86 protein-coding genes and 4 riboswitches (1 of these 90 running past the window's edge) are annotated in these 99,808 nt (G+C 50.8%); of the genes, 71 read left to right on the top strand and 15 right to left on the bottom strand.

Features of this window, described 5'->3' with window-relative positions:
• The 3 genes from CF651_RS32220 to map form a co-directional block, all read left to right on the top strand.
• A partial coding sequence (locus CF651_RS32220) for a coiled-coil domain-containing protein (RefSeq protein ID WP_483869980.1) occupies positions 1 to 1,935 on the top strand: 1,935 nt, incomplete at its 5' end.
• Between the two features lie 9 nt (positions 1,936 to 1,944).
• Positions 1,945 to 2,493, top strand: coding sequence for a CvpA family protein (locus tag CF651_RS09655; protein ID WP_094014664.1), 549 nt, complete (start codon positions 1,945 to 1,947; stop codon positions 2,491 to 2,493).
• Between the two features lie 138 nt (positions 2,494 to 2,631).
• Entirely contained in the window at positions 2,632 to 3,378 is a 747-nt protein-coding gene (gene map / locus CF651_RS09650) for a type I methionyl aminopeptidase (protein ID WP_094014644.1), read from the top strand.
• A gap of 138 nt (positions 3,379 to 3,516) precedes the next feature.
• Here map and CF651_RS09645 read toward each other — a convergent pair whose 3' ends face one another.
• Both CF651_RS09645 and CF651_RS09640 read right to left on the bottom strand, forming a co-directional pair.
• Entirely contained in the window at positions 3,517 to 3,927 is a 411-nt protein-coding gene (locus CF651_RS09645) for a cupredoxin domain-containing protein (protein WP_094014643.1), read from the bottom strand.
• Between the two features lie 240 nt (positions 3,928 to 4,167).
• Positions 4,168 to 4,536 (bottom strand): phage holin family protein, encoded by a 369-nt coding sequence (locus CF651_RS09640; RefSeq protein WP_094014642.1) that lies wholly within the window; start codon positions 4,534 to 4,536, stop codon positions 4,168 to 4,170.
• 258 nt (positions 4,537 to 4,794) lie between these two features.
• Here CF651_RS09640 and CF651_RS09635 point away from each other — a divergent pair, with 258 nt between their 5' ends.
• From CF651_RS09635 to CF651_RS09500, 27 genes are all read left to right on the top strand, one after another.
• Positions 4,795 to 7,164, top strand: coding sequence for an endonuclease MutS2 (locus CF651_RS09635; RefSeq protein ID WP_094014641.1), 2,370 nt, complete (start codon positions 4,795 to 4,797; stop codon positions 7,162 to 7,164).
• 140 nt (positions 7,165 to 7,304) lie between these two features.
• On the top strand, positions 7,305 to 7,982 hold the full coding sequence (locus tag CF651_RS09630) for a PspA/IM30 family protein (protein ID WP_094014640.1): 678 nt from the start codon (positions 7,305 to 7,307) through the stop codon (positions 7,980 to 7,982).
• A 114-nt stretch (positions 7,983 to 8,096) separates the two neighbouring features.
• Positions 8,097 to 8,516 carry a DUF350 domain-containing protein gene (locus tag CF651_RS09625; protein WP_094014639.1) on the top strand — a complete coding sequence of 140 codons (420 nt, stop codon included), beginning with the start codon at positions 8,097 to 8,099 and terminating at the stop codon, positions 8,514 to 8,516.
• Positions 8,517 to 8,678: 162 nt separating this feature from the next.
• Positions 8,679 to 9,158, top strand: coding sequence for a hypothetical protein (locus tag CF651_RS09620; RefSeq protein ID WP_094014638.1), 480 nt, complete (start codon positions 8,679 to 8,681; stop codon positions 9,156 to 9,158).
• 172 nt (positions 9,159 to 9,330) lie between these two features.
• Complete coding sequence (locus CF651_RS09615; protein WP_094014637.1) at positions 9,331 to 10,641, top strand: MFS transporter; 1,311 nt, start codon at positions 9,331 to 9,333, stop codon at positions 10,639 to 10,641.
• 93 nt (positions 10,642 to 10,734) lie between these two features.
• Entirely contained in the window at positions 10,735 to 11,667 is a 933-nt protein-coding gene (gene cysK / locus CF651_RS09610; protein ID WP_094014636.1) for a cysteine synthase A, read from the top strand.
• 154 nt (positions 11,668 to 11,821) lie between these two features.
• Positions 11,822 to 12,103, top strand: a complete 282-nt coding sequence (locus tag CF651_RS09605; protein ID WP_094014635.1) for a hypothetical protein — start codon at positions 11,822 to 11,824, stop codon at positions 12,101 to 12,103.
• 253 nt (positions 12,104 to 12,356) lie between these two features.
• The gene (locus tag CF651_RS09600; protein ID WP_094014634.1) at positions 12,357 to 12,848 is read left to right on the top strand and encodes an Lrp/AsnC family transcriptional regulator; all 492 of its coding nucleotides are present in this window, start codon (positions 12,357 to 12,359) and stop codon (positions 12,846 to 12,848) included.
• A 17-nt stretch (positions 12,849 to 12,865) separates the two neighbouring features.
• On the top strand, positions 12,866 to 14,071 hold the full coding sequence (locus tag CF651_RS09595; RefSeq protein ID WP_094014633.1) for an aminotransferase class I/II-fold pyridoxal phosphate-dependent enzyme: 1,206 nt from the start codon (positions 12,866 to 12,868) through the stop codon (positions 14,069 to 14,071).
• 128 nt (positions 14,072 to 14,199) lie between these two features.
• A complete protein-coding gene (locus CF651_RS09590) occupies positions 14,200 to 14,466 on the top strand; it encodes an aspartyl-phosphate phosphatase Spo0E family protein (RefSeq protein WP_094014632.1) in 267 nt (88 codons plus the stop codon).
• Positions 14,467 to 14,558: 92 nt separating this feature from the next.
• Positions 14,559 to 15,083 carry a hypothetical protein gene (locus tag CF651_RS09585; protein ID WP_094014631.1) on the top strand — a complete coding sequence of 175 codons (525 nt, stop codon included), beginning with the start codon at positions 14,559 to 14,561 and terminating at the stop codon, positions 15,081 to 15,083.
• Positions 15,084 to 15,091: 8 nt separating this feature from the next.
• Positions 15,092 to 15,290: riboswitch (cobalamin riboswitch) on the top strand.
• 166 nt (positions 15,291 to 15,456) lie between these two features.
• Positions 15,457 to 16,512, top strand: a complete 1,056-nt coding sequence (locus CF651_RS09580; RefSeq protein ID WP_245855813.1) for an ABC transporter substrate-binding protein — start codon at positions 15,457 to 15,459, stop codon at positions 16,510 to 16,512.
• Positions 16,513 to 17,547 (top strand): FecCD family ABC transporter permease, encoded by a 1,035-nt coding sequence (locus CF651_RS09575; protein ID WP_094014630.1) that lies wholly within the window; start codon positions 16,513 to 16,515, stop codon positions 17,545 to 17,547.
• A 53-nt stretch (positions 17,548 to 17,600) separates the two neighbouring features.
• Positions 17,601 to 18,407: an ABC transporter ATP-binding protein gene (locus CF651_RS09570; protein WP_245855812.1), complete on the top strand. Its 807-nt coding sequence runs from the start codon at positions 17,601 to 17,603 to the stop codon at positions 18,405 to 18,407.
• Positions 18,408 to 18,477: 70 nt separating this feature from the next.
• Positions 18,478 to 19,539 carry a nicotinate-nucleotide--dimethylbenzimidazole phosphoribosyltransferase gene (cobT, locus tag CF651_RS09565; protein ID WP_094014629.1) on the top strand — a complete coding sequence of 354 codons (1,062 nt, stop codon included), beginning with the start codon at positions 18,478 to 18,480 and terminating at the stop codon, positions 19,537 to 19,539.
• Positions 19,540 to 19,606: 67 nt separating this feature from the next.
• Positions 19,607 to 20,311, top strand: a complete 705-nt coding sequence (locus CF651_RS09560) for a bifunctional adenosylcobinamide kinase/adenosylcobinamide-phosphate guanylyltransferase (RefSeq protein WP_094014628.1) — start codon at positions 19,607 to 19,609, stop codon at positions 20,309 to 20,311.
• 25 nt (positions 20,312 to 20,336) lie between these two features.
• The gene (cbiB, locus tag CF651_RS09555) at positions 20,337 to 21,323 is read left to right on the top strand and encodes an adenosylcobinamide-phosphate synthase CbiB (protein WP_094014627.1); all 987 of its coding nucleotides are present in this window, start codon (positions 20,337 to 20,339) and stop codon (positions 21,321 to 21,323) included.
• Positions 21,296 to 22,132: an adenosylcobinamide-GDP ribazoletransferase gene (gene cobS, locus CF651_RS09550; RefSeq protein ID WP_094014626.1), complete on the top strand. Its 837-nt coding sequence runs from the start codon at positions 21,296 to 21,298 to the stop codon at positions 22,130 to 22,132. Before cbiB ends, cobS begins: the two co-directional genes overlap by 28 nt.
• Before the next feature lie 25 nt (positions 22,133 to 22,157).
• Positions 22,158 to 25,088, top strand: coding sequence for a cobyric acid synthase (locus tag CF651_RS09545; RefSeq protein ID WP_094014625.1), 2,931 nt, complete (start codon positions 22,158 to 22,160; stop codon positions 25,086 to 25,088).
• Positions 25,089 to 25,162: 74 nt separating this feature from the next.
• On the top strand, positions 25,163 to 25,729 hold the full coding sequence (locus CF651_RS09540; protein ID WP_094014661.1) for a cob(I)yrinic acid a,c-diamide adenosyltransferase: 567 nt from the start codon (positions 25,163 to 25,165) through the stop codon (positions 25,727 to 25,729).
• On the top strand, positions 25,726 to 26,766 hold the full coding sequence (locus CF651_RS09535) for an RluA family pseudouridine synthase (RefSeq protein ID WP_094014624.1): 1,041 nt from the start codon (positions 25,726 to 25,728) through the stop codon (positions 26,764 to 26,766). Before CF651_RS09540 ends, CF651_RS09535 begins: the two co-directional genes overlap by 4 nt.
• Positions 26,767 to 26,923: 157 nt before the next feature.
• Positions 26,924 to 27,283 carry an arsenate reductase family protein gene (locus CF651_RS09530; RefSeq protein ID WP_094014623.1) on the top strand — a complete coding sequence of 120 codons (360 nt, stop codon included), beginning with the start codon at positions 26,924 to 26,926 and terminating at the stop codon, positions 27,281 to 27,283.
• A 101-nt stretch (positions 27,284 to 27,384) separates the two neighbouring features.
• Positions 27,385 to 28,449: a site-2 protease family protein gene (locus CF651_RS09525; protein WP_094014622.1), complete on the top strand. Its 1,065-nt coding sequence runs from the start codon at positions 27,385 to 27,387 to the stop codon at positions 28,447 to 28,449.
• A gap of 81 nt (positions 28,450 to 28,530) precedes the next feature.
• A complete protein-coding gene (locus CF651_RS09520) occupies positions 28,531 to 29,706 on the top strand; it encodes an LL-diaminopimelate aminotransferase (RefSeq protein WP_094014621.1) in 1,176 nt (391 codons plus the stop codon).
• A gap of 894 nt (positions 29,707 to 30,600) precedes the next feature.
• On the top strand, positions 30,601 to 31,683 hold the full coding sequence (locus CF651_RS09510) for a Gfo/Idh/MocA family protein (protein ID WP_094014619.1): 1,083 nt from the start codon (positions 30,601 to 30,603) through the stop codon (positions 31,681 to 31,683).
• 24 nt (positions 31,684 to 31,707) lie between these two features.
• Complete coding sequence (locus tag CF651_RS09505; protein ID WP_094014618.1) at positions 31,708 to 32,730, top strand: Gfo/Idh/MocA family protein; 1,023 nt, start codon at positions 31,708 to 31,710, stop codon at positions 32,728 to 32,730.
• Positions 32,731 to 32,838: 108 nt separating this feature from the next.
• The gene (locus CF651_RS09500; RefSeq protein ID WP_094014617.1) at positions 32,839 to 33,822 is read left to right on the top strand and encodes an AraC family transcriptional regulator; all 984 of its coding nucleotides are present in this window, start codon (positions 32,839 to 32,841) and stop codon (positions 33,820 to 33,822) included.
• Between the two features lie 57 nt (positions 33,823 to 33,879).
• On the opposite strand, the gene CF651_RS09495 is transcribed toward CF651_RS09500, so the two are convergent.
• A complete protein-coding gene (locus CF651_RS09495; RefSeq protein WP_245855809.1) occupies positions 33,880 to 34,737 on the bottom strand; it encodes an AraC family transcriptional regulator in 858 nt (285 codons plus the stop codon).
• A 121-nt stretch (positions 34,738 to 34,858) separates the two neighbouring features.
• On the opposite strand from CF651_RS09495, the gene CF651_RS09490 reads away from it, so the two are divergent.
• From CF651_RS09490 to CF651_RS09470, 5 genes are all read left to right on the top strand, one after another.
• The gene (locus CF651_RS09490) at positions 34,859 to 35,908 is read left to right on the top strand and encodes a Gfo/Idh/MocA family protein (protein WP_094014616.1); all 1,050 of its coding nucleotides are present in this window, start codon (positions 34,859 to 34,861) and stop codon (positions 35,906 to 35,908) included.
• Positions 35,909 to 35,935: 27 nt separating this feature from the next.
• Positions 35,936 to 36,793: a sugar phosphate isomerase/epimerase family protein gene (locus tag CF651_RS09485; protein WP_094014615.1), complete on the top strand. Its 858-nt coding sequence runs from the start codon at positions 35,936 to 35,938 to the stop codon at positions 36,791 to 36,793.
• A 33-nt stretch (positions 36,794 to 36,826) separates the two neighbouring features.
• A complete protein-coding gene (locus CF651_RS09480; RefSeq protein ID WP_094014614.1) occupies positions 36,827 to 37,705 on the top strand; it encodes a sugar phosphate isomerase/epimerase family protein in 879 nt (292 codons plus the stop codon).
• Between the two features lie 84 nt (positions 37,706 to 37,789).
• Positions 37,790 to 37,880: riboswitch (cyclic di-GMP riboswitch) on the top strand.
• Between the two features lie 61 nt (positions 37,881 to 37,941).
• A riboswitch (cyclic di-GMP riboswitch) is annotated at positions 37,942 to 38,033 on the top strand.
• Between the two features lie 12 nt (positions 38,034 to 38,045).
• Positions 38,046 to 38,894: a glycoside hydrolase family 191 protein gene (locus CF651_RS09475; protein WP_094014613.1), complete on the top strand. Its 849-nt coding sequence runs from the start codon at positions 38,046 to 38,048 to the stop codon at positions 38,892 to 38,894.
• A 162-nt stretch (positions 38,895 to 39,056) separates the two neighbouring features.
• On the top strand, positions 39,057 to 39,587 hold the full coding sequence (locus CF651_RS09470) for a stalk domain-containing protein (RefSeq protein WP_094014612.1): 531 nt from the start codon (positions 39,057 to 39,059) through the stop codon (positions 39,585 to 39,587).
• A gap of 31 nt (positions 39,588 to 39,618) precedes the next feature.
• On the opposite strand, the gene CF651_RS09465 is transcribed toward CF651_RS09470, so the two are convergent.
• Entirely contained in the window at positions 39,619 to 41,028 is a 1,410-nt protein-coding gene (locus CF651_RS09465; RefSeq protein ID WP_094014611.1) for a DUF4832 domain-containing protein, read from the bottom strand.
• Positions 41,029 to 41,282: 254 nt separating this feature from the next.
• Between CF651_RS09465 and CF651_RS09460 the strand changes: the two genes are divergently transcribed.
• From CF651_RS09460 to CF651_RS09390, 15 genes are all read left to right on the top strand, one after another.
• Positions 41,283 to 43,469: an NAD-dependent epimerase/dehydratase family protein gene (locus CF651_RS09460; protein WP_094014610.1), complete on the top strand. Its 2,187-nt coding sequence runs from the start codon at positions 41,283 to 41,285 to the stop codon at positions 43,467 to 43,469.
• The gene (locus CF651_RS09455) at positions 43,462 to 44,346 is read left to right on the top strand and encodes a hypothetical protein (protein ID WP_094014609.1); all 885 of its coding nucleotides are present in this window, start codon (positions 43,462 to 43,464) and stop codon (positions 44,344 to 44,346) included. Before CF651_RS09460 ends, CF651_RS09455 begins: the two co-directional genes overlap by 8 nt.
• On the top strand, positions 44,347 to 46,188 hold the full coding sequence (locus CF651_RS09450) for a DUF2194 domain-containing protein (protein ID WP_094014608.1): 1,842 nt from the start codon (positions 44,347 to 44,349) through the stop codon (positions 46,186 to 46,188).
• Positions 46,189 to 46,193: 5 nt separating this feature from the next.
• A complete protein-coding gene (gene pelF, locus CF651_RS09445) occupies positions 46,194 to 47,609 on the top strand; it encodes a GT4 family glycosyltransferase PelF (protein WP_094014607.1) in 1,416 nt (471 codons plus the stop codon).
• 3 nt (positions 47,610 to 47,612) lie between these two features.
• Positions 47,613 to 49,055, top strand: coding sequence for an exopolysaccharide Pel transporter PelG (gene pelG, locus CF651_RS09440; RefSeq protein ID WP_094014606.1), 1,443 nt, complete (start codon positions 47,613 to 47,615; stop codon positions 49,053 to 49,055).
• 13 nt (positions 49,056 to 49,068) lie between these two features.
• Positions 49,069 to 50,793 carry a CotH kinase family protein gene (locus CF651_RS09435; protein ID WP_094014605.1) on the top strand — a complete coding sequence of 575 codons (1,725 nt, stop codon included), beginning with the start codon at positions 49,069 to 49,071 and terminating at the stop codon, positions 50,791 to 50,793.
• Positions 50,790 to 52,151, top strand: coding sequence for a CotH kinase family protein (locus CF651_RS09430; protein WP_094014604.1), 1,362 nt, complete (start codon positions 50,790 to 50,792; stop codon positions 52,149 to 52,151). Before CF651_RS09435 ends, CF651_RS09430 begins: the two co-directional genes overlap by 4 nt.
• 22 nt (positions 52,152 to 52,173) lie before the next feature.
• Entirely contained in the window at positions 52,174 to 52,881 is a 708-nt protein-coding gene (locus CF651_RS09425; protein WP_094014603.1) for a polyphosphate polymerase domain-containing protein, read from the top strand.
• 16 nt (positions 52,882 to 52,897) lie between these two features.
• On the top strand, positions 52,898 to 53,584 hold the full coding sequence (locus CF651_RS09420; protein WP_245855808.1) for a DUF4956 domain-containing protein: 687 nt from the start codon (positions 52,898 to 52,900) through the stop codon (positions 53,582 to 53,584).
• A 184-nt stretch (positions 53,585 to 53,768) separates the two neighbouring features.
• Complete coding sequence (locus CF651_RS09415; protein ID WP_094014658.1) at positions 53,769 to 54,674, top strand: 5'-3' exonuclease; 906 nt, start codon at positions 53,769 to 53,771, stop codon at positions 54,672 to 54,674.
• 330 nt (positions 54,675 to 55,004) lie between these two features.
• Positions 55,005 to 61,205 carry an S-layer homology domain-containing protein gene (locus CF651_RS09410; RefSeq protein ID WP_179232744.1) on the top strand — a complete coding sequence of 2,067 codons (6,201 nt, stop codon included), beginning with the start codon at positions 55,005 to 55,007 and terminating at the stop codon, positions 61,203 to 61,205.
• Between the two features lie 240 nt (positions 61,206 to 61,445).
• Positions 61,446 to 61,964 carry a phage tail protein gene (locus CF651_RS09405; protein ID WP_094014601.1) on the top strand — a complete coding sequence of 173 codons (519 nt, stop codon included), beginning with the start codon at positions 61,446 to 61,448 and terminating at the stop codon, positions 61,962 to 61,964.
• Between the two features lie 30 nt (positions 61,965 to 61,994).
• A complete protein-coding gene (locus CF651_RS09400; protein WP_094014600.1) occupies positions 61,995 to 62,492 on the top strand; it encodes a phage tail protein in 498 nt (165 codons plus the stop codon).
• 22 nt (positions 62,493 to 62,514) lie between these two features.
• Positions 62,515 to 63,039: a phage tail protein gene (locus tag CF651_RS09395; RefSeq protein WP_094014599.1), complete on the top strand. Its 525-nt coding sequence runs from the start codon at positions 62,515 to 62,517 to the stop codon at positions 63,037 to 63,039.
• A 182-nt stretch (positions 63,040 to 63,221) separates the two neighbouring features.
• Positions 63,222 to 63,608, top strand: a complete 387-nt coding sequence (locus CF651_RS09390) for a hypothetical protein (protein ID WP_094014598.1) — start codon at positions 63,222 to 63,224, stop codon at positions 63,606 to 63,608.
• 4 nt (positions 63,609 to 63,612) lie between these two features.
• On the opposite strand, the gene CF651_RS09385 is transcribed toward CF651_RS09390, so the two are convergent.
• A complete protein-coding gene (locus tag CF651_RS09385; protein WP_094014597.1) occupies positions 63,613 to 64,263 on the bottom strand; it encodes a DUF1796 family putative cysteine peptidase in 651 nt (216 codons plus the stop codon).
• A gap of 120 nt (positions 64,264 to 64,383) precedes the next feature.
• Between CF651_RS09385 and CF651_RS09380 the strand changes: the two genes are divergently transcribed.
• A complete protein-coding gene (locus tag CF651_RS09380; protein ID WP_094014596.1) occupies positions 64,384 to 65,154 on the top strand; it encodes an FkbM family methyltransferase in 771 nt (256 codons plus the stop codon).
• 161 nt (positions 65,155 to 65,315) lie between these two features.
• Positions 65,316 to 66,551, top strand: coding sequence for an MFS transporter (locus CF651_RS09375; RefSeq protein ID WP_094014595.1), 1,236 nt, complete (start codon positions 65,316 to 65,318; stop codon positions 66,549 to 66,551).
• Here the strand turns inward: CF651_RS09375 and CF651_RS09370 are convergent.
• Genes CF651_RS09370 through CF651_RS09355 form a run of 4 tightly spaced genes read right to left on the bottom strand, consistent with a single transcriptional unit; the run spans position 66,504 to position 72,219 of the window.
• Positions 66,504 to 67,901 (bottom strand): glycosyltransferase, encoded by a 1,398-nt coding sequence (locus CF651_RS09370; RefSeq protein ID WP_245855806.1) that lies wholly within the window; start codon positions 67,899 to 67,901, stop codon positions 66,504 to 66,506. The genes CF651_RS09375 and CF651_RS09370 overlap by 48 nt on opposite strands.
• A 35-nt stretch (positions 67,902 to 67,936) precedes the next feature.
• Entirely contained in the window at positions 67,937 to 70,099 is a 2,163-nt protein-coding gene (locus CF651_RS09365; RefSeq protein WP_245855818.1) for a glycosyltransferase, read from the bottom strand.
• A gap of 54 nt (positions 70,100 to 70,153) precedes the next feature.
• Positions 70,154 to 71,107 carry a GDP-mannose 4,6-dehydratase gene (locus CF651_RS09360; protein ID WP_094014594.1) on the bottom strand — a complete coding sequence of 318 codons (954 nt, stop codon included), beginning with the start codon at positions 71,105 to 71,107 and terminating at the stop codon, positions 70,154 to 70,156.
• 2 nt (positions 71,108 to 71,109) lie between these two features.
• The gene (locus CF651_RS09355; RefSeq protein ID WP_094014655.1) at positions 71,110 to 72,219 is read right to left on the bottom strand and encodes a mannose-1-phosphate guanylyltransferase; all 1,110 of its coding nucleotides are present in this window, start codon (positions 72,217 to 72,219) and stop codon (positions 71,110 to 71,112) included.
• A gap of 322 nt (positions 72,220 to 72,541) precedes the next feature.
• On the opposite strand from CF651_RS09355, the gene CF651_RS09350 reads away from it, so the two are divergent.
• Entirely contained in the window at positions 72,542 to 72,859 is a 318-nt protein-coding gene (locus tag CF651_RS09350) for a cupin domain-containing protein (protein ID WP_094014593.1), read from the top strand.
• Positions 72,860 to 73,017: 158 nt separating this feature from the next.
• On the opposite strand, the gene CF651_RS09345 is transcribed toward CF651_RS09350, so the two are convergent.
• Positions 73,018 to 73,842 carry a helix-turn-helix transcriptional regulator gene (locus CF651_RS09345; protein WP_094014592.1) on the bottom strand — a complete coding sequence of 275 codons (825 nt, stop codon included), beginning with the start codon at positions 73,840 to 73,842 and terminating at the stop codon, positions 73,018 to 73,020.
• A 176-nt stretch (positions 73,843 to 74,018) separates the two neighbouring features.
• Here CF651_RS09345 and CF651_RS09340 point away from each other — a divergent pair, with 176 nt between their 5' ends.
• Positions 74,019 to 74,768: an SDR family oxidoreductase gene (locus CF651_RS09340; protein WP_094014591.1), complete on the top strand. Its 750-nt coding sequence runs from the start codon at positions 74,019 to 74,021 to the stop codon at positions 74,766 to 74,768.
• A 165-nt stretch (positions 74,769 to 74,933) separates the two neighbouring features.
• On the opposite strand, the gene CF651_RS09335 is transcribed toward CF651_RS09340, so the two are convergent.
• Complete coding sequence (locus tag CF651_RS09335) at positions 74,934 to 75,227, bottom strand: DUF3055 domain-containing protein (protein ID WP_094014590.1); 294 nt, start codon at positions 75,225 to 75,227, stop codon at positions 74,934 to 74,936.
• Between the two features lie 199 nt (positions 75,228 to 75,426).
• Between CF651_RS09335 and ilvD the strand changes: the two genes are divergently transcribed.
• Positions 75,427 to 77,112: a dihydroxy-acid dehydratase gene (gene ilvD, locus CF651_RS09330; RefSeq protein ID WP_094014589.1), complete on the top strand. Its 1,686-nt coding sequence runs from the start codon at positions 75,427 to 75,429 to the stop codon at positions 77,110 to 77,112.
• A 62-nt stretch (positions 77,113 to 77,174) separates the two neighbouring features.
• On the opposite strand, the gene CF651_RS09325 is transcribed toward ilvD, so the two are convergent.
• A complete protein-coding gene (locus tag CF651_RS09325; protein ID WP_094014588.1) occupies positions 77,175 to 77,456 on the bottom strand; it encodes a hypothetical protein in 282 nt (93 codons plus the stop codon).
• 278 nt (positions 77,457 to 77,734) lie between these two features.
• Here CF651_RS09325 and CF651_RS09320 point away from each other — a divergent pair, with 278 nt between their 5' ends.
• Positions 77,735 to 78,751, top strand: a complete 1,017-nt coding sequence (locus CF651_RS09320) for an HRDC domain-containing protein (RefSeq protein ID WP_094014587.1) — start codon at positions 77,735 to 77,737, stop codon at positions 78,749 to 78,751.
• Between the two features lie 118 nt (positions 78,752 to 78,869).
• Here CF651_RS09320 and corA read toward each other — a convergent pair whose 3' ends face one another.
• Positions 78,870 to 79,805 carry a magnesium/cobalt transporter CorA gene (gene corA / locus CF651_RS09315; protein ID WP_094014586.1) on the bottom strand — a complete coding sequence of 312 codons (936 nt, stop codon included), beginning with the start codon at positions 79,803 to 79,805 and terminating at the stop codon, positions 78,870 to 78,872.
• Between the two features lie 517 nt (positions 79,806 to 80,322).
• A riboswitch (SAM riboswitch) is annotated at positions 80,323 to 80,463 on the top strand.
• A 107-nt stretch (positions 80,464 to 80,570) separates the two neighbouring features.
• Between corA and metA the strand changes: the two genes are divergently transcribed.
• The 4 genes from metA (at position 80,571) to mqnC (ending at position 85,191) form a co-directional block, all read left to right on the top strand.
• Entirely contained in the window at positions 80,571 to 81,497 is a 927-nt protein-coding gene (gene metA, locus CF651_RS09310) for a homoserine O-acetyltransferase MetA (protein ID WP_094014585.1), read from the top strand.
• Positions 81,494 to 82,675: an aminotransferase class I/II-fold pyridoxal phosphate-dependent enzyme gene (locus CF651_RS09305; protein ID WP_094014584.1), complete on the top strand. Its 1,182-nt coding sequence runs from the start codon at positions 81,494 to 81,496 to the stop codon at positions 82,673 to 82,675. Before metA ends, CF651_RS09305 begins: the two co-directional genes overlap by 4 nt.
• A gap of 5 nt (positions 82,676 to 82,680) precedes the next feature.
• Positions 82,681 to 83,847: a trans-sulfuration enzyme family protein gene (locus CF651_RS09300; protein ID WP_094014583.1), complete on the top strand. Its 1,167-nt coding sequence runs from the start codon at positions 82,681 to 82,683 to the stop codon at positions 83,845 to 83,847.
• Positions 83,848 to 84,054: 207 nt separating this feature from the next.
• Positions 84,055 to 85,191 (top strand): cyclic dehypoxanthinyl futalosine synthase, encoded by a 1,137-nt coding sequence (gene mqnC, locus CF651_RS09295; RefSeq protein ID WP_094014582.1) that lies wholly within the window; start codon positions 84,055 to 84,057, stop codon positions 85,189 to 85,191.
• A gap of 57 nt (positions 85,192 to 85,248) precedes the next feature.
• On the opposite strand, the gene CF651_RS09290 is transcribed toward mqnC, so the two are convergent.
• On the bottom strand, positions 85,249 to 86,271 hold the full coding sequence (locus tag CF651_RS09290; protein WP_245855805.1) for a GGDEF domain-containing protein: 1,023 nt from the start codon (positions 86,269 to 86,271) through the stop codon (positions 85,249 to 85,251).
• A 269-nt stretch (positions 86,272 to 86,540) separates the two neighbouring features.
• Here CF651_RS09290 and CF651_RS09285 point away from each other — a divergent pair, with 269 nt between their 5' ends.
• The 6 genes from CF651_RS09285 (at position 86,541) to CF651_RS09265 (ending at position 91,819) form a co-directional block, all read left to right on the top strand.
• On the top strand, positions 86,541 to 87,458 hold the full coding sequence (locus tag CF651_RS09285; RefSeq protein WP_094014580.1) for a putative sporulation protein YtxC: 918 nt from the start codon (positions 86,541 to 86,543) through the stop codon (positions 87,456 to 87,458).
• A gap of 307 nt (positions 87,459 to 87,765) precedes the next feature.
• Complete coding sequence (gene thrS / locus CF651_RS09280; RefSeq protein ID WP_094014579.1) at positions 87,766 to 89,706, top strand: threonine--tRNA ligase; 1,941 nt, start codon at positions 87,766 to 87,768, stop codon at positions 89,704 to 89,706.
• Between the two features lie 133 nt (positions 89,707 to 89,839).
• The gene (locus tag CF651_RS09275) at positions 89,840 to 90,493 is read left to right on the top strand and encodes a 3D domain-containing protein (RefSeq protein WP_094014578.1); all 654 of its coding nucleotides are present in this window, start codon (positions 89,840 to 89,842) and stop codon (positions 90,491 to 90,493) included.
• A 79-nt stretch (positions 90,494 to 90,572) separates the two neighbouring features.
• Complete coding sequence (locus tag CF651_RS33130; RefSeq protein WP_281254460.1) at positions 90,573 to 90,701, top strand: hypothetical protein; 129 nt, start codon at positions 90,573 to 90,575, stop codon at positions 90,699 to 90,701.
• 149 nt (positions 90,702 to 90,850) lie between these two features.
• The gene (locus tag CF651_RS09270; protein WP_094014577.1) at positions 90,851 to 91,297 is read left to right on the top strand and encodes a flavodoxin; all 447 of its coding nucleotides are present in this window, start codon (positions 90,851 to 90,853) and stop codon (positions 91,295 to 91,297) included.
• A 183-nt stretch (positions 91,298 to 91,480) separates the two neighbouring features.
• Positions 91,481 to 91,819 (top strand): hypothetical protein, encoded by a 339-nt coding sequence (locus CF651_RS09265; protein ID WP_094014654.1) that lies wholly within the window; start codon positions 91,481 to 91,483, stop codon positions 91,817 to 91,819.
• Positions 91,820 to 91,982: 163 nt separating this feature from the next.
• On the opposite strand, the gene CF651_RS09260 is transcribed toward CF651_RS09265, so the two are convergent.
• Positions 91,983 to 93,281, bottom strand: a complete 1,299-nt coding sequence (locus CF651_RS09260; RefSeq protein WP_094014576.1) for an ammonium transporter — start codon at positions 93,279 to 93,281, stop codon at positions 91,983 to 91,985.
• Positions 93,282 to 93,478: 197 nt separating this feature from the next.
• Here CF651_RS09260 and CF651_RS09255 point away from each other — a divergent pair, with 197 nt between their 5' ends.
• The 5 genes from CF651_RS09255 to CF651_RS09235 all read left to right on the top strand — a co-directional run.
• Positions 93,479 to 93,886, top strand: coding sequence for a YugN family protein (locus CF651_RS09255; protein ID WP_094014575.1), 408 nt, complete (start codon positions 93,479 to 93,481; stop codon positions 93,884 to 93,886).
• A 1,029-nt stretch (positions 93,887 to 94,915) separates the two neighbouring features.
• A complete protein-coding gene (locus CF651_RS09250) occupies positions 94,916 to 96,502 on the top strand; it encodes a trypsin-like peptidase domain-containing protein (protein ID WP_094014574.1) in 1,587 nt (528 codons plus the stop codon).
• A 128-nt stretch (positions 96,503 to 96,630) separates the two neighbouring features.
• Positions 96,631 to 97,323, top strand: coding sequence for a response regulator transcription factor (locus CF651_RS09245; protein WP_094014573.1), 693 nt, complete (start codon positions 96,631 to 96,633; stop codon positions 97,321 to 97,323).
• Position 97,324: 1 nt separating this feature from the next.
• Positions 97,325 to 98,851 carry a sensor histidine kinase gene (locus CF651_RS09240; RefSeq protein WP_094014572.1) on the top strand — a complete coding sequence of 509 codons (1,527 nt, stop codon included), beginning with the start codon at positions 97,325 to 97,327 and terminating at the stop codon, positions 98,849 to 98,851.
• Between the two features lie 47 nt (positions 98,852 to 98,898).
• On the top strand, positions 98,899 to 99,808 hold the 5' portion of the coding sequence (locus CF651_RS09235) for a 4-hydroxy-3-methylbut-2-enyl diphosphate reductase (RefSeq protein ID WP_094014571.1). 50 nt of this gene lie beyond the right edge of the window; only the first 910 of its 960 coding nucleotides appear in the window; its start codon is at positions 98,899 to 98,901; its stop codon lies off the right edge, out of view.

Below are 99,808 nucleotides of genomic sequence, written 5' to 3'. Positions count from 1 at the left end.
CTCCAGCTCCGCTGCGGTGCTTTGCTGGCAGGCCGTCTGGCCAGCCAGCAAAGCACCGCAGCGGAGCTGGAGGAGCTTAGCCAGCTGCAGGAGGCGGAGCTGGCCGCGCAAGCGGAGCAGCTGAAGGCGGCACAAGCGGAACGCGATCGCCTGGAGGCGGCGTATCGCAGCGAGCAAGAGGCGGCAGCTGCGCGGGAGCAGGCTGCAGCCGAGCTAGCGGCGAAGCTGGCGGAGCGGGAGCGCGAAGCGTCGGAGCTGGCAGGCCGTCTGGCCAGCCAGCAAAGCGCCGCAGCGGAGCTGGAAGAGCTGAGCCAGCTGCAGGAGGCGGAGCTGGCCGCGCAGGCAGAGCAGCTGAAAGCGGCGCAAGCGGAACGCGATCGCTTGGAGGCGGCGTATCGCAGCGAGCAAGAGGCCGCAGCTGCACAGGAGCAGGCCGCAGCCGAGCTGGCAGCGAAGCTGGCGGAGCGGGAGCGAGCTGCCGAAGATTTAACTCAACGCTTGGCAGAGCAGGAGCGCGCCATCGCAGCATTGGAACAACGTCTCACCGAGCGGGAGCGTGACGCAGCCGAGCTTTCGCAGCGTCTGACAGAGAAGGAACGGGAAGCGGCTGAGCTCGAGGAGCTTGGCAATCTGCAGGATGCCGAGCTCCAGGAAAAAGCTGATCAGTTCAGCAAGCAAATTGAACAGATGCAGGAGCAAATCCAGCTGCAGCAGCAGGCGTACGAGGTTCAGCTGCAGTCCAATCAGGAGCTGCAAAGACAGCACCGCGAATCGGGACTATACGCCGCAGAGCTGGAGCAGCAGGTTCAAGAGCTGCAGGGGCTGCTTCGTCTGGTTGACGAAGAACTTGGCAAGCAAGCAGAGCAGACCCGCGTCTTCGAGGAGCGTATCGCCCAGCATCAGCGTGAGCAGGAAGCCGCAGCCAGCCAGCAGGCAGAGCTTCGCGGGCAGTACGAGAAAGTACAGCAGCTGCTTGACAACCAGCTCGAAGAGCTGCAGCTGCAATTGGAGCTGTACGCCGAGCTTGAGTCCAAGCACGGGGAACTGCAGAATCAGCTGGCTTCGTTGGAAGCAAGCAGCAGGGTAGCGTTGGAGGCGCGCGACGAGCGCCGCATGGAGCTGGAGGCACACCTTGCTCACCGGGAGCTGCAGCTGGAAGAGCAGCGGCAGCAGATTGCGGTCCTGCAAGAGGAGCAGCGGGGGCTGCTCTCCCAATTCCGGGAGCAGCAGGCGTATCATCTCCAGCTGCAGGAAAGTGCCAGCCAATGGCAGCGTCGCTGCGACGAATTGACGACGCAAGCGGAAGAGCTGCGTAAGCAGCAGGGCATGCAGCGGGAGGAAATCCAGCTGCAGGAGGAGATCTACAACGAGCTGGAAGGCCAGTTTAACGAGTTGAAGGCCCGCTTGAATCAGCAGGAGGTATCGTCAAGCGAGCAAATAAGCCGCCTTCAGCAGCAATGCGACGCTCTTCAGGAGCGGCTTCAAGGCAAGGCGGAGGCGGCAGCGGCCGTAGAGGAACAACTGCAGCAGACGGCCGAGCAAATTGCTGAGTGGGAAAGCCGGTACCTGGAGCAGCTGGAGCTGAACGAACGTTTGGAACATCAGCGGAGCGAGCAGCAGCAGCGGCTCGACGAGCTGGACCGGCAGTGCCGTCACTGGCAGAGTCTGAATGAGGAAATGTCTGGTCAGTCGGAGCAAATGCGCGGGCAGTTCCGCTCCCAACAGGAAGAGCTGCAGCTGCAAATCGAGTTATATAACGAGCTGCAGGAGCAGTATGAAGAGCTGGGACGACAGCAGCGTGCCATGCAGCAAGAATACAATGACCACCAGGAACGGGCACAGCATGTATTCACCGAGCTGAGTGAATTGAAGTCGGAATATGAGAAGCTTCAGGTCGAATACAATGAGTGGATCGAATTGGTGGAGAAGGAATAGCGAGTGGGAATGAACGGATTGGATTGGGCGGCGGCAGTCATACTCATTGCCGGTACGGTGATGGGATTTTACCGGGGGCTTGTCAGCCAATTGGTTTCGGTAGCGGGCTTGATTGTCGCTTACCTTGTTGCTTTCACCTTTTACAAAGATGCGGCGCCTCTGCTTGCCGAGGCGCTCTCTTTGCCCTCTTACGCTTCTTATCAGAAATATGAGTATCTGGTTAAGGGATTGCATCTCGAAACGTATGTGTACAATGCGATAGCTTTCGCGCTGCTGCTGTTCGGCGTGAAGCTTGTCATGAGCATCGTAGGAAGGGTGTTGAACTGGATCGCTTTGACACCGGGTATCAAGCTGATGAATCAATGGAGCGGGGCCTTGCTCGGGCTGACAGAAGCCTTATTGCTGATCATTGTGGCGGTGCAGGTCATGACGGTACTGCCGAACGATTCCGTTCAGCAGCTGCTGAAGGGCTCCAAGTCCACTCCCTACATCCTGAATCTGGTGCCATCCGTTTCGGACAAGCTGCACGAGCTCTGGGATCAGAAAAAGACCGCCTGATGGACGGTCTATCCTGTTCAGGGTTTGACAATGTCCCCTTTCATTCGATATAGTCAATATAATAACGATACTAAAAATGCACGATTGCCTTGATGAAGGCGTTCGTGTTTTTTCATCTAGAGGGGGCACTGCAAGTCCATGATTACAATTAAGTCCATGGAAGAAATTCAACTTATGCGGGAAGCGGGAAAGCTTCTGGCAGCCTGCCATCAGGAAATCGCGAAAATCATGAGGCCGGGCATTACGGGGCTGGAGATCGATAAATTCGTAGAAGAATACTTGGCGAAGCATGGAGCGACACCGGAGCAAAAAGGGTTTCACGGCTATCCATTCGCAACGTGCGCATCGGTAAATGATGTCATTTGTCATGGATTCCCGAATAACAACCCGTTTAACGACGGGGATATTGTCACGATTGATATGGTCGTTAATTTGAACGGCTGGCTTGCCGATTCCGCCTGGTCCTACGCGGTCGGAACCATTTCACCCGAGGCGCAGCGGCTGCTGGACGTAACAAAAGCATCGATGTTTAAAGGGATTGAGCAGGCAGTTGAAGGAAACCGGATCGGCGACATTTCCCATGCGATTCAAGTGTACGCGGAAGCGGAAGGTTTTTCGGTCGTGAGGGAATTTATCGGCCACGGAATCGGACAGCAAATGCACGAGGAGCCGCAGGTTCCGCATTACGGGCCTCCGGGCAAAGGGCCGCGGCTCAAAGAAGGCATGGTCATTACGATTGAACCCATGCTGAATATTGGCGGCTACCGTTCCAAGACGGATGCTGACGGTTGGACAGCCCGAACGCTGGACGGAAGCTTATCCGCGCAATATGAGCACACGATCGCGATTACTAGTGAAGGTCCAATGATTTTGACCCAGCTCTAATGCAAATCGAACGTAGCGGGAAGCTCGTTCCCGTGAAGCGAACGCATTTGTTTTGTTTTTGAATTTCATCTCATGGATATGAAAAAAGAACGACCAAGGCTTTTTAGAGGCCTCGATCGTTCTTTTTTTGTTCTTATTTTAGGATTCGACAATCAATTTGGCTTTCATATTCAAATGGCCTTGTCCGCAAGGAACGGAGCAAATGATGTCGTAAGTTCCCGCTTTGTCGGCTTTGAACGTTTTGGTCAAAGTATTACCGCTCAAGTTAACGTTGAAATCTTTAATTTGTGCGCCATGCAAGCCTTCTTTGTTCTCCAGTGTTACTGTAACGTCTTGACCCTGCTTCACTTTGTATTCAGGCTGATCGAACTTCCAGTTTGTCGCGGTAAGCTTGATGTTTTGAGCTCCTCCTGCCGCTGCTCCGCCAGTGGTTGTTCCCCCTGTTGTCGTACCGCCGGCTGCCGGCGGCTGTGCCGTTTCTTTTTTACCGCAGGCGGAAAGCGCGAAGACAAGACTGATAGCAAGTGCTAATACGATAAGCTTTTTCATTGTAGATACCCCTCCAACAATTTTTTATCTCACTAAACCCATCATACAGGATATGACAGGCGATTACAGTGACGAAGCCGTGACAAAACATGGAATCTTTTTTGAAATATTCTTTTTTATGCCTGTCCCAAAAAATATAGGAAAAATCAGTCATACGATGCTCCGCAGACTGATTTTCCTTTTGGCTAATGGATGCCGGGTTCACTTGCGTTATCCAAGACAAGGCAAGGCGATAAGACATTATCTGTTTTTACCGCGTCCGCTTGTTCCCTGCTCGAACGGTGTTTTCACAGGAATGAACAAGTCGATGATCCCGATCACTAAAGCAGCCAAAATAGCACCAATAAAACTCGTCTTCACACCACTGACAATGAACTGAGCCAGCCAGATAATGACCGCGCTCGTAATGAAGCCTACGATCCCGCGGCCGAACGGAGTAATCCGTTTTCCGAATATACCCTCAATTACCCAAGCGGCGATAGCAATAACCAGAGCAAGGAAAAATGCACTCCAGAAACCACCCACTTCAAAAGCCGGTACGATCCAACTCACAACCATCAGCACCAAAGCAGACACGATAAACCTGACAAGATGGCCAAGCAAATGCATCAGCTGATACCTCCTTTTGAGAATGATGAATCCTGAGGGTCTTCAGGAAGAAGACTTAATGTCAGTAGCTAAGAAAGTGTTCGACGAGAACACATTTCAATTGGTGCACATGATATTATAACCAGATCGGATCGTCTTATGTATCCAGCTGAGGGCCGGAAGTAAAGAATGGTTTTAGTTGAAAATTCGCTTATGACTTTGGCGTACGATATAATATAATGAATAGGTCTGTGACGGAAAGAAAGGTAGGAAGAGCAATTGAACAGCAAAATATTGAAGACTTTGGATTATGCGTCCATCTTATATAAGTGTGCCCAGCATGCAGAAACGGCGCTAGGCAAAGGCCGTGTCGAAGCGCTTCTCCCCAGCGGCGATTTTGAACAGGTCAAGCTTAGGCTGAAGGCAACCGACGAAGCGGTGAATGTCAACCGGTTAAAAGGAAACGCTCCATTCGGCGGGATCCGCGATATTACTTCGTCCGTGCACCGCGCCCGTATCGGAGGCGTATTGAACCCAACCGAGCTGTATGACGTGGCGAATACAATCTACGGCGGCCGCAGGTTAAAACGGTTTCTGGTGGAGCTTCAGGAGGAGTACCCGATTCCATCGCTGGTCGCTATGGCGGAGCTGATATCAGAGCTGAAGCCGACGGAAGACCGGATCAAGCAATGCATTGACGATAACGCCCAGGTCGTCGACTCCGCGAGTGTGGAGCTGGCCAAGATTCGTCAGGAGCTCCGTGGCAGCGAGACACGGGCACGCGACCGTTTGGAGCAAATGGTACGAACGCCATCCATCCAGAAAATGCTGCAGGATAATCTGGTAACTATTCGTAACGACCGGTATGTGCTGCCGGTAAAACAGGAATACCGCAGTCATTTTGGCGGGATGATTCATGACCAGTCTGCCTCTGGGGCGACGCTTTTTATTGAACCGGAAGCGGTCGTTCAGCTGAATAATCGGGTACGTGAACTGAAGCTGAAGGAAGAGGCTGAGGTCGAGAAAATTTTACGCATGCTGACAGCGCTGGTCGCCGAAGTGACGGAGGAGCTGCTGGCGAACCTCGAGTCGCTCGGAGAGCTCGATTTTATATTCGCAAGAGCCGGCCTGGCGCATGAGATGAAGGCGACGCTGCCTATACTCAATGACCGTGGCTTTATCAAAATCAAACGCGGACGTCATCCGCTTATACCGCAGGACAAAGTCGTTCCTTTAGATATGGAGCTGGGCAACCGCTACACGACGATTATCGTCACAGGACCCAACACCGGAGGTAAAACCGTCTCGCTTAAGACGATCGGATTGCTTTCGCTGATGGCCATGTCGGGCATGTTTGTTCCTGCCGAGGAGGGGAGCCAATTATGCGTCTTTGATGCGATATACGCAGATATTGGCGATGAACAGAGCATTGAGCAAAGCTTGAGTACATTCTCGAGTCATATGACGAATATTATCCGGATTCTGAAAGACATGACGCCGAAAAGTCTGGTGCTGCTGGATGAGCTGGGCGCGGGAACGGACCCTGCCGAAGGATCGGCGCTTGCGATTGCGCTTCTGGAATATATTCACCGCATGGGCTGTCGCATCATTGCCACAACGCATTACAGCGAGCTGAAGGCTTACGCCTTCGACCGTCAAGGCATTATCAATGCGAGCATGGAGTTTGACATTGCGACGCTAAGCCCGACTTACCGGCTGCTCGTCGGCGTGCCGGGCCGAAGCAACGCTTTTGCCATCGCGGAGCGGCTCGGCCTAGCGAAGCCGATTATCGACCACGCCCGCGGCGAGGTCGGAGAAGAGGATCAGCGCGTGGAATCGATGATTGCCACGCTGGAGGAGAACCGGCTGACCGCGGAGGCCGAGCGGCAGACCGCCGAGCAGCTGCGCCGCGAGGTCGAGAGCCTGCGCGCCAAGCTGGAGGCGGAGCAGCAGCGCTTTGCCGAGCAGCGCGAGCGGATGTTCGAGCGCGCGGAGCAGGAAGCGCGTGAGGCCGTAGCCAAAGCACGGCGCGAGGCGGATGAAATTATTACCGAGCTGCGCCGCATCAAGCGGGAGGAGGCTCTGGGGGTCAAGGACCATCAGCTGAGCGATGCGAAGCGCAGGCTTGACCAAGCCGTGCCGGAGCTGCGCTCCAAGAAGTCGGCAGACAGGTCGGCCAAGAGCAAGCCGGATAAGCTGGAGGCCGGGGATGAGGTGTTGGTGACCAGCCTCCGTCAGAAGGGCCATATAGTAGACATCATTAACGATACAGAAGCGACGGTCCAGCTTGGCATTATGAAGATGAAGGTGCAGCTGGCCGATCTGGAGCTGGTTAAGGCTGCATCCACGGCCGTGAAGAAGCCGCAGCAGACCGCTGCGAGCGTCAAGCGGACACGCGACGAGAATGTCCGGATGGAGCTTGATCTTCGGGGCTCGAATATCGAGGAATCCATTATCGAGGTGGACCGCTTTTTGGATGAGTCCTACTTGGCGAATTTGGGTCAGGTCTACATTATCCATGGAAAGGGCACGGGCGTGCTGAGGACCGGAATTCAGGAGTTTTTACGCAAGCACAAGCATGTCAAAAGCTACCGTATCGGCAACTACAACGAGGGCAGCACAGGGGTAACCGTTGTCGAGCTGAAATAAGGCGCAAAAATATTTTGGAGCTCCATGAAACTACCTTTTGTTTGTTTCGTATGTATAAGTGTGAACATCGATGTTAGTGCACTTTCGAAAGTTACGGTTTATAATACAAATAAATGAGAAATCATGGGAGGCAATGACTTATGGGGATTTTTAAAAGATTGCGTGATTTGACTGCTGCTTCGATTAACGATTTGTTGGACAAAGCTGAAGATCCGGTAAAAATGCTGAATCAGTTTTTGCGCGATATGGAAGAAGACATTAATGAAGCCGAAGTGGCGGTAGCGAAGCAAATCGCCGTTGAGAAGAAATTCAAGCAGCAGTACGAGGAAGCGCAGGAAATGGTGTCCAAGCGTGAAGAGCAGGCATTGAAAGCTCTGGAGCAAGGCAACGAAGACTTGGCCCGCCGCGCGCTGCAGGACAAGAAAGAGCATCAAACTCGCTTCGACGAAATGAAGAAGCAGTATGATACTGCCAAGACGAACGCTGACCGCCTTCGCAATCAGCTGTCCGAGATGAAGGATGAGTTCACGAAGCTCAAAAACAAAAAGGACTTGCTGATCGCCCGCGCCGAAGCGGCTAAAGCACAAAAGCAGATCAATCAGGCTATGTCCGGCTTCGGTACCGACAATGCAGCCAAAGGCTTTGACCGGATGTCCGAAAAGGTGCTGCAAATGGAAGCAGAAGCGGAAGCAAGCAACGAGCTTCGTTCCAAAAACCGCAGCCTAGACGACGAACTCGACCAATTGGGTAAAAACGATGGTGTGGATGATGAGCTTGCAGCGCTTCGCGCGAAGCTTCAAGCCAAAAATCAATCCTAATTGCATAAGCATGAAACTTGGGGTAGAGACTGCAGCGTTAGCCGCAGTCTCTTCCACCGTTGTTATAGAATCCCATGATTTGACAAGATCTTCATGAGGGTGAGGTCGTGAACGTTGAATGAAGAGGTGGATGTATTGTTGGCGAATCCGTATATTGAGACATTAGCTTTTTTCTCTGTGGCGATAGTCGCCCTGATTGTATTCCTGGCCATATTTGAACTGGTAACCAAATACAAAGACTGGGAAGAAATCAAGAAGGGCAACCTGTCGGTGGCTATGGCGACCGGAGGTAAAATTTTTGGTATATGCAACTTGTTTCGCTTTGCTATCTTAAATAACGATTCTTTGCTGCATTCGTTAATTTGGGCGGGGTACGGATTTGTGCTGCTGCTTGTCGCTTACTTTATTTTTGAGTTTCTGACGCCTTATTTTAAAATTGACGAAGAGATTCAAAAGGACAATAAAGCGGTGGGGCTTCTCTCCATGATGATATCCATTTCGATTTCTTACGTGATTGGAGCGAGCGTGACTTAACCCTGAGAGCTTGGATATGACGCAGGAGGCAAGAGAATGAAATATTTATGGGGCAGCTTGTTAGTGCTTGCGCTTGTTTTTTTGGGTGTAGGCGTCTATTATTTTATTAATCATGCATAAGCTGATGAAGCTCTTGTAATTATAGAATCGGAGGAATGTGGGATGCCGCAGGAGTATGATCACCTGTGTCCATGGTGTCAGACTGAAATCGTGTGGGACCCGGAGATCGGACCGGAGGAAACTTGCCCGCACTGCTATAACGAGCTGGGACAGTATCGCAGTATCAAGCTTAATGTGAACCCATCCGGTCAAGAGCGGACGTTCGATGAGCTGGAAGACTACAACGATGAAGAATACGATGCAATGGATGATTATGAAGAGGGCGTCCAACGGGTATTGGATACTCAGGAGGAGGCGCCGGAATGCTCAGCTTGCCAAAGCTTGATGCTGCTGGCAGGCCAACAGCCTGCGTCGCCAGGCTTTAAGCCTTACGTTCCGCAGAACGTCAAGCAGGCAATTTTGAAGCCGACACATGCAACCCGTGTGTATGTATGTCCTTCTTGCTTTAAGGTCGAGCATGTGTTATCCGAGCAGGATCGGATGGGCCTGATCGAGCTTTTGAAGCAGCTTGGCAGCAAGTAAGCTAATTCGTTCGTTTTATGGCAAGTAGAAATATCACCATAGGTTGGTAGACCATGAAGGAATCTTCCCGCGCAGCGTGAGGATTCCTTTTTATGTATGTGCTCATGTTTTTTGCTTGAGGGGGAAGGTTAACAGAGACGTAACGTCCTAATCCAACAATTCAGGTGAGCTTATGCATTCGGGAACAAAGCATTTTCCGCAAAAATGGGTTCGCAGCGCGGACCAGCGTTCGGCATGGCGCTATAAGAACGAAGGGAAGCAGGGATCGGCACCAGGCACCAAAGCCAAGGCTCCGCTTACCGCGCAATCCCGCTTGCTGCTGACAGTGCATGGCTTGGTCGCTGTGGCTAACGCTTTATCAGGCACGTTTGTTAATGTATACCTGTGGAAAGCGAAACAAGATTTTACGCTGATCGGCTGGTTTACGCTGATTCATCATTTGACGATGGCCATCACCTTCTGGATGGCGGGCAAATGGGTGAAGGAGCATAACAAAATGAACTGCCTCCGGGCGGGGGTTGTCGTATCGGCGCTGTTTTATTCGGCGGTGCTGTGGACGGGTGATCGGGCGGCTGATTATTACATTGTGCTCGGTATCATTCAAGGGATGTCGGCAGGCTTTTTTTGGCTGGCCTTTAATGTCGTTTACTTCGAGGTGACGGACCCCGGCAACAGGGACCGGTTCAATGGCTGGGCGGGGCTTCTCGGGTCCGGAGCGGGGATGCTGGCACCATGGATTTCCGGCTTTCTGATCGTTCATATGAAGCAGACGAGCGGGTACCGGCTTATTTTTACAATTTCGTTAGTCGTCTTTGTCGTGGGTGTTATCTTCAGCTTCTTTCTGAAAAAAAGAAAGTCCGAGGGCCATTATGAATGGCTGCTGACTTGGCGCTGTTTGAAGGAAAAGGGGACGGCCTGGCGAACGGTTTCCCTGGCGCTCATTGCCCAAGGGGTGCGGGAAGGGGTTTTCGGCTTCATGATTGCCTTGCTGGTCTATGTGCACACGGGCAGCGAGATGAAGCTGGGCAACTTTTCTTTGGTTACCTCGGCCGTCGCCTTGGTAAGCTTCATGATTGCCGGCCGTTTGTTGAAAAACAAAAACCGCAGGACAGCGATGTTTATCGGGGCGCTTATGATTGTCTTGATTCTGGTCCCTTTTTTCTGGAAGGTGAATTTTACGACTTTGCTTATTTTCGGCATTGGCGCAGGGCTGTTCTTTCCGTTGTATTCGATCCCTATGACTTCAACCGTGTTTGATTTGATCGGCAAAAACCCGGATAGCGTTAAGCGCCGCGAGGAATATATTGTTCTTAGAGAGCTGATGTTAAATGTTGGCCGGATTTTGGGTACGGCGATATTTATTTTCGTGGCCTCGAAAACGACGGCTCCCGTGGTTATGAACTGGCTGCTATTCGGAATCGGCTGCGCACCGCTGATTTCATGGTTTTTTATGAGCAGAGAAGCGCTCAAAAAGAGCGCATGAGCCGCGCTGCCTTGACAAAATGGCTGCTGCCGCTACAATTAAGGACATTAGAATAATAGAGCGGCAGTGCCTGTTTGGAAGGAGCGTACACAAATGACCAACAAAAGAAGACTGATGGTAAACAGCGTTACGGAACTGATTGGGGATACCCCTACGGTTCGGATCCGGAGATTAGCGGGAGAGAACGATGCGGAAGTGTATGTTAAGCTCGAATATTTCAATCCAAGCGGAAGCGTGAAGGACCGTGCGGCGTACAATCTGATTGCTCAAGCCGAAAAGGACGGCATTCTGAAGACGGGAGCTACGATCATTGAGCCGACAAGCGGCAATACAGGCATAGGGTTGGCCATGAATGCGGCAGCCAAAGGCTATAAGGCGATCCTGGTCATGCCGGATAATATGACGAAGGAACGGATCAATATTTTAAAAGCGTACGGCGCCCAGGTGGTGCTGACACCGGCTGCAGAACGGATGCCGGGTGCGATTCAGAAAGCGTTGGAATTGAAGGATCAGATCGCGGACAGCTTTATTCCGCAGCAATTTGAGAATACAGCAAACCCGGATATTCACCGCGTGACAACCGCACTTGAAATCGTCGAACAGATGGAAGGAAACCTGGATGCGTTCGTTGCTACGTCAGGTACGGGCGGTACCATCACAGGGACGGGTGAAGTGCTGCGTGAAAAAATTCCCGGCATTCGGATTTATGTAGTGGAGCCGCAGGGTTCACCGGTGCTATCGGGAGGGAAGCCGGGGCCGCATAAATTGGTTGGGACAAGCCCGGGCTTTGTCCCGGCGATTTTGAACACCGGTGTGTATGATGAAATTATACAAGTTTCTGATGAGGACGCGCTTCGTACCACGCAAGAGCTCGCCAGCCAGGAAGGGATTTTGGTCGGACCTTCGTCGGGAGCTTCCGTATGGACCGCCTTGCAAATCGCCAAGAAGCTTGGCAAAGGAAAGCGTGTGCTATGCATTGCGCCGGATACGGGCGAGCGGTATTTGAGCATGGGAATTTTTTCATAGCATCGTTTCAAGATTTATCCTCATCGGAGGACAAAGGCATCTCTTAGGAGGTGTCTTTTTTGGCCCAAATTCCATAAAATACATTGCATAATTATTCATATATATGTATAATTATAAGTAAAGAGATATTAACTTATGGAAGGTGATCTTGAGGATGAAAATCGCACTGGACAATGTAGCTCCTACGCAGGATGCATTTCAACAAATGCTTTCTTGTATGAAGGAGGAGTCGGGAACGGATGCGGATCTTCAGTATGAAATATATTGTAGCAGTCCTTATGTGATTGCGGCATATGACCAAGGCAAGCTGGTAGGCGTAGGCAGAGTTGCTGCGGAGCATGAAACACAGAGCGGATGTCAAATCGCAGTATTGAACCCTTATCGTGGCCGGGAGATTGAAGACTATATGAGAAAGCTGCTATCGGTTCATCGCTAGTCAAGTAGACTTTCTCATGGATTCTGCTCGCATAAATTAACGTTTAAATAAATCATGAAGCCCAAGGGGACTGGTTCCTTTGGGCTTTTGCTGCTTCAGCCCAAGCTCACTTAATTTTGCTTTGCAAAAAAGGAGTTGTTAGGTGTAATATGAAGTAATAATTTAATTATTTCCCGAGTATAAGCGCAAACTTAAGCTTATGCTTACGAAGAAAGTTTTGCTCTAGCAAAACTCCTAGGAGGATCAACCGACAATGGAACAATTTAAAATGCGCATCATCGACTTGCTGAAGGAAGACGCCAGAAGATCGCCTGCACTTATCGCGACGATGCTCGGCGCCTCCGAAGCGGAAGTGGCGGAAGCGATTAAGGCCCTTGAGGACTCGCACGTCATTGTAAAATACGCGACGGTCGTCAATTGGGCCAAAATAGACGATGAAAAGGTTACCGCCTTGATTGAAGTACAAATTACTCCTGAGCGCGGCCGCGGCTTTGATGCGATTGCGGAGCGCATTTACTTATACCCTGAAGTGAAATCGGTCTACTTGATGTCCGGTGCCTATGATCTGCTAGTGGAGATTGAAGGGAAAACGTTGAAGGAAGTCGCTTCGTTCGTTTCCAACAAGCTGTCTCCTCTTGATCGGGTGTTATCGACAAAAACGAACTTTATTTTGAAGAAATACAAGCAGGACGGCATTACCTTTGAAGATCACCAGGACGATCGCCGTATGCTAATCTCGCCGTGAAGGACGATGAGCTTATAATGATTAATCAAACAGAAACAGAAAAACAAGGCACAACTAACAAATCCATGTCCGGTTACCTGGCTCCTTTGGTTCGTGAAATTCCTCCTTCCGGCATACGGAAGTTTTTCGACCTTGTGAGCGGCAGCAAAGATATTATTTCCCTCGGTGTAGGGGAGCCGGATTTCAGCACGCCCTGGCATGTACGCGAAGCTTGCGTTTATTCCTTGGAACGCGGGAATACGAAGTATACGCCGAATGCCGGTTTGCCGGAGCTGAGGGAAGCGATCGGCGAATATTTATATGATTCGTTTCATGTACCCTATGAACCGGCTGATGAAATTCTGGTAACGGTTGGCGGCAGCGAAGCGATTGACCTGGCTCTTCGTGCACTCATCGTGCCTGGCGATGAAATTCTCATTCCGGAGCCATGCTATATCTCCTATTCTCCGATTACGAAGATTGGCGGGGGAATTCCGGTCGGCATCGAAACGTTCGCCAAGGACAATTTCAAGCTGACGCCGGAATCGTTGAAAGCAAGCCTGACGCCTAAATCCAAAATTTTGATTCTTTGCTACCCTAGCAATCCGACCGGCGGCATTATGACTTACGAGGATTGGCTGCCGATCGCCAAAATCGTTGAAGAGCATGACCTGATCGTCATCTCGGATGAAATTTATGCCGAGCTTACCTACGAGCAGAAACACGTCAGCTTTGCCTCGATGCCCGGAATGAAAGACCGCACGATTTTGGTGAGCGGCTTTTCCAAGGCGTTCGCTATGACTGGCTGGCGGATGGGTTATGCATGCGGACATCGGGATCTGATCTCTGCTATGCTCAAAATTCATCAATACACCGTCATGTGTGCACCGGCTATGGGGCAAGTGGCAGCGATTGAAGCTTTGAAAAACGGGATGGAAGAAAAAGATCATATGATAGAGTCCTACAACCAGCGCCGCCGGCTGGTCGTTCAAGGCTTCCGCGAGATCGGGCTGACGTGTCATGAGCCGCAGGGTGCATTTTATGCGTTCCCGTCCATTGTGTCCACCGGCTTAAGCTCGGAGGAGTTCGCTCAGCGGCTGCTATATGAAGCGAAGGTAGCAGCAGTGCCCGGCAACGTATTCGGACTGGGCGGAGAGGGCTTCGTCCGCTGTTCTTATGCCACATCCGTCAACCAATTGATCGAAGCGATCGATCGAATCGGTAATTTTATTCAAAAATTGTAAATTCGACAAAAAAAGCCATTTGCAACCTCGGAAAAAGCTGGTATCTTTAATAGTAAAGAAGTTTCACAAGGATTCGTTCTATGAAACTTCCTGAGTCTAAAGATATGTTTTCTAAGGAGGGATGACAAATGGCTTTTCCGGAATATCAGCTTCGGCACTATTTACAGATTGGTTGGATTCGCGAGAAAGATCAGCAAGCCAAGTGGATTTTTGGAAAAAAGAAGCAATCATCTTCTGCCTTATCTTTAGAAGAAGAAATATATAAATTACGTGTTGAATTGGAAAATAGGGTCCAAATAGACAAAAGCCTAACCTCGCCTGAAGTCGTAGAGATCAGCATGATGCTGGATAAAAAAATAAATGAATACATGAACCGTAACAAGAGGAACCGATAGATTCGGTTCTTCTTCTTTTTTTGAAAGAAGCGTTCAATGTATGATATGATGTGGCTAATAGAAGAGCTTTTTCAACAGATAGGGGAGAGACGATGAAAGGGAAATTGCTGTTGATCTTCATGCTGCTAACGCTGCTGCTTGCAGGCTGTGGAGGCGGACCGAAGGCGGATGTGCCTATTTTTATGATGGGACAAAATGGGGTTCCCAATGAGGTCGGGGACAAGCTCCAGTCCGCACTGCAAACGAAGCTGGGACAAGCACCTACCGTCAGTGTATTGACCGTGCCCGTCTTCTCGATGGAGAAGCTGATCGTAGAAATAGCGGCTGGAGATAATGGAATCATCATCGTACCGACGGAGCAGTTTAATGTCATCGGCAAGCAGGGTGGCTATGTTAGCCTGGACGATATCGCGAAAAAAGAAGATTTCCCTGCAGGCGTGCTGGAGCTGCCGGTTGAAGGGAAAACAGAGAAGCATTTGTACGGAATTCCTCTGGAGCAGACCAAATGGTTTACGGAGCTGAAGCTGAACGGGAAGGACCTGGTTGCCTTCGTTCCGGCGAACGCCAAAAATCAGGATAAAGTAATGCAAGTCATGAAAGTGATTGCGCAGAAATAAATGGTATTTATTTCATAGATCGAACAGGTGCTTATTCGCAGCCTTAGCGTTTAAGTTAAAAGGGAAGCCGGTGCAAATCCGGCACGGTCCCGCCACTGTTAATGGAGATGACCCTCAACAAGCCACTGCTTGCAGCCGCTAGCGGGAAGGCGAGGATGTCTGCTTTTCTCCATAAGTCAGGAGACCTGCCTGTACGAATGAAGACTGTCCCTTTCGAGGAAAAAGGTGCGTCGCGTTCCGAGCGTACTCTGTTGCGTCTTGATGGGCAATGAGGAACACGCTATGGATTCGTTATGCCCCTTTGTTTCTTTTCTTTTTATGGAGAAGGAATGAAGGGATTTTTTATGAGCAAAGTGAAGGAGAGACTAGGAGCATGAAAGCATCGAGGGATATGAAAAGAAAGCAATGGATGAAGCAAGGACTCACAGCTATGCTGGGGCTAGCCTTGGCGTTAAGCGCCGCAGGGTGCGGGGAAAAGCCGAAGACGCCGGGTACGGGAGAATTGATCGATCCGCCGAAGGCCGGCAGTACGGCGAAGCCTGATGGCCAGTCCGGGCAAGGTCAAGGTGCGGCACCATCGGCGAAAGCAACGGCTTATCCGCTGAAGGTTAAGGATGCGACGGGAACCGAATTTACCTTTGAAAAAGCGCCGTCCCGCATCGTTTCGGTATCGCCGAGTGAGACGGAAATGCTGTTCGCTCTAGGGCTGGGGGACAAGGTTGTCGGTGTGTCCGACTATGATGATTACCCGGCTGAGGCAGCGAAGAAGCCGAAAATGGGCAGTATTGTAAAGCCGAATGAGGAGGCGCTTCTGGCGGCTAATGCTGATGTTGTGCTTTCGGGTGTATCTCTGCCTTTGCCTGCCGTTGAGAAGCTGCGCAGCCTGAAGGTGAGCGTGTTCAAGGTGGATCCGAAGACGGTCGATGATGTGATGAACAATATGATCATGTTCGGGCAAGTGTTCGATAAGCAGGAGCAGGCCGAGAAGGTTGTTGCGTCCATGAAAGCAGAGCGCCAGAAGGTCGTCGATGCTGTCAAAGACCTCAAGCCGGAACAAAAGAAGCGGGTCTTTATCGAGTTTTCACCGGGCTGGACGGTCGGTAAAGGGGAATTTATGGATGAGCTGATTACCCTCTCCGGTGGAATTAATGTTGCTTCCGACGTCAAGGGCTTTGCCAAGATGGATGAGGAAAAAGTGATTGCAGATAATCCGCAGGTGATTTTATATCCGAATCATTTAATTGATGAAAACTCCAAAAAATCGATGGATCAAATCATTAAGGGACGCAGCAGCTGGGCGGGTGTGGACGCCGTCAAGAACAATAAGCTGGTTGGAGTGGATCAAAATTTGATCAGCCGTCCGGGGCCCCGGATTACGCAAGGCTTACTGGAGATTGCCAAGGGGATTTACCCGGAATTGGTGAAATAGATGAAACGGAAGCTTTGGTTGTGGGGAGGGGGCGGGAGCCTGCTCCTGCTGCTCTGTGCTTCGATCAGCCTTTCGATCGGTTCTGTGCATTTGCCGTTATTGCAGGTATGGGGTATCCTTGCCCACCATGTCCCTTGGCTCGGTGAACGAGTGCCTGTCGAGTGGCAGCCGTCGGCGGAACAAATTATATGGAGGGTACGCCTACCTCGTGTGGTGCTGGGGCTTCTGGTTGGCGCATCGCTTGGGATTGCAGGTGCCGCCTTTCAAGGGGTGCTGCGCAATCCGCTCGCGGACCCCTATACGCTTGGCGTATCGTCAGGTGCGGCGGTTGGAGCATCGTTCCTCATATTAACCGGCCTGCAATTCGCGGTATTCGGCACCTGGTCGGTACCTATAGTCGCCTTTATTACGGGCGTGATCTCGCTTTTGATTGTGATTGCACTGGCTCGAACGGACGGTAAGCTGCAAAAGGAAACGATCATTTTGTCAGGGGTTGTCATGCAGGCCTTTCTTGGCTCCTTCGTTTCTTTGATGGTTGCGATGTCCAAGCAGGTCATTAATGAGATTGTATTTTGGCTAATGGGAAGCTTGTCGCTGCGCGGATGGTCTTATTCCGGAGTCTTATTTCCTTATCTGGTCGTTGGAGCGCTCCTGCTATTGAGCTATGGCCGCACCTTGAACTTGTTCGCTCTCGGCGAACAGCAGGCAGCCCATCTGGGAGTCCATGTCGAGCGTACGAAGCTTGTCGTGCTTGTCGGGGCTACGCTCGTTACCGCGGCAGCGGTGTCCGTGTCCGGTGTCGTTGCCTTCGTGGGCTTGATCGTACCGCACCTGCTTCGTCTGCTGCTGGGCGGCGATTATCGTTTGCTGCTCCCGCTTTCTATGCTGGGAGGTGCCTTGTATGTTCTCTGGGCGGATACGCTGGCCCGCACGGTGCTGAGTCCCGTTGAGATCCCGCTGGGCGTCGTGACCGCTTTGCTGGGCGCGCCTTTTTTCGCATACTTGCTTAGAAGGAACAAGAAGTCGGCAGGTTGACCGAAGTCGAACACGGTTAACCGTTTATTATCGAAAGCGAGGAGGACCGGTTGGTGGCTAACGGATGGATTCAAGCGGAAAAAGTCAGCCTGGCCTATGCGACCGGCCAGGTGCTGCATGACGTAAGCTTTGCCGTTGCCGCCGGCGAAAGCTTCGGCATTATCGGGCCGAACGGCAGCGGGAAATCGTCGCTGCTGAAGCTGATCTCCGGCGTGCTGAAGCCGACAGCCGGGGAATTGAGGCTGGAAGGCAGGCCAGCCCATCTGCACCCGCGCAGGTCTTTGGCGCGCTGGATGGCGGTGCTGCAGCAGGATGCGCTGCCGCCGCTCGATTTCACCGTCCGCGAGGTCATTGAAATGGGAAGGTTCCCATTTCAAAACTGGCTCGGCGACGAAAGGAACGGCGATGCAAGGCAGCTGATCGACACGATTGTCGATCGGCTGCAGCTGCAGGAGCTGCAGCATCGCAGCGTGAGCCAGCTCAGCGGCGGAGAGCGGCAGCGGGTTGCGCTAGGCAAGGTGATGGCGCAGCAGCCTCGGCTGCTTCTTCTGGATGAGCCTACGACGTATCTGGACATCGGCTATCAGGTCCAGATGATGGAGTGGATCCGGCGCTGGCAGCAGGAGGAGGAACTGACCGTCGTCGCCGTGCTGCACGATCTGAACCTGGCCGCCCAATATTGCGGCCGTCTTTTGCTTGTACAGGCGGGACGGGTCGTCAGCATCGGACAGCCGGAGGAGGTCATTCGGCCGGAGCTGCTGGAGCGCGTGTACGGGACGCAGCCGATCGTATTGCCGCATCCGGCAACGGGCGTACCGCAGGTGCTGCTGCACGGAGGCGGAGCGGAGCACGAAGCTTAGAAGTTCTGAGAATAAGCGTTGGAGCGATGAAATCGTTTTGAGAAAGTAGATATCGAAGGGGAGTAAAAGGATGAATACATTGGAACAAATGATTTCGGGCATTCAGCCGTTGAAGGCGGAGGCGGTGGAAGCCGCGAGCCTGCATCTGGATTCTTTAACGAAGCCGCCGGGAAGCTTGGGGAGGCTGGAGGATGTAGCGCGTCAGCTGGCAGGCATAAGCGGCAGGACCATTCCGGAGCTCGGCAAGAAGGCGGTTATCGTCATGGCCGGGGATCACGGCGTGTGTGAGGAAGGGGTCAGTGCGTTTCCGGCGGAGGTAACGCCTCAGATGGTGCTCAATTTCTTGAACGGCGGGGCGGCGGTTAATGTGCTGGCTCGTCATACGGGAGCGGACGTGGTCTGTGTCGATATCGGCGTCAATGCCGATTTGGAGCACCCGCAGCTCGTTTCCCGCAAGGTTCGCAAAGGGACGCGCAATATGGCGGTAGAGCCAGCCATGACGGAGCAGGAGACGGTGGACGCCATCCTTGCGGGTGTGGAGATCGTTGAGGAGCTTGTCGGCAAAGGCTACACGATGTTTGCGACAGGTGAGATGGGCATCGGGAATACGACGCCGAGCTCTGCGATTCTTGCGGTGCTGACGGGCACCGATGTGGGAGTCACCGTTGGCCGCGGCACCGGTATCGACGATGAGCGGATGCGCCATAAGCAGACGGTCATCGAGCGCGCCATTGAGCGGAACCGGCCCAATGCGGACCAGCCGGTCGATGTGCTGGCCAAGGTCGGGGGCCTGGAGATCGCCGGGTTGACCGGCGTTATTCTGGGGGCCGCGCTGCACCGCTGTCCCGTCATCATCGACGGGTTCATCTCCTCGGCAGCGGCGCTCGTCGCAAGCCGGATTGCGCCGCACAGCACGGCCTATATGCTGGCGTCGCATTTGTCCCAGGAGCAGGGCCATGCGCTGCTGCTGGAAGCGATCGGCCTCTCGCCGATGCTGCGTATGGATATGCGGCTCGGGGAAGGCACGGGAGCGGTCCTTGCCTTTCCGCTGATCGAAGCCGCGGCGAAGATCATGCAGGAAATGGCCACTTTTTCCAGCGCAGGTGTCAGCACGGCTTTGGATTCGGAATAATCGGTCAGCCTCTCCTGGAGAGGAATGGCCTGGTTTCACATGTCCACTACATAAGGAGGAGAAAGTGATGCTGGTACTCATTACGGGCGGTGCCCGCAGCGGTAAAAGCTCTTTCGCTGAACAATATGCCGCGAAGCTGGGACAGCAGGGAATGTATATAGCCACGGCTCAAGCGTACGATGAAGAAATGAAGGAACGGATCGGACTGCACCGGCAGCAGCGGGAGCAAGGAAATTTTCGTTGGCATACGGTCGAGGAGCCTTTTGCTCTTGCAAGCCTGTTAATGGGCTGGAGCGGGGAAACGACCGAGGGAAGGCCTCGGGAGCAGCGGAAGGAGCTAGACGATGCATTTTTTGCTGAAGCGTCAGGTCGGGAGAACGAAGCAGCGGCATGGAAGGAGCTGGGGAATGGGCTTGCGAGCTCTGTTGTACTCGTGGACTGCTTGACGCTGTGGCTATCGAACTGGCTGCTGCGATATGAGCGGGAGCCGGATGTGGAGGCACGCTTGAGCGGGAAGGTAGATGAACTGGTGGCTGCCTGCAAGCAGTTCGCCGCTTCAGGAAAGCATCTGCTGCTTGTTACGAATGAGGTCGGCTATGGTCTTGTACCGGAATATAAGCTCGGCCGGCAATTTAGGGACGCTTCGGGTCTAATGAACCAGCGTCTGGCCCGTGAAGCGGGGCAGGTGTTTCTGGTGACGTCCGGCATTCCAATAGAGCTAACCAGCCGAAGATTCCGTTGGGATAAAGGCGGCAAAGGCATCGGGGATTGAGCTTGATGGATAGGTGGGGACACGGTTGTTGTATTATTCATGGAATGAAACGGCATGGATGCTGCTGGCAGCCATTGTCCTGGATTGGTGGATCGGGGATCCGCGCTGGCCTACACATCCGGTCATCCGGATCGGGCAGTGGATCGGCTGGTGCGAGTCTGTGCTGAGAGGGAAGACGGGTTCGCCGAGGCCGGCTGCTGCGGAGCGGGGACGAGGTATCGTGCTGACCGCTTTGACGCTGGCGATTTCTTTTGCCGTCATATGGCTGTTGATTTGGGGAGCGAAGCAAATTCATCCGTGGCTCGGCTATGCGGTGAACACTTGGTTCATCTCCACAACGATCGCTATAAAAGGGTTAAAGGACGCGGCTATGCAGGTCGTTCGCCCCTTGGAGCAAGGCAATATGGAGGACGCACGCAAATATGTAGGCTATATTGTCGGAAGGAACACATCGCAGCTGGATGAATCGGAGATTACCCGCGCGACAGTGGAAACGGTAGCGGAAAACACGGTGGACGCGGTCGTTTCGCCCTTGTTCTATGCGCTGCTTGGAGGGGCTCCGCTAGCTATGCTGTATCGTGCGGCGAATACGCTGGACTCGATGGTCGGCTACAAGAACGACAAATATATCCACTTCGGCTGGGCCTCCGCCCGCTGGGATGATGTGATGAATTGGGTGCCTGCCCGGCTGACCGGAATGCTGCTGGTTCTCGCTGCCGCTTTTCGTAAGGGGAGTTCCCCTGTAAGAGCGGTGCAGGCCATTCGCCGCTTTGCCCGGCTGCATCCGAGTCCGAACAGCGGCATCCCTGAGTCGGCCGTAGCCGGTGCGCTCGGCATTGAGCTGGGTGGAACCAACGTGTATCACGGGCGCACAAGCGAGCGGGCCCGGATGGGCTGGCCGCTGCGGGAGCGGAACCGGGACGATATTGTACGGACGGTCGGCATGCTGTATACGGTAAGCTATATGATGGCGGGAGGGTTGGTATGCGCGCTCTGCTGGACTTTGCTGTAAAAGGATCGGCAGCCTGCGCGGCTGCCTTTCAATTTCTAAGCCGGCTTCCGGTGCCGGTCACACTGCATTATGACCATGCGATGTTTCGCCGCAGTGTCGTGTTTTATCCGCTGGTAGGAGCGGTATTGGGCGTGCTGCTCAGCCTGGGAGGGCTGGTGCTGCAAAGCGTCCTGCCTCCGCCGGCGGCTGCGGCTTTTATGGTCGTGCTGTGGGTTGCCATGACCGGAGCCCTTCACTTGGACGGACTGATGGATACGGCGGACGGGATTCTCAGCCACCGCCCCAAGGAGCAAATGCTTGAGATCATGAAGGACAGCCGCGTCGGTGCAATGGGCGTCGTTGCCTGCGTCCTGCTGCTCCTGTGCAAATGGACGCTGCTTCAAGCCTGGTTGCCGCTTTCTGCAGGCGGCTCACTGTTTGTCCTGCCTTTGGTCACGCTGTGGAGCCGTTGGTATATGGTTCTCGCAATCGCTTGCTGGCCCTATGCGCGTGTGGGACCGAATGGCGAAGCGGAGGGACTCGGGGCTTTTTTTCGCGGACTGGGATGGAAGCATATCAGCCTGCATACAACGATGGCGCTGCTGCTGTCAGCCCTGCTTGTCGTCTGCTCCGGGCATTCGCTGCTGTCGGTGCAGGGACTTGGCATCTTGGCTATAGCAGCTGGGGCCTCGGGCATTAGCGGCTGGGGCTTGAGCGCATATTTACATAAAAAGCTTGGCGGACTGACGGGGGATACCTATGGTGCCATCAATGAATTGCTGGAATTGGTGCTGCTGCTCATCCTGTACGGGGGACTGCAGCTGAATTAAGCTCGGGGAGAAAGGGGAGATCGGCATGCTGGAGAAATACGGCCACGGCGGTGATTTGCGGACAGCCGCAGAAACCTTCGGACGGAACGCGGAAGCGTTTCTCGATTTCAGCTCGAATATGAATCCGCTGGGACCGCCCGACATAGTGGGTGACATTATGCGGGACCGATGGAAGGAGCTTGCGGCTTATCCCGACCCGGCGGTGCGGGAGCTGCGTTCGAAGCTGTCGGCGGTATACGGGATTCCGGCCGAGGCGATCCTGGTCGGCAACGGGGCGGCGGAGCTGATCGATTTGGCTGTACGGGTTTTGAAGCCGGGCGTGACGGCGTTGGCAAGGCCTTCTTTTTCCGAGTATGAGGAAGCGGTGGCAAAAGTCGGCGGGCGGATCTATGAGCTTCCGCTGCGGGACGCGAACGGTTTTGTATTGGAGACCGGGGAAGTCGAGCGGGCCTTAGCGGTTTCCGAGCTTCTATTCCTCGGGTCGCCGAACAATCCGACCGGCCGGTTAATGCCTGCACAGGTTCGAACGATGTTGGTCGAAGGGGCCTGGAAGAAGCCTATCATCCTGGACGAGGCGTTCATGGACTTTTGCCCGGACGAGGAGAAGCTGTCCTTGATCAAGGAGGCAGCTGCCCTGCCGAATTTGATGGTTATCCGTTCGATGACGAAGTTTTACGCGATACCGGGACTGCGGCTCGGTTTTATTGTGGCGCACCCGGATCGGATCCGGGCCATGCGGCAGCTTCAGGTGCAGTGGAGCGTCAATACGCTGGCGCAGCATGTGGGAACGGCTGTTTTAGACGATTCCGCTTATGCGGCACGCACGCACGCTTGGCTGGCGGAGGAACGACCGTGGATGCTGGAGCGTCTGGCGGCGTTAGGGCTCATCGTGACGCCCAGCGAGACGAACTATGTCTTGTTCTCGCTGCGCGGACTCGGACTTCAGGTGAAGGAGCTGCAGGCCGAGATGGGGCGCAGAGGCATCCTCATTCGCGATGCCTCGCTGTTTCCGGGGCTGGACGGGACCTACGCCCGGGTTGCAATCCGCTTGCGCGGGCACAATGAGCAGCTGATCGCAGCGCTGCAGGCTTCGATCCGCCTGCTGCTGGAGAAAGAGAGCGGAGCCGCCCCTGTGCTGGGCCATGCGGTCAAGAAGCCGGCGGGTACCGGCGCGGATATTGCCTCTGCCGGGCTACAGGAGCGTTCTCCGCATGTGGAAGCAAGCGGGCAGACGGCGGCAGGCCAGAGGCCGAACGCCGCGTCGGGAGTCGGGCAGCACACTGCTGTCGCCGGGCCAAGCTCTGAAACCACAGAAAAGGAGCCGGCCCTGGCTGCAACCCTGATGGTGCAAGGAACATCCTCTGATGCGGGGAAAAGCCTCATTACGGCTGCGCTGTGCCGCATATTGCTGCAGGACGGGCTGAAGGTAGCTCCTTTCAAATCCCAGAACATGTCGCTCAATTCCTACGTGACTCCGGACGGCAAAGAGATCGGCCGGGCCCAGGGCATGCAGGCGGATGCCTGCCGGATTGCGGCGACGACGGATATGAATCCGATCCTGCTCAAGCCCAAAAAGGATATGGTGTCGCAGGTCGTCGTACACGGCAAGCCGCTGCGCGACTACGATGCGAGGTCTTACAGGGAAAAGTACCTGGGCGAAGCGGAATCGATTGTGAAGGCGTCGCTGGGAAGGCTTCGCGAAGCGTACGATGTTGTTGTGCTCGAAGGTGCAGGCAGCCCGGCCGAGGTGAATTTGAAGGACCGGGATATCGTCAACATGCGGCTTGCCGGCTGGGCCGATGCTCCGGTCGTGCTTGTTGCGGATATTGACCGCGGAGGCGTATTCGCTTCTTTGGTCGGTACGATGGATATTTTTACGGCCGAGGAGCGGGAACGGGTCAAAGGCTTTATCATTAACAAATTCCGCGGTGACGTCAGCTTGCTCAAGCCCGGCCTGGAGTGGCTGGAGCAGCGTACAGGCAAGCCGGTGCTGGGGGTCGTGCCTTTCCTGCCGGGCCTGGAGCTGGAGGATGAGGATTCCGCATCGCTTGACCGGAAGCTGGCTTCGGGAACGGGACTTCTGCACGGCAAAGGCCAGCTTGCAGGGGAAGCTGCAGCCGCCGGTACGGAAACGGCTGAAGAAGGGCGGCAGCCGGGAACGATGCCCTTGCTGGATATTGCGGTCATCCGACTGCCGCGCTTGTCGAATTTTACTGATATCGATCCCCTCGTTTATGAGAGGGATGTACAGGTACGGTTTGTCAGCTCGCTCGAGGAGCTGGGGAGTCCGGATGCGGTCATTTTGCCGGGAAGTAAAAATACGGTCGATGACCTGCTGTTCTTGCGGCATACCGGTTTGGCTGAGGCCCTGGTTGACTATGCGCAGCGTGGCGGCCGGGTGGTAGGTATCTGTGCAGGGTATCAAATGATGGGCACGCGCTTGCTTGACCCGCAGCTGCTGGAGTCCGATCTTCCGCAAATCGAGGGCCTGGGGCTGTTTCCGACGGAAACGGTGTTTACTTCCGAGAAAAGGACGGTACGGGCGGTTGGAACCACCCGCTTGTTCAACGCAAATTCATCTGCCGATGTTGCGGCTTCCACGATTCAAGGCTATGAAATTCATATGGGAAGAACGCGTTTCCTGGAGCCAGTCGACCACCCCTTTGACATCCGGGAGGAAGGGATACATGGGAACGAGATCGAGGGTTACCATCCGGACGGCGTGATTTCATCCAACGGGAAGTGCTGGGGGACCTATATCCATGGCGTTCTGCATAACGATGATTTCCGGCGTGACTGGTTGAATCAGCTTCGTCAGACCCGCGGCTGGGAGCCGTTAACGGCGGAGCTTCGTTTTCAGGAAAGACGGGAAGCGGCCTTCGATCGGCTGGCAGAGCATGTAAGAAATCATTTGGATATGGAACGGCTGTATGAGATGATAGGAAGCAAGGCGTGAATGATTCATGGTTATGGATGAAAAAATGGAAGCGGTATGGAATAAGCAACCTGAAGCACAAGGAGGCGATTACTATGAAAATTTATACGCGAACCGGTGATGCGGGGCAAACCGGTGTCATTGGCGGCCGGGTGGATAAAGACGACGATCGGGTGGAGGCATATGGCACGGTGGATGAGCTGAACTGCTTCGTCGGGCAGGCCATGGGATTCCTGGACGAAACGAAGTTCGCTGATCTGCTTGCGGATTTATTGGAAATCCAGCACGAGCTGTTCGATTGCGGTTCGGATTTGGCTCTGCTCAAACAAGAGCTTCGTCCCTACAAGGTAACGGCCGAGATGGTGGACCGGCTGGAGACGTGGATCGATAAATATGATGCGGAGACGCCTGATATTCAAAGGTTTATTTTGCCGGGCGGCTCTCAAGCCTCCTCCGCACTGCATGTGTGCCGTACGGTGTGCCGGCGGGCGGAGCGGAGAGTCGTTACTCTCGCACGGACACAGGAGATCAATGAGCAGGTTCGGCGGTATTTGAACCGCCTCTCTGACTTGTTCTTTACGATTGCCCGGCTGGCGAACACACGGTACGGAGTTAACGACGTGGAGTATGCAAGAAGCGCGAAGGTGTTCCGCCGCAAATGACTGTATACTATGAACCTATCATTTATAATGTGTCTGCCGAAGAGGAAGGCTTTATTCTGAAAACGATTTTGCAAAGCCGGATGCATCTGTCCCGTAAGCTGCTGTCCCGCTTGAAGCTGACGGAGCAGGGCATTACGGTGAACGGGGAGCGGCAGTATATCAGCGTCCGCGTTCATGAAGGCGACCGGATCGAGGTGCGCATGCTGCAGGAGGAATCTGACGATATTTTGCCGCAGGAGCTGCCCATCGACATTCTTTTCGAGGATGAGCAGCTGCTCGTTGTGAACAAAGCTGCCGGGATGATCGTGCATCCGACACACGGGCATTATGTGAATACACTCGCTAACGGAGTCGTCCACTATTGGCAGCAGCAGGGCAAGAGCTATCGTTTTCGACCGATTCACAGGCTGGATCAAGAAACCTCAGGCACGCTTGCGATTGCCAAAAATCCGTTCGTCCACCAGCAGGTGTCCGAGCAAATGCAGGCACATCAGGTGAAAAAAGAATATATCGCCCTGGTGTACGGCGTGATGAAGGAAGAGGAAGGTACGGTGGATGCTCCGATCGACCGTGACCCGGAGGAGCCGCATATCCGCATTGTTACGGAGGCAGGCTACCGTGCCGTAACGCACTACAAGGTAGAGCGGCGTTTTCACGAGGCGACGCTTGTACGGCTCTGGCTGGAGACAGGCCGTACGCACCAGATTCGCGTCCATATGCTGCATCTCGGCCATCCGCTGCTCGGGGACAAGCTGTATAAGCTCAAGCCGCTGGCCGGGGATGAAACGCGTGAGGCAAGTGCTTCGGCTCCTGTCATGGAGCAGCCTGAAGCTGGAAGCGGGGCGCTGACTGCCCCTGACACTGCTGATTCCTCAACGGCAGCAGCCGATGCCCGTGCAGCTTATGGGATGGAGCGCCATGCGCTGCATGCGTGCACACTGGGGTTTACGCATCCGGGAACGAAGCAGTGGATGGAGTTCGAGGCGCCGCTGCCCGAGGATTTCAAGCGCTGTCTGGAGCAGCTGCAGGCGCTGTAGCCTGCCGAGGAGATTCTGCTGGGAAACCGCAGAATCTTTTTTGCGTAGAATAAGGAAATCGCCCTGCCGCCTGAAGCCGCAGCTTACTTGACTTTCGATCTGCTTTCGACCAAAATTTAAAGTTAGTAGTTTATTTGACCAAAGGAGTCCGACACCCATGAACGTAACGATGTACCAATATCCCCAATGTGGAACGTGCCGCAATGCATTGAAGTCTTTGAAGGAAAAAGGCGTGGAGGTGGAGACGATCCACGTATTCGATCATCCGCCAAGCCGCGGGCAGTTGGCTCAAATGATCGAGCAGAGCGGTCTGGAGATCAAGAAATGGTTCAATACCTCAGGCGAGGTGTATAAGGAGCTGAAATTGAAGGATAAGCTTCCGGGCATGACGGATGAGGAGAAAATCGATCTGCTGGCCTCCAACGGCCGTCTGATCAAGCGTCCGGTTGTAACCGACGGACACAAGGTGACGGTGGGCTACAAGGAAGAGCAGTTTCAAGAACATTGGAGCCGATAACAGGAAAGCACCAAGGGCAGAAAAAGCGTTTTTTTTATTACGGCTGCACCTAATCCAGTCCAGCCTTCCGGCTGATGCTGATAACCGAAGGAGCGTGAGAGCTGTTGCAGCAAAAGAAACAGAAGCAAAACCCGCTGTGGTACATCGGCGCGGTAGGAGCCTTTTTGCTCGCGAAGGGCAAGTGGCTGTTTACGTTATTGAAATTCAGTAAGTTCGGCGGCCTGTTTCTTTCCATGCTCGTTTCGATCGGCGCTTATGCGTTTATTTTTCCATGGAGCTTCTCGATTGGCTTTGTTTTGCTGATCCTGATTCATGAGCTGGGACATGTCTTGGCAGCCAAGCAAAAGGGCATGCCGGTATCGGCACCGATGTTCATCCCCTTTGTCGGGGCATTGATCAGCATGAAAAGACACCCGAGGGACGCAGTCACCGAGGCGTATATCGGGATCGGCGGTCCGGTTCTCGGAGCTGTGGGGGCACTGGCTGCCTTCGGCTTGGGCTATTATTTGGACAGCCGGCTTTTGTACAGCCTCGCGCAGGCGGGCTTTTTGCTCAATCTGTTTAATTTGATTCCGATCCATCCGCTCGATGGGGGAAGGATCGTTACTGCGGTATCCCGCTGGCTTTGGCTGGTCGGACTTATCGGCGGACTCGTGCTGATCATTTACAATTTCAGTATCATTCTGTTTATTGTGTGGGCCATGTTCGCCTACGATCTGTATAAGAAATTCGTTCGGCAGCGCAAGCATGGCGAACAGCGAATGGTGGCGGCCAGCTTCCTCATCCCCGCAGACCCTCTAATCGAGCAGGGCTATATCATCCCCGGGGAGGAGCACAAAAGAGACCTGAGCTTCGTGACCTACTCGGATCTGGAAGGACAGCAGTTCGTCCGCGTGATCTGGGAAGGGCTGGATTTTACCGGAACGATTCCGTTAATGCAGCAAGGGATTGTCCAACGCACCCATGTGACCCGATTGGAGCGCATCCCTAAGGACGACGGCTTACACCTCATGATTCATTGTCAGGTTGATTATGAGCCGTTCGAGAATGACAAGTATTACGATGTACCGACCGCAGCCCGTTGGAAATTCGGTATCGCTTATTTTGCCCTTGCCGCTTTCTTGTTCGGGATGATGACGGTAGTGCACAAGGTTGGCGGTATTTAGTTTGGGGCCTCGTTCCTCCGCTTCGGCAGAGGGCCGGGCTTCGATAGCTTATTATCTTATAAAAAAGAAGGTTGCTCTAATATGACGAAGCTGCAATCCAAGCGGTTATCCCTGATGGGATCCGCTATTTTTTCTGAGATGGCCGGTTGGAAGGAGGAAGTGCGCCGCTCCGGCGTGGATGTAATTGATCTTGGCATCGGCAGTCCGGACCAGCCGCCCTCGGAGCGGGTGATTCGTGCCATGGAGCAGGCGGTACGCAAGCCTGAAGTATACGGATACCCGACTTCGGAGGGGAGTCCGGCGTTTCGCGAAGCGGTATCGCGCTGGTACAAGCACCGGTTTCAGGTGGAGCTCAATCCGGAGACGGAAATCGTTGCTTTGATGGGGTCCCAGGATGGGCTTTCCCATCTGGCGATGGCGATTACGGACCCGGGGGATATCGCGATGGTGCCGGATCCGGGCTACCCGATTTATGGCGCAAGCCTGGTACTGGCCGGTGTGGAGCCTTATTTTCTGCCGCTGAAAGAAGCGAACGACTTCCTGCCGAAGCTGGACGAGATCCCAACGGCTATCGCAGAGAAGGCGAAATTTATTTTGCTGAACTATCCGAGCAATCCGCTTTCTGCGGTGGCTTCGAGAGAGTTCTTCGAGGAGCTTATTACATTTGCCAAAAAGCACGATCTATTGGTGGTTCATGATCTGGCTTACTCGGAAATGGCATTCGACGGCTTCAAGCCGATGAGCATTTTGGAGATTGAGGGTGCCAAAGAGGTTGCCGTGGAGTTTCACTCCTTGTCCAAAAGCTTCAATATGGCCGGCTGCCGCATCGCCTTCATGGTAGGACAACCGGATGCGGTCAAAGCGCTGCGCATTCTTAAATCCAATATCGACTATGGCGTATTCCTGGCAGTACAGGAGGCGGGGATCGCTGCATTGGAAGAAGATATGGAGCATGGTGAAAGCGTGGCAGGCCTGTACGAGCGTCGGCGCGACATTGTGATCGAGGGACTGGCGGCCGCAGGATGGCAGCTTCCGAAGCCGAAGGCGACGATGTTTATTTGGGCGCGTATCCCCGAAGGCTGGACGTCTCGACAAATTTCCCGGGAAATCCTGTATAAAGCCGGGGTGGTTGTCATTCCAGGGGATGCCTTTGGCCGGGAGGGTGAGGGCTACGTGCGCATTGCACTGGTTCAGGATGAAGACCGATTGCGGGAAGCGGTTCGTCGCATCGCTGATTTTTTACACCACAATGCATAAGCTTCCAAGGTATTTAGTGATAAAACTAACCGAACGCTGTTCGCAAGGCTTCGATAGATGTTTTCGCAACATTATAGCACCAGAATTTATAAAATTTCGGGGTGGAGCGTGTCTTCCACTCTTTTTTTGTTTTACGAATCTTTTATAACGAATATGCCATTGGGATCGCTTTGCGGCGAAGAACAAGGAGAAGCTTCGTTCCAATGTTCTAAAGGAAATAGAGGAATTTCTGGGCTGAAGAGACCTGAGTAAAGGTTTTAAGCTCCTGGTGTGCAAAGGATGCGACGACCAGCGGCTCGTCCCCGTATCGCTGTAAGAAGCAGCCGCTAAACAAAAGCAAACACAGGCTAAGCAAAAAGATGGTCAATTACATTTGTTTGAACTGCGAGGCAACGGAAGACATACTGTTTAACTTGGTTCGAAACTTCGATAGGATGGACGATAGAGACCCGAATGTTCCGCCACAGCTTGCATGCGAGGCATGCGGAGGTGAGATGTATCCCGAATCCTACAAAGGAGTACACGGATACGAATACCGGATTGAAAACCGGTTAACAAAAAAAGAAGCAGCACAAAGCACCCAGAATAGAGCAAAAGGGAATGGGTGTGGGATGGAGAAGCGATAGCGCCCGTCTTTGAAGTTCATGCTCCAACCGCTGCGGTCGGAAACCCACATCCATCCCCCCATGCACCAACGTAAATCATGCGCCAAGGATGCCGCAGGGCGTTTTTCTCACTAAGAAAAAGAGGGCTGTTAATTGCCATAATACGTGTAGCGGAAAAGTTATCAATGTCATAATTTCATACTCCTCCCTGTCGCTAATTTGCAATTTCGCGTCATAGGGAAACATGCTAAGATGAACTCAAGTCATTTAATTGTAGGAGGAATAAACGATGTCTACGAAGCTTAAAATTGCAGTAATCGGCTGTGGAGGTATTGCTAACGGGAAGCATTTACCGGCCCTCTCCAAGCTAAATAACGTTGAACTTGTCGCATTTTGTGATATTGTTGTAGAGAAGGCGCAGGAGGCTGCCGAGAAGTATGGTGTCGCAGAAGCGCACGTTTATGAGAATTACGAGGATCTGTTGAAGGACGCTTCTATCGATGTTGTCCATGTCTGCACGCCTAACGATTCGCACGCGGATATCTCTATCGCCGCATTGGAATCCGGCAAGCATGTCATGTGTGAAAAGCCTATGGCCAAGACGGCTGCCGATGCACGCCGGATGGTGGAAGCTGCGAAGCGTACCGGCAAAAAGCTGACGATCGGCTATAACAACCGTTTCCGTCCGGACAGCTTGTATCTGAAGAAGGTAGTTGAGGAAGGCGATCTGGGTGAAATTTATTATGCAAAAGCCCACGCGATCCGACGCCGTGCAGTCCCGACTTGGGGCGTGTTCCTGGATGAAGAGAAGCAAGGCGGAGGCCCGTTGATCGATATTGGCACCCATGCTTTGGACTTGACCTTATGGGTAATGAACAATTACGAGCCGAAGGCGGTTCTGGGTACGACGTTTCATAAATTGTCGCAAAAAGAAAACGCTGCCAATGCCTGGGGTCCATGGGATCCAAGCAAATTTACAGTTGAGGATTCCGCTTTCGGGATGATTACGATGAAAAATGGCGCTACAATCGTGCTGGAGTCGAGTTGGGCGTTGAATACATTGGATGTGAAGGAAGCGAAATGCACGCTTAGCGGAACGGAAGGCGGGGCGGACATGGAGGATGGCCTGCGCTTGAACGGAGAAAAGCACAGCAAGCTGTACACGAACCAGATCGCTCTGGATGCCAAAGGTGTCGATTTCTACGACGGCAAAAAAGAAAGCATGCAGGATACCGAAATTCGTCTTTGGATCGATGCGGTTTTGAACGACAAGCAGCCTATCGTTACACCGGAGCAGGCTTGCGTCGTATCTGAAATTTTGGAGGCTATTTACGAATCTGCGAAAACGGGCAAAGCCGTTTATTTCGACTAAGAGCGGAAACTGGAGGAGCCAACGATGATTAAAGTAGCCATGCTGAGCTTCTGGCATGTTCATGCCAAGGATTATGCGCGACAAGCGACGGAGCATCCGGGAACGGAAATCGTAGCCGTCTGGGACGAGATTCCGGAGAGAGGCCGCAAGGAAGCGGAAGCACGCGGCGTTCGGTTCTATGACGAGCTAAGCGAGCTTCTGGCACAGCCCGACATTGATGCGGTCATCGTCGATACCCCGACGAACCTGCATCGCGATGTGATGGTTGCGGCTGCACAGGCCGGAAAGCATATTTTCACGGAAAAAGTCGTGGCCACTACGCTGCGGGAAGTCAATGAGATTTTGGCGGCGGTTGAGGCCGCGGGCGTGAAGCTGACCGTGTCGCTCCCGCGCCTGAATGCGGATTATACGCTGGCGGTGCAGGACATTCTGAACCAGGGGCTGCTTGGACAGGTAACGCTTGTCCGTACCCGTCTGTCCCATAACGGCGCGGTTCCTTCGGAACGCGGACCGCATGGCTGGCTGCCCGAGCACTTCTACAATGCCGAGCAGTGCGGCGGCGGTGCGATGATCGACTTGGGCTGCCATCCGATGTACTTGGCGCGTCTGTTCCTGGGCATGCCGGACAGCATCACGGCCAATTACGGCTACGTGACCGGCAAAGAGGTGGAGGACAACGCGGTGTCCGTACTGCGCTACACAAACGGTGCGCTGGCTGTCGTCGAGGCGGGATTCGTAAACCGCCACTCCCCGTTCGTCATTGAGGTGCATGGCACCGAGGGCAGCCTGCTCTACTCGACGCATGACAATCAGCTGCTCGTTCGAAGCTCCAAGCTGGGCGATGAAGGAGCACAGGCGTGGCAGGTGCGAAGCGAGCTTCCGGCGAACCGCCTATCCGCCTTTGATCAGTGGGTAGCCCACATCGAACAGGACACGTATGCAGCTGAAAATATCGGGCTGGCCGTAGACCTGACCCGCTTGATGGAAGCCTCCAATCGTTCCGCCCGTACGGGGGCTGCATTCTCCTTGAACGAGCTGGCCCAATAAAACGGAGCACAAAAAGTGAATTAGCGAGAAGACCGGTTCCAGGCTTTATCCGTGGGAGGATAGATGGAACGGGTCTTCTTCCCGCTATACGTAAGGAGGTATCCCGGTATGGATCATCCCAACTTATCTGCCCGCGCTCATGTGAAGCCGTATCCTTTTGACTTGATGATGGAGCAGCCGCAAGCGCTGGATCGACTGGATGTGGAATTTCGCTGGGGAAACTACGGCATCCGGATGCTGCGTTTTCACCATACGAGCTTCGCGCCGGGAAGGAGCGTGTCTTTTCACAAGCATTCCGAATACGAATTTCATTTCATTCCACGGGGAAAAGGCAAAGTGATTCTGGGTGAACAGCCGTATGCGCTGCAGGAGGGGCTGCTGTATTTGACCGGTCCCGGGGTGATGCATTATCAGGAAGCCGATGCATATGAAGCTATGGATGAGCTGTGCCTGCACATCGACATCGTGAAGCTGGAGTCGGAGGAGGATCTCGCCGCAGATCCCGAGGACGCAGCCTGGGGGAGCAAGTGGGAGATTGCCGAAGCTGAAGCGTGTGTGCAGCAGCTTCAGACGCTGCCGATTAAACCGGTGCTGGACAAATACCGGGCGATGGAATGCTTCCTGACAGCCTACCGCGCGTGGGACGAGAACCAGCCGGGTTTGTTTACGGTGATCAAGCAGTCAATCATTCAAATATTGCTGCGGACGACGCGGGCTTATGCAGCAGGGCCTAAGCCGGATTTGCCTTCGCGCGACATGAAGCATTACCGGTATAAGCTGGCAGTGCAGTTCATTAAAGACAATTTCATGGAGCCGCTCACGCTGGAAGTGGTGGCTGAGCGCGTGCAGATCAGCCCGCGGCAGCTGCAGCGTATTTTCCGGGACCTTACCGGTGCGACCTTCAGCGAGTACATCGAGAAGGAACGGCTTGTTCACGTGTGCAGCGAGCTGAGTATGAGCAGCGAAACGATCGATCAGATTGCTTTTCGCAACGGCTTCTCCAGCGCGAATTATTTGCACTATGTGTTCAAAAAAAATTTCGGTACCACCCCCATGCAATTTCGGGTACAGCACCGAACCGAAGAGAATTGAAAGCAATCCCCCCTCCTTTTTCGGCTTGTCTATGGCAGAAGGAGGGGTTTTTGTGTCCTAATAAACATGATTGCGGAAATGCTGCGGGGAGACCCCGACATATTTTTTGAACAGGCGCGAGAAGTAAAACACGTCCTTAAAACCTAGCGATAAGGCTGTATCCTTGACGGATTGGTGGGTATTAAGCAGCATGTTTTTCGCTTCCGCGATTTTGAGCCTATGCACGTATTCATGGAGAGAATGACCGGTATATTTGTGAATGATGCGGCGTAAGGTGGACATAGAAATGTGATGCCTTTCGCATACGCGCGCTGCATCGAAAGGCTGATGGATTGACGACGATAGATCGTCCATGAGCCTGGCTACCGGATCGGCAGCGGCGGATGGCGACTGAGGCTGACTGTTCAACATCCATTCGTACAGCAGCGATTCCAACAGGAGAGCCGCACGGTCCAGATTGGCCGGATTGCCGCTTTCCATCAGCATGAAAATCCGCTCCATTTTGCTGTCATAGGCGTCATCCACTCCCGCTTGCCGTAACTTGCCCGGTTCGGTCAGCCAGGTTGTGAGCCATTCCTGAATCCGGGACCCTTCCAGCGTGAAGTAAAATTCATCCCAGGTCGCGTTCGGATCAGGACCGTAATCAAAGGTGGCATCCGGGAAAAATATAAAAAAGCTTCCTTTGCGGACAGATTGCTTTTCTTGGCCATGAATGCGGTACGTTCCCGATCCCCCTGCAATGTAGACGGCGGCATAGTGCTGAAATACGGCGTCGCTGCGAAACAGGGTCCGGTTCGGCAGATGGCCTACAGAAACGATCGATAAGGACTTGATACTCAGCTTGCTTTTATCCGTCGTTCGGTCGATGATGCGAATCGGGTCTGAACTGATCGTATAGTCCATGTAAGTGGCCATAATAGGCATTCTACCTCCTGGAGTGGTCATGGTATTCTGATTGTATAATGCGAATCATGAGGTAAGCAACTACTATGAACAAGGAATGGGGAGGCTTGGGGTTATCGTGAGCACACATCGGATGAACATTGGCGTCATCGGGGCAGGGTCGATCTCCGACATGCATCTGCAGGCATATGAAAAGCAGGAGGGCGTGAAGCTGTATGCCATTTGCGACTTGAAGGAACAGCGGGCGAAGGACAAGGCCAAGCAATACGATATAGAGCACGTTTATACCGATTACCGGGAGCTTCTGGCCAATCCGGATATCGAGGCGGTAAGTATTTGCACATGGAATAATACGCATGCGGAAATCAGCATCGCCGCTTTGCGTGCCGGAAAGCACGTATTGGTTGAAAAGCCGCTGTGCCGTTCGGTCGAGGAGGCACGCCTTATTCAGGAGGCCGTCACGGAGACAGGTAAACTATTGCAAGTCGGCTTTGTACGCCGCTATGATGCGAATGCGCAGCTTGTGAAGCGCTTCATCGATAAGGGCGAGCTTGGCGAAGTGTATTATGCGAAAGCTTCCTGCATCCGCAGACTCGGCAATCCTGGAGGCTGGTTCGCAGACACGGAGCGCTCCGGAGGCGGCCCTCTGATTGACATCGGCGTTCACGTCATTGATTTGTGCTGGTATATGATGGGGCGTCCGAAGCCGGTTTCCGTAAGCGGGAACACGTACCACAAGCTGGGCAACCGTTCCAATGTACAACATTTGTCCTTCTATAAAGCAGCCGATTATGATGCGAACTTCAATACGGTCGAGGATATGGCCAACGCACTCATCCGATTCGAAAATGGCGCGTCACTGCTGGTCGACGTCAGCTTCACGCTGCATGCGAAAAAGGATGAAATCACTGTAAAGCTTTATGGCGATAAGGGCGGCGTCGAGCTGGAGCCTGAATTGGTATTCATTGCCGAGGCGAATGATACGATTCTGAACATCACACCGCAAACGGATCATAAATCAATTAACGTACCGGAAGCGTTCCGCCGGGAGATCAGCCATTTTGTAGCGTGCTGCCAGTCCGGAGACACGCCGATCAGTCCTGTGGAGGACGGATTAGAGATGATGAAGATGCTGTGCGGGATCTACGAATCTGCGGCGAAAGGACAGGAAATCCGTTTGTAGCCGGATTTCCGCGATAGGAGGATGAACATGAAGCTGGGCGTAAGCACGTATAGCTTATACAATGCATTGAAGGCCGGGGAAATGGATGTTCTGGGTGTCATCGATTGGATCGCCGAGCTTGGGGGCGAGCACGTGGAGATTGTTCCCTTGGGCTTTGAGCTGACAGGGAACCCTGAGCTGGCTGATGCGATACGAGAGAAGACGCATGCCCTTGGCATGGAAGTATCCAATTATGCCATCGGGGCCAATTTTGTAACCGAGACGGAGGACGCATATCAGCAGGAAATCAAGCGGGTGCTGGGTGAAGTGGATATCGCTGCCCGGCTCGGGGTCACCAAAATGCGTCACGACGTGGCGCGGACGACCGATACTTCTATCGGCCATTTCAACCGTCTGCTGAATCGCATGGCGGATGCATGCCGTACGGTCGCAGACTATGCGGCCCAATATGACATCGTGACGAGCGTGGAGAACCACGGCTATTTCGTGCAGGCCAGCGACCGGGTGCAGACGCTGCTTCATGCGGTGGACCGTCCGAACTTCCGGACGACACTCGATGCGGGCAATTTCATGTGCGTTGATGAAGATCCTGTGGCTGCGGTCCAAAGAAATCTTCCGTATGCTTCCATGGTGCACGTGAAGGACTTTTACCGCAGACCTTCGTATTTGGATCCCGGTCCGGGCTGGTTTAAGACTTCCCACGGCAACTTTTTACGCGGTGCGATTGTCGGACATGGCGACATTGATATGCGGGAAGTGCTCCGCTTGATCAAAGCGTCAGGCTACGACGGCTTCATCTCGCTTGAATTTGAAGGTTTGGAAGATTGTCGTGCAGGTACACGTCTTGGCTTTGAGAATTTGAAGAGATTGTGGAATGAAGTGTGAGCACGCTGCTTATATAAATCAGGAGGGATGCAAATGAAACTGTCCAACCCTATCGGGATTATGGTCGATAGTCTGCGTATGGAGCTGCGAGACGGCTTGAGAAAGGCAAAGGAGCTTGGCGCAGACGGCGTTCAAATTTATGCGGTTTCGGGGGGGATGGATCCCTCGAACCTATCGCAGGCGGCCAGACGCGAGCTGAAGCAGTATATCGAAGCATTAGGTCTTCGGATCTCTGCATTGTGCGGTGACTTGGGAGGGCACGGCTTCCAGGATCCGTCCGCGAATCCGGGCAAAATTGAGAAATCCAAGCGCATCCTGGATCTGGCGGTGGAGCTGGGTACGAACGTCGTGACGACGCACATTGGCGTTGTGCCGGGCGACGCGAACGATTCGGTCTATGCGACGATGCAGCAGGCTTGTGAGGAGCTTGGCGTGTATGCAAAGAGCATGGGAGCCTATTTTGCGGTAGAGACGGGGCCGGAGACAGCCTCGCATCTGAAAAGCTTCCTCGATTCGCTCAGCTCCGATGGCGTATCGGTCAACTTCGATCCCGCCAACATGGTGATGGTGACCGGGGACGATCCGGTACAGGGCGTGTACACGCTCAAGGACTACATTGTGCACACGCACGTCAAGGACGGCGTAAGGCTGCGGGAAGTGGACCCGCGTGAAGTATACGGCTCACTCGGTTACGAGCCGATGAGTCATGAGCGCATCGCCGAAGCGGCCTCCGGAGGGCCGACCTATCGCGAGCTTGCGTTAGGTGAAGGGCGCGTCGATTTCGACCGCTATTTTCAAGCGCTGAAGGACATCGGCTACAATGGGTATTTGACAATCGAACGTGAGGTGGGGGATCAACCGGAGGCGGACATCGCGAAGGCGATCCAATTTATTAACCGGTTCAAGGAATAAATCAAAAGAACGATTGTTAGGTAAAAAGGCCTATGTACAGGAACGCCATTTTCCCATAATCTACAGATATCCAAAAAATATTTACTTAGATCAAGGCAAACCTGTCGAAAGATAGGGACGCAAAACTAAAGGGACTACGCTTTCTATGCCGAAAGTACGTCAGCCAGTTACCGAGAGTAGCCTTCCTACCGTAATGAACGGGAGTCATACCTTGTGACTTCCGTTTTTTTTATCTCAACCGATAAAGGCAAACCTGTCGAAAGGCAGGGACGCAAAGCTAAAGGGACTTCCCCTTCTCCATTTGAAGGTAAGTCAGCCAGCCACCGAAAGGAGATCCGTTATGCTATTTAAAGCCGCCGCTAGATTTGTAGTTTTTATTAGCCTTTTCGCGCTTATCTCAACTGTGTTACCGGGACGGCAGGCTTCGGCACAAACCGCCTCCGCGGGGGTATCGTCTATTCAATCCTTCAAAATTTTTTATGGTACTCCAACGAAAACCATTTTGGATAACATGCAGAAGTACAACATGGTCGTAATTGAGCCGACTGCTTATACTGCAGACCAGATTTCCTATATCAAAAGCCGTGGAACGATTGTCATCGGCTACACAAGTGTCATGGAAATGAACGCAGGGGACAAAACGGTTGCTCCGAATGTGGTAGAAGACGATTATTTTAAGAAAAACGGCAGCAAGGTTCTTTTTGGCCAGTGGAACAGCTATTTGATGGATATTAGCAAGAGCCATTATCAAGAAGCTCTTTTAAACCGGATCAAAACGCAAATCAGCGACAAAGGGATAGACGGGGTGTTCCTTGATACCGTCGGAAGAATAGACAGCTACTTTACGGATCCTGCACAGCAAGCCGCAATGAGAAGCGGCTATGAGCAGCTTCTTACTCAGATTAAATCGAACCATCCGCAGCTTAGCCTGATTCAGAATAGAGCATTCGAAACCTTGAAGGCCATCAGCATCCGCTATGTGAATGGAGTCCTGTGGGAGGATTTCGTTTACAAAACTGTTTCGAAAGATGCTTGGTCCAAAAAATGGATCAGTTACTTGCAGGACAATCAAAAAAATAATGGTTTGCTTGTACTTGCCACCGTACCGGATACCAAGAGTCAGGATTACAGCAAAAAACTAAACTTTATTCCGAGTTTGAATCCAAACGATGTCTATAATAAATGGTAATCAAGGCCTTATGCCTTGTGAAAGCTGCCCTAGCGAATAACTGCTGAGGCGGCTTTTTTTGTTGTTCGACAGGGTTCGATATTTTGCTTGACACTTCCTGTAGTTTCAACTAGAGTAATAATTTATCGGATAGCATGAACATGATTGCGGGGGTTGATTTTGATGGGGAAACGGGCATTGATAGGGGTAGCAATTGCGGCCGGAGCTTTCGGGTTTGCTTTGCATGCCTATAGCGAATCAGACATTAAATTATTCGTGAACGGTAAATCGACGGAAACCTCAGTAGAGCTTATTAACGATACAAGCTATATTCCTCTCCGGGCCGTATCGGAAATGCTAGGTGCGCAAGTGAGCTGGGATGATGGCACACGCAGCATTTCCATTACCGGTCCATTTCCTACAGATGAGAAAGAAGAATACAGTGATGGCAATATCAAGTTTTATCATGTGAAAACGAAACAAACCGAATTAGGCTGGGAAATCACGGCGGATATCGCGAATGCAGACGGCCACGCCTACAAAGCCATTAATTTCACGGCGGTATTCACAGACGACAAACATGCTATTTTGGGGAGAGCCTCAGGAACCGTGTATCATTTGGACTCTGGACAAACAAAGAACGTACAGTTCGTGACTTCAGATGATGTAAGCGGCTATTCTTCCATTCAGTTTCAAAAAGACTTCTCTTATTAACAATGCCATTCGCAAGAATCGCAAGAAACACCTATTTGATAGTCACTTGACCAAGTCGGTACCGATGATCGCTGCGTTTGCCCTCCATAGCGAAATCGATGCCGGCTTTTCCTGTATCCGGATCTATGATAGCCAGACATAGCGTATAAGTTCCCGGTGCCAGATGGGGAGGGATGGCAATGCTCTGGGTGAATTTTTTACTACCCGGCAGCCAGGAACGGACATCCTCGTTGGTTACACTGGCGGTAACAAGCTGTTCGTTCGCATCTGCCAAAGAAAGCTCCACTTTCCATGAATAGTAGAATGGGGCAACGCCCTCATTCTTTATCAAAATATCGACAGGCATGTTCACCCCCGGTTTCACTATGGCGGGATGTCTTTCGGACTCCACCAGGAAACGATAGCCCATCGTTTTTAGAAGCTTTTCCAAATTGGTTTGCCGGGTCGTATTCCTTATCCAGTTGGTAGGAACGTTGGGTCCAAGCCAAGAGGTATGGCTGACTTGGACTTGCTTCAGCATGCTGTCCAGATTGGCGGAGCTGAGATGTGTTTCCAGCGAGTGCTCGCTTGTGAACTCCCCTCCGCTGGGAGCGTACATCCAAAAGTCCGGCATTGCAGGCATTTGCTCTCCGGTTAACCAGAAGCTGTAGCCTTTTTGAAACCAGGGGACGAATTCTTTCATTGTACCGTCTTCACTTCCGAAAACATCGTTGAATAAGCCGACGGAACGGTCTTTACTTGGAACGGGATACGGTCTTCGCATGAGCAATTGTTTATCCGTAAACCCGTTTATATAGGGAGTTAAGTAACGATTGGCCACGTCCGTTCCTGGAAAGGGATGATTAAGCGAATCGTCCTTTGTGTGCCATTCGCCCCAATGTCCGATGCTTCCGAGCTCTATGAAGGCTACGGCAGGGCTTGAATTGTAGCGTTCAGCCAATTTGGAAATTATTTTCTGATGATAGGCGATTAATTTCTCATTATTATAGTTAGGACTGAAGCCTTTTCCATATGAAATATCATACCAGGTTCCATCGGCCGAAATTTCCTGACTTAACCAATCCGGGATATCCTGATGAGCCTCTTGTGTCGGGTTATCCATCATAAAACGCAAGATGAATTTCATGCCCTGTTCGGTCCATTGGCGCATATGTACTTTCTGCTCAAATTCCTCAAAACGATAAATACCTTTCTCAGGCTCCAGGTCGCGCCATGTTAATTCGGCATAAACCAGCTTATGAGGCTCCGTGCTCTCCGTTTCTTCAGCATCCACGGCAAGGCCCATATAAGGATTCGTCAAAAGTTCAGAGGATGGGACAGGCCGGAATGTGGTCATTTGCCGGCTCTGCAGAGCGGAAACGCCATAATTCAACAACAAGCAGCCGGATAGGAGAGCTATGCCAATACTTATAGCATATTTTGATTTTCGTATTTTCATCATGAGCTGATCCCCTTAAGATGTTTTAGGTCTTAATCATTATAAAGGATTATGTCACGGTTTCAACAGCGAAGTGGAAAATGTGCCCAGTGAATCCGGTTTATACAAAGCTAAAGATTACTTAATAAGTCGAAATCTGATGAATTATAAAGAAAACTTTTGTCGATTTATAAAAATTTAATAGTATAATAGGAGGGGTAAAATGCTGAAAAATAGTTCTAAAGAACTATAAGTGATATATTGGGGGACATGATTTTATGAAAGTTTTAGTGACAGGCGGATACGGATTCATTGGATCTTTTGTCGCGGAGCGGTTTTTCAAAGAAGGCTATCAAGTATATATCATTGATAATCTGGTTTCGGGCAATGCGGAAAATATCGATTTTCCTCACAAATTTTACAAAATTAATGTCGAGAGCAAGAAGTGCGAGGAAGTGTTCAAAAGTAATAAATTTGATGTCGTCGTTCACCTTGCTGCTCAAGTTGATGTAACTACATCGATGAAGAGCCCGGTGCTGGACACCCGATCGAATATACTGGGACTGTCCAACATACTGGATCTATCGACTAAATATGCGGTAGGAAAGTTTATTTTTGCATCGTCTGCAGCGGTTTACGGCATGAATGAGAATACTCCGCTGGTCGAAGAGGAGAGCTGCGAGCCGCTTTCCCCTTACGGCATGAATAAATGGATCGGGGAAATGTACTGCCGCAAATGGAACGAGCTGTATGATCTGCAGACGCTATGCTTTCGTTTTTCCAACGTATATGGCCCCCGCCAGGGCACCGTTGGAGAAGGAGGCGTCGTCTCCATTTTTATAGAACGGATGCTGGATAACCAAGGAATTACAGTCTACGGAGATGGGCATCAAACCCGGGATTTTATTTATGTAGAGGATCTTGCGGATGCCGTTTACCGTTCTGTCGAAAGCGATGCAAGTGGAGTCATGAATCTTTCATCCAATACCGAGAACAGCGTAAACCGGCTGATTGAGGTTCTTCAAACGATTCAGCCTATTAAAAGCGTGCAGTATAGGGAAGCGAAGCAGGGCGATATTTTTCGGTCCAGTCTGGATAACTCCAAAATCAAACGTCAACTGGATTGGATTCCGATGTACACGCTCGAGGAAGGGCTTGAAAAGACCTATCGCTGGTTTGCCGATCATAAAGTCAAGGAAGTGCCAAAGCCGAAAAAGCCGGAGAACTTCTTGCTCGCTTATTTCAAGAAGCTGCTGCCTTATTTGGAAAATGCATTGGCTTTTATTGTCGTTATTTTTTTGACGGTATATGTACATAACGGGAAGCTGTATGATCTGGATGACTTCGATTTCAGCTTCTTCTATATTATTTTAATGGGGATTATGTATGGGTCCCGTCAATCGATTCCTGCCGTTTTTCTCTCCTCCATTTTTTATGTCAGCTTCGGCTTGATGCAAGGGCGAGACCTCATTTCATTGTTGTATGATTCAGAGTCTTTGGCTCAAATTGCCGTTTACGTCTTTGTTGGTATCGCCATCGGGTATACTGTTGACCGAAAAAACCGGGCGGTGAACTCCTATGCTTCCCAGGTTCAAGCCATTGAAGAGCGTTACGAATTTTTGAATGAAATTTTTAATGATACGCGGAAGGTTAAAGAGGAGCTGCAGAGCCAGATCATTAACTCCAGCGATAGCTTCGGTAAAATTTATACCATTACGAAAGAATTGGACACATTAGAGCCGGAGAATATTTACAGTTCAGCGGTGGGGGTACTGGAAAGCATCATGAAGTCGGACGCGATCAGTATCTATTCGGTTAATAAGCATGGCAGCTTCTTAAGGCTTAGCGCCAAGTCCAAGAAGGACAATTTCGAATTGCCCAAATCGCTTCGCATTGCAGATCAGCCACGTATCGGGCAAGTGATTGAATCGAAGGAAGTGTTCATCAATCATGAACTGGAAAGCAACGTTGCCATGTTAATGGCTCCCATTGTGGATAATGGCCAAGTGGTTGCCCTCGTTTCTGTGCACGATATGCAGTATGAGAACTTCTCGCTATACCACCAGAATCTCTTCAAAGTTGCTATTGAATTAATTACCGCGGCCTTATCTAAGGCATATCGTTTCTGGAGCGCGACGATGAATGAGCGTTATGTCGAAGGGATGACTGTTCTGAAGGAAGAAGCGTTCGGAAAAGTGCTTGAAACCAAACGGGCAACGAAAGAACGATTACATATCGAATATGGGTTGCTCATGCTGGACGTCAATTTCATTCACCAGGAGGAGAAGTTAAACCTTATTCAGCGTTCCCTTCGGGAGTCGGATTATTTGGGGCTTGGCAAAAGCGGTCAGCTGCTCGCGCTGCTCGCGAATTCTTCCAAGGGTGATACGGAAATTGTCAGAAAAAGATTGGCGGAGCAAGGCGTCGACTCGATTATTTGCGAAGAGGAAGTTATGTATGGATAAATGGGTTGTCAGCACCTATGTGCTTCTATGTTTGTTTTTCTATATGTACTGGAGAAGGAAGTCCCCCGGACTCGAGGCTTTTATTAAGTTAGGCTGGGTACTATGCTTGCCGGTGGCCGGGTTTATTGTTTTGTTCTATGAGTATCGGCATAAAGAGGGCAGAGAGTTTGAAGTCCAATTGCCATTCTTCGACAGCCAAGCAGATTCCCGGGGAGATATTTACCGCAATGTAAACCTGGTCAAGGAAATGAATGTGATTCCAGTTGAGGAAGCTCTTCTGATTAATGATACGGAGACGAAGCGGAAAATTCTCATTGATGCGCTTAAGGACGATGCCATCCAATATATGCACATTCTTGAGCAGGCGGTCCGAAATGAGGATACGGAAACGTCTCACTATGCAGCAACGGCAGTTGTTGAGATTAAGCGCAGGCTCACGCTGGCCCTACAGGAATTTGCGGTGAAATATGAGGAGAACCGCAGGGATCTTGAACTACTTCAGCCCTACGCTGTCGTTCTGAAGCAGTTTTTGCAAAGCGGATTTTTGGATGAGCGGACAAAAAAGAAATACGAGCATACGTATGTTCAAATCCTTGGCCATATTCTTGAGCAGTATCAGGGCGAAGAACATTATTTCAAGGAGAAATTCCGTATGGAGCTGCAGCTCGGAGAGCTGGATGCAGCCACAGCGACATGCTTCAGCTTTGAACGAGCTTTTCCGCTCCATGAAGATGTCCATCTTTTGTATATTGAATTATATTTTGTGATGCGTAATAAGCAGCAATTGCTTGCAGCCGTAGATAAATTAAAGAAGCTTCCCTTCAGATTGTCCAACCATGCGCTTCATCAAATTCGTTTATGGACACAAGAGGTATAAATGGACAGGAATAACTATTTTCGCAGAAATTTAATTATTGTTCTGACTATCATCGTGCTGCTTGCCATCTCCGTGGATTTGACGCGATCTCAATTCTTATATCAAAAAACCAATCATACGCTGCTCAATGATGGTCTGGGCTATCGGAGCAGCAAGACAGAGAGCAAAGCGGCAGATTTTGACCGCGCAGCGGTGGAAAGGTACCTTGTTGTCTACAATCCGGATGAAGATGCAAGCGATACGTTGAAGAATAATATTGTGCAGACGGTCCGTTATTTAAAGAGGGAAGTCGATGAAGTAAAGGCAAGCGATTTAAAGCATGTGTCCTTGGAAAACTACGATACGGTTATTATTGCAGAGCGGGACTTAAGCGACATCGGCATTCTTGACAAGCTGATGCTTTATGGGGAGCAGGGGGGACACCTGTTTTTTGCTACAAGACCTGAAGTGAACGATGCCATGTATCAAATTTACCGTAAGCTGGGCATTGTCGAATTAGGGGCTTATGTAACCACAACGGGGGTAAAGCTAAATACGAACATCCTGCTTCAGGGCAAGGATAAGAGCTTTAGCGGGAATTTTATTTCGAACTCTTCAACCCATGTGCAACTGGATAAAACGAGTACAATCCACGCAATTTCCTCTGAGCATGTGCCGCTCCTATGGGAGACCGGTATCGGTAAAGGTAAAGTGGCTGTGTTTAACGGGACGATGCTTGTAGACAAGGCAAGCCGCGGTCTGATTGCAGGTGCAATCGCAACAAGCCATGAGGATTACATGTATCCGATTATGAATACGAAGGTTGCTTTCATCGATGATTTCCCGACCCCGTTCTACAATGTGGAAAGTCAGGAAATTCACAAGGCGTATAACCGGACGGTTCCGGCCTTTTATCGGGACATCTGGTGGCCTGATATGCTCCAGACAGCCAAAAAATACGACTTGAAATATACGGGGGTTCTGATCAAGACGTATAACGATAAAGTGGAGCCTCCATTCGATGATCCCAAAGGAACGCAGCAGTCCAGCTTAATCATATACGGTAGGGAGCTACTGAAGAACGCAGGGGAGATCGGCCTTCATGGATATAATCATCAATCCTTTGCCAACAGCGTAAAGGTTACGGAAACATTGGACTACAAGCCTTGGACCAGCATAAGCAATATGGTAGCGGCATTGCAGCTGGTCAAATCTTATATGGAACAAATCTTTCCAAGCTATGAAATGCACACGTATGTTCCTCCTTCCAACGTATTAAGCGATGAAGGCAGAGAGGCGATTAAGCAAGTATTTCCTAACATGAAAATTATTTCGTCTGTCTATCATGAAGATTTCGTGGCAGGCATCGCGTATGTGCAGGAATTTGGCGTTGCCAAAGACGGCATGATCGAAATGCCGAGATTAAGCTCGGGCTATGGGATGTCAGAATCGGATCAGTGGGCGATGATCAACGCTGTCAGTTCGATTGGCGCATTTTCCCATTTCGTTCATCCTGATGATGTATTGGACAGCAAACGGAACGGAGGACGAACTTGGGAGGAAATGTATCGTGAATATAATGACATGATGAGTAAAATTAAAGCGATGTATCCATGGCTGCGCAGTATGACCGCAACGGAGAGCGGTATTGAAACGATGCATTACACGCAAGAGAAAATCCGAATTGACCATACCCAGGACGGGATTAAAGGGTATGTCGATGGATTCACCGGCGATTTATATTACCTGCTTCGGACCGATAAAAAAATCAAAATATTAAAGGATTGCAGTGTGGAAGAGGTCGACAAAGGAGTCTATGTAGTTCGTGTGAAGCAAAACAAATTCGAAATAGGATTGGACTGACTTCGGTGAAAATATGTTTACTTTGTGAGGGCTCTTACCCTTATATCACAGGAGGAGTTTCGAGCTGGATTCAGACCATTGTGAATTCCATGCCGGAGCATGAATTTATCATTTATGCCATCGGAGCTCAAGAGAAGAATAAAGGGAAATTCAAATACACCTTGCCGCCGAATATCATTGAGGTCAAGGAGGTTTTCCTAGACTCCTTCTTGAATGAAGATGCCAAGTGGGGAAAAAGGTTTAAGCTAGATGACCGTGAGGAGGAAGCCCTGAAGCTGCTGCTCCAGGGGGAACAAACGAATTGGTCAGACATCTTTTCGCTGGTCCTCAATAATCATTATCAACAAGTGACGGATTTTTTGACGAGCAAAGACTTTTTCGACATCATGTACGAGGTATGCACGGACAAGTACAGCCAAATTCCATTTACAGAAATGTTTTGGACAGTGCGTTCGATGATACTGCCCCTGTTTTTGCTAATCAAAAGCAGCATCCCCGAAGCCGACTTGTACCATAGTGCAAGTACAGGTTACGCGGGGATTATTGGCGCCCTTGCGAAGCATATTTATAACAAGCCGTTCCTGCTAACCGAGCATGGGATTTATTCCAGGGAACGTGAGGAAGAAATTATTAAAGCCAATTGGATTAAAGGCTATTTCAAAGACATTTGGATTCAATATTTTTACAATTTGTCGAATTGTGCGTACGGGTATGCCGACCGTGTATTGACGCTTTTCAACCGCAACCGGGAAATACAGATTGAATTAGGATGTCCGGAGGAGCGGATTCGAATCATTCCTAACGGAGTCCGGGTGGACCATTTCGCGGGGATTCCTCAGAAGCAGGAAGGCGTCACTGAATTGAATATCGGGGCTGTCGTCAGACTGGTTCCGATTAAGGATGTTAAGACAATGATTCAGAGCTACGCCATTGTGAAGCATGAGGTTCCTACCGCCAAATTTTATATTTTTGGACCGACAGACGAGGACCCGGAGTATTTCCAGGAATGTGAACAGCTGGTTGCGGCGCTAGATCTGCAGGATGCCATTGTGTTCACTGGATCTATTCAAGTTCGGGATTACATTGGACAGATGGATGTCCTCGTGCTTACAAGCATCAGTGAAGGCCAGCCTTTGGCTGTTCTGGAAGCCATGGCCTGCGCTAAACCTATGGTGACAACGGATGTGGGGAGCTGTAAGGAGCTGCTGTACGGTGTGCAGGATGAATTCGGACAAGCGGGTTTTGTCGTTCCGGTGATGCACTATGAGGAGATCGGACAGAACATTATTAAGCTCTGCAAAAATAAACAGATGCGTGAAGAATTCGGCAAGAACGGGTTGGAGCGGGCGAAAGCATTGTACAGCCATGACAGCTTTATTGAATCGTACCGCAATTTGTATCAAGAATATGAGGTGCATTAAGGAATGGCTGGAATTGGATTTGAATTGAAAAAGCTGTTTCGCGGCAATGGAATTGTTAACTATATCAAGGCGTATGCCTTCTCTTCCATGGTCACCGTAGGTCCGATGATGCTGTGTATGGTCATGCTGACGGTTCTTCAGTTCATTCTGAAGGAAAGACAAGTGAGTTTTTTGGAAAGAGAATTGTTCTTATCCTCGATCCAATACGCGTTTATATTTTCACTGCTGGTCACAAGCTTCTTTACGATGGTAATTTCCCGCTATTTGGCGGATACCTTTTATGTGAAGGAATATGAACGCATATTGCCTTCCTTTTATGGACTGTCAATTACTTGTTTAATCATCGGTGAAATCGTGGCCGCTGCTTATTTATGGTCGTCCCCCCTTTCACTACTCTTTAAATGTACGCTGTATGTGCTGTATGCAGAGCTTATCATCATCTGGCTTCTTTCGGTGTACATGTCGGCGCTTAAAGATTATGCCCGCATTGCCAAAGCTTTTATCATTGGAGTCGTTGTCACTTTGTTGTGTGCGGCTGTACTATTTTACGGATTTAAAGCGCAGACTGCCTTATGGGCGCTAGCTTCGATGATGTGCGGTTTTTTGGTCATTATTCTGCTGCTAAAAAATCAATTGGAGTCGTACTTTCCCAGGGGTAACAAAAATTACTTCGCCTTCTTCACTTACGTAGAGAAGTATCCTTCCTTGGCCTTAACAGGCTTCTTCACTACATTAGGCATTTACCTGCACAATTTTATTTATTGGAAAAGCGAGTTTGGCGTCAAAGTCGCAGACACGTTCTGGTTCGCTCCTGCGTATGACGTGCCTGTATTCTATGCTTATTTGACGATTGTCCCGACCATGGTTGTCTTCGTTGTTTCGGTTGAGACTTCGTTTTACGAGAAATTCCGTGCGTATTACAATGTTATTCTTGGATCCGGGACACTCCGCGATATTGAACGGGCCAAAAAAGAAATGAGAAATGTTCTGTTCCAGGAAATCAGTTTCATTATGCAGGTTCAGCTGGTTGTTTCGATCCTCGCGATGAGCCTGGGGATCAAAATATTGCCGATGCTGGGATTGTCAGGCGAGGAAATGGATACATTCAATATCCTTGTGCTGGGCGACTTCCTGTATATGATATTATTCGTTATTGTGCTGCTGCTGCTCTACTTCGATGACCGTAAGGGTGCCATGTGGTCGGCAGCTGTGTTCCTGGCTCTGAATCTGATTTTTGCTATTGTCTTGTATCCTTACAAGCATTATGGATTATCTTACTTCCTTTCTGCCTTCGGAGCTTTCGCAGTAGCTATGGGCAGGCTGCTGTATATAGTGAAAAATGTAGATTACTATACATTTTGTTCGCAGCCGATTGTGACAAGAACCAAGTATTTATTAACGGAAAAGCTGCTAAGCAGACTAGAGAAAAAAGAATCAATTAGCTAGTTGGAGGAATCTTATGATCGCAAGAAGATATAGGGCAGGGGCACTGCTGCTGCTATCGGCCGCACTCTTTGCAGGATGCAGCTCCCAGCCAAATGCGCCTAAGGCGGCTGTTCCAGCGGCTGCGGAAAAGAAGACGAGTCAGCCGGAGCTGCAAGTCTTACAGGAAGATGTAGGTGTTTATAGTAGAGATAAGCCTGATCAGCTCTATGATATTTATTTGACGATTGTCAAGAGCGGAACAACCGCTGATAACAAGGAGTTTACGTTTGAGGATATTAACCATCAAACCAGGCATATGCCTGACGGCCAAAGTGATCCGCAGGTTCAAGTTATTTTTCAGGAAGGCACTCCGAATGGACCGCAGGATGGCTATTTCGGATTCGGTGAGAAATCAGCCAACGGCACACTGAATATACGCGGCTCCTCGACTCGGGCGGCCAACCAGAAATCGTATAAAATTAAGCTGAACAGCCGTGCGGGCTTATGGAACGAACAAAAAACGGTAAATCTGATTAAAAGCCCGTACGATCTCACCCGTGTTCGCAACAAGCTCAGCTATGACTTGTTTAAGGGATTGCCGAACTTTACCAGCCTTCGAAGCCATTTTGTACATGTGCATATTAAGGATTTGACCAAACCCAATCCTGATCAGCAGTTTGTGGACTATGGTTTGTATACGAATGTTGAACAGCCCAACAAAAGTTATCTCAAATTCCATGGATTGGACCCGAACGGAAATTTGTACAAGGTGGTTAACTTCGAGTTTCTGAGATATCCGAATCAGCTTAAACTGGCCACGGAAGAAGGCTATAACAAGAAAGAATTCGAGAAGATCCTGGAAATATACGGAAGTGAAAATCATAAAAAGCTGTTGTCCATGCTGGATGATCTAAATGATTATACGAAGGACATCAACGAGGTGCTGGACAAGCATTTTAACAAAGATAATTACTTCACCTGGGTTGCCACGAACATTCTGCTAGGGGATACGGATAGCAATGCCCAGAACTTTATGCTGTATAGCCCGAGCGATTCCGAGCAATTCTTCTTCCTGCCATGGGACTACGACGGGGCATGGGGATATATGGATCAGAGAGCACAAGACGCACCCGACAAGAATGCTCCATGGATCCGGGGGCTATCCAACTACTGGGGGACGACGCTTGCCAAACGCGTATTCAAGAACCCGGACAATATCAAGGCTTTAAACGACAAAATGGAGCAATTGTCCCAGTATTTTTCCAAGGACAAGGTTACCAATCTGCTTAAGGCTTATTATCCGATTTCCAAAGAATTCGTTAACAAGAAGCCGGATCTGTACTCCTTGCCGATGGGGATCGATAATTATGAAAAAGAATATTGGCGCATTGTCGACGAGCCCCTGAGAAACAAAGATGTCTACTACAAAAATCTTGAAAAGCCGATGCCTATTTTCTTGGCGGATCCTGCCGATACCAATGGCATGGTGACCTTCAATTGGGACCAGTCATACGATTTGCAGGGGGACGATCTGGTCTATGACTTTACATTGAGCTCGGACCCGGGCTTCCAGAAAGTGATCGTAGCTCAAAAGGATATTCGCGGTTCCACGTTTACAATGGATAAGCCGCTTGCCAAAGGCACTTACTACTGGAAAGTGACAGTGCGCGACAGCAAAGGAAATTCGCAAATTGCTTTTGACGATTTTGAAGATGCATTTGGAAACCTATTCCATGGTGTCCGAGAATACGTGAAATGATGAGGAGAAGCATCCGCTGGATTCTGTATGGCGCAGCAGGGGTGATCGCGATAACAGGTATCCTGTTCTTCAGCCAGGCAGCCCTGAAGGGCGGATCACATGACGGGCAGCGGGAGACGCCTCCGGCTCCTGCTAAGGAAACGGAAACCGGCAAGCCGGTTTCACGGCTTCCGGTCGTTGTCATTAAGGCGAATCCCGACGATTTATGGTCGCAGGATAGAGGCATCTATGAAATGGGTGAGCACGCCTCCAGCAAATATCCTTATAAAGGCGCCAATTTTTGGGCGGACAGATCCATTCCGGTGGAGATGACTTTGCGGGCCCCCGACGGAGAGGTACAAGCTACGGGGCAAGGCGATGCGAAAATATTCGGGGGCAACACGCGAACCCTCCCGCAAAAAGCACTGGCAGTTGATTTCGGTAAAAAGGGTCTGAACTATCCGTTGTTTCCGCAGTTTAAGGAAATCGGCACGTATCATTCGATTGTGCTGCGGAATTCGGGGCAAGATTTTGCGAAAACGCATTTTCGTGACGGGATGGTGTCGGAGCTGCTGCTTCCAACGGGAATCGATGCTCAAGCCTATCGCCCGGTCATAGTCTACTATAATGAAAAGTATATGGGAGTTCATGATTTGCGGGAAAAAATCGATACCGCGTTTTTGGCGGACCATCACGGGGGAGACGCGAAACAGATTGATCTATTGGAGTCCAATGGAACTGTCAAAAGCGGAGATCGGGAAGATTTCAATTCATTGCTCCAGCTGCTCGATACAGGCGACGTTGGGAACCCGGAAACGTATCGGCAAATCGGACAAAGGATAGATATTCAAAACTTCATTGATTATATCGTTACGGAAGTGTACATTGCGAATACTGATTGGCCGGGGCACAATATCCGCTACTGGAAATCGTCTGCAAGCGGCAGCAAATGGCGCTGGATCGTCTATGATACCGATGAAAGCTTCATAAATTCCCAAGATGACACTTTACTCAGGCTGATCGCTTCGAAGAAGGCCCAAAATACGAATAAGCCTGCGCATTTAGCACCGTATATGCTGAACAAGCTGCTGCAAAATGAGGAGTTTCATCAGCTTTTCATCGAGCGCTTCGCTTATCATATGAACCATACGTTCGATCCGGAGCATGTCGTGTCCGTCATCACGGCCATTGAGGAGGAGCTTGCTCCTGAAATGCCCGAGCACTTGCAGAAATGGGGCGGCACGATGGAGCAATGGAGAAGCAAAGTAGAGGAAATGAAGCATTTCGCAAAGGAACGTCCAAGCTTTATGTTCAAGCAGCTCCAAACAGGGCTGCATCTTACCGACAGCGAGAGTAAGCTGTTCCATATTTCCCAGTAAAACAAGGTAAGGAGCTTGCAAGATGCATTATAAAGGCAGACAGCTCCGTCATGAGCTCAAATATTATATTAGCTATCCGGAATACTTGAGCCTGCGGATCCGACTTAAAGCTGTGATGAAGCAGGATAAACATTCCGTCGACGAGTCCGGCTATCATATTCGAAGTCTCTATTTCGACGATGCCTTCGATACTTCATTATACGAGAAAAATTATGGGGTCTTTCAACGCAACAAGTACCGGATTCGTGTCTACAACAAAAGCGATGCCGTTATTAATCTGGAACGGAAGAGCAAGTTCGAAAGTTACATCAGCAAAGAGGGATTGCGCTTAACGCGTGGGGAGTATGACCAGCTTATGGGCGGTGAATTTGAATTCCTGAAAGGCAAGCCGGGAGGGCTGGCTCAGGACTTCTATCTGGAGTGCAAGAATCATCTGATGAAGCCCCGCGTCGTGGTTGATTATGTGAGAGAAGCCTATACAATGGAAGCGGGAGACGTGAGGGTCACCTTCGACAAAGATTTAATGTCCAGCATAGCTTCGCTCGATATATTCGATCCGGATCTCATTGTCCGGCAAGCATTTGATCTGCCTTATTTGGTCATGGAAGTGAAATATAACAATTACTTGCCGGATGTCGTTCGAAGAATCTTACTGCTTGATGCACATCAACGATCAGCTATATCGAAATATGTGATTTGCAGAGAGATAAGTATGAATTATCATAGTTAATCTGGGGGAGAGCATAGTGGAAGAGCAGCAACAGTTAGGCATCAACGATTTTTTTAAGAACAGCATTTTCAAGCTGAATGCATTCGCGAAGGTTTCTTATCTGGACGTATGCATAGGAATGCTGATCGCCATTCTTATCGGCTTATTCATTTATTATGTTTATAAAAAGACGTTTCGCGGCGTGGTGTACAGCCACAGCTATAACATTACGTTCGTACTGATGACCATGATGACGACGTTGATTATTATGACCATAAGCTCCAATGTCGTCCTGTCTCTTGGGATGGTAGGAGCACTAAGTATCGTTCGTTTCCGGACGGCGATCAAAGATCCGATCGATATTGTATTTATGTTCTGGTCCATCACGGCGGGGATTGCGACGGGGGCGGGAATGTATCCTATTGCGATCGTCGGTTCCCTGGTTATGGGGGCAACGGTTTATCTGTTGAGCAAAAAAACAACGAAGGATTCCGCCTATTTGCTGGTGATTCATTACACCGAAGAGGCAAACGACGGTGTGAAATACCATATTAACAAGCTGCATGGGGTTCTGAAGTCGAAAACGGTACGTAAAGAACGAATTGAAGTAACGGTAGAGATCAAATTGAAAAACGACAATACAGTGTTTGTTAACGAAATATCAGCACTTGCGGGTGTGAACGATGTTGTTCTTGTCAGTTATAATGGCGATTATGCGCCTTGAGGCAAGACTTTGTCGAGGGTTAGGATAACAACCTTCCACATAAAAATACATAAGGCTGCCGGCTTCATCCTAGGGATGGGGCGGCAGCCTTATGTTTGTATTTTCCAGTGTCCCCCGACTTCTGTGACTCATGGTATACTAGAGGAAATGGAATATGGGAGAGATGATTTTGATCATTGAAGAGATGCAAGCTGTTGATAAGCAAACCGCCCAGCCGCAGCCATCGGTCCTGCTGGTGGACGGCATGGCCTTATTGTTCAGGGCTTTTTATGCGACTTCTTATGGCGGTTATATTATGAGAACAAGCACAGGTACACCGACCAATGCCATATTCGGCTTCGTCAAATATTTCTGGGATGCGGTGCAAACCTTTAAACCGACGCATGTCATTTGCTGCTGGGACATGGGCGGCGGTACGTTCCGCAACGAGCAGTACAGCGAGTACAAGGCCAATCGGGTGGATTGCCCGGAGGAGCTGATCCCGCAGTTTGACTTGGTGAAGGATGTTGTCGCCAGCTTCGGGGTTCCGAATGTGGGCCTGCAGGGCTACGAGGCCGACGATTGCATCGGCACTTTGTCACGTACATACGGCAAAGAGATGGACGTGTACATTTTATCGGGCGACCATGATATGCTTCAGCTTATCTCGGAGCAAGTGAAGGTGGTTATCATGAACAAAGGGCGCTCCAATTATACGGTATATGATCTGGAGAAGCTCATGGAAGTAAAGCAGCTGACTCCGCAGCAGGTCATTGATCTCAAGGCATTTATGGGAGATACGGCCGACAACTATCCAGGGGTAAAAGGAATCGGAGAAAAGACGGCGCTGAAGCTGCTTGCCGAATACCAGTCCATCGAAGGATGTCTTGAAGCGCTCGATCAGCTTCCCAAAGGCGTGAGAACCAAAATCGAGCAAAACCTGGATATGCTGCATTTATCACGGGATTTGGCACGTATCCGATTGGACGTTCCTATTGAGTGCGCGATCGAGCAATGTGTGTGGGAATTGCAGCGAGACGCGGCAATTCAGAAGCTCGAGGAGCTCGAAATGGCCAGTTTATCCAAGCTTTTTGGGGAAGCTGGAGCTTAGCTGCTTTTGAACTTATATTTTCCATAATTGAGGGTCGCTTCCTCCAGCCATAGGGCTTGGGGGATAGCGGTCTTTTTTTAAATCCTGAGAAATTGGAAGGAAGGGAAACCGGTTATCCATGTTAATTTTTGTATGCTTTAGTTGATGTAAGGGTTTACAAATTAAAGGGAATTGAAGGAAAATGTCGAATGAATATGGAAAGTCTAATCTCAACTAAACCAAGGGGCATGCAAGCATAATGATGCTTCCTATGCAGAACAAGGAAGGGTGGGAAAGTAAAGGAATTTGGATTGGGACACACCAAACACGAGAATGGCGAGGAGGCAAAGTATGAGAGGTTTTTTTGATTATGCAGGAAGGTTGTTCGCATCGGCGCTGTTTGCACTGCTGGTATGCGGCTTACTGCCTGCTTATACGAGTTATGCGGCGACGACGACTCCTTTTACCACAACCGCGGATTATTTCGTGGATAATTCAGGGCATTATGCTAGCGGTGATCCATCATATAATAACGCCAACTGGATAGGAAATTATTTTGATCCTGCCTACGGCAGTGCACAAACAGTTTTGAAGTTTGACCTGACTTCGATCACAGGTCCGGTGAATGTGTCTAGTGCGCAGCTGAAAATAAGAGTAACAGATTTAGGAACCAATACGGTAGCCCCGTTCTTAAATGTTAACGGATCGAATGATGACAGCTGGACAGAAAGCTCAGCAACCGTTCCCTCCAAGGATGTGAGTATTGCATCAAACATCACTTCCGGGATTGTGTCAGGGCAAGATCTGACTGTAGATGTTACCGGCTTTGTAAGTAGTCAGGTATCGGGTGACAAAATTGTCACTTTGGTGCTGAGCGGCAGTACATCCGGAGGGACGACAAGCCAATTTGCAATCGCCTCCAAAGAAACATCAGGCGGAGTTAATGCGCCAACCCTAAGTGTTACGTACTCGAGCAACCCGGTTATTGCTTCGGTAGTTGTGCCAGCCAACGGAGTATACAAGACGGGACAAAATTTGGACTTCACCGTAAACTTTGACCAGAATATCACAGCGGATACGACCGGAGGCACGCCTTATTTGCCAATCACTATCGGCTCATCTACAGTAAACGCGTCCTATGTATCCGGGTCGGGGAGCAGCGCATTAGTATTTCGGTACACGGTGCAGGGCGGCGAAAGCGACTCGAACGGTATTTCGGTGGGCAGCTCCATAAATGCGAATGGCGGCACGCTGAAGAATACCGGCGGTAGCGACGCAATACTGACGCTGAACAGCGTGGGCAGTACGTCCCTGGTGCTGGTCGATGCAGTAGCCCCGACGGTCAACTCGGTCAGCGTGCCGGCGAACGGCGCATACAAAGCGGGAGCCACTCTGGACTTTACGGTAAACCTTAGTGAGAATGCAACGGTAAACACGGCTGGCGGTACGCCTTATCTGCCATTGACGATCGGTTCCGCGGCGGTGCAGGCTTCTTATGTATCCGGTTCGGGTACGGGGGCGCTGTTGTTCCGGTACACGGTACAGAGCGGCCAGGACGATACGGACGGCATTGCTGTAAGCAGTGCGCTGAGCTTGAACGGCGGAACAATCCAGGATGCGGCAGGCAACGATGCGGTGTTAGCGTTAAACGGCGTCGGTAATACCAGCGCGGTGCTGGTGGATACGACGTCCCCAACGGTGACATCGGTTGGCGTGCCGGTAAACGGCACCTACAAGCTGGGGGATCAACTGAACTTCACAGTGAACTTCAGCGAAAATGTAACGGTGAATACCGCAGGTGGTACGCCATACTTGCCTGTTACGATTGGTTCTGCGCCAAGACAGGCTTCGTATGTATCGGGCTCCGGTACGAATGCGCTTGTGTTCGGGTACACGGTGCAGAATGGGGAGAGCGACGCGAACGGCATTGCCCTGGGAAGCGGGCTGAGCCTTAACGGGGGCACAGGCAAGGATGCGGCTGGCAATGACGCAGTGTTGACGCTAAGCAATGTCGGGGATACAAGCGCAATCCTTGTAGATGCTATCGCACCAACGGTAAGCAGTGTGGGCGTGCCGGCGAACGGGGTCTATGCGACGGGTACGAGCTTGGACTTCACGGTGAGCTTTAGCGAAAATGTATTGGTGAATAAGGCAGGCGGTACACCTTACCTGCCTGTTACGATTGGCGCTACGCCGGTGCAGGCAGCATATGTGTCAGGCTCAGGCACCAGCACGCTCGCATTCCAATATACCGTGCTGAGCGGTCAGAGCGATACGGATGGCATCGGAGTAGGGAGCACGCTGCTTGCCAATGGCGGTACACTTCTCGACAGTGCAGGCAACAGCGCCAGCTTGACGTTGAACGCCGTAGGCAGTACCGGCGCTGTGCTTGTCGATGCGGCGTCACCGACGGTAAGCAGCGTGGGCGTGCCCGCAAACGGTGTTTACAAAGCGGGAGCGAATTTGGATGTAACGGTCAATTTCAGTGAAAATGTAACGGTAGATGGAACCGGTGGCACACCTTATATTTCGCTGACGATCGGCAGCTCGCCGGTGCAAGCGTCGTATGTGTCGGGTTCCGGTACGAATGCACTCGTGTTCCGTTACGCGATACAGGCGGGGGACAATGATGCGGATGGCATCCAGCTTGCATCAAGCATGACGCTGAACGGCGGCACACTGAAGGATGCGGTAGGCAACCCCGCGGTCTTGGCGCTGAACGCCATTGGCGGAACGAGCGGTGTGCTGGTCGATACGACAGCACCGGCAGTCAGCTCTGTCAGCGTACCGGCTAACGGGACGTACAAGATGGGGGATCAGCTGAATTTCACAGTGAATTACAGCGAAAATGTCACGGTGGATGCGTCCGGAGGCAATCCGTACTTGATGCTGACGATCGGTTCGACCTCGGTCCAGGCAGCGTATATGTCAGGTTCAGGAACGAACGCGCTCCTGTTTCAATACACGGTGCTAAGCGGACATGAAGATAATGACGGAGTCGCTGTAGGAGCATTGAGCTTGAACGGTGCTGCCTTGCGAGATGCGGCAGGTAACGATGCCGATATGACGTTAAACAACGTTGGCGGAACCGGCAGCGTACTAGTAGACGCAATTGTGCCAACGGTTACCAATGTTACGGTGCCAGCGGACGGCACTTATGTTGCCGGAGCGAATCTCGACCTCACGGTAAACTTCAGTGAACCTGTCAGTGTGAATACGGCAGGCGGCACACCGTACTTGCCTTTGACGATCGGCTCGACAACGGTGAATGTATCTTATGTGTCAGGTTCCGGTACGAATACGCTTGTATTCCGTTATACGGTGCTTAGCGGTCAGTCGGATGCCGATGGGATCACGGTTGGCAGTGCGATAGCCTCGAACGGCAGCACCTTGCGTGACAGCACGGGGAACGATGCCACCTTGACGTTGAACGGCGTAGGCAGCACCGGCGGGGTACTGGTGGATGCGGTCGCACCGACGGTAAGCAGCGTGAGTGTGCCTGCGAACGGTGCCTATAAAGCCGGAGCCCATCTGGACTTTGCAGTAAATTACAATGAAAATGTAGCAGTGAACACGGCAGGCGGTACGCCGTATCTGGTCGTGACGATCGGCTCAACACCGGTTCAAGCTTCATACGTATCCGGTTCCAGTACGAATGTACTGGTGTTCAGGTACACGATACAGTCTGGTGACAATGATGCAGACGGCATTCAGACGGCATCGAGCGTCACCCTGAACGGCGGTACGATCAAGGATGCAGCAGGCAACGATACTATCTTGACGCTGAACAATGTTGGCGGCACGAGCGACGTATTGGTGGATACGATAGCTCCAGTAGTAAGCTCGGTCAGCGTGCCGGTGAACGGCACGTATCATGCAGGGGCGAACCTGGATTTCACGGTAACTTACAGTGAGCCGGTTGTTCTGGATATTTCAGGAGGAACACCTTCCATTCAACTACAAATAGGATCCTCAGTGGCGGATGCCGTTTACGTCGAATCCGTGACGCCAAGCCAGCTGAGATTCCGGTATACGGTACGGATCCAGGATCAGGATACAGATGGCATCAGCGCAGCGGCGGCATCCGTGTCGCTAAACGGAGCGGCCATTACCGATGCGGCGGGCAATACGGCCGACGGTGCCTTTCATAATATGGGGGCTCTTCAGCAGGTGCTGGTCAGCAACAATCTTTCCATCACCCTTAGCCATAACGGCTGGATAAATCAAAATGTAACGGCTGAGGTCGTAAGCGATCCGGGCAATCAAATTCAGTATAGACTCGGATCGGATGGGGTGTGGAGCAGCTATAGCGGTCCGGTCGTCGTTGCACAGGAAGGGCTGACTGTATTTTATGCCCGGGTTATCGATCCGACGAATCATGTGAGCGACGCTCTTTCTGCTGATATTCAGATCGACAAAACGGCGCCGACGATTGGATTGAACGGCGATTCCGTCGTCACGCTCTATCAAGGCGACACTTACGTTGAACAGGGAGCACAGGTGCAGGATGCGCATCCTGCAGCGGCTCAGGCCACGGTGACCGGCTCCGTGTATGTGAATCAAATCGGCACGTACGAGCTGCGCTATCATGCTGTCGATCTTGCAGGTAATGCGGCCCAGGAAGTTGTCCGTACGGTGCATGTCATTTCGAAGCCCATCGGGCTGCGGTTCAATGAGCTTTATTACACAGCTGCCGAGGGCAGCGAGCTGCCCTATCAGGTCATCATGAAATATTCGGACCAGCAGGAGATTGATGTGACGAATCAGGCTGTGTTCCATGCGGACAATAACCAGATTGCAGATGTATCTACACGGGGGATCATCAAGGCTTTAGCTTCAGGACAGACGGTACTCCGTGCCGTTTATGGCGGACAGACAGCACAAAGCACATTGACCGTAACACCGATTGCCGTAGCGCTTTCCTTCGGGGAGTCTGCTTACCAAATCAGGGTAGGGCAGGAGCAGCAGACCCAGGTTATTGCTCAATACTCCAACGGTTCCCAAGTGGACGTCACCACCAAGGCAAACTACTCGCTGACTGGTACGGGTGCCACTGTGTCGGCGGACGGTAAGGTGGCGGGGACAAGCGTCGGTACTTCGGTTGTGGAAGCAACCTATGGCGGCCTGCGGGCACAAAGCCAAATCATTGTATTTGAAGGGTCAGGCAGATCCAGGTCCGGTGGCAGCGGCTCTTCGCCCAATGTCCGGCAGGTGAAGGTCGAAGCCGGGGGGACGGATCCATTCCAGGTGGTTGCGCAAATCGAAATCGTGCGGGAAGAAGCCGATGGGAAAAAAATCGACGCTATTGTGATGAGCGATGAGAAGACAGAACAGGCCATCAATGCGTCTCAAGCAAATCAGGAAACGTTGAGAATTTTCATTGATGAGCTGTTGGCTGATCCGGCGGATGTTGTCAAGGTTACACTCCCTGCGAGTGTGATTGCCCGTTTGTCAGGCAAAGCCTTCAATCTTGAGATTCGTACCGAGCATGCAAAGGTTTATTTGTCAAATGACGTTTTGAAGAGCATCACAGACGGCAAGGAGTATTACTTCAATTTTATTCCTGTCCGAAAGCAGGAAGAGCAGCAGGCTGTGAAGCAAAGAACCGTCACGGCCGACGTTATACGGCAAGTTGTTAAATCGGGTGAGGCTCGGGTCATCGGCATGCCGATGACGATTGAAACAAATTTGCCGAAGGTGCCGGTTCAAGTGACGTTCCCGGTCGATCCAAGCACGATTCCCGGGGATGCAGCCCAAAGAAAATTGTTCTTGCCAACGCTTGGGGTGTATATTGAGCACTCCGACGGCGAGAAGGTGCTGGAGCGCGGTGAAATTGTAACGGATACGCAAGGCAGTCCTGCCGGTATTCGAATTCAAGTGAATAAATTCAGTACATTTACGATCGTATCCACCGGCATTGGAGCAGCTCCGGTGCACCATGAGCCTTATATCCAGGGTTACCCGGATGGCACCTTCAGACCCGCACAATCGCTGACCCGGGCGGAAATGAGCGCCCTGCTGTCCCGCATCGTAACAGGCTCAAGCCAGTCCAATGCAGGGGCGGCAACGACGAGCTTTACCGATGTGGATTCAGGCTACTGGGCAGCGGATGCGATTCGTTCGGGAGTGAGAGCCGGTCTGCTGTCCGGCTATCCGAACCAAAGCTTTAAGCCAGATGCGACGATTACACGTGCTGAAATGGCAGCGATTATTATAAAATGGATGAAGCTGGAGCCGTCCAAGGACAAAAAGCTATTCCATGACATGCAAAATCATTGGGCAGCCGATCAAGCCGCCGCTGTTGCGGGCAAAGGGCTCATGACCGGATACGCCGATGGCTCGTTCCGGCCGGATCAGGCGTTGACTCGGGCGGAGGCGGTGGTGATTATCAACCGCATCCTCCAGCGCGGACCGTTAACGGGAGTGAACGATCCGACCTGGTCTGATGTACAGCCGTCGTTCTGGGCATTCCCTGATATCGAGGAAGCCTCCAGAACGCATAATGCAACCCGCCAATCGGAGGCAAGTGAAGCCGAAGTATGGATTCCTTAAATTAGCTGTTCTTTCCCTGCCTCAAACAAAATCCGCCTTTCTCTGCATGGAGATGAGGCGGATTTATTTTTGGTAAATGACGATGAGACTTCTTGACAAACGAGTTATTCATACAATAATTGACAAAATACGTTTTATGAAACTATAGTAGAATTGTACTAGATATTCATATTATTTCCTGAATTAATCGATTGTTGTTAAGCTTCAATGGTATGGAAGAGAAAAGAGAGGAGCAAGCACATGAGTGATCAGTATGTAGGAGAAATTCGCATGTTTTCCGGCAGCTACCCTCCAGTCGGATGGGTGTTGTGCAATGGGCAATTGCTTTCGATCAGCGAGTATGAAGCTTTGTTTACCTTAATCGGAACGACATACGGGGGAGATGGCCAGACGAACTTTGCCGTACCGGATTTGCGGGGAAGAATTCCGGTGCATATGGGGACGAATTACATGACAGGCTCAAGCTACCTGCTTGGGCAAATGGCAGGTTCGGAAACTGTGACTTTACTGGAAGGTCAACTGCCTGCCCATACACATTTGCCCAACGCTTCCAGTGTTCCAGGGACCCAATCCAATCCGGCCAATGCATTTTGGGCTACCAGTGATAAAAATCAGTATTCGGATGCCGCTCCCAATACGACGATGAATCCCTCGATTATAGGTTCCGCAGGGGGCAGTCAACCGCATGACAACATGATGCCTTTCTCAACACTTACGTTTATTATGGCAGTAGAGGGGATATATCCCACTCAAGGATAAATTTTAAATAATGGGTAAGGGGGATTATTTATGGCAGAACCTTTTCTTGGGGAAATTCGTTTATTTCCTATAAACTTTGCTCCGAAGGGCTGGATACCGTGCAACGGACAGCTGTTGGCAATCCAACAAAACCAGGCGCTGTTTTCGATTCTTGGAATTACATATGGCGGTGACGGGCGCGTGACCTTTGCCGTTCCTAATCTGCAAGGGAGAACCCCGGTTCAAGTATCTCCGACGACACCGCTTGGTCAGATGGCGGGAGAGGAGTCCCATACGTTAACTATCAACGAGATGCCGCAGCATACGCATCAGGTGGTCGGTGGTTCAAATTCGACCGCCGCAACTCCTACCGGCAATGTATGGGGGACGTCGACCAGCGTCACGCCCTATGAAGCAACGGCGAACACTACGATGTCCGCGAATGCGGTGGCTGCTGCAGGGAGCAGTCAACCTCATGGAAATATGCAGCCTTACACAGTATTGAATTTCTGTATCGCGGTAACGGGAGTTTATCCGCCCAGAAACTAATCTCAAACAAAGGAATGATATCATGGACCCGTATGTTGGAGAGATTCGATTGTTTTCAGGAAACTTTGCCCCGATCGGCTGGGCGCTATGCGACGGACATCTTCTGCCAATTCAATCGTACACAGCTTTATTTTCCGTCATTGGAGCTACCTATGGGGGAGATGGCAAAACGAATTTTGCTGTTCCTGATTTAAGAGGGCGTGCACCGATGCATTGGGGGAACGGACCGGGACTAACGCCTCGTACCTACAGTGAAACAGGGGGCGAAGCGGACGTAACTTTGTTGGAAAACGAAATTCCGTATCATACCCATACAGCAAATGCGCAGACCGCATCGGATCAAGTGACTCCAGCCGCAACCGTATGGGCAAATGCAGGCGCACCCGGACGCGGCGGCTTTGCATTCTATACCTCTACGCCAGATACGCCGATGAACCCTTTGGCGCTTTCCGCAGCAGGGGGATCTCAACCGCATAACAATATGCAGCCCTATACGGTGTTGACCTTCATTATAGCTTTGCAAGGGGTCTATCCTCCTAAGCAGTAGCATGTTTTGCAAACTCAAAAACCTTGATGGACATCCATTTCGGATGAAGCCTTCAAGGTTTTTTTGTTGTGTTCAATGACATTTTCAAGGGATGGTTCATAAAATGATTAACGACTCATGTTGGCATCAAGACAGAATAGGCAATAGAGAACGTTGCATTTTATAAAAAGCGGGTGAGCAGCATGCTGAAGTATATTAGCGGAAGGCAATATCCTGTCGTCCCTCCCGTCCAGTTGGGAGCGCAGGAGCACGTGGTCACTTCATTCTCCATCCCAGGTGTTGCTGCGGAGGATCGAATATTGCTTGAGATGGAGCTATGCTGGGAAAAGAGGAAAGGTGCCGATCTAGGTCGTATGGAAATTGTGCTGCATCAGGGGTCCCCCTTCGGTCCGGTGCTGTACAGCTCCGATGAAACGTGCTATTCCACTACGACGACTTTATTGGAATACGAGGAAACCGGTGTGTCGGTGCCGGAGCCTCTGTATTATGTGAGTGTTTGCTCAACCACGCACACGGCCTTATTGACCGGTCCCCTGTTCATTAAGTGTCAAGTTTTCTCAGAGGAGTAGGGTGTCAGGGAGTGGGACGATACGCGTGGCTGTTGTAGTGAATGCCTGTAAAGATGCCCATCCAATGCGCATTGTTTCCTTCCAGAAGGTCCGCAACCCAAGGAAGCGAAAGAGAACATACTTTTTCCAAAGGCCAATGATTTTCGACCACATTGACTAGACCAGGCTGATGATTCACAAGCAGGATGTGAAAATCATGCTTCACCATGCCGGATAAAATCGACTGCAGCTCGCGTGTTTCCTCAAAGCTTCCCCCGACGCGAACGAACAAAATACGCCGTGACGTTTGCAGCTTATCGAAAAAACGTTGAATGCGGCGATGCATCTTTTGCTTCACTTCCGGATAGCTCGATAAATGGGCGGCGTTGTTTCGAATGAGTGGAAAATCATGAACAACCGTCACTTCATACTTTTTGTCCAGAACAAGCAGGAAATCTCCTGAAGGTCCAAGCGGGATGAGATGATGGGGATCCAGGAAGTCCTCAAACCGGTTTTTCAGCAGCATATTGACGTGGGGCAGACTTTGGGAGTCCATCCAGTCAAGAACGCCGGCATACGGACGAATATTATTTTTCTCCAGCTGAATGGAAGGCAGGCAGTTATTGCCAAGCGAAAAAATAGCGTCATAGGTTCCCTTTAATTCTGAAAGATGCACAATAATCACTCCTATAGGGACGAAATGTCATATAACAATAAATGCACCTTATCGATTAATGGTATAGACGGTTGAAGCAGATAAGATAAAAATAGATACGGAAGAAAGAGAGCGTGTGAGATGAAAAATATTACGATGCGGTTGCCTTTTACACCGAGAGTTTTTGCAATGTTCTCCAATAAGGAAGATCAGATTTTGGCTGGAATCGAGCACAATCAGGGCTATTATGAGCCGCATATTATGAATTTTTTGGCCCGTCATTTGACCAAACCGGATGCGGTCTGCCTGGATATCGGGGCAAATATCGGCGCCATAGCGTTGGCGATGGGCATTTTGGCACCGCAGGGGAGGGTGTATGCTTTCGAGCCGTCGTCCTTCAGCTTTCCGTTTCTGGTGCAAAATATTCGGATCAATGCTTTGCCCAATATCACTCCGGTGCAGCGGGGGGTATACGATGATAATATCGAGATGGCCTTCACCTACGTGGATTTTGGGAGCGCCTGGTCCCATATCACGACACCTCATGCGAATAATGGGGTGCAGGAAGTGATTCAGTGTGTGAAAATCGATGATTGGGTGCGGCAAGAGGGACTGGACCGACTCGACCTGATTAAGCTGGATGTTGAAGGTGCCGAGATTCATGCGCTCAACGGAGCGAGGGAAACGATTCAAAGGTTCCGGCCGGATTTGATCGTTGAATTTAATCCGAAGGCGTACCAGAGCATTTTCAATGAGGACCCGGCGAAGCTGTACCGGCTGCTGGAGGAGCTGTTTCCTAAGATATCGGTCATCGACTTCAACGATGCGGTGATTCCCGTCCAAAGCTATGAGCAGCTGATGGCATTTTATCAGGACGGCCGTGAGGTATCCGATTTGTTCTGTACGTTCTAAACAGGGCATCAGGCGGGAGCTGTATAGCAGTTGGAACCCCTGGTCGTCGGGGCTTGCACAGACTGGCTGCAGGCCGGACGCAGGGGTTCAAATTCCTATTGACGGGGGCTTGAAACGGGAATAAGATTACCTTATTCCACGACAAGGGCGGATGAAACCCAGTGCAGGTAACGAGCCAAATCAAGCGTTTGCTGTTGATGAACGCGTCTTCCATGATTATTTTTAACTACATCGGTATTTTCGTTAATTTGTATATTTGGGAGAAAAGCCGAAGTATTTTTGATGTGACCTGGTTCAATTTAATCATGTTTTTGACCTGGAGCCTTGCGTTTGCTGTCGGCTCGAGGCTTTTGTCGCGCTTCTCGACGCGGCTGCTGATCCGTTCCACCGCCATTTGCGGAGGGATCACCTTCCTGCTGCTGTCTTTCCTGGAGCTGGATAATCGTCTGCTATGGATTGCCTGCATCGGGGTACCGATCGGGATCATGTGGGGGTTCTACGCCTCGGCGCAAAATATAACGCTTTGCGTTTTCGGCAAAGGCAAAGATTTTGAAGGTTATTTCTCGATTGCGAGTATTATCGGTCAAGTGGTATCCATCATTAATCCGATCGCGTTTGCTTTTATTATTAAGTGGATCGGCTATTCGGGGTCATTTCTGCTCATGTTTTTGTTTGTCACGATTTTGATGGCGGTTTCCTTCGTAACGCCGCCGATTACGCTGGCTGAAGTGAAAGAACCGCTTTTTCGCCGTATGCGCTTTCAGCAAGTATTTTCCTCCAGCGCTTTGAAATGGATGGTGCCCTCCTGCTTGTCCGCAGGCATATTTCTGCAGTTTCAAGGCTTGTTCGCTCTTATCTTTACGTTCTCCGTATCCGAGGATAAGCTCGTGATTGCCTTATTGAACGTGCTGTATGCGACCTCGACGATCGTTGCGATGATGCTGTACCGCCGGCTGAAGACGAGAGAGGGCGTTTGGCTGACGATCGGCATGCTGTTTATTTCCGCAGGCTTTCTGCTGCCCCTGCTGCCAAAGGCGCCCCTGCTGGTAGCCTCGAATATTTTAACGACGGTGGGGATGTTTTATTTCGGAACCGTCTGGAATACCAGACAGTTCCGGACGATCAGCAGACATTCGGCGATTGAGCAGGCGAGAATATTTGTTTGGCGGGAGTGGCTGTTGAACATTGCGAGAATCACGATGCTCGTGCTCATCCTGTTTGTAGAGGAATTGAAGGGCGCAGTCTTTGTCGGGTTGATTGCTTTTGCGCTGATCAATGCGCTGGTCATCCCTTGGTTCTCCCGCAAAGGCACCGAGGCGTTCGAGCAGGAGCAGGCGCAAGAGCAGGCTTCAAAATCCGAGCTGAGCGAGCCGCTCCCGAATTCTTTGCCCGGCTAACGGCGCAGAGAAATAGGTGTGAATCGTTTGCCTGCCGTTATCGGCCAACGTATTCCGCCAAACGGTATCCGTGAGCAGCCTCTTCATATAATAAGCCGCATGATCCAGATTCGGTTCCGCCCACAGCTGATAAGCCTGATAAGGACCGAGATCGGTACCGACATGTACGAGAGAGAAGTCGACCGTACAGGAGTTGGCAGGATTCATGAATTCTGTATTGCCGGACCAGTACGTTCCGATGACTGGCTTGCCGAGATACATGGCTTCCGCCAAGCCCAGGCCGAAGCCTTCCGAGCGATGAAGGGATACGAAGCATTGCACTGAATGGAGCAGTGCATTCATCTGCATCCGGCTGAGCACAGGCGTGATGATATGGCAATCCGGCCTTCCTCCTGTGAAAGCCCTCACCTGTTCAAGGTCCTGCTCGTGCGCATTATTAATCTTGATAACAAGTCCGACCTGATCGGGCTTCGGTTCAGGGAATGCCCTAAGGTACGCCTCGATGGCGGCCTTAGGGTTTTTGCGCTGCTGGAAGCTGTAAGAATCGTACATGGACAAAAATAAAAAGGGGGATCTCGGCAGCCCGAAGTATTCTCTTGGCAAGTCGACAGGAGGAGGCATCGAAATGCCGTGCGGTATTTTAACGACGCAGACGGGTGATTTTGGCAGCAGGCTTTCAAATACGTATTGGGAAGGAACCCAGATTTCCTGCAGCTGGGCAAAGCCGCCTAACTGCTCATCCGGGAAAATAGGCAGCTCCCAATGCCAGTAGCCAATGTTATATCGGTCCTCGAACAGCTCGCTGCCGAAGTGTGACCGAGCCATCGGCATCACATCCGCGTTCAGGTGAAAAATATTGACCGGGAACGGAGCTGCGCTCATCTCTTTATGCAGCCAGGTTGTATCCCAGCTGCGGGACAGACTGATGCCCGGCAGATCGATCATGCCGAAAGGAACGCCCGCGGCATCGAGCGCCGCAGCCGCCAGCCGGCTCGACTCGCCGACGCCAATCTCTGATCGGATGAGGCCGATCAGATTGACGCCCGTCGGCGCGAGCGCGCCGGCCCCGCCGCTTGCCCACGGCGACGGCGCAGGGCTTGCCGCCGGCCACGCGGCCGCCGGCGCTCCCGCAGCGGGCGCCTGCGGCGTCGGCCTCGCTGCTAGCCGGGGCCTGGACCGCGGCGGCGCGTCCGGGCTTTGGCGCCGATTGCGCCGCCGGCGGGTACGCAGCCGCGGCCGCGGCTTGGCGAGCGGCCCGCTGCGGGGCTTGCGCTCGCGCGCGAAGCGCAGCGGCGTACGGCTGCGCTTCTTGCTCCGTTTCGTCCTTGCAGCAGCAGTGCCATGGATCACCAGGATAACCCCCTTTTGTTGGCTAAGCTTCTCTCTTAAATATGAATCAACCGTTGTTTCATGTGATCTCCGCTGCGGCTCCAGGCCCAATTCGTCAAAATTTGCTGGGACGCATGCAGTCCTCGCGCCCGGGCAATGTCTTGATGCTCGTAAACGTATCGCATCAAAAACGATAAGTGATCCGTATCAGGCTCCGCCCACTGTAGGCCTTGGTAATACGTGCAGCGGGCTTCGGCAGGGACGAGTCCCTTGATGTGGAGCGGGTAGCCGGTATTTTCGTTCAAGAAATCCGTTTGCGCGCTCCAGGCCGTAGCGATGGTGGGCAGTCCGCAAGCCATGGCCTCCATGATCGGCATTCCCCAGCCTTCCCCACGGGTCGGCAGGACGAAGCAATCGGCGGAACGGTAAAGAGAGCCCATCGTTTCCGACGGAATTCGGTTGTTGTGCAGGATCAGAATTCGGGAGCTCATGGGCCCCAGATTCAGCTTGCGGATTTCCGTCGGCACATCAATGGAAGGGTCATGATTCGTAATTTTGCAAATCAGGAGCACATTATCGTGCAGGTTGAACGTTCGGGCAAACGTCCGCAGCAGAAGCTCGGGCGCTTTGCGTTCCCCCCATTCAAAGATCGACAAGAAGGTGAATCGGTCCGACATCCGGTGCGAGCGGATACCGGGATTGAAATACTGCGGATCAATGCCAAGCGGAATGACGTGGATCGGTACTCGAACGCCGCTTGCGCGGAACGTCGCTGCATTGAAATGCGAAGGGACCCATACCTCATTCATCAGGTTGCACTGCCTTACCCATTCTGCCGGAAGACCGTTCACCTCCAGCATCGTGAAGCCGATTTTGTACCGGCCGGTATTGCGGTAAAAGGCGTCGCCTTGTCCGTACACAATCTCGGCGTAACCCGGATGGAATTCGCGGTTGCGGAAAAACAGGATCCGCTGGTCGCTGTCGTCCGCCGATTCCTCCAACCCTATAGGTGTGCCGGGGCCATACAGATACCGGTAAGACACAAGCAACTTTTGCTGATCCAGCGAGAGCATCAAATTTTTGGCTGATTCTGCATAGCCATAGATCGGCAAGTTGACCGTGGATCGGAAATTGACTCCGTTTTCGTACTGGGCGCAAAGCGGCAGCTGCCACTTTTGCCTGAAAACCTCCTTGGATTTGTTGTACATATCCCAAAAGCTGACATTATTGACGCGAGTGGACGTGTTGTGGAAATGGGTCAGGTTGACCCGTCCGTCATAGACCACTTTAAAACCGGCCTGGATGGCGCTTAAGCAAAAGTCCGTATCCTCGAAATAGGAAAAAAATCGGGAGTCGAGCCCGCCTAAAGCGTTCAGCACTTCACGTTTAATATACGCGCAAGCAAAGACAATGCCCTGAACCTCGCGAATGAAGCTATATTGGTTTACATCGGTTTCCAATCCTCCGATTTGATGTCCCATCAGGTTATCCGGATAAATATACGTTCCGGCGTGGTGCAGCTTCCCGTCAACCCCGCACAGCCTGCAGCCGACGATGCCGATATTCGGCGCCTGATAGGCTGTTTCCTGAAGGAGATGGAGCCAGTTGCCCTGCTGAATAATCATATCGTTGTTCAGCAGCAGTACGTCGCTTGCCGGGTCACTATGCGCGAGAGCGATGTTATTGCCTGCGACAAAGCCGATATTATGATGTGAGGTTAGCAGCTTGATCCAAGGCAGGGTGCGTAAATACGCAACGGTTCCATCCGTGCTTCCGTTATCGAATACGATGACGTCCACGTTATTTCCAATGACCGTCGGCTTTAATGAATCCAGGCACAGCCTCGTATAGTCCAATCCGTTCCATGTAAGAAGGATGATGGTTACCTTTTTCCCGAACCGGGTAGGGGGCACATTTCCCTCAGGGCTCCGCTTCAGGGACGGTACCTCAAAGTGGCCGTACATCACTTCGGAAGCAGGCAAGCCGGCAGGATGATTGTGAATCCGCGGAGTAGCAGGCGCCTTAGCGACGGATCTTCGAAAAGGTCTGGTTCGGCCGGCATGTGCTGCCGAGTTTGCTTTCCTTCCTGCTCTGAACCCCTTGGCCCGGCGCTTCTTTTTGACAACAATGGACGTAGAGATCAGGCTTTTGCGGGACCTGGGCCGTTTTCTTTTGCTAGCCCGCCTGCTTCTTGCCAGGGTAAGGGCCCTCTTTTTCACCTGCTTCAACTCGGTTGCCTCCTAACTGAATGTGTTCGCTCTGCAGGCGTCTGTTTAAGGGAAAGAGCGCCAATAGTTGAGCAAATCCAGCATCGTCTTCTCAAAAGGAATTTCAGGCGTCCATCCGGTTGTCTGATGAAATCTGGAGTAATCTCCAAGCAATATTTCCACATCGGAAGGACGAAGTCTCGTCGGATCTTCTTTGATTTCAATTTGAACGTTGCTGTACGAGAGCAAGAGCTCCAGCATTTCCTTGATCGTGCAGCAGGAGCCCGAAGCAATGTTATAGCATTCACCGGGTTCGCCGTTTTGCAGTGCAAGCCAGTAGGCACGGACGACATCCCGGACATCGGTAAAGTCTCTTTTGGCCTCAAGATTCCCGACATAAATGATCGGCGCGCGCTTTCCCTTCTCGATATCGGCGATTTGCTTCGCAAAGTTCGATGTGACGAAATTTTCGCCCCGTCTTGGACCGGTATGGTTGAAGGTGCGGGTGCGGACCACGTGCAGTCCGAAGCTTTTGTAATATTGGTAGCCTAAGTAGTCCTGGGCCATCTTGCTGATGGCGTACGGACTTAACGGACGAAGCGGATTATCCTCCCGGATCGGCACCTCATCGGGCTCTACTTGACCGTACTCTTCACTGGAGCAGGCGATTTGGATGCGTGTGTCGAGCTGGAACCGGCGAACTGCCTCGAAAATATTGACCTGACCCGCTACATTGTTATGAATGGTGTCGATCGGCGAATTCCATGAGGTCGGAACGAAGCTTTGTGCCGCCAGATGAAAGATATAATCCGGCTTTTCTTCCCCGATTAAGGATTCTACCGAGAAGGGATCCCGCAGCTCGCATTCGATCAACCGTATGTCCTGCAGCAAATGCTCAATATGATTCATTCGGCTGCGGTGGCGAATAGTGCCCACAACCTCGATATTTTTCTTTAACAAAAACTCGGCCATATGACTTCCCACAAAACCGGAAATACCAGTAATTAATGCTTTCGCCACAGTTACACCTCTTTCGTCGGTTTGGTAATGCCGCTTGCGCTGAGCGCCTGCTTGATTAAATGCTCATCGGATTGATGGCAGACGAGCAGGCCGTCCTTCGTCGATACGATAATCAGATCCTGCACACCGATGATGATGGATTGTTTATCCGAATACACGATGTTGTTCTTCGCTTGGACCGTATGGATCGAGCCGTGAAGATGATTGCCATCGCGGTCGGGCTTTCCGAAGCGCTGCAGAGAGGACCAGGTACCGACATCATCCCAATCAAACTGGACGGGGATCGTATAGACATCTTCGGCTTTCTCGAGAATAGCGTAATCGACGGATAGCTTGGGCAGCAGCTTATAAACAGCCGCAAGATCGGTTGATTGCCGATTTTTGTGTCTCGTATTGGAGAGGGTTTGGGAGGGCTCTAAGGTTTCAACGGATGGCGCAGCGGCATCCATGGCATTGGTGAGTGCATGCCAAAGTGCCTCCTGATATTTCTTCATGTAAAAGGCAATCGTGGAGGGCCGCCATACGAAGATGCCGCTGTTCCAGTACATGGAACGACTTAACAGCAGCTTCCTGGCTGTCTCCAGAGAAGGCTTCTCTATAAAGCTGCGTACCGGGTATACGTTGCCGAATAGAGGGGTATCCGATGTGTGAATATAGCCGTAGCCCGTTTCAGGACGTGTGGGAACAATGCCTAAGGTGGCGATGGCAGGCACACGGGCAGCGGCCTCTACCGCTTCATTCACAGCATCGAACAGAGCTTGCCCGTCGGCAATGAATTGGTCGGACGGAGCCGTCACCAGCACATCGTCGATCCCTTGCTTCAGGAATGAAATGGCGGTAAAGGCAATGCAGGGACCCGTATCCCGCTGATCGGGCTCAACGAGGAGGCGATCTGCTGTGAGGTCAGGAAGCTGCTCATTCACAAGAGAAACGTAGCGCTGGGCGGTAACGACATAAATATTGTCCTTCGGGATGAATTGCGCAAAACGCCGATACGTTTGCTGAAGAAGCGATTCGGCATCCTGCATGGCAAGAAACTGCTTGGGCATCGCTGCTACGCTCCGGGGCCAGAACCGCGATCCCATTCCTCCGGCCATGATGACGATTTTCACGAAAAGCACCTCCTGCCGTTTCAAGCTGTACAGCATAGCTATAGGGTTGGTTAATCACATAGTATTAGCTCCTACAGCAGGCTGGAACGGCATTTGTCCTTCCAGTGAAAGTGCCCCGATGGGTAGGGGTGGACGTAAACGTAAACGTCATGCAACAGGAAAACGGCATGTATTATACTCGTTATCGTGCATAACTTCATAATCTGCGTTTCCGACAAGCGCAGCTGAAAAAAAGACAATTCAACCGCAACCATTTTCAGGTATAATAGAAATGATTATTTCGGATCATAGACGCCATTTTCATTCTTTAGGAGGATACCAGATGAGTAACATTGGAGTATGGGAAAATGCGGAGCCGGGCGTTAAGCGCAAAATCTTCGAGCCGGGCCAAACGATCATGATGATGGAAGTTCACTTTGAGGCCAATGCCGAGGGTTACGTACATAGCCACCCGCATGAGCAGCTGTCCTACTGCCTGAAGGGCAAGCTTGAATTCACGATTGACGGCGAGAAGCATGTCATCGGTCAGGGCGAAACGATCTATATCCCAAGCGGTGCGAAGCATGGCGCGCTCGCGCTGGAGCCGAGCATTCTGCTGGATACCTTTACACCGGTTCGTGAAGATCTGGTAAAGCGGTAAACAGAAGTACCTGGATATCCTTTCAAAAGACCTTGTCGCATGGTTACCAAAAAAGCTTATCCAAGTTTAAAAGTTGGATAAGCTTTTTTGGTAACCATGGTGTGGAGTCTAAACTTTTCACGGTAGGGGCTTTCCTTTTGGCGGGAAAGCCCCTCATTTTACAATAAACCTTCTAATTGTTCGTTAGTTCCCGTATTTTCGATTGGCGTGTATACCCTCATCACGAAGTCGCCGCTTTCAGAGACAGCAAAAGTATTGTAGCGAAATGTCAGCCGGCCTGCTTCGGGATGAAGCATCACTTGTTCCCCTTCCGAATTCCCGGAAACGTCATGCCGTCCCCACCACTCCCTGAATTCTTGGCTGCTCTCGCATAGCTTACTAACTAATTCCTGATACCACGGATCGTTCATGTGCAAGACATAACGGCTTCTGAAATGGGCCAGCAGTAAGGTTGCGACATCTTCCCAGTTGGCGATGCGAGCTTTATTTTTCTCCAGCACGAAGACGCGCCAAAGCATATTTCTCTCGATTTCCTTCAATTGATGAAAGTCTCCGCATAAATTGCTTGCCATTTGGTTCCATGCAGAAACGTTCCAGCGTTTGTCGATCACATAGGCCGGGTAGGTTCCCAACCTGTCGAGAATCTGCTGAAGAGCCGGAGGAACGGATTCGTCAGCCGCTGCATTCGGAGGCAGAGAAGGGTTCGCCAGAGCAAAAAGATGGTTGCGTTCGTCGTTGCTGAGCCGGAGTGCCCGGACCAGACTCTCCAGCACTTGCTCCGACACTTGGATATCCCTCCCCTGCTCGAGCGCGGTGTACCAGGGCAAGGAAATGCCCGATAAGCTTGCCACTTCCTCCCGCCTTAAGCCAGGCGTACGGCGGCGCGAGGCTCCAGCCTGCAGTCCCGCCTCATGCGGAGATAAACGTTCGCGGCGGGTACGGAGGAAATTGGCCAGTTCTTTGCGTCTTCTTTCATTATTCATAATGATGATAGTCTCCCATCGTAATAGAATTTATAGCAGTATCCCGAATAATACTATAAATGAAGACCTGTTTGTCAGTTACAACTCAAATTATAATTGACTTGTCGCCCGTAGTGAAGGAGGAACGGAGCTGAAGCCTGAAGCCTAAAAACATAACGCATAAAGAGGGAGATTGTATGATAAAACCAGACCAAAACGAATGCAGTAGAACATTGAAAGGCAAGCGTATTATCCTCCTTGGAGGAACGTCCGGAGTCGGATTCGCAACAGCCGAAGCTGCAGCGCGGGAAGGGGCGTCCGTAGTCGTAGTATCCAGCCGAAAAGAGAGAGTTGACGCGGCCATATCGCGTCTTCCCCACGGCGCGGAAGGATATTCGGCCGATCTCACGAATGAGGATGAGATTCGCGAATTATTCGACCAAATCGGCGAATTTGACCACTTGGTTTTCACCGCCGGCGAGTCCTTGCAAGTCGAAAGCCTCAGCGCAATGGATGTAGACGCGGCGCGCCGGTCTTTCAACCTGCGGTACTGGGGGGCGTTCATGGCCGCTAAGTACGGCAGCAGGAACATGAGACAGGGCGGTTCCATCACGTTGACTTCCGGCGCCGCCGGAGCCAGGCCGCAAAAAGGCTTGACGGTCGCAGCCAGCATATGCGGCGCTATTGAGGCACTGACCAGGGCGCTGGCCGTTGAGCTTGGCCCGCTGCGCGTCAATGCCGTTTGTCTCGGACTCATGCGTACGGAACTGTGGGACGGCATTCCCGAACAAGACAGGAACGCGATGTATGAGAACGTCGGAAAAAACCTCCCTGTTGGCCGGGTGGGAGAACCGGAAGACGCAGCCGAGGCGTATCTGTACTTCATTCGCGAAAAATATTCCACAGGACAGATCGTAGTCGTAGACGGCGGTTCGACGCTGGTGTAACAATTGCGGCCTAAAATAGCGCTTTGCTATACACTGGGAATAAACTGTCGATTACAAAAGTGTGGCACCCCCCAGTGTTCAAAATAATGCTGATTGAAGCAAAAAGACCGAATCCTCCGCCGTTTCAAGGCGTTTGATTCGGTCTTTCCTGTTCCGGGCTGTCGCTTAAATATCGGTGAAATGAATCGTGCCGACGATCTGCTCCAAGAAGTGCGTCAGCTCTATCGCTTCTTCTTCGGTTACTTTGTAGACGTGCTCGATGTAGCCTTCCTCCTGCAAGTCATCGGGCCCGATAACGGCAGTACGGCCGGACTGCAGGTCGGTGACCATTTTTTTACCGTAGAAACGGTTCGTGTTCGTAATCGCCAAGTCAAAGCGGCGCATCGATTCGCCCACAAAACAGACAAACCGGGTCGTCGTATCCTCGGTCGAGTCGTATAAATAATCCAGTTCAGACATGTTCGCCCACACTCCGTTCTATTAATGCTGCTGTCGTAGTTTGATTATACATGAATACGTGCATGCGGGCAAAAGGCTTCCATCATTATTTCGTGTCTGAACATTTTCATTTCTGTGCAAACATGATAGAATTTATAGAATGATAGAACCACGTTAAGGGAATATCTTAATTACACCATACTGGGAGGCCTTACGTCTAATGTCCAAGCCAAAAATGAGAAGTGACATGATTAAAAAAGGTTTCGACCGTGCTCCTCACCGCAGCTTGCTGCGTGCAGCCGGCGTTAAAGAAGAAGATTTCGATAAACCGTTTATTGCGGTATGTAACTCTTACATTGATATTGTTCCGGGCCATGTCCATTTGCAGGAATTCGGTAAAATTGTAAAAGAAGCGATCCGCGAAGCGGGCGGCGTTCCATTCGAGTTCAACACGATCGGTGTAGACGACGGGATCGCGATGGGCCACATCGGTATGCGCTACTCCCTCCCAAGCCGTGAGATTATCGCAGACTCTTTGGAGACGGTTGTTTCCGCTCACTGGTTTGACGGTATGGTTTGTATCCCGAACTGTGACAAAATCACCCCAGGGATGATGATGGGCGCGCTTCGCGTGAACATCCCGACGATGTTCGTCAGCGGCGGCCCGATGAAAGCCGGCAGAACGAGCGACGGCCGTGCGATTTCCCTGACTTCCGTTTTTGAAGGCGTAGGTGCCTTCCAAGTCGGCAAAATCGACGAGAAAAGCTTGCTTGAGCTGGAGCAATACGGTTGCCCGACTTGCGGCTCCTGTTCCGGTATGTTCACGGCGAACTCCATGAACTGCCTGGCAGAAGGCCTTGGTCTTGCACTGCCTGGTAACGGCACAATCCTTGCGATCTCCGAAGACCGCAAAGAATTCGTGAAGCGTTCCGCGAAGCAGTTGATGGAACTGATCAAGCTGGACATCAAGCCTCGCGATATCGTTACGATGGAAGCGATCGATAACGCGTTTGCTTTGGATATGGCGATGGGCGGCTCCACGAATACGGTTCTTCATACGTTGGCGTTGGCACACGAAGCGGGCTTCGAATACCCGATCGAGCGCATCAACGAAATCGCGAACCGCGTGCCACATTTGGCCAAAATTGCACCTGCATCCGATTACCACATCGAAGATGTACACAATGCAGGCGGCGTGAGCGCAATCATCAACGAGCTGCTGAAAAAGCCGGGCGCGTTGAACGGCGATTGCATTACTGTAACAGGCAAAACGCTTCGCGAGAATGTTGCAGGCTGCGAAATTCTGGATAAGGATGTTATCCATCCGTTGGATAACCCACACTCCGAGCGCGGCGGTCTGGCTGTATTGTTCGGTAACCTGGCGCCTAGAGGCTCCATTATCAAAGTCGGAGCGGTAGACAAATCCGTCGGCGGCTATCACAAAGGGCCTGCTATCTGCTTTGATTCCCAGGAAGACGCTTTGTACGGTATTGCGAACGGACACGTTAAAGAAGGTCACGTTGTCGTTATCCGCTACGAAGGTCCGAAGGGTGGACCCGGTATGCCTGAGATGCTGGCCCCTACATCGCAAATCGTTGGGATGGGTCTGGGTGCTAAAGTCGGCTTGATTACCGACGGACGTTTCTCTGGTGCTTCCCGCGGTATTTCCATCGGTCACATCTCTCCGGAAGCCGCTGAAGGCGGTCCGATTGCTTTCGTCGAGAACGGCGACATCATCGAGCTGGATTTGGAGAACCGTACAATCAACTTGCAAATCTCGGATGAAGAATTCGAGAAACGCAGAGCAAATTGGAAAGGCTTCGAGCCGAAGGTAACGACAGGCTACCTGGCGCGTTACTCCAAGCTGGTCACCAATGCGAGCACTGGCGGCGTTATGAAGGTGTAATTTTTCAAAAGCTGGAAAATAGAACGGCAGCGAGGAGCTTGTGTCCTCCTGCCGTTTTTTGCCTACTCGTCCCGATCGACGATTTTATCGTCTTCTCCGGGATAATCACGGTATAACCCTTCATGCAGCTCGCGATTTTCATAAGCGAAGCGGTTGGGAGGCCGCTGGGATTCACGCCAAGGCGTGCTTTTACCGAGCGATTCTGTCATTTTGCTAGCTCCATAGGGGCCTTCAGGGAATTCTTCGGCAATAAGATCGTTGCGCTGCGATTCCACCGATTTAAAATCCGTATATTTATGACGGTCCTCTTCAATAAATCCATCCTGATTCGGGTCTGGGCACATCCTGACACGCACCTCTTTTCGTAATTTGGGTTGGCTTTCCGGTCAGTCTATTTTTCCCTGGTTCGCTCAATTTATCCTAAGGCACCCGGGTGACTCGACTTTCGCGCACATGCATTCGGTCTGGATTAACTTTAAAGATCATGGATTGCATTTACCCAGGCCCTATGATAAAATGGGAATAATTTCAAACCGCAGAGGAAGCACCTCTCTTACCACGTGTAGGAGATGTGCTTTTTTGCGTTCGGTTTGAAAATATTCCGCCCAGGAGGGATGCTAGCATGCAAATGTTGTTTCTGAACAGTTTGGAGAAAAAGGTGGGGGAAGATCGGGTTCGCAGTGCACAGGTTTCTATCGGAGAGGATCAGGGACGCTGGTTTGTCGCTTGGCAAGAGACGAAGGAAGACGGAACGCTCCATCATGAGGATTGGTACGAGGGGACAGGCTGGGAAGAGATGATGACGGTATTCCGTGAGCAGATGATGTCCAAGCAAAGCGGGGGCTTTCAACCGATGCTGGATGTGGTGATGCTTCCTGAGCTCGCCTCTCTCGACAGCCGTTCAGCCCAAGTGCAGCTGCTGCACTACTACAGTGAGTTTCATTCGAACGAAGCGTTGTATGAGGAGCTGCGTCAGTGGAGGCTGAAGCAAGCAAATAAGGAGGGCAGGGCGCCCTATTTGGTGGCGACGAATCGCCTGCTTCGCCTGATCTGCACCTTCTTGCCCCAAACGGTCGATGAGCTGAGGCAGCTGCCGGGACTCGGAGCCAACAAAGCGACGCTGTACGGAGAGGAACTGATCGGCTTTACTCAAATGTATACGCAGTCCCAGCCGTTTCCGCTTCATTGGGTAGAAGCAGAAATCAATCCGGTACAGTTTAATGCCTGGCTCCAGCATGAGAAGGAACGTAAACGTCAGGTGGAGCAGAGCAAGCAGGAGCAGAAGCGTAAGCTGCTGGAGGCCATTACCCGCGGCGACGGCCTGGAGGATCTTCGAGAGCAGACACAGCTGCAGCGAAGAGAGCTCATGCTCCTCATGGAGGAGCTGGACAGAGAGGGCTACGACCTGGAGCCTTATATTGTGACGCTGCTGCAGGATGTTCCGACCGAGGAGCAGGAGATTGCTTGGGCTGCGTTCGAGCTGCAGGGCGACCGTTACTTGAAACCGATATTGCAGACGCTCTATAAGGATCAGGAAGAAATGGATTACGAGACCCGAGACCGGATCTATGAATGGCTTCGGTTGCTGAGAATGAAATTCCGCCGTGCCCAAGGTATAAGCAGAGCGGAAGCGGTCTAAGGCCATTCGACCGATTGAATCATAGCCGTTCGAGTCCGGTGTTCATATCATACAAAGACCCTGCACACATTCTTGAACGAATGTGAAACAGGGCCTTTGTCATTAAAAGTATGATTTCTCATAGCCAATCCTTTTTACGGAACAAGAAAAACATCGACAGACCGACAACGAGCATAAACAGCAGCACGGTAATGTCGCCGTATTCCCAGTGCATCCCTGGGATATTCTCGAAGTTCATTCCGTAGATACCGGTAATGAACGTCAGCGGCATGAAGATTGTCGTTAACGCGGTGAACACGCGCATGATTTCATTCGCCCGGTTGGCGACGCTGGATTGGTAAGCCTCTCGTAAGTTGCCCATCAAATCGCGGAACGTATCGAACGTTTCCGAAATTTTCACGGCATTCTCATAGATGTCGCCGAAATATTTTTTTAGCTGCTCGCTGATAAGCCGCAGCTCCTTTTTATGCAGCGTGGCAATCACTTCTTTTTGCGGAACAAGTACCTTTTTGAGCCATAATATTTCGCTTCGCAGTCCGATGATTTCATTCAAATGCGTTTTTTTCGTATGCATGAGGATATCTTCCTCAAGCTTCTCGATTTTGGCTTCGATCCGGTCGCCAACATTCGTGTAATTATCGACGACCAAGTCAATCAAGTGATACAGGAAGCGGTCGGAAGTCGTAACTTCCTCTTCCCACAGGATCGGCTTCAGAGCTCTCAGCTCGTTGATCTTTTGCCGGGTCACCGTAATGATATAATGTCTGCCGAGAAAAATGTTCAGCGCCCGCAGAAAAATTTCTTCATCGTCGAATCGGATGCTGTTAACTACGATAAAATAGTTCGAATCATAAAGCTCAATTTTCGGACGCTGCTCTTCTTCGGTCAAGCAATCCTCAACGGCTAGTTCATGAAGATGAAATAAGGGCTGTAGGATGACCAGATCCTCCACGTCGGCATCTATCCAATAAAAGCCTTGAGCCGGTGGATCCATTGTTTGTGTAATATCCTCTACTAAAGTAAAAATGCCGTCCTGCACCAAGCGTGCTTTCATCTGCTCCACCCCTTCACATAATTGCATCGTGAGGAATACAGACGGAAAAAGCGTCGCGGTTCGCAGCAGGACGGCACCCTATAGGGTAAGATCATGAAAAGAGAATCCTTGTACATTGAAATGGATTCACTCATCAAATCAAATGATTAGAATGGGGTATAATAAGGGTCCGGTGCATACGAAGCGTCGGCGTTAGCCATCGGCATTCCAAACGGAATATTCGGTTGTAATTGAACGTAGATGCTACTCCTCGGGTCTCCGTCCATTCGTTTGCTGCACCCCTTTGCAAGTGTTGTCGAATCACTTGTCTAGTATAACCCTTCAATTTCCACTCAGCAAGGGGCAAGAGCCCAAATTGGTTAAAAAAGCTGTACCGTTAACAGCCGAATGCGATGTAATAATAACTTACCCATATCATGCCCCAAAAACAAAAATTGGCCATGCTTTGTGACTTGACGATAGAATCGTTTTCGTATACATTAATCTATATAACAATTTCATAAACCAAAGATTCAAACTCTTATCAAGAGCAGGTGGAGGGACTAGCCCGATGATACCCGGCAACCGACAAACTTTTGTTTTTCACGTTCTGCGTGAAGGATGGAGGAATGCACGGTGCTAAATCTTGCGGAGGCGATAAGCTTCTGAGAGATGAGAGAGGACATTTGTTGAAATGACAAGGCCTTTCTCGTGCGCGCGCGAAAAGGCCTTTTTAGCGCCTTTTTGCAGGAAAAAACGACCCACACAAAAAGGAGTGATTGTCCGATGCCTATTAAAATCCCTGATCATTTACCTGCCAAAGAAATTTTAACGAACGAAAATATATTCGTGATGTCCGAAACCGAGGCGTATCATCAAGATATTCGTCCTCTCCGCATAGCCATATTGAACCTCATGCCTACCAAGGAAACGACGGAAACGCAAATCTTGCGTCTCATTGGCAATACGCCGGTACAGGTGGAATTCGTACTCCTGCACCCGAAGACACATACGTCCAAAAACACGTCGCCCGAGCATTTGGAGCAGTTCTACAAAACGTTCGACGATGTGCGGGCGGAGAAGTTTGACGGCATGATCATTACCGGTGCGCCGGTAGAACAGCTTGATTTTGAAGACGTATACTACTGGGATGAACTGAAGCAGATTATGGAATGGAGCAATCACAATGTGACGTCCACCCTTCATATTTGCTGGGCTGCGCAAGCCGGCCTGTACCATCACTTCGGCGTGCCGAAATATGCCCTCGAGCAAAAGGTATTTGGCGTATTCCCTCATTTGATCACGAAGCAAAATGTGAAGCTGCTCCGCGGCTTTGACGAAATGTTCTTTGTTCCGCAATCCAGACATACGGAAGTGCGCAGAGAGGATATCGAGCACATCAGCGAGCTTGAGATTTTATCGGAGTCTCCGGAAGCGGGCGTGTACATTGTTGGAACGAAGGACGGCAAGCATATTTTCGTAACGGGGCACTCTGAATATGATGCCTGTACTTTAAAATACGAGTATGACCGCGACATCAACAAAGGCCTGGATATTGCCGTTCCCAAAAACTACTACCCGAATGATGATCCTACCAAAGAACCGCTGGTGTCATGGCGCGCCCATGCCAACCTGTTGTTTTCCAACTGGTTGAATTATTACGTATACCAAGAGACGCCGTACGATTTGCACAAGGAGGAGTATTCCATATGAATGAACAATTCAAAGACTTGAAAATAGAGAGCAGGCTGGCTCAAATCGGGTCGGTGGAGGAGCCAGTGACAGGCGCTGTCAGCTTCCCCATCTATCAATCGACGGCTTTCCGCCATCCGAAGCTGGGACAGAGCACGGGCTTTGATTACGCTCGCACGAAAAGTCCGACAAGGAAGGTGCTCGAGGAAGCCATCGCTCAGCTGGAATCCGGTGATGCGGGCTTTGCCTGCAGCTCGGGTATGGCGGCGCTGCAAACAATTTTCACCCTGTTCAGCCAAGGGGACCATCTGATCGTATCCCTGGATCTGTACGGCGGAACGTACCGTTTGCTTGAAAAAATTATGTCGCGTTTCGGCGTAACGGCTACTTATGTAGATACGAATGACCTCGATGCGCTTGAATCGCATTATCGTCCGAATACGAAAGCGGTTGTGGTCGAAACACCTACGAATCCGCTGATGATGATTACGGATTTGGAGAAGGTTTGCGGCTGGGCCAAGAAGAAGAACCTGCTGTCCATTGTAGACAATACGCTGCTGACGCCATTCTTCCAACGTCCGATTGAGCTTGGAGCCGATGTAGTTATCCATAGTGCAACCAAATATTTAGGCGGTCATAATGACGTGCTTGCCGGACTCATCGTTACGAAAGGGAAGGAATTGTCCGAGCAAATGGCGTTCTTACATAATTCCATCGGTGCGGTGCTGAATCCTCAGGACAGCTGGCTGTTGATGAGAGGAATGAAGACGCTGGCCATCCGGATGGAACGCCATGAGTATAATGCTACGCGTATGGCTGCATTTTTGCTTGAGCATCCTCAAGTCGAATCCGTATATTATCCGGGACTGGAAAGTCATCCGGCCTATGAGATTCAGAAGAAGCAATCGTCAGGGAATACAGGTATTTTCTCCTTCAAAATGAAGGACGCCCGGTTCATCGAGCCGATTCTGCGCCATATCCGTTTGATTGCTTTCGCTGAAAGCTTGGGCGGCGTGGAATCGTTGATGACTTATCCTGCAGTTCAGACACACGCGGACATTCCGGAGGAAATCCGCCGGCAGATCGGTGTCGATGACCGTTTGCTTCGCTACTCTGTCGGTATCGAGCACATTGACGACTTGATCGCCGATCTGTCGAGAGCCATTGACTTGGCACAGGCCGAAATTGAGGGGGCTTAACATTTATGGGCAGCGAGAACAATAACTTCAAGCAGCGGCAGTTTGCGACGAAGCTGATTCATTTCGGCAAAGAGATCGACCCGGCCACAGGCGCATCCAGCACACCGATTTACCAAGCATCGACCTTTCATCAGGCAGATGTCGATGCCAATCAAGAATATGATTATACGCGTTCGGGCAATCCGACCCGGCAAGCACTGGAGGACTATATCACTCTCTTGGAGGGCGGTACGCGCGGGTTTGCCTTTGCTTCAGGCATGGCGGCGATATCCGCAGCCTTCATGCTTTTGTCCGCAGGCGACCATGTCATCTGCACAGAAGACGTATATGGGGGAACCTATCGTCTGCTAAGCACGATTATGACACGGATGAATGTGGAGACGACCTTCGTCGACATGACGGACTTGGACAAAGTGAAGGCGGCACTCAAGCCGAATACGAAAGCGGTGTTCCTCGAGACTCCGTCGAATCCGACCTTGAAAATTACCGATATCGCTGCCGTCACGACTTGGGCCAAGGAGCACGACCTGCTCACGATGCTGGATAATACGTTCATGACGCCGTACCATCAGCGTCCGATCGAGCTTGGAGTCGACATTGTGCTGCACAGCGCGACGAAGTTTTTGGGAGGCCACAGTGACGTAACAGCGGGTCTGGCCGTTGTCGCCAATGATAGCCTGAGCCGCCGGATGAAGCAGGTACAGAACGGCCTCGGCACCATTCTCGGCGTGTCGGATTCGTGGCTCCTAATGCGCGGGATGAAGACGCTCCAGACACGGATGGAAGCGCACGAGGTCAGCGCCAACCGTTTGGCGTCTTGGCTCTCGGCTCATCCGGGGGTAGAGCATGTGTATTACCCTGGCTTGGAATTTCATCCGGGACGAGCCATTCATGAGAAGCAGTCCCGCGGCTATGGAGCGGTAGTCTCCTTCGATGTTGGCTCGGGAGAGAGAGCCAAGCAGGTGCTGGCAAAGGTTCAAATCCCTCTTGTCGCCGTAAGCTTAGGCGCAGTAGAGAGCATCTTGTCTTATCCTGCGATGATGTCCCATGCCGCGATGCCAAGAGAGGTTCGGCTGGAGCGGGGCATCACCGATGGTCTGATTCGATACTCGGTCGGCCTCGAACATATCGACGATTTGCTTGAGGACCTGGAGCAGGCGCTTCAGGGATAACGCAAGCGAATCACAAAAGCTGGAGCCGGTGGGAAAGGCTGACAACCATCGGCTCTTTTCTTTGGCCGGTGGGCCGCCAATCGTTCACAACTTGATGAACAGCTTCCTTTTTTAATGACGAAGCCCATAGTTTGTGGTACGATGATTTCATGAGTTTTTTCGAGCACTAAATACATTGTGAAAATAAGTACAAAGGAGTGAGCGAATATGAGTTCCATCGATGGTATTTTGGACCGTGCTCTGGCAGGGAACCGGATCAGCGTGGAGGATTGTATTCAATTATATGAATCCGATGAAATAGAGAAAATGGGGCACGTGGCCAATCAAATCATGCTGCGTTTTCACCCTGAGCCTATTACGACCTTCGTCGTCGGACGTAATATTAACTATACGAATATTTGTGATGTTTATTGCCGGTTTTGTGCCTTTTACCGCGCCCCGGGCTCCAAGGAGGGCTATGTGCTGCCGGATGAAACCATTTTCAAGAAAATCCAGGAGACACTGGATGTGAATGGTACCGAAATCCTAATGCAGGGTGGAACCAACCCGGATCTTCCTTTTACCTATTACACGAACCTGCTGCGCGAAATTAAGAAGCGCTTCAACATAACTATGCATTCCTTCTCTCCGGCGGAAATTATGAAAATGAAGGAAGTTTCGAACGGCCTTTCTTTGGAGGAAGTGGTCAGAGAGCTGCATGCTGCGGGCTTGGACTCCCTTCCCGGCGGAGGAGGAGAAATACTCGACGACCGCACGCGCAGAAAGATCAGCCGTCAAAAGGGCTCGTGGCGCGATTGGATGGATGTGATGCAAACCGCTCACCGCATAGGGATGTCGACGACCGCAACCATGGTCATCGGCTTCGGTGAATCGATGGAGGAGCGTGCGCTGCATCTGCTGCGTGTTCGTGATGCGCAGGACGAATGTATCGCGAATGGCTACAAGTCTCCTGGCTTCCTTGCTTTCATCTCATGGACGTTCCAGCCGGACAACACGAATTTGAAGGCGGAAAAGCTCGGACCGGACGAATATTTGAAAAATGTGGCGATCAGCCGCATTATGCTCGATAATATTCCGAATTTCCAATCCTCTTGGGTAACGATGGGACCTGAAATCGGTAAAAAGTCACTGCATTTCGGGTGCAACGATTTCGGCAGTACAATGATCGAAGAGAACGTTGTATCGGCTGCAGGAACGACACATAAGGTCAACATCGGCTCAACGCTGCAGCTTATTCGTGAGGCAGGTAAAATTCCAGCGCAGCGGAACACGCGTTACGAGATTCTCCGAATGTTCGATCAGGAAGACGAGAAAGTCGAGAAGGACTTCATTATGCAAAACTAAAGGCAGTATAAAGCCTAACAAAAACAACGACCTTGTGAGCTTTCACGGGTCGTTGTTTCATTTTGGCGGCCGATAGACAATGGTGCGGTTACGCCCGCTTCGTTTGGCTTCGTAAAGTGCGGAGTCGGCACCTGCGAACAATTCCTCTTTGCTGCAGCCCTTTTTATAATCATGTACACCGATACTGATCGTTACTGACTGCCCCTTAAGCTCCTCGTGAGACATTCCCTCGATGCGTTTTCGAATATTTTCCAAATTCAGCAGCGATTCTCCCAATTCCATATCTGTGAAAATAATCGCAAATTCCTCTCCGCCATACCTTGCGGGAAAGTCATTTAGTGAGACCATCTCTTTCATCGTCTGTGCGACTTTGGTCAAGACGGCATCTCCTGCCCGGTGACCATATGTGTCATTCACCTTTTTGAAATGATCGATATCCAGCAGCGCAAGCTGAAAAGAGAATTTGTATTTTTCACCCTGCTCGATTAGCTTGTCCAAGTATTCATGGAACGCCATATGATTATACAGGTCTGTGAGCGCATCGGTTTTGGCCAGCTTGTCCATAATAATATTCTTGATCAGCAAATCTTGACTGGAGGCGATAGATGTTCTCAAATGGGCCATTAGCTCTGAACCTCTGCTCATAATGGCCAGAGCGGCTGCAGCGCCTACGGTTAGGACTGATGTCATAGCTATGAGGTCGGAAACGTTGTATTTGTCATGATAACAAAGGTTCAAAAAGTACAAGGCATAAAAGCAGGTCAGGCTGACCAAGTATGAAAAAACAACCTTGCGAATTTGAAAATAAAAGATCGAAATGAGTATGGGGAGATACAAGATGGTTAACAAAGCACTTACCGTAGGGAAGGTGAAGATGAGTCCAAACGCAATCGCGGCTCCCCCAATAATAATGATGTAATCGTTCCAGCGATTCATCCAATAATGCAAGGCTTCGATACATAATAAGGCTACGCAAATCCAAAGCGTATTCATGGACACAACGGGTGCGTATTGGTTGTTATGGTTGAGGAAGGCGATAAGATTATAGACGGATGTGGCAATAACGGAGATGATGATCATGACCCAATATCCGAATAGCAACTTTCGATTCCAACGAGGTAAATTCACTAATTGTAAAAAGTCAAACCCCATTCAATGTTCACTCCATATATGAGCTGCTTCATTTTTACTGCACAGGCTCGCTGCAAAACGGACACTTCTGAAATGTCCATGAGAGGACGATTTTAATTATCCTTGTTAACTATACCATGGGAAATTGTTGTTTGTATATATGCCCCGGCGCGACCATATACTTAAGAAAGAAGTTAGGGAAGGAAGGAGTGAATAGGATGAAGCTGTTTGCTTTGACCATGATGAAGTCACCGGATGAAGCGGTACATCGGCTGCATAAGGCTGTAGGGGAAGCGATAGAGCGGATGGGGCATGATGATATGACGGTTGAGCTGTTTGGTTCCGAGACCTGCTCGGTCATTCAGGTGAATGGAGTTTTGCCTCGCTTTCAGTTGGACAAACGGGCGGACGCGCTGTACAAAAAAGCTGCAGACGTATTGGCACACTGGATCGTATTGGAAGAGGAAGAAAGGTTAATTCGTTCATTAGTTGCCAAGGATTTTGACTACAAGGAAGAAGACGATATTCGTTCGATATTGAATTATTGCCGGCACATGATTCAAATGGAATCAGCTGAGGATCCCCTGGAGCAAACGACCTTGCGTCGCAAACATAAAATTGCCGAAGCGGCTTACGCCTATTTACAGGAGCAAACCGAGTTAAATATAGACGGATTCATGCGGTTCCGCTTGAGTGCTTATCGCGAAGAGCTGCATGATTTGGCTGAATATGCTATCGATGAATTTTTGATGGATCAGCAGTACCAGGAGTTTATTTCCTTGCTGAAATATTTTGTTTATATTCAAGAAGCCAAAATCCCACTCGCGCATTTGATACATAAGGGTGGCAACGAGTTTCTTTTGCTGAACGACAGGATGGAGCCGATCGATACAAGCGGCAATGAAAACACGTTAACGGTCGAAATGCTGGAAAGAGACATTAATTTCGAGGATGTCATTGTCAGCACCTTGATCTCCGTCTCTCCCCAACAAATCTATATTCACACCCGGGACCCGGAAGTACAGGTTATCCAAACGATTACACAAATATTTGAAAATAGAGTGCAGCTGTGCGAATACTGCCGGTTATGTCAGACGCTTGACCGCTCTGCGGCATCTGATTATAATAAAGGATAGTGCAGAAATCAAAGACAACAATTGCTGAAGTACTGTACAGAGAGAGGAGTCCCGGCTGCAAGCTCCTTCAGTTGAAGCGACAGTAATTTACCCCTTTGTAGCAGAAATATGGAACGCAGGTTGATTTAGGTTAACCTAGTCAAGTATATATTTCCGAGTCATTCCCGTTACCGGATGCTGTTGAGGGTTCGCTGCAAGCGAAAGCGAATCGAACTAGGGTGGAACCACGAGGCCAAGCGCACTCGTCCCTTTTGGGATGATTTGCGCTTTTTTTGTTGTCAAATTTTTGTAATGGAGGCAGATGGGAATGGCAGTAAAAGTATCTTTTCCGGATGGCGCAGTTAGGGAGTATGAGCAAGGAATTACCATTGAAGAAGTAGCAGGTTCCATTAGCTCCGGTCTCAAAAAAAATGCAGTTGTAGGGAAGATCAACGGCAAGGTCGTAGACCTGAATACGCCGATCGAGCAGGATGCAGCTCTAGAAATCGTTACTCTGGATAGTGAAGCAGGCCTTGAAGTGTACCGTCACAGTACCGCCCACTTAATGGCGCAGGCTATCAAACGAATATATGGAGAGAAGGCCGTCAAGCTTGGCATCGGGCCTGTAATCGAAGACGGATTTTACTACGACATTGATTTGGAAACACCGATCACTCCCGAAGATCTTGCCAAGATCGAGAAGGAAATGGAACGTATTGCGCAGGAAAATTTGCCGATTCGCCGCCGTGTTGTAAGCAGAGAAGAAGCGATTCGCACGTTTACGGAGCTTGAGGATCCGTTGAAGCTTGAGCTTATTCGCGATTTGCCAGAGAATGTTGAGCTGACAATCTATGACCAAGGCGAATTTTTTGACTTGTGCCGCGGACCGCACCTGCCTTCCACAGGCCGGATTAAAGCCTTTAAGCTGCTTAGCGTGGCAGGAGCTTACTGGCGGGGCGATGCGAAGAACAAGATGCTGCAGCGTATTTATGGAACGGCGTTCCCCAAAAAAGCCGAGCTGGACGAGCATCTTCATCTTTTGGAGGAAGCCAAAAAACGCGATCACCGCAAGCTGGGCAAAGAGCTCCAGTTTTTCACCTTCTCTCGTGAAGTAGGTCAGGGCCTGCCGCTATGGCTTCCGAACGGGGCGAAGGTTCGCCGTACGATGGAACGCTATATCGTGGACTTGGAAGAAAGATTAGGCTACCATCACGTGTACACACCGGTACTGGCTAATGTGGAGCTGTACAAAACGTCGGGACACTGGGAGCATTATCAAGAGGACATGTTCCCGAAAATGATTATGGACAACGAGGAGCTTGTACTCCGTCCAATGAACTGCCCTCACCATATGATGGTGTATAAGAGCGAAATGCGCAGCTACCGCGATTTGCCGGTACGGGTTGCTGAGCTTGGAACCATGCACCGCTATGAGATGTCGGGAGCGTTGACAGGTCTGCATCGCGTTCGTGCGATGACACTGAACGATGCGCACATTTTCTGTCGTCCGGATCAAATTAAAGAAGAATTTGCCCGTGTAATCAACTTGATTCGTCAAGTGTATGAGGATTTCGGTATCAAAGAATACCGTTTCCGCTTGTCCTACCGTGATCCGCAGGATACGGAGAAATATTTCCCGGACGATGCAATGTGGGAGATGTCCCAGCGCATGCTCCGTGAAGTCGTCGAGGAATTAGGCCTGCCGTTCTTCGAAGCGGAAGGCGAGGCTGCCTTCTATGGTCCGAAGCTGGACGTACAAATCAAAACCGCATTGAAAAAAGAAGAGACGCTTTCCACTGCGCAGCTGGATTTCTTGCTGCCGGAACGCTTCCAGCTGGAGTATGTAGGAGAGGATGGTCAAAAGCACCGTCCGGTTGTTATCCACCGCGGTATTATTTCGACGATGGAACGAATGACGGCGTTCCTGCTTGAAAACTTTGCGGGCGCACTACCGACTTGGTTATGTCCGGTACAAGCCAAGGTGATCCCGGTATCAACTGCTTTTGAAGGCTATGCCAAAGAAGTGGCGGAGAAACTGCAGTACGCAGGGATTCGCGTGGAGTCTGACCTGCGCAACGAGAAATTGGGCTACAAAATTCGTGAAGCCCAGCTGGAGAAAATTCCGTTCATGCTCGTTGTCGGCGAGAATGAGATGAACAGCTCGAGCGTATCCGTCCGCAAACGCGGCGGTGTCGACTTGGGTGTTCAAAGCTTAGACAGTGCTATTGCATTGATTAACGAGGTCATCAGCACGAAACAAATTGATTAATGATTGCTTGAGAAAGATTCGTCCTTTGGAATTGCTCCGAAGGACGAGTCTTTTTCTTTTTTCGTAGGCCGGTGTGTATATAATATTCAAAAAATGGACAGCCTCTTGTAATAAGGGGAGGTTTATCACAAGCATGTTACCTAAAACCGTAGCTCATGCCAAATGGATCTGTCTTGTTGCTATTCTATTAGCGGTGTTTTTAGCATTAGAACAAAAACAGCAGTCGCTGGCGCACAACGGTCAACCGAGTCCAATGTCCACACTAACGCAAATTGCTCCTGTACCGGAGCCGAATGGCAAAGAGAAGGAGACCATGGCTGCCGTCAAACAAATCAGCAGCGTCGAAAACCGTAAACAAAAAGACAAATATACGATCGTGCCTAATCTGAAAAAGGATTTGTCCAAATATACCGCAGTGGAAGTTGTCGCTACCGGATATTATGCGGGCAAAGAATCCACCGGGAAAAATCCCGGTCATCCCGAGTACGGTGTGACCTTTTCCGGGATGAAGGTTCAGAGAGACAAAAACTCGTTCTCAACCATTGCTGCAGACCCCTCAGTGTTCCCGATCGGGACTGTACTGTACATTCCTGGCTATGGCTATGGTATCGTAGCCGATACGGGAAGTGCGATTAAAGGCAAGCGAATCGACTTGTACTTTGAGACCAAAGATCAGGTGTACCGCGAGTGGGGCAAGAAAACCGTCAATGTGCTCGTTGTCAAAAAAGGCGAAGGAAAGATCACCAAAATGATCTGGAATCAGCTTGAGAATGAGATTCTGTTTTGATAGAAGCCTGTATCAAACTGCTAACATAAAGGATGATCATCTTACCCATACTATGCTTTGTAAGGGGAGGTGATTAGCTGTGGCAAAAAACAAAAACAAAAAGTCGCAACAAAATGATACGGAATTTTCCGAAGAAGTAGTGGCGAACAATGTAAAGCAGCCAGCACAAAACAATCCAAGTCAAGGTGCCAATAATAACACCAAATAGTAATCTCGTTGGATGCAAAAACAAATAAGAAGTCGGGTGTGGCTTTATACACATCCGGCTTCTTTTACGTATAAAGGATTGACAAAATTAAATGATAACGATTATCATTATCAATATGACTTATACATAAATAACAGGGAGTGAAGGAAATGGCGAAGGTCATTATTGTTTATGCGAGCATGACGGGAAACACGGAGGAAATAGCCGAAGCGATCCGGGACGGCGTTCGAAAGGCCGGTATTGAACCTGAATTCAAGTCGGCCATGGATGCGAAAGGGGCGGAGCTATTGGACTACGACGTAATTATTGTGGGGGCCTATACATGGGGAGACGGGGACCTTCCGGATGAGTTCCTTGACTTTTACGAGGAGCTGGACGGTCTCGATTTGTCCGGTAAAAAAGCAGCGGCATTCGGCTCTTGCGATTCCAGCTATTCTGCTTATGGAGCTGCGGTGGATACGATCACTGCAAAGTTTCAGGAATTAGGCGCTGACGTAGTAAACGAAGGCTTGAAAATTGAGCTTAATCCATCGCAGGACGAAAAGCAGCTGTGCAGTGATCTGGGAGAGAAGCTGGTCGCGGCAGTGACTTCTTGATTGCTTTATAAGCTGCGCTCTGTAGCTTCCACTAAGGCATAATTGAAGGGACGGGCTTCTCTAAAATAGTTGTTTTCAAAGCAGCGATTTTAGTGTAAAATAAAATTACTGTGATGATAGTTAACATTTAGAGATAGGTGATGTTCCATGCTGAATGCTTTATTAACAGGGAGTTCGATTCCGGTGAGTAAACGAAAAGCGGCTGAAGTTTATCCTTTTTTGGAAGCCTATATATCTCGTAAGGAAGAGCAGATTGCAGAGATTGAGCAAGTGGTTGAACGCTATGAGAAGAAACGTTTAATGGAAGAACGAAGCTATCAATCGATGTCAGCTTTTCGGCGTATGTTTACGGGGAAGAAGCCGGACCATCATCTTGCTGTTGAATATATCCATTATGTCAAAAAACCAATGGAGCAAATTCGTCAGCTTCGTGCGGAGATCGAGCATGCGAAAGCGATCCGAAGCTTGAGTCCTACCGATTTGGTTGACATTAGCGATGAGTTGGAGAAAGAAATGGCCTAGTGTTCTACTAAGCGGATATATACCAACCAAGCCTCCTGCGGGCTTGGTTTTTTTGTCTGTATACCTTTGTGGTCTGGATCTGGACGAAAGGGCAAGGTCCTTTATCGATGAAAAAAATGCGCTGGTTCCCTTGACGGGTTGCCAGCGCGCTTTTTTTAACCATTTATTTGCTTTCCTTCTTCAGGGCATCTACATCAATAAAGTCGTGATCCTGGCTGTAGGCAGGCACACCGTGAATCCCGACATCGAGTCCGACCAATTCTTCGTCTCTGCTGACGCGTACCGAAATGAAACGATTGATGAGCACCAAAGCCCCCCAAGTCAATACAAATCCCCATACCGAGACGATGACCAAGCCTAACACTTGTACACCAAGCAGCTGCCAGCCGCCGCCATAGAAAAGGCCGCTGTAGCCTTGGCCGACCCCTTCGGTCAGCTCCGGTTTGGCAAACAAACCAAGGGCCAGTGTGCCAATGCTTCCGCTTACCCCGTGTACAGCGAATGCGCCGACAGGGTCGTCGATTTTTTTGGATTCAAGAAACTCCGTTGCAATAACCATAGCAATACCGCATATCACACCAATGAGAATGGCAACACTGTCGCTTACGAAAGCACAACCGGCTGTTATGCCGACCAATCCTGCCAAAGATCCGTTAATTACCATAGGAGGGTCCGCTTTGCGGTAACGAAACATGGTGAATAAAATACAAGCGGCCCCACCGGCGGCGGCTGACAGCATTGTTGTTACGGCGATGTGCCCTATGGAGCTGTTCGTTGCGCTTAATGTGCTTCCGGAATTGAAGCCGAACCAACCGAACCAGAGAATAAATGCACCTACCGATGCTAACGGCAGATTCGAGGGAGGGACAATATTGGGTGCTCCGCTCTCGGAAAATTTGCCGATGCGGGGGCCGATAAATAGCGCTGCCGCGAGAGCGGAGAAGCCGCCAAGCGCGTGGATGACCGCGGAGCCGGCGAAGTCAATCATGCCGAGGCTGCCGATCCAGCCTCCTACGCTCCATACCCAGTGCCCGGCAAGAGGGTAAATGAGACCGGTCATTGCTATAGTGTATAGAATGTAAGCACGAAAATTGATACGTTCGGCTACTGCGCCCGAAACAATGGAGATGACAGCGATAACAAAGGCGCATTGAAACAGCCAATATGTGTCATGGGAGATGGAAAGCTTAATATGTGTTAAGTCTCCTCCCATCATAAAGCCGCTTGTTCCAATGAGGCCGGAAGCATCTTTTCCGTACATGAAAGCGAAACCGAAAAAGTAAAAGACCAGGGCGCCAAAAGTAATGTCAACGAATACTTTCATGATGATGCTGACTGCGTTCTTCTGCCTGACGAACCCGGCTTCCAAAAGGGCAAAGCCGCCCTCCATCAATAAAATCATAGCCGCTGTCAGGACGACCCAGATCGTATCTAATCCACCGGCTAAAGTGGACAAATCCATACCTCTCATCTCCTTATAAACGTACAATGTATAAGAACTACGACCATCATTATACGGTTCTCGTGGTAATAATGTCAACGGATTGCGTAAGGATAAATGACATCTGAAAACAATGTTCGGTAATCGATTGTCTGTAGCATAATTTTCACTAAAAACGTTCATTCTATTTATAAAATTTATACTTTGGAGGAAAAACAATGATCCCTATAAATTCCAGCTTGGTGAACCGTGAGGAGGCTTTTGATCAGGTAAGAAATCAATTGCATCAATTTGAGTTTGCGCTTGGCGGGAATTGGGACTATGATCACGGGTATTTTGACCGTTATTTAGATGAGGCTCACAAAGTGTGGCTGCGCATCCCATTCCAAGTAACACGTGGCACACTGGAAGGAGATACGGACGCTACGGAAGCGAGCATTCGACTTGGTCAGCCATTTGTGCTAAAGCATCTCTATAATGAAGGTCTAGATAGCGAAGCTCATGTGAAAACGATGGGCGCGTTAATCGATCAGTTTCAGGAGCCGGTGGATAAGGATGCGCCTGTGGAGGATAAATGGGTTGCCCAGGCTAAAAAGCTTTTGAGTGAAGTGGAACGAACATTGTAATTCATTCAATCCCCCCATCCCCCCCTTGCTCTCAAGGGGGGCCCCGGGCACTTGCGTCCCTGGACCCCGCAAAGCTGGGCGGGGAGTGGCGTGGCGGCTTCGATGTGAGGTTTGGTGGTGGGAGCGCGTCGGTCCGGGCTGCTTTGCTGAAGCAAAGTACGCCCGGACACGCTTCCATATGTGCGGGAACGGGCTAGCGGAACGAGTTTCTTTCGTGGTTCAGATCGCGGATGTTCGGCTAGTTTTGCTGTGCAAATCATAGCCGAACCCGCTTTACGTTTGCTTATTCAATCCCCCCATACCCCCCTTGCACTCAAGGGGGGCCCCGGGCACTCGCGTCCCTGGACCCCGCAAAGCTGGTGCGGGGAGTGGCATGGCGGCTTCGATGTGAGGTTTGGTGGTGGGAGCGCGTCGGTCCGGGCTGCTTTGCTGAAGCAAAGTACGCCCGGACACGCTTCCATATGTGCGGGAACGGGCTAGCGGAACGAGTTTCTTTCGTGGTTTAGATCGCGGCTGTTCGGCTGGTTTTGCTGTGCAAATCACAGCCGAACCCGCTTTACGTTTACGCAAAACACACCCTCGTGAAGCGTGTACGAATAAAGAAGGAGCAATGCTTGCGGCATTGCTCCTTCTTTATTCGTACGTAAGCGCTCCCTTTGAGCTGAAGTATCTCCATCACGAACGTGTTACCTCGCGCATGCAAGCGTGTCAAGACGGATATAGCTTTGCTTGCAAAGTCTATAACCCGGCCTGACAGACGCGCTCACCCGACACAAGCAGGATCGAAGCCGGAGCGTTCCTCCAAGCACCAAGCTTGCGGGGTCCAGGGGCGCCAGCGCCCGGGGCCCCCCTTGAAGTGCAAGGGGGGTATGGGGGGATTGATTCTCTCTATGGGGGGGATTGTATAACTCTTTAACTGCCTTTTATTTAATTTTAAGGTTTCTTTAAGGTTACGAAGGCAATATATAGTCAAGGATATCAAGTAGCATACACTTGGATACAGGTTATCGAAATGGAGGTCTTTCGATTATGGACGACAACAAAAAAGACTATGATGATTTTTTTCGCCGGATGAACGGTGATGACCATAATTCATCCCGCGAGCGGGCGGATCAACCGAACAATGAAAGAAGCAGTCAAGAGCAGCAAGATCGGCCTTCCTATTATTATTCTTACGGACCTTATAAATCGACGGCGGGACAAGATGAAGCCGCGGCAGCAAACAGCACGACGGCAAGTACGAGTGAAGGAAGCACGCATGTGGAAGTAACGCCGCCCAAAGCAGTCCGCTCCTTCTCCTTCAACGGAGCTGAAGCCGAGAAGCCGATGCAGGATCCGATGGCAGGCTGGCAGTATCAGCAAAAGAAAAAAGGCTCTACGCTAAAGAGCATGTTTATCTCGTTCTTGGCTGGTGCCGTGGTTGTAAGCGGACTGATGTTCGCTTCGGATAAAATGAATTTGTTTACAGGCTCCAAAGGGGTCCTTAGCAGCAGCGCCTCTGCTAATGGATCGGGTCAAGCCGCAGCGAGCGCTAATAATGGCGCGGTCAAGCCGTCCTCGCTGGACTTGGGCAGACCGAATAACATCGCTCAGATTGCAGAGCAATCAGGGCCGGCGGTTGTGAAGATCGAGACCAAGGTGAAAGCAAAGGCAAGCTCGGGAAATTCCTTGTTTGACGACCCGTTCTTCCGTCAGTTTTTTGGTGATAACGGAGGCCAGCAAAGACAACGGAACAACCAAAGCGATCAGCTGCAGCCGGGAGGCATGGGAACCGGATTTATATTTGAAAAGTCCGGCTACATCCTGACCAACGAGCATGTTATTGACGGTGCAGACGAGATTTGGGTAACCGTACAGGGGTACGACAAGCCCTTCAAAGCAACCTTGCTCGGGAACAGCTACGACCTGGATTTGGCGGCATTGAAAATTGAAGGGGATAAAGAATTTTCTTCCCTGCCGCTTGGCAAAGCTGAAGATATTAATGTAGGGGACTGGGTCGTAGCAATCGGGAACCCATATGGCTTTGACCATACGGTAACGGTCGGGGTGCTGAGTGCCAAAGAACGCCCGATTTCGATTCCAGACAGCCAAGGTACTCGTGAGTATAAGCACCTGCTGCAAACGGATGCTTCAATCAACCCCGGCAATTCCGGCGGTCCGCTGCTGAATCTGAACGGTGAAGTTATCGGGATCAACACGGCTGTCAGCTCTCAGGCACAAGGAATCGGCTTTGCCATTCCGACAAGTACCATTTCGAGCGTGCTGGATAATTTGAAAAACAACGTGAAGATTCCAAAAGAGCCGGCTCCGTACATTGGAGTTAAGCTGGCAGATATCGATAAAGAATGGGTATCGGAGCTGAAGCTGGAAAATACGGAAGGCGCTATTGTTTCCGAAGTGGAGCGCAAAAGCCCGGGCTTCAAAGCGGGACTGAGACCTTACGATGTGATTACAGAAGTAAACGGGGCGAAAGTGAAAAACTCACAAGAGCTCGTAGATAAGGTAAAGACGCTGAAGGTCAACGAAAAGGCGAATTTGACTGTGCTGCGCGACGGTAAAAAAGAGACGATTACGGTAACCATCGGAGATAAAAACGCAACTGCCACAACACCGTAAAGGCTGGACGGCTTAAAGAGATAAAAAGGTTAGGAAAGAAGTAGAGCGGAACACGTTTTTCGTGAAGCTCTGCTTCTTTTTGCTTCAACGTGTTTTTTGATACAATGACAGTAAGGACGGTGTTGCAGATGAGAGAAAAAATATTGGTAATTGATGATGATGAGAAAATCACTTCCATGCTGCGAAGAACGCTCGCATTCGAGGGCTACATCGTATTCACGGCGAATCACGGCATGGACGGATTAAAGCAAATTATAGAGCATGAGCCGGACGCCATTATTTTAGATGTGATGATGCCGCAATTGGACGGCTGGGAGGTCGTTCGCCGTATTCGCGAGGGAGGTACGACCATTCCTGTGCTCATGCTGACAGCCAAGGATGAGATTGCGGACCGGGTCAAAGGACTGGACAGCGGGGCGGATGATTATTTGGTCAAGCCCTTCGCTCTGGAAGAGCTGCTGGCGAGAATTCGCGTGCTGCTGCGTCGGAAAACGGCGGAAAAGGCGGAGTTGGCAACGAATCGTCTGCAGTACCAGGACGTTTTCATGGACCTGGATACGCGGGAGGTATTCCGCGGCGGGCAGTTAATTGAGCTGACGACAAAGGAATTCGAGCTGCTTCATTTGTTTATGCAAAATCCGAAAAGAGTCCTTTCCAGGGATGTCATCATGGAGAAAATATGGGGCTACGACTACAGTGGAGAATCCAACGTATTGGAAGTTTATATTGCACTGCTACGTCAAAAAACGGAGGGACACGGGCATAAGCGAATTATCCAGACCGTTCGCGGCGCCGGTTATGTACTGAGAGGAGAGGGCTGACATGTCCATTCGTCTAAGACTTACTTTATGGTATACGGGCATTTTGTCAGTCACTTTGTTGTTATTCGGTTTCGGGCTGTATTGGTCGCTGCATTACTATTACTATAATAGTGTCGAGGATGATTTGAGTCAGCGTGCGGAAAGTGCCTATTCCCGTATTCAACCGCGGATTACTCCTACCCTCGGAGGGGATATCAGCTTTGACTTCGTTCTTCAAGGCCGGGATATGGTTAACAATACGGGAACATACTACCAGCTGACGAGCTTTGAAAACGGGAATCAAAACCGTTCGAACAATTTAAAGGATCTTAATATGTATTTACCCCAAATTACCCCGCAGCAGAAGCAGCGTTTGGGTAATGAGGATTTTTTTATAGAACGTTCCAGTATCGATACGTTTGAAATTTTAATTTATAACAAGCCCATCTACCTGAATCAGAACGGCCAATCTCGGTTAGCGGGCGTTTTTCAAGCGGCGGTCATCATTGAATCCTATGAGAAAGTATTTGCACTGCTCAGAATTATATTAACGGTAACTTCCCTGCTGCTTATTGTGCTTGCTGCGTCGTTCGGATTGTTCTTGGCCAGAAAAGCATTAAGACCGATTGACAAGGTCATCGAAGCCGCCAATCAAATTGAGAAGGGCGCGGATTTGGGGAACCGGATCAATTATGACGGTCCGCAGGACGAAATCGGCAGGCTGACCAGTACGATCAATGGGATGCTTGGGCGGCTGCAGAATGCATATACCGATCTGGAGGAATCATACCGCAGGCAGCGCCGGTTCGTATCGGATGCGTCGCACGAGCTGCGTACGCCTTTGACGACAATCAGGGGCAATGTGGATCTGCTTGAAAAAATGTGGCGCAAAACGGCGGCCGCTGCTCTGGATCAAGACCGGGACCAGCTGGAGATGTCGCTGGAAGCGATGCAGGATATTGCCGGAGAGGCGGAACGGATGACCCGGCTTGTGAATGATTTGCTGGCTTTGGCCCGTGCGGATGCAGGCTTTCAGATGGAAAAAAGCGAGATCATGCTAAAGCCGCTGATGGAGCAGGTCGTTCGAAAGGCTCAGCTGCTTCCCCGTTCAGTGGAATGGCAAACTGGAGATTTATCAGCACTCGATAATATTCATGTGCTTGGGAATAGGGACTATTTGCAGCAGCTCATTTTTATTTTCATAGAAAATGCGTTCAAATATACGGAGGAAGGCTTCGTCAAATTGGATGCGGTGAGTACAGAAGATCAAATCGGACTGCGCCTACAAGATACGGGGATCGGCATGGATAAAGAAGAGGTGCCGCATATTTTTGACCGTTTCTACCGCGCAGATGTTTCCAGGGGGAAAACCTCCGGGACGGGGTTGGGATTGTCCATAGCCAAGTGGATTATTGATGAGCATCAAGGCTCCATTGAAGTCATGACCCGCAAAGGCGAGGGCAGTACCTTTATTATTTGGCTGCCGCTTGGCAAGCTTCCGACAACTTTCGAGTCAGGGCATTCCATCCAACCTGCGAATCAGGTATAATGGACTAAGAACGAATAATGATATATAAGAGCAGGTAGGTGCGGAGGATGGACGTAATCAAAATCTCACCCCGGGGCTATTGTTATGGGGTTGTAGATGCCATGGCGCTTGCCATGCAGACTGCCAAAAATTTGGATCTGCCGAGACCTGTGCATATTTTAGGAATGATCGTGCATAATTCCCATGTAACCGATTATTTTGATAAAGAAGGCATTATTACTTTGGACGGCCCGAACCGGCTGGAAATATTGGATTCCATTGAATCGGGAACGATTATTTTTACCGCTCACGGGGTATCGCCGGAGGTACGCCGCAGAGCGCGCGAAAAAGGACTCACCGTCGTAGATGCAACTTGTCCTGATGTAACGAAGACCCACGATTTGATCCGTGAGAAGACAGCTGAAGGATATCATGTCATTTATATTGGAAAGAAAGGTCACCCGGAGCCGGAGGGTGCTGTTGGAGTGGCTCCCGATCGGGTACATTTGATTGAGAAGCTAGAAGAGATAGAGGTATTGGAGCTCGACACATCCAAGATTATTATTACGAATCAAACGACCATGAGCCAGTGGGATATCAAGCATATTATGAGTCGATTGCTCGACAAATTCCCGAAGGCCGAGATTCATAATGAAATTTGCCTCGCTACCCAGGTTCGTCAGGAGGCGGTTGCCGAGCAGGCTAAGGATGCGGATCTCGTCCTCGTGGTAGGCGATCCTCGGAGCAACAACTCGAATCGGCTGGCTCAGGTATCCGAGGAAATCGCCGGAGTCAAGGCTTATCGCATCGCGGATATTACAGAGCTGAAGCGGGAATGGCTGGAGCCGGTCCGCAGAGTGGCCGTCACCTCGGGGGCTTCTACGCCGACACCAATTACCAAAGAGGTCATAAGCTATTTGGAACAGCTTGATCCTCAATTGCCTTCGACCTGGGAGGTCAAACGTACGGTTAATTTGG

Source organism: Paenibacillus rigui (genome assembly GCF_002234615.1).
GTDB classification, from domain to species: Bacteria; Bacillota; Bacilli; order Paenibacillales; family NBRC-103111; genus Paenibacillus_S; species Paenibacillus_S rigui.
The sequence above is the reverse complement of the archived record's forward strand: the minus strand, read 5'-3'. Positions and strand labels throughout refer to the sequence as shown.

What these genes read in the sequence shown, in the direction of transcription:
- CF651_RS09655 (WP_094014664.1), top strand. Translation starts at nt 1,945, where the DNA reads ATGAACGGATTGGATTGGGCGGCGGCAGTCATACTCATTGCCGGTACG.
- map (WP_094014644.1), top strand. Translation starts at nt 2,632, where the DNA reads ATGATTACAATTAAGTCCATGGAAGAAATTCAACTTATGCGGGAAGCG.
- CF651_RS09645 (WP_094014643.1), bottom strand. Translation starts at nt 3,927, where the DNA reads ATGAAAAAGCTTATCGTATTAGCACTTGCTATCAGTCTTGTCTTCGCG.
- CF651_RS09640 (WP_094014642.1), bottom strand. Translation starts at nt 4,536, where the DNA reads ATGCATTTGCTTGGCCATCTTGTCAGGTTTATCGTGTCTGCTTTGGTG.
- CF651_RS09630 (WP_094014640.1), top strand. Translation starts at nt 7,305, where the DNA reads ATGGGGATTTTTAAAAGATTGCGTGATTTGACTGCTGCTTCGATTAAC.
- CF651_RS09620 (WP_094014638.1), top strand. Translation starts at nt 8,679, where the DNA reads ATGCCGCAGGAGTATGATCACCTGTGTCCATGGTGTCAGACTGAAATC.
- CF651_RS09615 (WP_094014637.1), top strand. Translation starts at nt 9,331, where the DNA reads ATGCATTCGGGAACAAAGCATTTTCCGCAAAAATGGGTTCGCAGCGCG.
- cysK (WP_094014636.1), top strand. Translation starts at nt 10,735, where the DNA reads ATGACCAACAAAAGAAGACTGATGGTAAACAGCGTTACGGAACTGATT.
- CF651_RS09605 (WP_094014635.1), top strand. Translation starts at nt 11,822, where the DNA reads ATGAAAATCGCACTGGACAATGTAGCTCCTACGCAGGATGCATTTCAA.
- CF651_RS09600 (WP_094014634.1), top strand. Translation starts at nt 12,357, where the DNA reads ATGGAACAATTTAAAATGCGCATCATCGACTTGCTGAAGGAAGACGCC.
- CF651_RS09595 (WP_094014633.1), top strand. Translation starts at nt 12,866, where the DNA reads ATGATTAATCAAACAGAAACAGAAAAACAAGGCACAACTAACAAATCC.
- CF651_RS09590 (WP_094014632.1), top strand. Translation starts at nt 14,200, where the DNA reads ATGGCTTTTCCGGAATATCAGCTTCGGCACTATTTACAGATTGGTTGG.
- CF651_RS09585 (WP_094014631.1), top strand. Translation starts at nt 14,559, where the DNA reads ATGAAAGGGAAATTGCTGTTGATCTTCATGCTGCTAACGCTGCTGCTT.
- CF651_RS09580 (WP_245855813.1), top strand. Translation starts at nt 15,457, where the DNA reads ATGAAAGCATCGAGGGATATGAAAAGAAAGCAATGGATGAAGCAAGGA.
- CF651_RS09575 (WP_094014630.1), top strand. Translation starts at nt 16,513, where the DNA reads ATGAAACGGAAGCTTTGGTTGTGGGGAGGGGGCGGGAGCCTGCTCCTG.
- cobT (WP_094014629.1), top strand. Translation starts at nt 18,478, where the DNA reads ATGAATACATTGGAACAAATGATTTCGGGCATTCAGCCGTTGAAGGCG.
- CF651_RS09560 (WP_094014628.1), top strand. Translation starts at nt 19,607, where the DNA reads ATGCTGGTACTCATTACGGGCGGTGCCCGCAGCGGTAAAAGCTCTTTC.
- cobS (WP_094014626.1), top strand. Translation starts at nt 21,296, where the DNA reads ATGCGCGCTCTGCTGGACTTTGCTGTAAAAGGATCGGCAGCCTGCGCG.
- CF651_RS09545 (WP_094014625.1), top strand. Translation starts at nt 22,158, where the DNA reads ATGCTGGAGAAATACGGCCACGGCGGTGATTTGCGGACAGCCGCAGAA.
- CF651_RS09540 (WP_094014661.1), top strand. Translation starts at nt 25,163, where the DNA reads ATGAAAATTTATACGCGAACCGGTGATGCGGGGCAAACCGGTGTCATT.
- CF651_RS09535 (WP_094014624.1), top strand. Translation starts at nt 25,726, where the DNA reads ATGACTGTATACTATGAACCTATCATTTATAATGTGTCTGCCGAAGAG.
- CF651_RS09530 (WP_094014623.1), top strand. Translation starts at nt 26,924, where the DNA reads ATGAACGTAACGATGTACCAATATCCCCAATGTGGAACGTGCCGCAAT.
- CF651_RS09520 (WP_094014621.1), top strand. Translation starts at nt 28,531, where the DNA reads ATGACGAAGCTGCAATCCAAGCGGTTATCCCTGATGGGATCCGCTATT.
- CF651_RS09510 (WP_094014619.1), top strand. Translation starts at nt 30,601, where the DNA reads ATGTCTACGAAGCTTAAAATTGCAGTAATCGGCTGTGGAGGTATTGCT.
- CF651_RS09505 (WP_094014618.1), top strand. Translation starts at nt 31,708, where the DNA reads ATGATTAAAGTAGCCATGCTGAGCTTCTGGCATGTTCATGCCAAGGAT.
- CF651_RS09500 (WP_094014617.1), top strand. Translation starts at nt 32,839, where the DNA reads ATGGATCATCCCAACTTATCTGCCCGCGCTCATGTGAAGCCGTATCCT.
- CF651_RS09495 (WP_245855809.1), bottom strand. Translation starts at nt 34,737, where the DNA reads ATGGCCACTTACATGGACTATACGATCAGTTCAGACCCGATTCGCATC.
- CF651_RS09490 (WP_094014616.1), top strand. Translation starts at nt 34,859, where the DNA reads ATGAACATTGGCGTCATCGGGGCAGGGTCGATCTCCGACATGCATCTG.
- CF651_RS09485 (WP_094014615.1), top strand. Translation starts at nt 35,936, where the DNA reads ATGAAGCTGGGCGTAAGCACGTATAGCTTATACAATGCATTGAAGGCC.
- CF651_RS09480 (WP_094014614.1), top strand. Translation starts at nt 36,827, where the DNA reads ATGAAACTGTCCAACCCTATCGGGATTATGGTCGATAGTCTGCGTATG.
- CF651_RS09475 (WP_094014613.1), top strand. Translation starts at nt 38,046, where the DNA reads ATGCTATTTAAAGCCGCCGCTAGATTTGTAGTTTTTATTAGCCTTTTC.
- CF651_RS09470 (WP_094014612.1), top strand. Translation starts at nt 39,057, where the DNA reads ATGGGGAAACGGGCATTGATAGGGGTAGCAATTGCGGCCGGAGCTTTC.
- CF651_RS09465 (WP_094014611.1), bottom strand. Translation starts at nt 41,028, where the DNA reads ATGATGAAAATACGAAAATCAAAATATGCTATAAGTATTGGCATAGCT.
- CF651_RS09460 (WP_094014610.1), top strand. Translation starts at nt 41,283, where the DNA reads ATGAAAGTTTTAGTGACAGGCGGATACGGATTCATTGGATCTTTTGTC.
- CF651_RS09455 (WP_094014609.1), top strand. Translation starts at nt 43,462, where the DNA reads ATGGATAAATGGGTTGTCAGCACCTATGTGCTTCTATGTTTGTTTTTC.
- CF651_RS09450 (WP_094014608.1), top strand. Translation starts at nt 44,347, where the DNA reads ATGGACAGGAATAACTATTTTCGCAGAAATTTAATTATTGTTCTGACT.
- pelG (WP_094014606.1), top strand. Translation starts at nt 47,613, where the DNA reads ATGGCTGGAATTGGATTTGAATTGAAAAAGCTGTTTCGCGGCAATGGA.
- CF651_RS09435 (WP_094014605.1), top strand. Translation starts at nt 49,069, where the DNA reads ATGATCGCAAGAAGATATAGGGCAGGGGCACTGCTGCTGCTATCGGCC.
- CF651_RS09430 (WP_094014604.1), top strand. Translation starts at nt 50,790, where the DNA reads ATGATGAGGAGAAGCATCCGCTGGATTCTGTATGGCGCAGCAGGGGTG.
- CF651_RS09425 (WP_094014603.1), top strand. Translation starts at nt 52,174, where the DNA reads ATGCATTATAAAGGCAGACAGCTCCGTCATGAGCTCAAATATTATATT.
- CF651_RS09415 (WP_094014658.1), top strand. Translation starts at nt 53,769, where the DNA reads ATGCAAGCTGTTGATAAGCAAACCGCCCAGCCGCAGCCATCGGTCCTG.
- CF651_RS09410 (WP_179232744.1), top strand. Translation starts at nt 55,005, where the DNA reads ATGAGAGGTTTTTTTGATTATGCAGGAAGGTTGTTCGCATCGGCGCTG.
- CF651_RS09405 (WP_094014601.1), top strand. Translation starts at nt 61,446, where the DNA reads ATGAGTGATCAGTATGTAGGAGAAATTCGCATGTTTTCCGGCAGCTAC.
- CF651_RS09400 (WP_094014600.1), top strand. Translation starts at nt 61,995, where the DNA reads ATGGCAGAACCTTTTCTTGGGGAAATTCGTTTATTTCCTATAAACTTT.
- CF651_RS09395 (WP_094014599.1), top strand. Translation starts at nt 62,515, where the DNA reads ATGGACCCGTATGTTGGAGAGATTCGATTGTTTTCAGGAAACTTTGCC.
- CF651_RS09390 (WP_094014598.1), top strand. Translation starts at nt 63,222, where the DNA reads ATGCTGAAGTATATTAGCGGAAGGCAATATCCTGTCGTCCCTCCCGTC.
- CF651_RS09380 (WP_094014596.1), top strand. Translation starts at nt 64,384, where the DNA reads ATGAAAAATATTACGATGCGGTTGCCTTTTACACCGAGAGTTTTTGCA.
- CF651_RS09350 (WP_094014593.1), top strand. Translation starts at nt 72,542, where the DNA reads ATGAGTAACATTGGAGTATGGGAAAATGCGGAGCCGGGCGTTAAGCGC.
- CF651_RS09345 (WP_094014592.1), bottom strand. Translation starts at nt 73,842, where the DNA reads ATGAATAATGAAAGAAGACGCAAAGAACTGGCCAATTTCCTCCGTACC.
- CF651_RS09340 (WP_094014591.1), top strand. Translation starts at nt 74,019, where the DNA reads ATGATAAAACCAGACCAAAACGAATGCAGTAGAACATTGAAAGGCAAG.
- CF651_RS09335 (WP_094014590.1), bottom strand. Translation starts at nt 75,227, where the DNA reads ATGTCTGAACTGGATTATTTATACGACTCGACCGAGGATACGACGACC.
- ilvD (WP_094014589.1), top strand. Translation starts at nt 75,427, where the DNA reads ATGTCCAAGCCAAAAATGAGAAGTGACATGATTAAAAAAGGTTTCGAC.
- CF651_RS09325 (WP_094014588.1), bottom strand. Translation starts at nt 77,456, where the DNA reads ATGTGCCCAGACCCGAATCAGGATGGATTTATTGAAGAGGACCGTCAT.
- CF651_RS09320 (WP_094014587.1), top strand. Translation starts at nt 77,735, where the DNA reads ATGCAAATGTTGTTTCTGAACAGTTTGGAGAAAAAGGTGGGGGAAGAT.
- corA (WP_094014586.1), bottom strand. Translation starts at nt 79,805, where the DNA reads ATGAAAGCACGCTTGGTGCAGGACGGCATTTTTACTTTAGTAGAGGAT.
- metA (WP_094014585.1), top strand. Translation starts at nt 80,571, where the DNA reads ATGCCTATTAAAATCCCTGATCATTTACCTGCCAAAGAAATTTTAACG.
- CF651_RS09305 (WP_094014584.1), top strand. Translation starts at nt 81,494, where the DNA reads ATGAATGAACAATTCAAAGACTTGAAAATAGAGAGCAGGCTGGCTCAA.
- CF651_RS09300 (WP_094014583.1), top strand. Translation starts at nt 82,681, where the DNA reads ATGGGCAGCGAGAACAATAACTTCAAGCAGCGGCAGTTTGCGACGAAG.
- mqnC (WP_094014582.1), top strand. Translation starts at nt 84,055, where the DNA reads ATGAGTTCCATCGATGGTATTTTGGACCGTGCTCTGGCAGGGAACCGG.
- CF651_RS09290 (WP_245855805.1), bottom strand. Translation starts at nt 86,271, where the DNA reads ATGATCATCATCTCCGTTATTGCCACATCCGTCTATAATCTTATCGCC.
- CF651_RS09285 (WP_094014580.1), top strand. Translation starts at nt 86,541, where the DNA reads ATGAAGCTGTTTGCTTTGACCATGATGAAGTCACCGGATGAAGCGGTA.
- thrS (WP_094014579.1), top strand. Translation starts at nt 87,766, where the DNA reads ATGGCAGTAAAAGTATCTTTTCCGGATGGCGCAGTTAGGGAGTATGAG.
- CF651_RS09275 (WP_094014578.1), top strand. Translation starts at nt 89,840, where the DNA reads ATGTTACCTAAAACCGTAGCTCATGCCAAATGGATCTGTCTTGTTGCT.
- CF651_RS09270 (WP_094014577.1), top strand. Translation starts at nt 90,851, where the DNA reads ATGGCGAAGGTCATTATTGTTTATGCGAGCATGACGGGAAACACGGAG.
- CF651_RS09260 (WP_094014576.1), bottom strand. Translation starts at nt 93,281, where the DNA reads ATGGATTTGTCCACTTTAGCCGGTGGATTAGATACGATCTGGGTCGTC.
- CF651_RS09255 (WP_094014575.1), top strand. Translation starts at nt 93,479, where the DNA reads ATGATCCCTATAAATTCCAGCTTGGTGAACCGTGAGGAGGCTTTTGAT.
- CF651_RS09250 (WP_094014574.1), top strand. Translation starts at nt 94,916, where the DNA reads ATGGACGACAACAAAAAAGACTATGATGATTTTTTTCGCCGGATGAAC.
- CF651_RS09245 (WP_094014573.1), top strand. Translation starts at nt 96,631, where the DNA reads ATGAGAGAAAAAATATTGGTAATTGATGATGATGAGAAAATCACTTCC.
- CF651_RS09240 (WP_094014572.1), top strand. Translation starts at nt 97,325, where the DNA reads ATGTCCATTCGTCTAAGACTTACTTTATGGTATACGGGCATTTTGTCA.